Origin of the sequence: Bacillus sp. RHFS10, assembly GCF_016757475.1 — a bacterium.
Taxonomy (GTDB): Bacteria; Bacillota; Bacilli; order Bacillales; family Bacillaceae; genus Bacillus; species Bacillus subtilis_G.
Genome location: NZ_JAESPO010000001.1, coordinates 1,034,533 through 1,149,875, shown reverse-complemented (window position 1 = coordinate 1,149,875; position 115,343 = coordinate 1,034,533). Strand labels below are relative to the sequence as shown.

The following is a 115,343-nucleotide window of genomic DNA, read 5'->3' as shown; positions in this document are numbered from 1 at the left end:
TATGATTGAACAGGAACAAAGCATTGAGGCGCCTAATGTTTCAGAAGGGCAGCCTGAAGCATTTGAGCACGAACATCATCATGAAGAGCAGCCGCAGCCAGCATCTGAGCGGGTTCCGATTATGTACCCGATCGGTCAGATGCATGGGACATATATATTGGCACAAAACGAGAACGGCCTGTATATTATCGACCAGCACGCCGCCCAAGAGCGTATTAAGTACGAATATTTCCGTGAAAAGGTGGGGGAGGTTGAGCCTGAGGTGCAGGATATGATCGTGCCCTTGACGTTCCACTATGCCACGAACGAGGCGCTGATTATTGAACAGCACAAACAAGAGCTCGAAAGCGTCGGTGTCTTTTTAGAGTCATTCGGGTCAAACAGCTACATCGTCCGCTGTCACCCGGCCTGGTTTCCAAAAGGTGAAGAAGCCGAGCTGATAGAAGAAATCATTCAGCAGGTGCTTGATTCCAAACAGATTGATATTAAAAAACTGAGGGAGGAAGCGGCGATTATGATGAGCTGCAAGGGCTCCATCAAAGCAAACCGCCACCTCAGAAATGACGAAATCAAAGTGCTTCTGGACGACCTCCGAAGCACATCAGACCCATTTACATGCCCGCACGGCCGTCCGATCATCATTCACCATTCCACTTATGAAATGGAAAAGATGTTCAAACGCGTGATGTAGCGGGGCAGCAAGGGGGATTTAGGCATTGAGACATTCTTCGAATGGATCAATGCTTTTTTGTATACGTTTGGAAAAGCAGATGATAACAAACTTATATTTACAAACAATTTAAATAAATGTATATTTTAGGTAGTGGAGGTGAGAACATGACGTCTGGTCCAAATGTAGTTATCATCTTGGATGAACTGGCTATTGAGAATGAAGGAATCCTTGTTTTTGAATGCAGAATCTAAATTCAATCATCATTGTTTTGCTTCCTGTTTCTTATGAGCAGGGAGTTTTGTTTTGCGTTGAAGAGAACTTGAGGCTGTCGCCCGCCCAATTTTATAAATGAGTAATTTCAAAATTGAAGGAGGGTGTTTCGTGATGGAAATGTGTATCTGGCCGTTCATTCTTTTTTATTGATTTACGAACCGATATTTGGATACTTTTATTTTCAAAGGTTTAAAAGAAATATCAAGACTGGTGAAAATGGAAATGAAAGAGTGAAGTATAATGTTCGTACAATGATCGGATTATGGATTCCCGCTAAGAGGGTTTTTAATGTTTGTTCTCGTGTTTTTGTTCCCTCATATTTTCAATCGGGATCGTCATCCTCCTTTCATCACTCCTTTTTTGGATGAGCTCATACATATCAGGGGCTGTGGCAGGGAGTGATCGGAACTTCACTGGTTGGGGCTTTGTTTTCCGCTTTATATATCACCGTTGATTCTATGAATCTACTCATCATTTTACATTTTCTTGTCTATTATCTCACGAAAATTAGACGATGGGACTGATATAAAGGCAAAAGCCGCTTGGATCATTTCAAACGATTTTTAAGCAGCTTTCCCATTTGCCTGGTTACCAAATGCAAGTTCAATGAAAGCCATCAATGCTGATATCACAAGAACCAAGGCATCCGGAATAGATATAGACTGCATAAAGTAATCTGCAAAACAGATCGTTATGAAATTGCTCGTAAAGTACAGGGTAAAGGCAAAAAGTGCAGTCTTTTTCAATGAAAGTGATATTGCCAGGATCATAGAGACAATCTTTGTGAGTGGGTCTATGATCAAGCCCACAGCAAAACAGACTAAAATAAATAAAGCTAATGTTTGATTGGAATCATATGTGACGCCCAGTATGGAGAATAATCCTTTTATCCCAAAGAAAAAGCCGCCGAAGATCACTGCAAATGCGATGGTAACGGTAAGAATGATAGATACAATCACGATTAATTTTGAGCTTAGGTTTAAATCTTTAAACGGCTCGTTCTGTGCTTTTTGGCTCAAGCATGACACTCCTTTCACCTGCTTACTCATACAAACGGTTACCCTTAAAATTGGCAAGAATACGAATCTTCAAATCTGTTCTTAATGAAAACAACAAACATTCAAGGATCCACAGATAGATCATTCGGAAAACAGTATAACATATTTTTACATGAACTAAAAAAGCCCTTTTCCAGCGGAAAGGACCTTCTTTTTCATCATGTTAACTCCTGAGATTCGCCGAAGCTTTCTCTTTTTTCGGCCAGATAAAATAGCTGGCGGTAAAGAGAAAATCAATGCCTATGACGACTGTCCATATTTTAAGTATGCCGCTTAATGCCTCGGTTCGGGCAGTATCATTGATGAAATAGATCATCCCCGCTAGTAATCCCGCCCCAATAAGATACGCCAGCACGTGTCTTATCCAGCCTTTAGCATAGTGTTTGGCGTGATCCATTCCATAGCGTTTCAGCGGCTTGGATCCTTGTTTTGCCACATAATATTGAAATCTTTCATCCGCCCATTGAATCATTTGTTTTCCAAAAGCGATCGATATACCGATATAAACAGCCGCAATCCCATGGGCTGCAGTCGCTGAGGCTCCTCTGTAAAGGTCTACAGCAGTTGCCGCTAATAAAATCAAATCAATAATTGGGGTTAAAGCAAAGAATAGCAGTCCTAATCTATGTTGTTTGAATAGGTAACGTACAGCAAGCCCTAAAACAATCACAACCCAAAACGCAATTTCACAGAAGACAATCATCCATGCGATACCGTTCAATTCATTCCCCTCTTTTCAATACAGTTGTATTATTTAAATCATATGTTATCATCTTTATTTTTATAATACAACTGTATTATAAAAATTGCTCTCTTCTTTTTTTCTTGTTACAATAAAGCTATGCCAAAACAAATTGACCATGAGAAAAGAAGAAAACAAATTGCAGAAGCGACGTGGCGGGTCATTTTAGAACGGGGGATGGAGGGAGCCTCAGCCAGAAACATTGCAAAGGAAGCAGGATTGTCATTAGGTGCGCTGCGCCATTATTTCTCTACACAGGATGAACTGCTTGTTTTCGCAATGAAACTTGTTCAAGAAAAGGTGATGGACCGTATTGAGCACATTGCAATGAAGGATGTGCCCCCTAAGGAAAAAGTGTTACATATTTTGCTTGAAATTGTCCCAACGAATGAAGAAACGATTAGAGAGATGGAGGTGTGGTTTGCTTTTACGGTTTACGCCAGACATAAAAAGGATAGGTTTGATGCGAATCATGACGGGATTTACAGGGGAATGCGGAATGTGATTGCCTATTTAGCTGAATTCGATTTACTGAAGCAGGATGCTGATAAAGACATTGAAGCTGAGAGACTTTACGCGCTGATTGACGGCTTGGCTTTACATGCGATGCTTGACCATGTGCGAGTAAATAAAGATCGGATCGAACGTGTCATTATGCAGCATATCGAATCAATTTGCGTGGAAGAAACTTATGAGACAGAAGAAAGAAATCCCTAAGACGCGTGCGAAAAAGCTATTTTCAAAAGAATAGCTTTTTTATATGCGGAAAGAACAAGAATCTCTGAAAAAAATGGAAAATAAGCATGCCGTTTGGTAAAGTGGAATGAAAGACGGACTCGGGCTGAACAGTTTACCGATCTTTCATTTAAGAACTTTACTTGATAGGGAATGATGTAAATGAATCTTACTTATAAAGTACATCCGATTAAAACAAGATATCAAGGCTGGACGAATTATTGCTATATCATTGAAGATATTGTAAGCAGATCTGCAATTGTTGTTGACCCCTCATGGGAACTGAGTAAAATAACAACTAAACTTTCCGAGCTTGAGACTGAATTAACAGCAATCATATTGACACATTCTCATTATGATCATGTAAACCTGGTCGAGCCGCTGACGAAGATGTTTAACGCTCAAGTTTATATGTCAAAAAAAGAAATTGATTATTATCAATTCCGGTGCAGCAATTTAATTGGCTTGCATGATCAACAGACGATCAGCATAGGAAACATGAGAGTGCAATGCCTTCTCACTCCGGGGCACACAGCCGGAGGAATGTGTTATTTGTTTTCCGAGAGTATTTTTACCGGAGATACGGTATTTACAGAAGGGTGCGGCATATGCGAGGGTGATGGCAGTTCTGCGGAAGAGATGTTCAGAAGCATTCAAAGGATTAAGTCGGAGGTTTCGACCTATGTACGAGTGTTTCCTGGCCACTCATTTGGCAAAACGCCCGGCCATACGATAGAGGATCTTTACCAGTATAATATTTACTTTCAAATTGATAATAAAGAACATTTTGTGAAATTTCGCACCCGTAAAAACCAAAAAGGTATTTTTGATTTTAAATAAGGCTTTTGAATCTATTGTCCTATTTTCCTTCGAATATCTAAATGATCAGTAATGTTTAAAATGATTATATAGAAGGATTTGATTTGTTTTGAATAAGGCTCTGGAGAAAAGATGAAGCGCATTCTCCTCATATCCATGCCCTATAAGTGATACGGGTCATTTTTCTTATGTTCTGCTATAGCCTCTGATCCTTTATGCCCCAATTGAAAAAAATAGGAAAACAATCGAGTGAACTGTAGGAAAAATTAACTTGACGTTAATATTTACAGAGGTTACCATCAACATGAACATGCTACTATTTATCCGGTCATCACTATTTTTTATAAAATCATACAGAAGTGCATCATATTTACTAATCGGAAGGGTGGCTTTGAGAGAATGATCACATATGTTTTTCCGGGTCAGGGTTCGCAGAAACAGGGAATGGGCAGCGAACTATTCGATGAATTTAAAGAACTGATGGCTCAGGCAGATGAGATCCTAGGATATTCAATTAAACGTCTTTGCATAGAAAATCCTTATTCTAATTTAAACAAAACGCAATTTACACAGCCGGCTTTATATGTGGTAAACGCATTAAGCTACCTGAAAAAAATCCGTGAAGCGGAAGCTAAGCCCGACTTTGTCGCCGGGCACAGCTTGGGTGAGTACAATGCGTTATTTGCAGCGGAAGCCTTTGATTTTGAGACAGGTTTAAAGCTTGTCAGAAAAAGAGGCGAGCTGATGAGCATGGTGAGCAACGGCGGCATGGCAGCTGTTATGGGATTAAATGAAGAGCAGGTTGCAAGTGCTCTGAATCAATATGATTTACACAATGTTGATATCGCTAATGTGAACGCCCCATATCAAATTGTGATTTCAGGCAGAAAAGATGATATTGAAAAAGCCGCATCTCTTTTTGAAACGATGACTGAAGTTACAATGGTACTCCCCTTAAACGTAAGCGGCGCGTTTCATTCCAAATACATGAATAAAGCGAAAGAAGAATTCGAGCAATTTCTTCATACCTTTCATTTTTCGCCTCCGTCTATCCCGGTTATTTCTAATGTGTATGCCAAACCGTATACATATGAATTAATGAAGCAGACGCTGGCCGATCAAATCAACCATTCAGTGAAATGGACGGAGAGCATAAACTACTTAATGAAAAAAGGCCAACTAGAGTTTGAGGAAATAGGGCCTGGAAATATTTTAACAGGGTTAATTCACCGTATAAAGAAAGATGCGGAAGCAATGTCCCGCTGAAAATGATGATCCCTAAGATCATGCACCGCTAAAGGCAGGCTAGAGATAGATTTCCTTTTAGTCAAGGTATAAAGTTTTAGAGGTGCAATCGTTCGTTCGACACTGTTTCTAAATGAATAACTTTATATACTGTTACATAATGAGGCTGATAAAACATGTCCGCACCATATTAGACATTTGAACTATGTCAGTCAGCCGGCATGGATGCCAAACCATCGCTCTCACATCTGATGGTCTCTTTTTCACCGCACCCAATCATTCATAGAGCCGATGTTTTTTGCTGATCCTGTTAGCATGTTATGCCAAATTAGAGATATCAACATACATCTACGACCACTACATAATAGATCCGCATCCAGAGCACCAAAACAATCTTCCTAAAGTTCCATTATGTCTTTTCATTAAATAATCGGATTTCACTCGCTGCTGTGTATCTTTTACAGCATACATGGAGATGAGAAATCAAAATAGCCGTCATAAATATAAAAAAAGTAGGTTATGCATATGAATGAACCGCTCGTTTTTATGTTTTCCGGACAAGGTTCCCAGTACTATCATATGGGGAAGGAATTATTTAAGGAAAATACCGTGTTTCGCCAGTCGATGCTTGAAATGGATGCCATTGCAGCACGGCGAATCGGCACATCCATTGTTGAAGAAATCTATCATCCCGCTAAACGTGTGTCAGATCCGTTTGACAGCATTCTTTTGTCCCACCCCGCAATCTTTATAATTGAATACTCCTTATACAAGGTTTTGGCAGATAGGGGAATCTATCCTGATTACGTATTGGGATCAAGTCTGGGAGAATTCGCAGCAGCAGCTGTTTCTGGTGTGTCAGACGCAGAGAATATACTGAATTGCATACTTGAACAGGCCATTTTAATCCAGAAATCCTGCGATAAAGGAAAAATGCTGGCCATTCTTGATCATCCGCAATTACTGAAAGACCATCCGCAGCTGTTTAGAGATAGTGAACTCATCTCTATTAATTATGATTCGCATTTCGTCATTTCTGGTGAAGAAGAAAACATAAAGCAGATCATGGAGGTTTTAAAAGAGAAGCAAATTCTTTGCCAGCAGCTGCCTGTGTCCTATGCCTTTCATTCTTCGCTTATTGATCCGGCAGAAAGTGTCTATGCAGAATTTTTAAGTTCAATCTCTTTTAAAAACCCGTCAATACCAATGGTGTCGAGTCTAACGGGGGGCTGTCTTCGCGAAATAGACAAGCATTTCTTTTGGGATGCGGTTAGAAAGCCAATGAGATTTCGCGAAGCGATTGGATATTTAGAAAGCCAGCATACATGCCGGTTTATCGATTTAGGGCCATCCGGCACCTTAGCTGCTTTTGTGAAACAGCTGATTCCGGGTGATTCAGCTGACCGCTGCTACTCGATCATCACACCATTTCATCAGGAGCTGAAAAATCTGAATACGGTTGAGTGTTTCCGTACACCAGAAAGGAAGTTTACAAGATGATTACATATGTTTTTCCAGGACAAGGATCCCAGCAAAAGGGAATGGGACAAGGACTATTTGAACAATATCGGCATTTGACTGATCAAGCAGATGAAATTTTGGGCTATTCAATAGAAAAGCTCTGTACCGAAAAATCCTATTTGGATGTAAACCATACTGAATACACGCAGCCGGCTTTGTACGTCGTCAATGCACTCAGTTATTTGAAGAGACTGGAGGAAACCGGCAGAAAACCTGATTTTGCGACAGGACATAGCTTAGGAGAATACAATGCGTTGTTTGCAGCGGGGGCCTTTGATTTTGGAACCGGATTAAGACTTGTCAAAAAAAGAGGCGAACTGATGGGACGAATTACAGGAGGCGGAATGGCTGCTGTGATCGGGCTGAATAAGGAACAAGTTACAGCCGTTTTAGAAGAGCACCGTCTCTATGACATTGATGTGGCAAATGAAAATACGCCTCGGCAGATTGTGATCTCCGGCCAAAAAAAAGAGATTGAAAAAGCCGGAACGGTTTTTGAAAACACCAAGGATGTAAAGCTATTTCACCCTTTAAACGTAAGCGGAGCTTTTCATTCCAGATATATGAATGAAGCAAAACAGGAATTTAAGCAATTTATTGACTCATTCCTTTTTGCGCCTTTATCTGTCCCTGTTATCTCCAATGTCTATGCAGAGCCCTATCAACAGGACAGGATAAAAGAGACATTATCTGAACAAATGGTCAGCACAGTGAAATGGACGGACAGCATACGTTTTCTGATGGGAAGAGGAGAAATGGAGTTTGAAGAGATCGGGCCTGGAACTGTTTTAACCGGCCTCATCCAGCGGATTAAAAATGAAGCAGAACCGTTAACACATGCACCCGAAAAGAACCTTGCTTCCCGTCATACGTTCAGTGCGCATTCAAAGGAACAAGCAGAAGCGGCTGGACATCGACCTCAAGTTCAAGCTGGAATTACGGCAGAATCTTTAGGAAGTGCTGAGTTTAAACAGGATTATCAACTTACATATGCTTATCTTGCAGGAGGAATGTACCGCGGCATTGCTTCGAAAGAAATGGTAGTAAAGCTGTCAAAAGCAGGAATGATGGGGTTCTTTGGTACAGGCGGCCTGAGTCTGAATGAGGTTGAAGAGGCGATCCTCACTATTCAAGAAGAATTAGGGGAAGGACAAGCCTACGGCATCAATCTCGTCCATAATATGAAGCATACTGAATCAGAAGAAAAAATGATTCACCTTTTATTGAAGCATCAAGTGAGAAATGTGGAAGCTTCAGCATTTTTAAGTGTCACTCCCGCATTAGTAAGGTATCGCGCAAAAGGAGTAAAACGAAACTCTAATGGCGACGTCATTTGCTCAAATCGTCTCATTGCGAAAATATCGCGGCCGGAAGTTGCCGAATCATTTCTGAGTCCTGCGCCTGAGAATATGCTGCAAAAGCTTTTAGAAGAAAATAAAATCACAGTGAATGAAGCTGAGTTGTTGCGTAACATTCCGATGGCTGATGATATTTGTGTGGAAGCTGATTCAGGCGGCCATACAGATGGAGGTGTGGCATACAGCCTGATGCCGGCGATGACGTCATTAAGAGATGAAATGATGAAAAAATATCAATATCCGAAAAAAATTAGAGTTGGTGCAGCTGGAGGAATTGGAACGCCTGATGCAGCGGTGGCAGCTTTTATGCTTGGTGCTGATTTTATTGTAACAGGCTCAATCAATCAATGTACGGTTGAGGCGGCGACAAGTGATAAAGTAAAGGATTTGCTTCAACAGATGAATGTACAAGATACAGCTTACGCGCCTGCGGGTGATATGTTTGAATCGGGCAGCAAAGTGCAAGTGCTGAAAAAAGGCGTGTTCTTTCCGGCGCGGGCAAGCAAGTTATATGAACTGTACCAGCGATATGGGTCAATACGTGAGCTGGATGCAAAGACGTTGACTCAGCTGGAGGAGAAATACTTCAAACGCAGTATAGAAGACATCTATAAAGATATGACATTGCATTATCCCGAGGTAGAAATTGAGAAGGCTGAACAAAATCCGAAGCATAAAATGGCTTTGATTTTCCGATGGTACTTCAGATACAGCTCCAACTTGGCAATCAGCGGAAGCGAACATTCGAAGGTCGATTATCAAATTCACTGCGGTCCGGCGCTGGGAGCCTTTAATCAATGGACCAAAGGTTCTGAATTAGAAAACTGGCGCAATCGCCATGTGGATGAGATCGGAAAAACATTAATGACAGAAACGGCAGCATTGCTTCATGAAAGGATGCAATCAATGTATCAACCTTCGTTTTAAAAGACAGAATAAGATTGATAGTTTGAATATTACGAAAATACACCTATAAAAAGTACTCAAATGAACCCTTGAAGGAGAGAGCGCGTTATGGATAAACAGAGAATCTTTGAAGTGTTAGTCACCAATATTTGCGAGGTGCTTCCTGAATTAGACGGACACAGATTCGAGCCTGAAGATCAGTTAGTTGAGTTAGGAGCTGATTCTGTAGACAGAGCTGAAATTATCACAATGGTGCTAGAGGATTTATCATTAAAAATTCCCCGCATTGAGCTGTCTGGGGTGAAAAACATCGGCGAGTTGGCTGAGGTGCTTTATGACAAAGTGCAAACTGTCTGAGGTGGTGGTGACCGGTGTAGGCGTAACGGCTGCTATCGGTCAAGGGAAAGAGGCCTTTGCTTCTTCGCTGCTGTCCGGCAGGCATGCCTTTGATGTTATGAAGCGTTCGGGCAGACAAAAAGACAGCCGGTTTATTGGAGCTGAAATTGCGACATTGTCTTATCCCGACCGGCTTTCTAAAAAATTATTAAGAAAAGCGTCATTTTCCAGCCGTGCTGCATTGGTGACTCTCTCAGAGGCTTGGGAGGAAGCTGCATTAAACGAAGTCGATTCCGCACGTATCGGACTGGTAGTCGGTGGATCAAATTTTCAGCAGAGAGAAACCTTACAGCTTTATGAAAGTTATCAAGATCGCTCTGGTTTTATTTCGCCTGCGTATGGCTTGTCTTTCATGGATAGCGACCTTTGCGGATTATGCACAGATCAGTTTGGCATTACAGGCTTAGCTTATACCGCGGGAGGAGCCTCGGCCAGCGGCCAGTTAGCAGTGATTCATGCGATTCAGCAAGTCTTGTCAGGCGAGGTAGATATTTGCATAGCGCTTGGTGCATTAATGGACCTTTCTTATATGGAATGCGAGGCGCTTAGGGCTTTAGGCGCTATGGGAACGGACAAATTTGCGGAGGCGCCTGAAAAAGCGTGCCGGCCCTTCGATCAGAACAGAGACGGGTTTATTTATGGAGAATCGTGCGGCGCATTGGTGATAGAACGAAAGGAGACCGCTGTCCGCCGAGGTGTCAAGCCTTATGCAGCGTTGTCTGGATGGTCAATCAAACTAGACGGGAACCGGAATCCCGATCCTTCTTTAGAAGGGGAGATTCATGTCATCCAGGAGGCGCTGGAGCGTGCCGGCCTTTCACCAGAAGACATTGATTATATTAATCCCCATGGCACAGGTTCTTTTATTGGAGATGAAATTGAATTAAAGGCGTTGCATGCGTGCGGGCTTTCCCACGCTTATATTAACGCAACAAAATCGATAATCGGGCACGGCCTCAGCGCCGCAGGCATTGTAGAGGTGATTTCTGTTTTGCTGCAAATGAGAAAATCTGCCCTGCATCCGAGCCGGAATTTGGATCATCCAATTGATGATTCTTTTCATTGGGTAAATGAGAAATCGATTTCATACCGCATCAAAAATGCGCTGAGCTTAAGCATGGGGTTTGGCGGAATGAACACCGCGGTTTGTATACAAAACATTGAGAAATGTGGAGGCGAATCATAAATGGTTTCAGCCGGAATAGAAGCGATGAATGTCTTTGGCGGGACGGCATACCTTGATGTCATGGAACTTGCCAAATATAGACACTTAGATACTGCCAGATTTGAAAACTTATTAATGAAAGAAAAAGCGGTAGCGCTGCCTTATGAAGATCCTGTGACCTTTGGAGTCAATGCAGCTAAGCCGATTATTGATGCTTTATCCGAAGCCGAGAAGGACCGGATTGAATTGCTGATCACTTGTTCTGAATCCGGGATCGACTTTGGGAAATCGTTAAGTACATATATCCATGAATATTTAGGCCTGAACCGCAATTGCCGTTTGTTTGAGATTAAACAGGCATGTTATTCAGGAACTGCAGGATTTCAGATGGCGGTCAATTTTATATTATCCCAGACGTCTCCGGGTGCCAAAGCACTAGTTATCGCCAGTGATATTTCACGTTTCTTAATCGCCGAGGGCGGAGACGCTTTAAGTGAAGACTGGTCTTATGCTGAACCGAGCGCCGGAGCGGGAGCGGTGGCCATTTTAGTAGGCGAAAATCCCGAGGTGTTTCAAATAGATCCCGGAGCAAATGGCTATTACGGCTATGAAGTGATGGATACGTGCCGTCCTATTCCCGATAGTGAAGCGGGAGATTCTGACCTGTCTTTAATGTCATATCTGGATTGCTGCGAACAAACATTTCTGGAATACCAAAAACGTGTGCCCGGTGCAAGTTATCAGGACACGTTTCAATACCTTGCTTACCATACACCCTTTGGCGGGATGGTGAAAGGTGCGCACCGAACAATGATGCGTAAGGTCGCGAAGGCGAAAACAGCTGAGATTGAACCGGATTTTTTAAATCGGGTTAAGCCAGGTTTAAACTATTGCCAACGGGTTGGAAATATTATGGGAGCTGCCTTGTTTCTGGCGTTGGCCAGCACGATAGACCAAGGGCGGTTTGATTCGCCTAAACGAATCGGCTGTTTTTCCTACGGATCAGGCTGCTGTTCTGAATTTTACAGCGGTATTACAACTCCGCAAGGCCAGGAACGCCAGCGCTCATTTGGCATTGAGAAGCATTTAGATCGCCGATATCAGCTCTCAATGGAAGAGTATGAGCTGCTGTTTAAGGGGAACGGGATGGTGCGGTTCGGAACGCGCAATGTAAAGCTGGATGTTGAGATGATACCGGGCATCATGCAGTTTACTCAAGAGAAGCCGCGCTTATTTTTAGAAGAAATTTCTGAGTTTCATCGGAAGTACAGGTGGATCTCGTGACCTATCAAACGATAAAGGTCCGCATTCAAGAGTCGGTTTGCTATATCACCTTTCACCGTCCTGAAGCGAATAATACGATTAATGACACACTCATAGAAGAATGTTTGCAAGTGTTACACCAATGTGAAACATCATCGGTTACGGTTGTTGTGTTAGAAGGGCTTCCCGAAGTATTTTGCTTCGGGGCGGATTTTCAAGAAATGTATCAGGAAATGAAAAGCGGCAGGAAACAGGCAAGCTCCCAAGAGCCTCTCTATGATTTGTGGCTGAAATTGCAGACAGGCCCTTATGTCACGATTTCGCATGTCAGGGGAAAAGTGAATGCCGGCGGCCTTGGTTTCGTATCTGCCACAGATATTGCCATAGCTGATGAAACGGCGTCATTCAGTCTCTCTGAGCTGTTATTCGGTCTGTACCCGGCTTGTGTTTTACCGTTTCTGATCCGCCGGATCGGCTGGCAGAAAGCACATTATATGACGCTAATGACAAAGCCGATTTCCGTACAGAAAGCCAGTGAATGGGGGTTAATAGATGCCTTTGATGTTCAAAGTGAGGTGCTGCTGAGAAAGCACTTATTGCGTTTGCGGAGGCTGAATAAAAAGGGGATCACCCGTTATAAACAGTTTATCAGCTCACTTGATCATCAAGTCAGCCGTTCGAAATCCATCGCTTTAACTGCAAATCAAGACATGTTTTCTGATCTTCAAAACCAGATGGGAATCATCAGGTATGTTGAAACAGGGCAATTCCCATGGGAGGAACAGTAATCATTTGAAAAGATGACAATCAGAACCGTTAGGAGGACATCATGACGCATTCTGTTGTAGAGCTCATCGAAGTTGAGCCTGCTATTATTCAGGTAAAAATGCATGACCGCACTCATAAAAACGCATTTTCACAAGAACTTACAGACGGTTTAATTCAAGCGTTTGAATTCATTCGGAAGAAACCCAATTATAAAGCAGTCATTTTGACAGGGTATGATAACTATTTTGCTTCAGGAGGAACGCAAGAAGGGCTGCTTCGAATTCAGCAGGGATTGACCAAGTTCACGGATGACAATCTTTATTCGCTGGCGCTGGATTGCGAGATTCCAGTCATCGCGGCAATGCAGGGACACGGAATTGGAGGCGGCTTTGTCATGGGGCTTTTTGCTGACATTGTCATTCTGGCCAGAGAGAGTGTGTATACGGCTAATTTTATGAAATACGGATTTACGCCTGGAATGGGCGCTACCTTTATCGTTCCTAAAAAACTGGGGTTCAGCCTGGCTCAGGAAATACTAATGAATGCGGGCAGCTACCGCGGAGCTGATCTCGAAAAAAGAGGGGTTCCCTTTAAAGTCCTGCCTCGTGCGGAAGTATTAGATTATGCGGTGGAACTGGCGCATGAATTCGCGGAAAAGCCGAGAAACTCATTGATTACATTAAAAGACCATTTGGTTGCCCCGCTTCGTCAGCAGCTGCCTCACGTCATAGAACAGGAATTGATGATGCACGAGAAAACATTTCATCATGAGGAAGTCAAAATGAGAATCAAAGGTTTGTATGGAAATTAACCAGAAATCCACATGAAAATTTGCAGATTAAATGGAGGCAGCGCGATGAGAAATAATGATAATACACGCATTTTAGCTAATCCTTCTGTCAGCTACGGTGAGCCTTTACATCTATCTGAAGAGCAGCCGGCAACAATACCTGAAGTTTTATACAGAACTGCTGCTGAGCTCGGGGATACAAAGGGAATCATTTATTTGCAGCCGGATGGAAAAGAAGTGTATCAATCATATGGACGATTGTGGAATGATGCACTGCGTATCGTAAAGGGGCTCCGGCAATCAGGCCTGAAAGCAAAACAAAACGTGATTTTGCAGCTTGGCGACAATTCTCAGCTTCTCCCTGCGTTCTGGGGGTGTGTTTTAGCAGGAATTGTTCCGGCTCCGTTAGCCGTTCCGCCAACGTACGCTGAATCGAGCAGCGGGACTCAAAAGCTGAAAGACGCATGGACGCTTCTTGACAAGCCGGCGGTGATTACAGACCGGGACATGCACCAGGAAATGATCGATTGGGCAAGTGAACAAGGCCTTGAAGGATTCCGTGCAATTGCTGCGGAAGATCTGCTCAGTGCCGAGGCAGAGACGGACTGGCATCAATCCAGTCCTGAAGACTTAGCGCTTTTATTGCTGACTTCAGGCAGTACGGGAACGCCAAAAGCGGTTATGCTTAATCATCGAAATATTATGAGCATGGTAAAAGGGATTATTCAAATGCAAGGCTTCACCAGAGAAGATGTCACGTTTAACTGGATGCCGTTTGATCATGTCGGAGGCATCGGAATGCTGCATTTGCGGGATGTCTATCTAGGCTGCCAAGAAATTAACGTCTCAAGTGAAACGATCTTAATGGAGCCGCTGAAATGGCTGGATTGGATTGATCACTACCGTGCTTCAGTTACGTGGGCACCGAATTTTGCGTTCGGTCTTGTCACTGATTTTGCAGAAGAAATGAAAAACAGGAAATGGGATCTGTCCTCAATGCGTTACATGCTCAATGGCGGTGAAGCAATGGTCGCCAAGGTAGGGCGCAGAATGCTTGAGCTTTTAGAACCTCATGGACTGCCTGCTGATGCGATCCGGCCTGCATGGGGAATGTCCGAAACGTCATCCGGCGTTATTTTCTCTCATGAATTTACCCGGGCTGCAACAAGTGACGATGATCATTTTGTCGAAATCGGTTCTCCAATCCCTGGATTCTCTATGAGAATAGTGAATGACCATAATGATTTGGTTGAGGAAGGCGAGATTGGCCGTTTTCAAGTTTCGGGTCTTTCCGTTACAAGCGGTTATTACCGGCGCCCGGATTTAAATGAGAGTGTGTTTACGGAAGATGGATGGTTTGAAACCGGAGACCTAGGCTATTTGCGAAACGGGCGCTTAACTATTACAGGGCGCACGAAAGATGCAATTATCATTAATGGTATTAATTATTACAGTCATGCGATTGAGTCTGCTGTTGAAGAATTAGCGGAAATCGAAACTTCTTATACTGCTGCCTGCGCAGTCCGCGTGAATCAGAATTCAACGGATCAGCTGGCTATCTTCTTTGTTACTTCCGCAAAAATGAGTGATGAGCAGATGTCTCAGCTTCTTAGAAACATACAATCCCATGTCTCACAGGCGATCGGCGTCACCCCGGAATATTTGCTGCCGGTACAAAAAGAAGAGATTCCGAAAACGGCTATCGGAAAGATCCAGCGCACCCAGCTGAAAACGTCATTTGAAAATGGAGATTTCGATTACTTGCTTCATAACCCCAACCGGATGAACGGGGCGGTCCAAGACGAGGACATGCAGCAAGCAGATCATGTGAGAAGAATAAGGGAAGAGATACAGGAGCATCTGCTCAGCTGTTTGACTGAGGAGCTGCACGTTTCCCGCGATTGGGCGGAGCCAAATGCTAATATCCAGAGCCTTGGAGTGAATTCTATCAAGATGATGAAGCTCATTCGGTCGGTCGAGAAAAAATACCGTATCAAACTCACAGCCAGAGAGATACATCAGTATCCTACGATTGAACGCTTGGCTGGCTATCTATCTAAACAAGAAGATATCAGCAGCATCTCTGATGACACAGCGGGTACTGACACATCGAAAACGGAACCGGAAAAGAGTCAGGCAGCTTTTCAGCCTCTGTCTGAGGTGCAAAAAGGATTGTGGACATTGCAAAAAATGTCACCTGAAAAAAGTGCCTATCATGTACCTCTCTGTTTTCGATTTTCGTCAGGGCTTCACCTTGAAACATTACAAGAGGCTTTCGGCTTTGTATTCCAACAGCATCCGATCTTAAAGCATGTCATCCGAGAGAAAGACGGAGTGCCATTTCTTACACATGATCCAGCGCTTTCACTTGAAATCAAGACAGAAGACATCTCAGGAATGAAAGAGTCTGACATTCCTTCTTTTCTTAGAAAAAAAGGAAAGGAACCATATGTAAAGGAAAACAGCCCGTTAGTGCGTGTCATGAGTTTTTCCAGATCTGAACAAGAGCAGTTTTTACTAGTTGTCATTCACCATTTGATTTTTGACGGGGTTTCGTCTGTAACATTTATACGCAGTCTGTTTGACAGCTATAAGCTTCTTTTAGAAGGACAGCAGCCGGAAATAACTGTTTCTCCTGCCATTTATCACGATTTTGCGGCCTGGGAGCAGAACATGCTTGCCGGAAAAGACGGCGCGAAGCATCGTTCATACTGGCAGAAACAGCTATCGGGAACTTTGCCGAGCCTTCAGCTGCCTAAGGTCAGCACAAGTTCAGCCGATTCTGAGTTTGAAGAGGATACATATACCCGGCAGCTGTCCAGCGGTTTCATGAATCGGGTCAGGACGTTTGCGAAAGAGCATTCTGTGAATGTTTCGACGGTATTCTTAAGCTGCTATATGATGCTGTTGGGCCGCTATACCGGACAAAAGGAACAGATTGTCGGCATGCCGGCGATGGTGAGACCGGAAGAAAGATTTGATGCTTCCATTGGGCATTTTCTTAATATGCTCCCGATTCGCAGTGAGCTGAACCAGGCAGATATTTTTTCTGAATTTGTGGCTAAATTGCAATTTACCATGTTGGATGGGCTTGATCATGCAGCTTATCCGTTTCCGAAAATGGTGAGGGATTTGAAAATTCCTCGCAGCGAAGCGGGCTCACCGGTGTTTCAAACTGCTTTTTTCTATCAGAATTTTCTTCAATCCGGCAGCTATCAAAACTTGTTGAGCCGCTATGCTGACTTCTTTTCTGTCGATTTCGTTGAGCGTATTCATCAAGAGGGTGAATACGAATTAGTATTTGAACTTTGGGAAACTGAAGAAATAATGGAGCTGAACATTAAATACAATACCGGGCTATTTGATGCGGCATCTGTATCCGCGATGTTCGATCAATTTGTTTATGTAACAGAACAGGCAGTGTTGAATCCTTCTCAGCCTTTAAAAGAGTATTCTTTATTGCCTGAAGCAGAGGAGCAGATAATTCTTAAAACATGGAACGACACTGGCAAAACGTATCCATATACATGTTTTCATGAATTATTTGAGCAGCAGGCGAAAAAGACGCCTGATCGAGCGGCTGTCAGCTATGAAGATCAAACATTGACGTATCGAGAGCTTGATGAAAGAAGCACACAGCTGGCCATTTATTTGCAGGCGCATGGAGTGGGTCCGGACCGCTTGACAGGAATCTATGTGGATCGGTCGCTGGACATGTTGGTGGGATTATTGGCGATTCTCAAGGCTGGAGGAGCATATGTGCCGCTTGACCCTTCCTATCCGGCTGAGCGACTGGAGTACATGCTGGAGGACAGTGAAGTCTCCATCACGCTGACGACATCAGAATTAGTAAACACGTTGAGTTGGAGCGGTGTCAAGACTGCTCTGTTAGATCAAGACTGGGATGAGATCGCTCAAACAGCCTCTGATCGAAAAGTGCTTACACGCACTGTCACGCCCGAAAACTTGGCATATGTTATTTATACATCCGGCAGCACAGGAAAGCCAAAAGGTGTCATGATACCGCATAAAGCTTTAACCAATTTTCTCGTTTCGATGGGAGAAACACCAGGTCTTTCACCAGAGGATAACATGCTCGCTGTCACAACCTACTGTTTTGATATCGCGGCTCTGGAGTTATATTTGCCTTTGATAAAGGGCGCACACTGCCATATTTGCCAAACGGAGCATACGAAAGACGTTGAAAAACTGAAACAGGACATCCAAACAATCAAACCGACAGTGATGCAGGCAACGCCGGCTACATGGAAGATGCTCTTTTATTCAGGCTGGGAAAATGAAGAGAGGGTGAAAATTCTATGCGGAGGCGAAGCTTTGCCTGAGACATTAAAACGATATTTCTTACATACGGGCAGCGAAGCTTGGAATATGTTCGGGCCAACCGAAACAACCATCTGGTCAGCGGTTCAGCGTATTAATGAAGAATGCTCTCATGCCACGATAGGAAGTCCAATCGCCAATACACAAATCTATATTACGGATTCTCAGCTTGCACCAGTACCGGCTGGCGTTCCCGGAGAGCTTTGCATTGCGGGGGATGGCGTGGCGAAAGGCTATTACAAAAAGCCAGAATTAACGAATACGAGATTCATTGACAGCCCTTTTGAGTCTGGATCGAAGCTTTATAGAACGGGAGACATGGCGCGCTGGCTTCCGGGAGGACAAATTGAATATATAGGCCGTATTGATAATCAGGTGAAAATACGCGGATTCCGTATTGAACTTGGCGATATTGAAAGCAGGCTCAGTGAGCATCCCGGCATTCAGGAATGCGTCGTGGTCGCGGCTGAAGAGAATGGAATGGATAAGCTTGCTGCCTATTATACAGCTAAACATGCAAATACTTCTCTTGCAGGAAGAGAGCTGCGTCATTATGTGAAAGACGCTTTGCCTGCCTATATGGTGCCTTCTTATTTTATTCAGCTTGACCATATGCCGTTAACACCGAACGGAAAGATAGACAGAAATAGACTTAAGAATAGGGGACTAACTGCGAAGCATTCAAAAGAAAGAGAGATCTCTCCTAAGAACATTCAGGATGCTGTATTGGCCATTTGGCAGGATGTATTGAAAATGACTGACATTGAACGGGAAGACGGATTTTTCGATGTGGGCGGTGATTCGCTTCTCGCGGTTACTGTGGCTGACCGCATCAAACATGAATTATCCTGTGAACTTTCTGTCACAGACTTGTTTGAGTACTCAACGATCAAAAATATCAGCCAATACATCACTGAACAGCGAATGGCGGATACAAGTATCTCTGTGCCGACAGAACCGGCAGCTTATATAGATCAGTCCTTCGAGGGGAACGATCTGCCAGATTATTATGAGGATAGTGTAGCGGTTATTGGCATATCGTGTGAATTTCCAGGGGCGAAAAATCATGATGAGTTTTGGGAGAACCTCAGAGACGGCAAGGAAAGCATTACGTTTTTCAGTAAAGAAGAGCTTCAGCGCTTTGGCATTTCAGTGGAGATGGCGGAAAATGCCGACTATGTCCCAGCTAAATCTTCTATTGATGGCAAAGACAAGTTTGACCCAAGCTTCTTTCAAATCTCTCCTAAAGACGCTGAATTTATGGATCCACAGTTTCGAATGCTGCTGACTCACTCATGGAAAGCAATAGAAGATGCCGGTTATGCTGCGAAACAGATTCCGCAAACCAGTGTTTTTATGTCGGCAAGCAACAATTCTTATCGCGCGCTGCTGCCGTCAGATACAACAGAGAGTCTGGAAACGCCGGATGGTTATGTCTCGTGGGTGCTTGCGCAGAGCGGGACGATTCCGACAATGATTTCTCATAAGCTCGGGCTGAAAGGGCCAAGCTATTTTGTCCATGCTAACTGCTCATCGTCCCTGATTGGATTGCATTCTGCCTATAAAAGCCTGCTGTCGGGTGAATCTGCTTATGCTTTAGTTGGCGGTGCTACGCTCCATACCGAGTCAAATATCGGATATATGCATCAGCCGGGACTGAACTTTTCGAGCGACGGACATATTAAAGCTTTTGACGCATCAGCTGACGGAATGATAGGCGGTGAGGGTGTTGCCGTAGTATTGCTGAAAAAAGCGGCTGATGCTGTAAAAGACGGAGATCATATCTATGCTTTGCTAAGAGGCATAGGTGTAAATAACGACGGCGCTGACAAAGTCGGTTTTTATGCTCCAAGCGTCAAAGGCCAGGCTGATGTGGTGCAAAAGGTCATGAATCAAACGAAGATACAGCCTGAAACCATCCGCTATGTGGAAGCGCACGGAACCGGAACGAAGCTTGGAGATCCAATCGAGCTGGCGGCTTTAACGAACGTTTACAAGCAATATACAAATAAAACGCAATTTTGCGGCATTGGGTCGGTCAAAACCAATATCGGACATTTAGATACAGCTGCCGGTCTGGCGGGCTGCATTAAGGTCGTGATGAGTCTTTATCATCAGGAGCTGGCACCGAGTATCAATTATAGGGAGCCGAATCCAAATATAGATCTAGCCAACTCTCCTTTTTACGTCGTCGATCAAAAGAAAACGTTAAGCCGTGATATCAAAACGCACAGGGCTGCACTTAGCTCGTTCGGGCTAGGCGGGACAAACACTCACGCCATTTTTGAACAATACAAAAAGGATTCTGATAAGAGAAAGATAGACGGGACCTGTATCATACCGATCTCGGCAAAAAATAACGAGAGACTGCAGGAGTATGTACGAGATATTATGGCCTATTTGGATAGAAAAGGGCTTGAGAACGAACAGCTGCCTGATTTTGCGTATACCCTTCAGGTCGGGCGGGAAGCGATGGAGTATCGCGTTGCCTTTACTGCCGATCATGTGAATGAGTTAAAACAGAAGCTCACAGATTTTATCAGTGGAAAAACAGTGATTGAAGGCTGTTTTCAAGGAAGTCAGCAGAATTCTAGGGAAGTTTCATGGCTGACGGAGGACGAGGACAGCGCCGAACTGATCCGTAAGTGGATGGCCAAAGGAAAAGTGAACAAGCTTGCGGAAATTTGGAGCAAGGGAGCATATATAGATTGGATGCAGCTTTACAAAGATGAGCGTCCATACAGAATGAGTCTGCCGACATATCCATTTGCAAAGGAACGATACTGGCCGTCTCAGGCTGACTGCAAGCCGCCGAGTCATATATCCGGAAATCAGACAGAGACCGGTTCCATTCATCCGATGCTCCATCAGAATACATCTGATTTTTCTGAACAGAAATTCAGTTCGGTTTTCACTGGTGAGGAATTCTTTCTGAGAGACCATGTGGTAAGAGGAAAGCCGGTGCTCCCTGGTGTTGCGTACCTAGAAATGGCCCGCGCGGCTATCAAGCAGGCGGCAGGAAGCGATAATGGCCAAGGGGTCAGAATCAGATTGAATCATACAGTCTGGGTTCAGCCTGTTGTGGTTGACAAACATTCGGCTCAAGTGGATATCGGTCTCTTTCCTGAAGAAGATGGAAAAATCACTTTTGACATTTACAGTACACAGGAAGACGGGGCCGACCCGGTTATTCATAGTCAAGGCAGTGCGGAGCTGGTATCTGCCGCCAAAACGCCGGTCGCAGATCTCACTGAAATATCACGCCGCTGCGGCAAAGGAAAGATGTCAGCTGATCAATTTTACGCAGAAGGCAGAAGCAGGGGGATGTTCCATGGTCCGGCCTTCCAAGGGATTAAGAATGTGAATATAGGAAACAAAGAGGTTTTGGCGCAGCTGCAGCTTCCAGAAATCGTTTCTGGAACGAAGGAACAGTTTGTGTTGCATCCAAGTATCATGGACTCCGCCTTGCAGACGGCAACAATATGCATCATGCAGGAATTGACGGATCAGAAGCTGATTTTGCCATTTGCGCTTGAAGAGCTTGAGGTGATCAATGGATGTTCGTCTTCTATGTGGGCTTATGCTCGTTTAAGTGACAGCCATCACTCCGGGGATATTGTTCAGAAAGCGGATATCGATGTCATTGACGAAAGCGGAGACGTATGTGTCAGGATCAAAGGGTTCTCCACGAGAGTATTGGAAGGGGAGGTTCACTCATCAAAGTCTTCACCGCGGCATGAACGCTTAATGCTCGAGCCGGTATGGAGAGAACAGAATGGCGGATTTGTGGACGAGGACCTTTCATTCACAGAGCATATCGTTGTTCTCTTTGAAACTGAACGAAGTGTCATAGACAGCCTTGCATCAAACATGAAGGATGCCCGTGTCATAACTCTGGATGAAGCTGAAGGGCATATTGCAGAACGTTATCAGTTATACGCGCAGAACGTGTTTGAGCTCGTGCAAAGAAAGATCCGTGAGCATTCTGCAGGCCGTGTTATCATTCAAGCCATCGTTCCGCTGAATAAAGAGAAACAATTGTTTGCTGGTGTTTCCGGTCTGCTTAAAACAGCTGAATTAGAATTCAGCAAACTTACAGCTCAGGTCATCGAGATCGAGAAGCCTGAAGAGGTGAATGATCTTCATTTCAAGCTGAAAGACGACTGCCGGAGGCCTGCTGATAAACAGATTCGATATGAGGCTGGAAACCGTTTTGTGAAAGGCTGGCGGGAAATGGCTCTGCCTTCCGCTGATGAGCATCAAATGCCGTGGAGAGACGAGGGCGTTTATCTCATCACAGGCGGAGCAGGAAGCTTAGGCCTTCTGTTTGCAAAGGAAATTGCCGATCGAGCCGTTCGATGCACCATTGTGCTGACGGGACGCTCTGTTTTAAGTGAGTGTAAGAAAAATGAACTGGAGACTCTGCGAAGCATGGGGTCGGAGGTTGTCTATCGAGAGACTGATGTCAGTGATCAGAGAGCGGTTCGGCGTCTCATGAAGGAAATCAAAGAAAAGTATGGCACACTCAACGGAATCATTCACGGTGCAGGCAGCATTAAAGATCACTTCATCCTTCATAAATCGAATGAAGAGTTTCAAGAAGTGTTGCAGCCAAAAGTAAGCGGATTGTTACATGTAGACGAATGCAGCAAGGACTTTCCATTGGACTTTTTCATTTTATTCTCATCTGTTTCCGGAAGTTTAGGAAACGCTGGACAAGCTGATTATGCGGCAGCCAATACGTTTATGGATGCATTTGCTGCATACCGCCGTTCTCTTGCGGTATCCAAGAAGCGATTCGGCTCTACCATTTCCTTTAACTGGCCGTTATGGGAAGAAGGCGGTATGCAAGTCGGCGCTGAAGTTGAACAGAGAATGCTGAAAACCATGGGAATGGTCCCAATGCCAACAGATAGCGCCTTGGAAGCATTTTATCAAGGAATAGCATCTAATAAGCCGCAAGTTTTTGTGATGGAAGGACAGCTTCAGAAAATGAAGCGAAAACTGCTTTCTACAGGAACGACAGCCAAACGGAAAGAGCAGAAAAACGCAGATCAGGCTCACGGTCAAATTCAAAAATTAGAAGCGTCTTTGATTCAAATGGTTGGAGCGATTTTAAAAGTAAACAACGACGATATCGATGTCAATACAGAGCTGAGTGAGTACGGATTCGATTCGGTTACATTTACGGTCTTTACAAATCAGATCAACGAAGCATACCAATTGGAACTAACGCCGACCATTTTCTTTGAATATGGAAGCATCCAAAGTCTGACTGAATATGTAATTGCGGCGTATCCGGGAGAATTGAATCAAGATGCTGCTGTTAATGATACAGATGAAACGTCAAGCTCATTTTACCGTTTAAACAGCCTGAGAGCATCATTAACCAACATGGTCAGTGCGATCTTAAAAGTAGATAGTGAAGATATCGATGTCAATACAGAGCTGAGTGAGTACGGATTCGATTCGGTTACATTTACGGTCTTTACAAATCAGATCAACGAAGCATACCAATTGGAACTAACGCCGACCATTTTCTTTGAATATGGAAGCATCCAAAGCCTGGCTGAATATTTGATAGATGAATTTGAGGAGACTTTTGTTCAGGAGAGCGCAGAATCAGAGGGGCAAGAAGAGTTACAGACAATATCTTCTGAAGTTCCGAAAAGTACAACGCGCAGAAAGCACCGCTTCAAACAGCCCGTTATTGCAAAAGAAGAAACAAGCAAAAAGCAGACTGCCGATTTTGAGCCGATTGCAATTGTCGGCATCAGCGGCCGATTTCCTGGCGCTATGGATATAGATGAATTTTGGAGAAACCTTGAGGAAGGCAAAAACAGCATCACAGAAGTGCCAAAAGATCGATGGGACTGGCGGGAGCATTATGGAAACCCTGACACTGAAGCCAATAAAACTGACATCAAATGGGGCGGGTTTATTGATGGTGTCGCAGAGTTTGATCCGTTGTTTTTTGGTATTTCGCCGCGGGAAGCCAATTATGTAGACCCTCAGCAACGTCTGTTAATGACGTATTTGTGGAAAACGCTGGAAGATGCGGGGTGCTCGCCGCAAAGCCTTTCGGGTACAGGAACCGGTCTCTTTATCGGTACTGGAAACACAGGTTACAAAGACCTATTCCATAGAGCGAATCTTCCAATTGAAGGCCATGCGGCTACAGGTCATATGATTCCTTCGGTTGGCCCGAATAGAATGAGTTATTTTCTAAATATCCATGGTCCGAGTGAACCTATTGAAACCGCTTGTTCCAGTTCTCTTGTAGCCATTCACCGTGCTGTGACGGCGATGCAAATCGGCGATTGTGAGATGGCGATCGCAGGAGGCGTGAACACGATCCTAACCGAGGAGGCGCACATTAGCTACAGCAAGGCTGGCATGCTCAGCAAAGACGGCAGGTGTAAAACCTTCTCCGCCGATGCCAATGGTTATGTCAGAGGCGAAGGTGTCGGAATGATCATGCTGAAAAAGCTTGCAGACGCGGAGCGCGAGGGGAATCACATTTACGGCGTTATTCGGGGGACGGCGGAAAATCACGGCGGAAGAGCCAATACCCTGACATCACCCAATCCGAAAGCGCAAACTGATCTGTTAGTGCGTGCGTATCGCCAAGCAGGCATAGATCCAAGCACGGTCACATATATCGAAGCCCATGGAACGGGGACTGAATTGGGGGATCCGATTGAAATAAACGGGCTTAAAGCCGCGTTTAAGGAATTATCCAATAAGAGAGGCGGCAGCCAGCCGGACATTCCGGATCACCGTTGCGGCATCGGCTCAGTTAAAAGCAATATCGGACATTTAGAGCTTGCCGCAGGTATTTCAGGTCTGATCAAAGTGCTGCTGCAAATGAAGCACAAAACGTTAGTGAAAAGCCTGCATTGCGAGACGCTTAATCCTTATCTTCAGCTGGCTGACAGTCCGTTTTACATTGTTCAGGAAAAACAGGAATGGAAGGCTGTCACAGATCGTGACGGAAACGAGCTTCCGCGCCGTGCCGGAATCAGTTCATTTGGGATTGGCGGAGTAAACGCACATATTGTGATTGAAGAATATATTCCAGAAGCCAATTCAAAACAAATGGCATCAGAACAGCCAAACATCATTGTGCTGTCGGCTAAAAATAAAAATAGGCTAATGGATCGTGCTTCGCAATTGCTGGAGGCGATTCGCAAGAAAAAATATACAGATCAAGATTTGCACGGCATCGCTTATACCCTGCAAGTCGGGCGAGAAGAAATGGATGAGCGTCTGGCATGTATTGCGGGGACGATGCAGGAACTTGAAGAAAAACTGCAAGCGTTTGTTGACGGTAAGGAAGAAACTGGTGAATTCTTCCGGGGGCAGTCTAATCGCAATAAAGAAACCCAGACCATTTTTACAGCAGATGAGGATATGGCAATGGCACTTGATGCTTGGATCAGAAAAAGAAAATACGCCAAACTTGCGGATCTATGGGTCAAAGGCGTGGCGATCCAGTGGAATACATTATATGGCGAGACCAAACCGCGCCTGATCAGTCTTCCTTCATATCCATTTGCGAAGGATCACTATTGGGTACCGGCAAAGGAACATTCAGAACCGGACAAGAAAGAACTAGTTAATGCTAGTGAAAAGCGCATTGCATGTTTTTTGACAAAACAATGGAGGTTGAGCCCGGTTGGCTCAAAGGTACCGGGGACTCGGACGGTTGCCATCCTGAGCAATCCAGAGACAGCAGATTTGGCTGCTGAAGTGTCTGCGTATTTTCCGAATCACCTCTTATTAGATGTGAGCCGGTTAGACGGTAATCAGTCAGACATCGATTGGAAACAGTTTGGCGGCCTAGTAGATGTCATCGGCTGCGGTGAAGAAGATGAAGGCCGGCTGGATTGGATTGAATGGGTGCAAAGGCTGATTGAATTCGGGCATAAAGAGGGGCTCAGGCTGCTTTGTGTGACGAAGGGACTGGAATCGTTCCAAAACACATCCGTCCGGATGGCAGGCGCCTCGCGGGCTGGTTTGTATCGGATGCTTCAAAGCGAGTACAGCCACCTTACATCAAGACATATGGATGCAGAGGGGGTTATTGACCATCATCGCCTCGCGAAGCAGATCGCAGATGAGTTTTATACGGACTGCCATGATGCGGAGGTTTGCTACAGAGAAGGTTTGCGGTACCAGGCCTTTCTAAAAGCGCATCCTGAAACAGGTAAGGGAGCCGATCAAAGCATGGCCTTCCCGAAAGAGCATGTACTTTTCATTACAGGCGGGACGCGAGGCATCGGGCTATTATGCGCACGGCATTTTGTGAAGCACTATGGAGTGAAAAAGCTGGTGCTGACTGGACGAGAGCAGCTTCCTCCGCGAGAGGAGTGGGCTCGTTTGGAGACAGAAAACACATCCTCGGCACAAAAAATCAATGCAGTCCGGGAACTGGAAGCACAGGGTGTGCAAGTGCAAATGCTGTCGCTTTCTTTATCTGATGAGGCTCTTGTTGAGCAAACGCTGCAACATATCAGGAAAACCTTAGGGCCGATTGGCGGTGTTATTCATTGCGCAGGTCTGACAGATATGGATACTTTGGCCTTCATCCGTAAAACGGCCGATGATATTCAGCGGGTGCTGGAGCCTAAAGTGGCTGGGCTGACAACACTATATCGCCACGTGTGTAACGAGCCATTACAGTTTTTTGTACTATTTTCTTCTGTTTCAGCCATTATTCCGCAGCTTTCGGCGGGACAAGCAGACTATGCTATGGCAAATAGCTATATGGATTATTTTGCAGAAGCACATCAGAAAAATACGCCTATCATCAGTGTTCAGTGGCCGAATTGGAGAGAAACCGGTATGGGTGAAGTAACAAATCATGCATATCGAGAAAGCGGTTTGTTGAGCATTACGAATTCAGAAGGATTGCGTTTTTTGGATCAAATCTTATCTAAAACGCTCAAACCGGTTGTTCTTCCTGCGGTGGCGAATCAAATCAATTGGGAGCCGGAGCTGCTGATGAAGCGGAGAAAACAGCATGAGGACGGTTTACGCGAATTGACTTTACAGAGCCCGCTGGTCAAAGACATCGATGGGACCGATGAAATTTTCAAAAATGATGGACTATTATCTGAAACACAGTCCTGGCTGGTTGATTTGTTTACCGAAGAGCTGAGAATTGAACGTGAAGATTTCGAGATTGATGTCTTATTTCAAGATTATGGGGTGGACTCAATCATTTTGGCACAGGTGCTTCAGCGTATAAACCGCAAACTAGAAGCAGCGCTCGATCCATCTATTCTATATGAATACCCGACAATTCAAAGGTTCGCAGATTGGCTGATTGGCTCTTATTCCGAAATGCTGTCCGCTCTATTCGGAGGCGGGATATCGGATACATCAGCACCTTTGGAGAACAAAACGGAGGCAGGCGTATCTGCCACTGCGAAGGAGCGTGCTCCTGCCGCCCAGATACAGGCGCCGGCGACTCTTTCACCGGACTCTCATGCTGAAGATATTGCCGTTGTCGGGCTGTCTTGTCGCTTTCCGTCTGCAGATACGCTGGAAACCTATTGGTCATTATTATCTGAGGGGCGTTCGTCAATCGTCCCGGTTCCGGCAGAACGCTGGGGCTGTAAAACGCCATATTATGCTGGCGTGATTGATGGCGTCAGCCATTTTGACCCTGATTTCTTTCTGCTTCATGAAGAAGACGTAAGGGCGATGGACCCGCAAGCATTACTCGTATTGGAAGAGTGTCTGAAGCTCTTGTATCACGCCGGGTATACTCCTGAGGAAATAAAGGGGAAGCCAGTCGGCGTTTATATTGGAGGAAGAAGCCAGCACAAACCTGATGAAGAGAGTCTTCACCATGCGAAGAATCCGATCGTGACAGTCGGCCAAAATTATTTAGCGGCTAATATTTCACAATTTTTCGATGTCCGCGGCCCGAGCGTTGTAGTAGATACAGCCTGTTCGTCAGCTTTGGTCGGCATGAATATGTCCATTCAAGCTCTGCGCAGCGGTGATATTCAATCTGCTTTAGTCGGCGGTGTCAGCTTGTTAAGCTCAGATGCCTCTCACAGACTGTTTGACCGGCGCGGCATTTTAAGCAAGCAATCATCCTTCCATGTGTTTGATGAGCGTGCTGACGGAGTTGTGTTAGGTGAAGGCGTCGGAATGGTCATGTTAAAAACAGTAAAACAGGCGCTGGAAGACGGAGATACCATATATGCTGTCGTGAAAGCGGCCTCGGTCAATAATGATGGAAGAACGGCAGGGCCGGCAACACCTAATCTGGAGGCGCAAAAGGAAGTCATGAAAGACGCGCTTGCCAAAAGCGGGAAAAACCCAGAGGACATCAGCTATCTTGAAGCAAACGGGTCAGGTTCAATGGTAACCGACCTGCTTGAACTGAAAGCGATCCAATCGGTATACCGTTCCGATCACTCATTGCCTCTTTCTCTTGGCTCAATAAAGCCGAACATCGGGCATCCGCTATGTGCAGAAGGGATCGCCAGCTTTATTAAGGTTGTACTGATGCTGAAAGAGCGACGCTTCGTCCCATTTTTATCAGGTGAAAAAGAGATGGCGCATTTCGATCAACAAAAAGCGAATATCACGTTCACCCGAACGTTGGAAAACTGGACAGATTTGCGGCCTGCTGCAGCCATTAACTGCTTTGCCGATGGGGGGACGAATGCTCATGTCATCGTAGAGGCGTGGGAAAGAGATGAAAAACGCGCCATCAAGCGCAGTCCGATATCGCCTCCCCAATTAAAGAAACGGGCGTTTTCGCATGGCGAGTCAAAGCCGGAAGCGGAGACCTTAAAAATGGATACGGCAAACATATGGGATACTTATGAGGTGGAGGTCTAACGTGAAAAAAATAACGAAACAACTCACATTATCGTTAAAAAATCCGTTTATATATCACCATGTGGTTTACGGACAACATGTCCTTCCGGGATTGGCCTATATCGATATGATCTACCAGATATTCAGAGAACACGGCTACACCTGCTCAGAGCTTCAGCTGCGGAATTTATCCATCTATCAGCCGCTGACGGTGGGACAGGGTGCGGTAATCGCTCTCGATATCCAATGTGCGGAGACAAAAGAAGGAAAGTGGCAAATCACAGCCAAAGGCATTGAAAAAAGTGAAGGGAATGAAGCTTCAGAAGAAAAGCTCTATATGAAGGCTGATATGCATACCCACTCTCCTGCTGTTTTTGAAGAAACTCTGGATTTCAACCAGATCAAAGCAGCTGCGCAGAACGTTGTTCAGCTTAATGATGTATATGAACAATGCAGACGTCAGGAATTGGTGCACAGCGAGTATATGAAAGCGAAAGGCTGCATCCATGAAGAGGAAGACGGCGTCCTTCTCGATCTTTCTCTCGGCTCGGAAGCCATGCAGCATGCAGAAGGCTTTATGTTTCATCCGACTCTCATAGACGGGAGCGGGGTGGGTGCCAACAATCTTCTCACATCTTTGCTTAAAGGGGAACAGAGGCTGTATTTGCCTCTGTTCTATGAATCCTTTTCCGCTTCAGCACTTTTGCAGACACATTGCATGACCAGAATTAAGCGTTCCTCTGTCCGTCAGGAAAAAGAGCTGATTTATGTAACACTTGAATTTTTCAATGCTTCCGGTGAAAAAGTAGCTGAACTGAAAAACTTCACAAGCAAACTAGTGCGTGAAGCAGAGCTGATTAGCGGAAAGCATCAGGATGTACAGGAGAAACAAGAGAGAGGAAAGGACGCAGCCGAGCATACTCAAGCTGCAGATACGGTATCTTCATCCGGCAGTATGGATTCCTATGGCGGGGCTGAACAGTTTGTAAGCCAATTAATCGCAGACAAAATAAATAAACCGATCGAACAAATTGAAAAGCATGTCGGCTATTACCAAATGGGATTGAATTCATCAGGCTTGCTTGAAGTGGTAGAAACGATCAGTGACAAGATCGGTGAGAGCCTTTCGCCGACTCTCCTGTTTGAGCATACCACCATTGCGGAGTTGTCAGCGTTTCTTACCGAGGATTATGGTGAGCATTTTAGTGCCGCTGGTTCCCTTGATCAAATTGAAAGAGAACACGTCTCCAATAGCATAATCGGCGATACAACTGCCGAAGGACGGAGGACAAGCGGACGAACAGACTCTTCTCGTGTTGCATCTTTTGAGCAATCGGGCGACATTGCGATTATCGGCATGGCGGGCAGGTATCCGAAGGCAAACAATATTCATGAATTTTGGAACAATCTGAAAGAGGGTAAGGATTGCATTAGCGAAATTCCAGAGTCGCGCTGGGATTGGCGGCGATTTGAAGGAATCACATCTCCTTCAGGTAAGGACATTTCCAAATGGGGCGGATTTATTGACGACCCAGACTGCTTCGATCCTCAATTTTTCAGAATCACGCCGAGAGAGGCAGAGACAATGGACCCTCAGGAGCGGCTGTTTTTAGAAACCTGCTGGGAAACGATTGAGGATGCAGGCTACACGTCCAAGACTTTGGCCAAACCTAGAGGACGAAACAAAAGGCAGCATGTAGGTGTTTTTGCGGGCGTCATGCACAAGGATTATACATTAGTCGGTGCTGAAGAAGCATCAGCGGAAAATGTGTTTCCTCTCTCGCTTAACTATGCGCAAATTGCCAACAGAGTGTCTTACTTTTGTAATTTCCACGGTCCGAGTATGGCGGTTGATACGGTATGCTCCTCATCTCTGACCGCTGTACATCTGGCGCTGGAAAGCATTCGTCACGGTGAATGCGATGTCGCGTTAGCAGGCGGAGTGAACCTGTCCCTGCATCCTAATAAATATATGACATACGGGGTCTGGGATATGTTTTCCACTGACGGGCACTGCCGTACATTTGGCAAAGATGGAGACGGTTATGTACCGGCTGAAGGAATCGGTGCAGTTTTATTAAAGCCTTTGCACCAGGCGGAGGAAGACGGAGATCGCATTTATGCCGTCATTAAAGGAAGTGCAGTGAATCATGTGGGCACTGTAAGCGGCATTTCAGTGCCGAGTCCAGTTTCTCAAGCTGACCTTATTGAGGCATGCTTGGAGAAAACGGGAATTGATCCGAGGACGATTAGTTATGTGGAAGCGCATGGAACTGGTACGTCCTTAGGAGATCCGATCGAAGTTCAGGGGTTGGTGAAAGCATTCCGTCAATATACAGAGGATCGGCAGTTCTGTTCGATTGGTTCTGTTAAGTCAAACATCGGGCATGCTGAATCCGCCGCGGGGATCAGCGGTTTAAGCAAGGTTGCCCTTCAGCTTCACCATCAGACTCTCGTGCCTTCTTTGCATTCAGAAGAACTAAATCCGTACGTAGATTTTGAAAAGTCTCCATTTTATGTACAGCATGAAACAGCAAAGTGGAAGCTACCTGTTATTAGGGAAAATGAGAAAAACACCCCTTATCCGCGGCGGGCGGGTATCAGTTCCTTTGGGGCGACCGGTTCAAACGCACATATTATCCTTGAGGAATATATTCCTCAAACAGCGGAGCAGGACGTTTCATTGCCGTCAGTTTCTGGCATGCCCGCTGTTATCCCGCTTTCTGCCCGTAATCAAGAACGTCTTCGTGTATATGCAAAACGTCTCTTGGATTTTCTTCATGATGGGATTCAGATTAGAGATTTGGCTTATACATTGCAGGTGGGACGTGAACCGATGGAAGAGCGGGTTGCTTTTGCAGCAGCCGGCATTCAAGAATTGACCGGACAATTGAAGGCTTTTACAGAAGGGCGCGAAACGATTCAGCATTGCTGGATGGGGCGAATGTCAAGAGGAAGTGATTTATCGCTTTCCGCCGAAACGGTACATAAATCGCTGGAACAAAGAAATCTCGATCTGATTGCGGAGCAGTGGGCAAACGGAGCTGCGATTGACTGGACCCTTCTTTACGAAGGAAAGAAACCAAAGCGGATCAGCTTGCCGACATACCCTTTTGAGAAGGTGCGTTATTGGGTGCCTAAAGCAGAGACAGTGACTCGTCTATCAAAAGGGGAAGGGCATGTCCTTCATCCTCTTCTGCATCAAAATGTGTCTGACATGTCGGGAGTACGCTTCCGTTCAACGTTCACAGGACGTGAATTTTTCTTTAAGGATCATGTCATTAAGGGCGAGCGGGTTTTACCCGGTGCAGCTTTATTGGAAATGGTTCGGGCGGCTGTCGAAAAGGCAGCTGGAGATCAGTTCCCGACAGGATTTCGGCTTCGGAATATTGTCTGGGTTCGGCCGTTTGCCTTCACAGAACAGCAGAAGGACATACACATACGTTTATATCCTGAGAAAAATGGTGAGGTTGCATTCGAAATCTGCCAGGAGCCTGAAAGCGCAGAGAAGGCGCCGGTTGTATACGGACAAGGGAATGCAGTGCTTTGTGAGGCTGATGAACCTCCTGTTATAAACATTGAAGAACTGAAGGCAAACGATAATGAGCAGATTCTGTCACCTTCTGATTGCTACGAGGCTTATGCAGAAATGGGCATTCATTATGGTGACAGCCACAGAGCGATCGATAGCATATATGCCGGCAAAAACGAAGTTCTTGCGAAATTGACGATGCCGCTTGCGATCTCCGGTACGCAAGACCATTATGTCCTGCATCCGAGCATGATAGATTCGGCATTTCAAGCATCTATCGGTTTGAGGCTGGGACACGTTACGAGTTTAGCAGACAGAAAGGCGATGCTGCCTTTTGCCATACAGGATGTCCAAATCTTCAAAGGCTGCGAGATATCTATGTGGGCGCGGATTACATACAGCGAGGGCAGTGCAGCTGGGGATCGCATGCAGAAGCTTGATATCGATTTGTGCAATGAAGAGGGGCAGGTTTGCGTGCGAATGAAGGGCTATTCTGCAAGAGTGTTAGAAGCAGATGCAGAAGATCCTTCTGAGACAATTGACACGCTGCTGTTTGAACACGTTTGGGAAGAAAATGCTTCTGCCGAGGAGCAGGGGTTTATAGTATCCGAGACACATAAAGTCGTTATCTGTGATTTTGGAGAACAACTGGAAAGCATCCGAAATGATCTTGACTGTACAGTATTGCAGCATTATACAGAGGCAATTGATGAACGGTTTGAAGTGTATGCCGTACAGTTATTTGAAGAAATCAAGCAGCTGCTGCACTCGAAAACCGGGGGACATACATTCATTCAAGTGGCGGTGCCTGTGTTGAACGAGCCGCAGCTATTAAGCGGCTTAACCGGACTGCTCAAAACGGCTGAACTGGAAAACCCCAAACTGACTGGACAGCTGATTGAATTAGATACCGAGATGTCTAGTAGTGACCTATTCGAAATATTGGAGGAAAACAGACGCTGTCCGCGTGACACGCATATTCGCTATTGGCGAGGGAAACGGTTTGTAAGTAAATGGAAAGAGGCTACTGGCGAGCACTTAAGTGACATGCCATGGAAAGATAAAGGTGTTTATCTGATTACAGGCGGTGCAGGCGGCCTTGGCTTCATCTTTGCAAATGAAATCGCAAACCAAACGAATGATGCTGTTGTGATCCTGACAGGACGCTCTCCGCTCAATGAAAGGAAGCAGGCGCAGCTTCAAGCCTTACAGAAAGTTGGTGTTCAAGCGGTTTACAGACAAGCGGATCTGACAGAGAAACGAGCTGTTAATGACTTATTAGAAGAGATCCAAAACGTTTACGGAGGCTTGAACGGTATCATTCATAGCGCCGGTATGATAAAAGATAATTTTATTATTAAGAAAAAGAAAGAAGAAGTTCAAACCGTGCTCGCTCCAAAGGTAGCCGGTCTGATTCATCTTGATGAAGCAACGAAAGATATTCCGCTCGACTTCTTTATCTTTTTTTCCTCAGGTGCCGGAGCAGTGGGAAGCGCGGGGCAGGCTGATTACGCAATGGCGAATGCATTTATGAATGCATTCAGCGAATATCGAAATGGCCAAGCAGCGCTGCACAAACGTTATGGAAAAACTCTTTCGGTGTGCTGGCCGCTGTGGAAAGACGGGGGCATGCATATTGATGCTGAAACTGCGAGGATGCTGGCAAAAGAAACAGGCATGGTGGCCATGGAAACAGGGCATGGGATTCAGGCATTATACCATGGCTGGGCGTCAGGAAAGCCGCAAGTATTAGTGGCTTCCGGTGTTGCTAATCGGATTCGTGCATTTTTGTATGAAACGGGACATGGTCAAGGTGAATCCCAAAATACGAAAAAAAGAAATGGCAGTCAGGATACGGGAAGAGCAGACATTGTCCTAGGAGTCGATGAAGAGACATTGAGAGAAAAAGCGGAGAATTATGTGAAACAAGTGCTTTCTTCGGTTATCAAGCTGCCGGCCGGCCAGATTGATGCTGAAGCTCCTCTCGAGGATTATGGGATCGATTCTATTATGATCATGCATGTAACAGGTCAATTAGAAAAAGTATTTGGGTCTTTGTCCAAGACATTGTTCTTTGAATATCAGGATATTCGGTCATTAACCCGGTATTTTATTGATTCCCACCGAGAAAAGCTTCTGGACATCTTGGAAATTGAAACAGACAAACCTTTCGCTGCGGAAAATAGAAAAACAGTTTCAGAGCCTGAAAAGAGAGAAATTTCAGTTGCCCCAAGAAAGTCCGGATTCTTTCCTTTGCAAGAAAAAGGGCAGAAGCAGTCAAAAGAAAAGGAAACAGAGGAAATTGCAATCATTGGTATCTCTGGGCGCTATCCTCAGGCAGACAACATCAATGAATTGTGGGAAAACCTGAGGGACGGGCGAGACTGTATTACGGAAATTCCTGAAGACCGCTGGGATCATAGTCTCTATTATGATGAAGATAAGGATAAGCCTGGAAAAACCTACAGCAAGTGGGGCGGCTTTATGAAGGATGTAGACAAGTTTGATCCGCAGTTTTTCCATATTTCACCGCGTGAGGCAAAATTAATGGACCCTCAGGAGCGGCTATTTTTGCAGTGCGTGTATGAAACGATGGAAGACGCAGGATATACAAGAGAGCATCTCGGCCGTAAGCGTGATTCGGAGCTTGGCGGAAGTGTCGGGGTATATGTCGGAGCCATGTACGAAGAATACCAGCTGTATGGGGCGCAAGAGCAGGCGCGGGGCAGGTCTCTGGCTTTAACAGGAAATCCATCATCCATCGCGAATCGGGTATCGTATTATTTTGATTTTCATGGGCCGAGTATTGCTTTGGACACCATGTGTTCTTCTTCTTTAACCGCTATTCATTTGGCCTGCCAAAGCTTGCAGCGCGGAGAGTGTGAGGCGGCATTCGCGGGCGGCGTGAATGTTTCAATCCACCCAAATAAATATTTGATGCTCGGGCAGAACAAATTTATGTCCAGTAAAGGCCGATGTGAAAGCTTCGGTGAGGGCGGAGACGGCTATGTGCCGGGAGAAGGCGTAGGAGCAGTGCTTCTTAAGCCATTGTCTAAAGCCGTTGAAGATGGCGATCACATATATGGAATCATTAAGGGGACTGCCATTAACCACGGAGGAAAAACAAACGGTTACTCAGTTCCAAACCCGAATGCCCAAGCAGATGTGATCAACAAGGCGTTTGTGGAAGCGAAGGTTGACCCGCGGACTGTCAGTTATATCGAAGCGCACGGCACGGGAACCTCACTCGGAGATCCGATTGAAATGACAGGGCTGTCCAAAGTGTTTACGCAACGAACGAATGACAAACAATATTGTGCAATAGGCTCAGCCAAATCAAATATGGGGCACTGCGAGAGTGCGGCAGGTATCGCAGGCTTAACCAAGGTATTACTCCAAATGAAATACAGGCAGCTTGCGCCTTCCCTGCATTCAAACGTGCTGAATCCGAATATTGATTTCCTTAACTCACCGTTTAAAGTACAGCAAGAGCTAGAAGAATGGAAGAGGCCGATCGTTTCTGTCAATGGAAAAGACATTGAATATCCGAGAATCGCAGGCATCTCTTCATTTGGCGCCGGGGGAGTAAACGCCCATATTTTAATAGAAGAGTATGTTCCGAAGTCTGAGCAGGAACGTTCGCCAGCGGAGAAACAGCCGGCTGTCATTGTGCTCTCCGCAAAAAATGAAGAAAAACTTCAGAAACGGGCGGAACGATTGCTGCATGCTATTCGTGAACAAAGATATGCTGAAGCAGATTTGCACCGAATCGCCTATACCCTGCAAGTCGGACGTGAAGCGATGAATGATCGCCTGGCGTTCGTTGCTGAAACGATGCAGGAGCTTGAAGAAAAGCTGACTGAATGTATTTCTGGTACAGAAGCTCGTGAATATATCTTTCGAGGACAAGTGAAACGCAACAAAGAAACCATTGCCGCTTTTGCCGCTGATGAAGATATGTCAAAAACAATTGAGGCATGGATGCAAAAAGGAAAGTACACGAAGGTGTTAGACCTTTGGGTAAGAGGCTTACGTATCGACTGGAACACGCTCTACCAGGATCAAAAACCTCGGCGCATCAGTTTACCCGCCTATCCTTTTGCAAGAGATCGCTATTGGGTAGAAGTTAATGCAACAAAGGCTGAGGAAAAAAGAACGGTGGAACCACCCGTTCCGGTACAGTCCGTCATTCAAAAGCCGTCTATAGACAGGGAAGCCAGCGGCAAGCCTGCCAATATCACGTTACAGCCTTTAACAGCCAATCAGGATCGTTTGCAGCGAGCAGCATCTCCGCTTCCATTAGATACAGAAACAGAGACGATCTCGGCGGAAGAATTGTGCAATGAACTGACGGCGAGCTTAGCGGAAGTGCTGTACATGGATCAAAGCGAGGTTGATCCAGACGAAGCATTCATAGATATCGGAATGGATTCGATTACCGGGCTCGAATGGATAAAAGCCATAAATAAACAGTATGGCACATCACTAAATGTCACCAAGGTTTATGATTATCCGACAACACGTGATTTCGCTGTTTACTTAACGCATGAGTTAAGCACACAAGCTGGAAAGAAAACAGCAGAAAGCGATGCTCCGAAGCAACCGGAGACGTATGTGCCGATGAAACAGAAAACAGCAGCACCTGCTGCTAAACCGGATAATATCACCCTGCAGCGGTTAGAGCACCATCAGCCGTTGCAGGAGGAACCTGCAGCAACCATTCGATATGCAGCAGCTGAAATATCCGCATCAAGCCAATATAATGGGGCAATTGAAACGCTGCATGAAGAATTTAGAGAAAGCATCGCAGACGTGTTATTTATGGAGCCGCACGAGGTGGATATTGATGAAGCATTCATTGATATCGGAATGGACTCGATTACCGGGCTCGAATGGATAAAAGCGGTGAATAAGCAATATGGCACGTCTTTTTCAGTCACTAAAGTGTATGATTATCCAACGATACGTGATTTTGCCGAGATGCTAAAGTCTGAGCTTGGAACGCATCTTAATAGAAAACAAGAAATGAAAGATCAACATAAGGTCTCTGAAGCTGTTAAACAGCCGGCAGAGCGTCCGCTTCAGTCCGTTCAATACCCAATAAAGAAAGAACCTGAGAAGAAACCGGCTCCTATTCATCAAGATCACCGGGAGGATGCAATAGCGATTGTCGGGATGTCGGGAAGGTACCCGGGCGCCAGGAATGTAAGAGAGTATTGGGATAACCTGGTTCATGCGAGAAATGCGATTCGGGATATTCCAACATCACGGTGGGATATTGACAAATTCTATGATCCTGCCCTGAACAAAAAAGGGAGAGTCTATTGTAAATCAATGGGGATGCTTGATGATATTGAACATTTTGATCCGTTGTTTTTTAATATTCCGCCATCAGAAGCTGAACTGATGGACCCACAGCATCGAATATTTTTGCAGGAAGGCTATAAAGCCTTTGAGGACGCTGGATATAACGCCCGAACATTAAATGAGAAAAAATGCGGCGTTTATCTCGGGATTATGAGCAATGAATATGGAGTTATGCTGAATCGGCAGGCAAGAGCAAACGCCACCGGGAACAGCTTTGCGATTGCTGCGGCGCGTATTCCGTATTTTCTTAATTTAAAAGGGCCTGCTATTCCTATTGACACCGCATGCTCATCTTCATTGGTCGGCACACATTTAGCACGACAGGCACTCATAAACAAAGAAATTGATATGGCGCTGGTTGGCGGTGTCAGCTTATACCTGACGCCGGAATCTTACATCAGTATGTGTGAGGCCGGCATGCTTTCACCTGATGGACAATGTAAAGCATTTGACAATGGCGCGAATGGTTTTGTGCCCGGCGAGGGTGCGGGTGCGTTGGTACTGAAAAGGCTGAAAGATGCGGAAGCGGACCGTGACCATATTTATGGCATCATCATTGGCTCAGGTATTAATCAAGACGGGAAAACAAACGGAATCACGGCACCGAGTGCGAAAAGCCAAATGGATCTGGAAAGAGACATATATGAAACATACGGCATACATCCTGAGAGTATCAGTTATGTAGAAATGCACGGCACCGGAACAAAACAAGGTGATCCAATTGAATTAGAGGCTCTGTCCACCGTATTTAAAGAAAAAACAGACAAAAAGCAGTTTTGCGCAATCGGTTCCGTCAAAAGCAATATTGGACATACATCTGCGGCGGCAGGAGTAGCCGGTGTTCAAAAGGTGTTGTTGTGTATGAACCAGAAAACGCTGGTGCCGACATTGAACTTCACGACACCGAATGAGCATTTTCAATTTGAACATTCGCCTTTATATGTAAATACAGAGCTGAAGCCTTGGGAATCGGCCGATGGAAAACCGAGAAGAGCCTGTGTCAGCTCTTTCGGATATAGCGGGACGAATGCCCACATCGTGTTAGAAGAATACCAGGCTGAAAAGAGGAATGATCGACTGACAAAGCAGCATCATTCAACATTATTTGTACTCTCAGCGAAAAAAGAGCAGCAATTGAAGGCCTATGCAAAAGAAATGAAAGATTTCGCGAATTCAAATGAAGAAATCAATCTGGAGGATATGGCATATACACTTCAGACGGGCCGGGAAGCGATGGATTATCGGCTGGCGTTTTTGGCGGATTCCAAAGAAGCGGTTATCAAAGCTTTAGGTGATTATGTAGCGGATGTGCCAAACAGCAGCATATTTTCCGCTCACGTGAAAACGAAGAAAAGCGAAATCAAGCTGTTTGAAACAGATCATGATGCCAAAGCATTGCTGCAAACATGGATAGAGAAGAAAAGGCTGGAGAAAGTGGCGGAATTATGGGTGAAAGGGTTACAGATCGATTGGAACGGACTTTACGGAGATCACTGGCCTCGCCGAATCAGTCTGCCAGCTTATCCGTTCGCAGAAGAATATTACTGGCTGCCGAATCAAGAAGACAAACCCGAAAACAGTGGCTCGTACCTGCCTTATTCCGAACCGATTATGAAGCGCTGCTTTTTGCACAAACAGTGGCAGCATTGTCCGATCGAACCGGCAGAACGTACAAATCAAACCGTTGCCATATTAGCAAACGAGGAGACAATGGCATTAGCGGAAGAGCTTTCGAAGTATTTCTCGAATTACCGTATATTTGACAGTCAAGAGCTCGATCATGTATCTTCTGCTGACTTTGAACATATCTCTGGAGCAGTCGATCTGATCGGTTGCGGAACGAGACATGAGCAATCTTTAAGCTGGATAAACTGGCTTCAAAAGCTAATCGAACAAGGACGCACAAGCAAGCATCATTTGACGATCTTGGGTGTAACGAAGGGGCTGGAGTCTTTCGAAAATAAAGCTGTTCGTTTATCCGGTGCTTCACGAGCCGGTTTATACCGCATGCTTCAAAGCGAGTACAGCCATCTTACATCAAGACATGCAGATATGGAGTCTGCAACTTCCCATGGGGAGTTGGCCAGACTGGTTGCAGACGAGTTTTATGCTAATAGCACAGAATCTGAAGTCTGTTATCGAAACGGCCAGCGGTACCGCGCATATTTGGCAGAGCAATCAGCAGATACAGCAGGTCTTTATCATAAACAAGTATCGTTTTCAGCAGACAAAGTCCTGCTTATTACAGGCGGGACAAGAGGTCTCGGTTCGTTGTGTGCCCGGCATTTTGTGAAAATATACGGCGTTAAGCGCCTGGTCCTCATCGGCCGAGAAGAGCTGCCTCCGCGTGATCAGTGGAATTCAGTAAAAAATGTCTCGCTCGCGGAGAAAATAAACGCCATTCAAGAGCTAGAAGCCATGGGTGCGGAAGTCCAAGTGCTGTCTCTGGACCTGACCGATTCGTTTGCCGTTGAACAGAGCCTGAAGACCATACACGAAACAATGGGACCGGTTGGCGGCGTTATCCATTGTGCCGGGAAGGTGAACAATCATAATCCGGCATTTATCAGAAAATCACTAGAAGAAATCGAACAGGTGCTTGAACCGAAAGTCGAAGGCCTGCAAACGTTGTTTGATCTGCTGAAAGACGAATCATTGGCGTTTTTTGCCTTGTTTTCATCTGTTTCAGCGGCCATCCCTATTCTTGCAGCTGGACAAGCAGATTACGCGATGGCGAATGCTTTTATGGATTATTTTGCAGAGGCCCATAAAGATAAATGTCCAATTTTCAGCATTCAGTGGCCTAACTGGAAGGAGACCGGTTTAGGTGAGGTTCGAAGCAAAGCTTTAGAACAGACTGGATTGGTGAGCTTGACAAACGGTGAGGGATTACAGCTGCTGGATCAGATTCTATCAGATACACGGCATGCTGTCGTACTGCCGGCGATCCCGGATACAAACGTATGGCAGCCGGACAAACTTATACAGCCGTCAATGCCTGTTGAAGCTCTCTCACTCCCTGAGACAAAAGAGCAAGACAGCACTCACAACCTGTTCGGTGAAACAGTCGAATGGCTCGTAACTCTTTTTTCAGATGAACTGAAGATAGCAGCTGAAGACTTTGAAACGGATGAGCCTTTCCAAGAATACGGAATCGACTCGATTATATTGGCTCAACTAGTACAGCAGATGAATCAAACATTAAATGGAGATATTGATCCATCGATTTTGTTTGAATATCCGACAATAGAATCCTTTGCAAACTGGCTCATATCAAAACATGACGTATCAGCTGTTTTACACCGAAACGTTTCTGAGAAACAGACACCTGTCAAGGCGCGATCGTCAATGAAACAGGCACCCATGCCAGAACAGCAGCCGCAACAGACCAGTCATGAGAAAACGGCGGGTCTTGCAGAAGATATCGCCATCATCGGACTTACTTGCAGATTCCCTGAAGCGGAAACACTTGAGGCATACTGGGATTTAATTCGGGATGGACGGGCTGCGATTAAACCTGTACCGCCTGAACGATTCGGGCACTCCAGCTCGAATTACGCGGGCCTCATTGATAATATGAACCAATTCGATCATGATTTCTTCATGATGTCCGAGAACGATGTCAGAGCGATGGACCCTCAAGCTTTGGCCGTATTGGAGGAAAGCCTGAAGCTGTGGTATCACGCCGGCTATACGGAAAAAGAAGTGAAAGGCATGAAGGCTGGTGTTTATATAGGAGGCCGCAGCCAGCACAAGCCTGATCCGTCCAGTCTTTCAAAAGCAAGAAATCCGATTGTGGCTGGCGGACAAAACTATTTAGCAGCTAACATCTCGCAATTTTTTGACTTAAGGGGACCGAGTATTGTGCTGGATACTGCTTGTTCCTCTGCACTGGTCGGACTGAATATGGCCCTTCAAGCTCTGCGGAGCGGAGATATTGAGGCAGCGGTTGTAGGCGGCGTCAGTTTGCTTGATGCTGATGCGCATCATATGTTTCAGGAACGCGGACTTTTATCTGACAAACCGTCATTCCATATTTTTGATAAGCGGGCAGACGGTGTCATTTTAGGAGAAGGCGTGGGTATGGTTCTCGTTAAAACCGTCAGCCAAGCACTCGAAGACGGAGATTCCATATATGCAGTCATTAAAGCCGCAGCTATTAACAATGACGGAAGAACAGCAGGCCCATCTTCACCGAATCTCGAGGCGCAAAAGGATGTCATGCAGACAGCGCTTGGAAAAAGCGGCAAAAAGCCTGAAGAGATCAGTTATCTCGAAGCGAATGGCTCGGGATCAGCGGTGACAGATTTACTTGAACTGAAGGCCATTCAAGCCATTTACCGTTCCGGTTCAAAGGCGCCATTAGGGCTGGGATCAGTGAAACCTAACATCGGCCACCCTTTATGTGCAGAAGGAATAGCGAGCCTGATTAAAGTGGCTTTAATGCTGAACCATAGACAATTGGTTCCCTTCCTGTCAGGTGACGAAAGCATGGCGCATTTTGATATAAAAGAGACCGATTTGTATTTTTGTAAATCGCAAGCCGAGTGGAAGGAGACAACACCGGCTGCGGCAATCAATTGTTTTGCCGATGGCGGCACGAATGCCCATTTGATTGTGGAAGCCTGGAAAGAATCGGGTGAGCGTTTAATCAGAAGAAAACCTTTGCCTCTGCCGGAATTAAGCCGGCAGCCCGTTTTAACAGAACCATCAGCTCAAACCGCGCAGAAAAAAGTGCTTTCAGACACAGGGGCTCCGAAAGAAATGTTTTGGAAAACTTTCAAATAAGAGAGGAGTGGGAAAATGATAACTGAACAACTGCACATTTCATTAAATAATCCTATCATGTCCAACCACAAGGTATACGGACAAGCATTATTACCCGGCCTTGCTTATATAGATTTGATCTACCAAGTATTCCAAGAACATGGTTACGCATATCAAGAGCTTGAATTAAAAAACCTGACTATTTTTTACCCTTTGATCGCAGACGAATTGTATGACATTGCTCTCACAATTCACGTGTCTGAAAGCAAGAAAGGGACATGGTCCATCATCATCGACGGACAAAAACAGCGTGGTGAGTCGCTTTCGGACAAAAGACAATATGTGACGGCTGACATGCATCGTAAAGAGCGGACTTCTTTTGAAGATTCAATAGACCATAATCAGTGGAAACGTACAGCTGAAAGGATTTTGAATTTAGATGAACTGTATGAACAATGCCGCTCTCAAGAATTAGTGCATACCGGCATGATGAAGGCGGAAGGGAAGATTTATAAAACCAAAGAGGGTGCTTTGATTGATCTGTCTGTCGGACAGGAAGCGCTGGGCCATTCTGAAGCTTTTCTGTTTCATCCGACTCTCATTGATGGCAGCGGTATAGGTTCAAGCTGCCTTCTCTCAGATCAAACGATGTATCTGCCACTGTGTTATGAATCTTTTTCAGCTTCAGAACGATTGCAAAAAGGGTGTACAGCACGGATCCTCTCTTCGTCTGTGCGCCAGAAGAACGAACTCACTTATATGACGATTGAATATTTTAATTCCTCCGGACAAAAAGTGGCCGAGCTGAAACAGTTTGCAGGCAAGTCTGTACGTGATGCGGCAGTCCTTCATTCTGGAAAAGAAATTCATGCTGTCTCTCAGAATCCTGATCGGGACTATACGGCAATTGAAACGTATTTGCGTCAATTGCTTGCTCAACAGCTTGAAAGGCCGGCAGAACAAATGGATATCCACGCCGGATACTATGAGCTTGGGCTGGATTCACCATCCTTGCTAAAAGTGGTTCAGGAGATAGGGGATGAGATCGGAGCGGATCTTTCGCCAACGCTGCTGTTTGAATATACGACGATTGCAGAACTAGCTGTGTATCTTGCTGATCATTATTCAATGGGAGAGGCGGACGATACAGTTCGCCAGTCTCCTAAACCAATGCAGGATTCTTCAGACGCCGCTCCCTCTTTACCAGAGATCGGCGGGGATATTGCCATTATCGGAATGGCAGGCCGTTACCCTAAGGCAAAAAACATACAGGAATTTTGGGAAAATCTTAAGGCGGGTACCGACTGCATCACGGAGATCCCAAACTCGCGCTGGGAATGGAAGGATAACAATGGTCTGGATTCACCTTCGGGTAAGCCATTGTCAAAATGGGGCGGGTTTATCGAGGATGCTGATTGTTTTGATCCTCAATTTTTCAGGATTTCACCCCGTGAAGCGGAAACGATGGACCCTCAGGAACGCTTATTTTTAGAGACGTGCTGGGAAGCCATTGAAGATGCGGGGTATACACCAGAAACCATTGCTTCACCTCAGGGAGAAAATAAAAGACAGCATGTCGGCGTGTTTGCAGGTGTTATGCATAAGGACTACTCCCTTATAGGAGCGGAGGCTCTATCAGAACATCATCCATTTCCTTTATCGTTGAATTATGCGCAAATTGCCAATAGGGTCTCTTACTATTGTAATTTCCACGGTCCAAGCATGGCGGTCGATACGGTCTGCTCTTCTTCATTAACTGCTGTTCATCTGGCAATTGAGAGCATCCGGAATGGAGAATGTGAGGCCGCGCTTGCCGGAGGCGTCAATTTGTCACTGCATCCGGCTAAATATATCAGCTACGGCAGTGTCGGGATGCACTCAAGTGACGGCTATTGCCATACATTCGGAAAAGGCGGGGACGGCTACGTATCGGGAGAAGGTGTCGGAACAGTATTGTTAAAGCCGCTCCAAAAAGCTGAACAGGACGGTGACCGGATCTATGCTGTCATCAAAGGCAGTACCATTAATCATGTGGGAAAAGTAAGCGGAATTACAGTACCGAGCCCGGTAGCTCAGGCTGATGTTATCGAAGCGTGCTTAGAGAAAACAGGAATTGATCCGCGCACCATTAGCTATATTGAAGCCCATGGCACTGGCACCTCATTAGGAGATCCGATTGAAATACAAGGATTGGTGAAGGCTTTCCGCCGAAATACGCAGGAGAAGCAATTCTGTTCAATTGGTTCTGTGAAATCAAATATTGGCCATGCTGAGTCTGCAGCCGGCATCAGCGGTTTAACGAAGACTGTCCTGCAGCTTCACCATAAAACACTGGTGCCGTCACTACACTCAGAAGAGCTGAATCCTTATTTGCAGCTGGATGAAACCCCGTTTTTTGTCCAGCATGATACAAAGGAATGGCAGCAGCCTTCTTTTACAGAAAACGGATTGGACGTCACATATCCCCGCCGCGCCGGTTTAAGTTCGTTTGGCGCTTCAGGATCAAATGCTCATCTTATTTTGGAGGAATATATTCCGACAGAGAGCCGTTCAGAGCCGATTTTAACGAAAAATGAAGAAATGATTATTCCTCTGTCCGCGAGAAACAAAGACCGTCTGCACGCTTACGCTCTTAAACTCCTTGATTTTCTGAGCGAAGACGTCAATCTTGTAGCGTTAGCTTATACATTACAGACAGGCCGGGTGGAAATGGAGGAGCGGGCAGCCTTTATCGTGAAGGACATAAAGGATTTATCTGCTAAACTTCAGGCGTTTGCAAATGGTGAAATAGAGATCGACGGCTGCTGGTCTGGGCAAACCAAGGAGGATCAGGAGGCCGCCGGACCAACATCAACAAACAGCGAATTGAAGAAAATAGCTGAATCATGGGTTCAAGGAAAACGGGTGATCTGGAACGAGCTATATGGCGATCGCAAACCGCTTAAAATCAGTGTTCCGACCTATCCGTTTGCAAAGGAGCGCTACTGGATACCAGCTCCTGAAACAAAAACCAGCATAGTAGATCATACCTTACATCCGCTGGTGCACCGCAATACGTCAGACTTTACTGAGCAGCGCTTCAGCTCTGTTTTTACAGGTCAAGAATTTTTCCTATCTGATCATGTTGTGCAGGGACAGAAAATCCTGCCGGGCGTTGCCTGCCTAGAAATGGCAAGGGAAGCGGCGGAAAAAGCTGCGGGCGACCTGGAAGGTGAACAAAGAGTTGTGTCGCTTAAAGACATCGTCTGGATCCGCCCGATCACGATAGGAAGTGAACCAAAAGAAATACATATTGGCCTTTATCCTGAGGATAACGGGGACATTTCCTTTGACATTTACAGCAGCTCTGAAATGAAAGAAGAAACCCCGATGATACACAGTCAAGGCCGTGCAGTCATTTCAGCTGAAGCGGACACTCCTGTTTTAGATCTTGCATCCATACAGACAGAATGCAGTCTGGATACAGTGACGTCAGAACAATGCTATACGGCGTTTCGAAAGATTGGGCTTGACTACGGCGAGGGCTATCAAGGGATTGAAAAAGTACTTGTCGGACATGATCAATTGCTTGCAAAAATCTCGTTACCCGCTTTTCTAAAAGACGGCAAGCAGCATTTTACGCTCCACCCGAGTTTGATGGATTCCGCCTTCCATGCCACAGTCGGTTTTATCGTCAGCTCAGTCAATGCTGACGCACAGGCCCGCCAGCTGTCTCTCCCGTTTGCTTTGCAGGGGATGGATGTTTTCAGCCCGTGTCCTGAGGAGATATGGTCTTATATTCGTAATAGTTCAGACAGTAAAGCGGGCGACAAAGTCAGAAAGTATGATATTGATTTATGCGATAAGAACGGGAACGTTTGTGTACGAATGAAGGGTGCCTCGATGCGGGCACTTGATGGAGAACAGCAGACCATGCCTCAAGCAGCCGATTCTCCGCTGACAGGGCATAAGATGATGATCCCTGTCTGGGAACCGGTTTCTCCAAATGGTGAGGACAATGCTTTGTTTGTTGCTACGCGTGCTGTTTTATGCGGTGGTACTGAAGATGAACGGATGTTAATAAAGCAGCATCATCCGCAGGTTTCCTTTATCGATATCCCGTCAGCAGATGACATTTCTGCAATAGCGGACAAGCTGCAAGCATGCGGAGGCATTGACCATGTATTGTGGATGGCCCCGTCACACCCGGACAATATCGTTAGTGAAGGGCAAGAAGAGGCCGTTCTTAAGGCATTTAAGCTTGTGAAGGCATGTCTTCAATTAGGCTATGGTGAGAAGAAGCTGGAGTGGTCTTTTGTGACCGTCCAAGCGCAGTCAGTTACTCCATCTGAGAAAGTTCACCCCGCTCATGCAAGCATTCATGGACTCGCGGGCACTATCGCTAAGGAATATCCGCATTGGAAAATCCGTCTTCTTGATCTTGAAGAAGGCTGCACATGGCCGGTACATCAAATGTTTACGCTTCCTGCTGACCGTCTCGGACACACTTGGGCCTATCGGAATCAGCAATGGCATCAGCAGCAATTGATCCAATATCGGTACTCACCGTCAAATGACACGCTTTACCGAATAGGCGGAGTATATGTGGTCATCGGAGGCGCTGGGTACATCGGGGAGGCATGGAGTGAGTTCATGATCCGCCGCTATCAGGCGCAAATCGTTTGGATTGGACGCAGTCAAATCAATGATGCCATCCAGGCGAAAATAGACCGTCTCTCAGCGCTTGGCCCTGAGCCTTACTATATTGCAGCCGATGCTGCGGATATGCATTCATTGCAGCAGGCTTATGATCAAGTGAAAAAGCGTCATCCTGAAATTCACGGGATCGTTCACTCTGCAATGGTTTTATCTGAACAAAGTCTGGATAATATGACGATGGAAGAATTTACTGCCGGACTGGCGGCGAAGGTGGATGCCAGTGTTCGTACTGCCCAAGTGTTCCAACAGGAGCATTTAGATTTTGTTCTGTTTTTCTCTTCGCTTGTGGCACATATCAAAAACGTAAAGCAAAGCCATTATGCCTCTGGCTGCGCATTTGCAGATGCTTTTGCTCACCAACTTTCTCATACATGGGCTTGCCCTGTAAAAGTCATGAACTGGGGATATTGGGGGAACAGTGAAGCGGCCGAGGATGAACAGTATGTACAGCTTATGAATCAAATTGGCTTAGGCTTAATTGAGCCTGCGGAAGGTATGAAGGCTTTAGAAGCACTGCTTTCTGGACCAGTCAGCCAAACGGCATTTATTCATACGACAAAACCTGTAGCAGTCGAAGGCGTGAATCAGAAAGAATTCATCACCCTTTATCCTGAGCACCCTTCGGCAGACGTTGAAAGCCTGAAGGGGCGCCTGCCGAAAACAGGACGATTTCAAAGAGTGACACACGAAGAGCTGGACGATCTTCTTTACAGACTTTTGTTAGGCCAGCTGCAAACGGCTGGGCTGTTTGATGGTCATAGATTATCGATTGAACGCCTTCAACAATACAAGACTCGTGAATTTTATGAAAAGTGGCTTCGGCAAAGCAGTGAATTCCTTCTGCAGCATGGTTATCTTAAGAAAGATGGAGATTCATTGGTAAGGAAGGATCCAGCAGAGGATATCGCGCTGATTTGGCAAGAATGGAATGCGAAAAAAGAAAAATGGCTCAAAGACAGCAATACAAAAGCAATGGTTGTTTTAGCAGAAACCATGCTGAAAGGATTACCGGATATTTTGACAGGGAAAGTGCCTGCCACAGATATGATGTTTCCTCAGTCCTCAATGGAATTAGTAGAAGGCATCTATAAGCATAACAAAGTGGCAGACTATTTTAATAAATTGCTTGCCGATACGTTAATAGCTTATCTGGATGAACGGCTGAAGCACGATCCGCAGGCATCCATCCGCATTATAGAAATAGGGGCAGGCACAGGCGGCACGAGCGCCGGAATCTTTCAAAAACTGAAAGCCTATCAAAACCATATCAAAGAATACTGTTATACAGACCTGTCCAAAGCATTTTTGTTGCATGCTGAAAAGGAATATGGGGCGGAAAATCCGTACCTGACGTATCAGCTTTTTGATGTAGAAAAACCGATTGACCAGCAGGAAATCGAGGCTGGCGGCTATGATGTCGTCATTGCAGCCAATGTCCTTCACGCGACAAAGAATATCCGTCAAACGCTGCGGCATACAAAAGCAGTGATGAAAAACAACGGAATGCTGCTGCTGAATGAAATGGCGGGAAACAGCCTGTTCCCTCACATCACCTTTGGTCTCTTGGAAGGCTGGTGGCTGTATGAAGATCCTGCAGTACGGATTCCCGGCTGCCCAGGCTTATATCCTAGCAGCTGGAAAGCGGCACTTGAAAGCGAAGGCTTTGAATCTGTCTTCTTCCCGGCCGAAGCGGCCCATGATCTCAGTCACCAGATCGTCGCTGGCTCAAGCAACGGGCTGGTACGCCGTTTGATGGAAACTGTGATCTCGCCAGAGAAGGATGTTTCATTAGCGTCTAATAAGGAGCCAGCTAATACACAAAACATAGATTCGGAGAAAACAGGACAATCAAATCATGCTCACCTCAGAGAAAAAAGCACAGAATATATGAAAAAACTAATCGGGGAAACATTGAAAATTCCTGCTAGCAAGATTGAGTCATCTGAACCGCTTGAAAAGTACGGGATTGATTCTATCGTCGTTGTCCAGCTGACGAATACCTTGCGTAAAGAATTTGACCATGTAAGCAGCACTTTATTTTTCGAGTACCAAACGATTGACGCGTTAGTTGAGCATTTCATCCAAACAAAAACAGAAGCGCTGATGAAACTGACAGGTCTTGACCGTCAAGTTCACCCACAGACACCGGCCGCAAGCATGAATAAGTCTTCAAAAAAATCTGGGCAGGCCGCTAAAGGAATGCGGCGCTATCGCAAGCTTGGCTTCAGCAGGGAGAAAGAAACGCCAACACACGCTCCTGCCAGCCGTGACGTTGCCATTATCGGCATTTCCGGCCGTTTTCCTCAGGCGGAGACAGCTGAAGACTTTTGGAATAACCTAAAAGAAGGTAGAAATTGTATTGAGGAAATTCCGAAAGAACGCTGGGATTGGAAAGCCTATTACGATAAAGAAAAAGGAAAAGAAGGGTCGATTTATACGAAATGGGGCGGCTTTATCAAAGATATGGACAAATTTGATCCATTATTTTTTCAGATTTCTCCGCTTGAAGCAGAAAGAATGGACCCTCAGGAGCGATTATTTCTGCAAACCGCTTATGCAAGTATAGAAGATGCGGGATACACGCCTGACACGCTCTCTACAAGCAGAAAAATCGGCGTCTTTGCCGGAGTCATGAACAAAAATTATCCGACCGGCTACGGCTATTGGTCTATCGCAAACAGAATATCGTATTTGCTGAATTTCCAAGGGCCAAGCCTTGCAGTCGATACAGCCTGCTCATCCTCTCTGACAGCGATTCATCTAGCGCTGGAAAGCATTTATAGCGGATCGAGTGATTGCGCCATTGCCGGCGGTGTCAATCTAGTTGTTGACCCGGTTCATTATCAGAACCTATCTGTCATGAATATGCTCTCTGCAAGTGATACATGTAAATCTTTCGGGGATGACGCAGATGGATTTGTCGACGGTGAAGGCGTAGGCGCCATTGTGTTAAAGCCGTTGCAACATGCAATAGCAGACGGAGACCATATTTACGGTGTGATAAAGGCAAGTGCGATTAACAGCGGAGGAAAAACAAATGGATATACGGTTCCAAATCCTCATGCACAGGCACAGCTGATTAAAGAAGCGATTGAGCGCGCCAATATTCCTGCCCGAACTATCAGTTATCTGGAGGCGCATGGAACAGGCACCGCATTAGGTGATCCGATTGAGATAGCGGGATTAACAAAAGCATTTGAGGAAGATACGCTGGAGAAACAGTTTTGCGCGATCGGCTCCAGTAAATCAAATATCGGTCATTGTGAAAGTGCAGCTGGAATTGCAGGACTGACAAAAATACTTTTTCAGTTTAAATACGGTCAAATTGCGCCGTCATTGCATTCTCAGCGATTGAATCCAAATATTGAATTCAGCCATACTCCATTTGTCGTTCAGCAGCATCTTGGTGAATGGAAGCGCCCGGTGATTGACGGACAGGAGGTGCCGAGACGCGCCGGATTGAGCAGTTTTGGCGCTGGAGGGTCCAATGCTCATATGATCCTTGAAGAGTATATTTCGCAAACAGAAGCGCAAACGCCTGAAGCTTTTCCTCCTGCGCTGATTGTGCTGTCAGCGAAAAACAGGGAAAGGCTGCAAGAGAGAGCGGAACAGCTGCTCACAGCCATTCAAGAAAAAAGGTACTGTAAAACAGATCTGATCAGGATCGCCTATACCTTGCAAACGGGTCGTGAAGCAATGGAGGAACGGCTGGGCTTTATAGCGGAATCATTAGAGGATCTTGAGAGAAAGCTGAGCGATTTTATCGAAAATAAAGCAGACAGCCTGTACCTGGATCGCATCGATGAGAACAAAAAAGCATTAGCGGTCTTATCGGCAGATGAAGATACAGAAAAAATCATAGAGGCATGGATGAGCAAAGGGAAATACACGAAACTGCTGGATCTTTGGGTGAAAGGCTTGTATTTTGACTGGGATAAGCTGTATGGAACAAATACGCCTGTCCGGATCAGTCTTCCCGCATATCCATTTGCAAGAGAACGTTATTGGGCACCAGATCAGGCAAAGGCCCCAGCGTCTAAAGAACAGCAAACAGAAGAGCATTTTGAGGTTATGACTTTTCAAGAGGTGTGGAAAGAAGAACCGGCAACTATCACATCGAAACGCTTCAAAACGCTCATCTGTTTTCTGACGGATAGAGAAAAGCAAAACGCCTTCGCTTCATCTGTAAATAACGTTGATCAAGACACCAAGGTCATTTTTATTTCGCAGGGTGAGGTGTACAGCAAACAGTCTCAATACAGCTATCAGATTGTGAGGCAAGAACCTGTCACTTTTGAAAAAGCCTTCCAGAGCATTCAGGAGGAACATGGAGAGCCAGATGCAATTCTCTATATGTGGCCCGCGGAAGATGAGAGCTATATAAAGGACCATTCATGCATTGTCTATTTATTACAAGGGATGTCCGCAGCAAAGCTCCATCCTTCACGGCTGCTGCTGGCGGGACGTTTTGAAAATGGTCTTGACCGGAGCTATCTGGAATCATGGATTGGCTTCGAACGCTCACTCGGGCTTGTTTTTCCACATACAAAAGTGACTGGAATCTTTCAGCCGGCAGATCAAGAATCGATGGATGATTGGGCACGTAAAATATGGACGGAATTACAGGCCTTAACTGAACAAACCGTTTTGTATCAAAATGGGAAACGATGTGTATGTCACATTAAACAGACCACCATACAACCGAACGACAGCAAATTGAAGTCTGGCGGCACTTACCTGATGACAGGCGGTTTAGGAGGGCTCGGTTATTTATTCGCCAAGCATTTGGCTAAAAACTATGCCGCAAACCTTATTTTGACAGGGCGGTCGCCTTTCAATGACGAGAAGCAAAAGCAAATAAAAGAATTAAAGGATCTAGGCGGCGAAGCCATGTATGCAGAGGCAGATGTTTCTGATCCTATCGCGATGGGAGACTGCGTGAAACGAGGGAAAGACCGATTTGGCGCCATCAACGGCGTTATTCATGCAGCTGGTATCGAGAGCGATTCTGCTATTTTTGATAAAGAGATCGATAGCTTCCAGCGCATCATTGAACCGAAAATCAGCGGTACGATAGCGCTTGATGAATGGCTTAAAAATGAAATCCTTGATTTTGTTTGTTATTTTTCTTCGTCTTCTGCGGTTTTAGGAGATTTTGGCTGTTGTGATTATGCGATCGGGAATCGGTTCCAAATGGCCTATGCACAGTACAGAAATGGGCTTCATAGCGGCAAAACGTATGTCATCAACTGGCCTGTATGGAAAGATGGCGGAATGAAGATCGGTGATGAAGAAACAACCGAATTGTACCTGAAATCAAGCGGCCAGCGCTTCTTAGAAGCCGATGAAGGCATTCGCCTATTCGAACACATCCTGTCTCAGCAGGATGCTCAGCATCTTGTGATAGCCGGTCAGGCCAGCCGGGTCAGCCGCTTTTTAGGAATGACCGAATCAGCTATTCCGGAACCCGCCATTCAAGCCCCAGCTGTACTAGAAAAAAGAGACGAGGTAAAAACGCTAAGCGTTGAAAAACGTTTAGAACACGATCTGAAAGAGCGTATTCACACATTGCTTAAAATCTCAAAGGACAAGCTGGATTTGAACAAAAATTGGGCCGACTTCGGATTTGATTCGATCTATTTGGCTAAATTCTCGACTGTATTATCAAAGCATTTCAACATCGAAGTGACACCGGCTTTATTTTTTGGGTACTCGACTTTACAGGAATTAATCCGTTTCTTCTTAACGGATCACAAAGAGCTGATCGAAGCATTTTACCGGGATGATGCACCTGAGGCACAAAAGAATCCTGAAGATGATGCTCCGGTTCCTGCAGAACTGGATACCAGCAAAAAAAGCGTCCGGCAGGTTCACGCTGAGCCTATCGCCATTATTGGAATGAGCGGCAGATTTCCTCAAGCTGATTCGGTCATGGAGCTGTGGGACAATCTGAAAAACGGGAAAGATTGTATCACTGCCATCCCGAAAGAACGCTTGGACTGGGGTGGAGCTAACGGAGGTCCAGAAAAAGCAGTGCCGAGATGGGGCGCATTTTTGAAGGACATAGACCGATTTGATCCGCTGTTTTTTCAAATATCGCCTAAAGAAGCTGAAAGCATGGACCCGCGCCAGCGCATCTTTCTAGAGGAAGCTTGGCACACATTTGAAGATGCTGGCTATATGGGACATCGAATAAAAGGAAAATCCTGCGGTGTTTACGTAGGTGTGGAAGAAGGAGAATATGCGCATTTAACCGGAGATACAGATTACATTAACGGAACACAAAACGCCACATTATCTGCGCGAATCGCATACGCATTAGATCTAAAAGGACCTAATATGGCATTGACAGCAGCATGTTCATCTGGACTTGTGGCGATTCATCAGGCATGTTCAGCCCTCCGTCAGGGAGATTGTGAAATGGCTTTAGCCGGCGGCGTCAGCCTGAATATTTCTCAAATGTCATTTGAGGCGCTGACAAGAGCCGAAATGCTGTCTCCGAACGGACAATGTAAAGTATTTGACCAAGATGCCAATGGTCTGGTGCCAGGTGAAGCGGTGGCTGCTGTTCTCCTGAAACCATTATCAAAGGCCATTGAAGATAATGATCACATTTATGGCTGCATAAAGGCCAGCGGTGTGAATTACGATGGCAAAACCAATGGCATTACGGCACCAAATCCTTTTAGCCAGACAGAATTGATCGAGAACATTTATGAAAAAAATGAAATCAACCCGCTCAACATTCAATATGTGATGGCGCACAGTACCGGCTCGAATCTTGGTGATCCGCTTGAGGTCCAAGCGTTAACGAGCGTGTTCAGCAAATATACGAAGCAGAAGCAATTCTGCATGATGAGCTCGATTAAACCTTTAATCGGACACACATTTGCAGCGTCAGGGGTGGTTGCTTTAATCAGTATGCTGATGGCAATAAAAAACCAGACGATTCCGGCTACTCATCATTGTAAAGCGGACAATCCGTATATTCAGTTTAAAGAAAGCCCGTTTGTGCTTTGCAAAGAGAACCTTCCATGGATCAGGAAAAATCAGAATCCGAGGATGGGAACCATCAGCACGACAGGTATCAGCGGCACCAATGCCCATGCAGTCATTGAAGAATACATCCCGGATGAGCAGCCGTTCACACAGCGGCATAAAGAGTCAGCTGAATGCCCGCAGGTTATCGTGCTATCGGCCCAAAATGACGATCGGCTTCAGGATGCTGTCAGCCGCATGATAGTGTATCTTGAGCAGAATCAGAACCTATCTTTACCTGATGTTGCATATACACTTCAGGCTGGAAGAAAAGCCATGGAAGCGAGGCTCGCGATTGTTGTAAACAATCAGGAGCAATTGGTGCGAAAATTGAAGGAATATGCGGAAGCAATGAAGAATGGTGAGGTATCAGGCCAACAGGCATCCCTTTATATAGGACATACGGAAGGGGTGTTAGTAGAACAGGATGAAGCATTCCTGCAAGCACTCGCAAAAGAAAGAAATTTGGAAAACATTGCGGAATGTTGGGTGAAAGGATATCAGATCCCGTGGGAACTCCTTCATGAAGGCGATGACGTTCGGATGGTTCCTTTACCTGGCTATCCGTTTGCAAGGGAGCGGTATTGGGTTTCGTCAGGGAATCATCAAACAAAGGCCGCTAAACCGCATATACAAGACATGAAAACAGAGATTGACGAGCCTAATGGCGAAACACACATTCAAAAGATCATTGTTCAATTTTTAGCACGAGAGTTGGGCATATCTGAGGAGCGAATAAGCTTCAAAAGAAACTTTTTGGATTATGGAATGGATTCAATTCTTGGCCGAAAATTGATGCGTCATATCGAAAAAATCACGCAGATGAAGGTGACTGGCCGGGAAATCCTTGAATATCAGACAGTCCAAGATTTATCCGCTCATTTGGCGTTAAAAGCTGAAAAACGCAATCAAAGCGCGGCAGCACATCAAACAAAAACGTATACAGACGAGCAAATCATCGGATTGATGCAAGAGGTGGCGCAAGGAAAACTGGATTTTAAGAGTGTGCAAAACATCATAGAAGGGAGTAAATCGTATGAATCATAAAGAAATTCTCGATGCCTTCAGATCAGGAGAATTAACCATTTCTGAGGTGGAACAACATCTTCAAGGCATGAAGCGGCAGTTCAAAAGCCCGCTTTCAGAAGGGCAAAAAGGGCTGTGGATGCTTCAAAAAATGTCTCCTGAAATGAGTGCTTATCATATTCCTTTATGCTTTCGCATCACTAAACCAATACATGCAGAGACGTTCAAGAAAGCCCTTCTGTTTGTACAGAGACAATATCCTGTTTTAACCAGTGTGATTCAAGAGGAGAATGGCATACCATTTCAAACGGTTCAGTCTTCAGAGGCTCTTTCTTTTGAGGAAGAGGATATATCGAATATGAAATCAGCAGAGATACTGCCTTTTCTAAAAGAAAAAGCAAAAGTACCTTTTCGTTTGGAAGCTGGTCCGTTATGGCGCACACATCTTTTTCAGCGGTCAAACGAAGAATGCATTTTGCTCATCACGATTCACCATATCATATTTGACGGTGTGTCGATGCTGACTTTGATATCGTCGCTTTTCGAGGCGTATCAACATTTGCTGAATGGGGTTGAACCGGTGCAGCAGACGCTAACGGCTGATTATTATGATTTTGTCAAATGGGAAACCCGGATGCTGAATGGCAGAGAAGGGGAAGAGCATCTCGCTTACTGGAAAGAACAGTTGTCTGGGAATCTGCCAGTTCTTGATCTTCCGGCTGACCGTCCGCGGTCTTCCGCGCGAAAATTCAAGGGGCAAGCTTATAAAAGCTTGCTCCCCCATTACCTGAGAAAACAAATCAAATCGTTTGCCCGCACGTATCAAGTGAATGAATCGGTTGTGTTGCTGTCCATTTACAAAGTATTGCTGCATCATTATACAAAACAAAAGGATATCATTGTCGGCGTCCCAACAATGGGGCGGCCAGAAGATGGTTTTGAATCTACTATCGGATACTTTATCAACATGATGGCTGTTCGGAGCAGGAATCTCGGATCTCAGCCATTTACAGCATTCATTCGGGAGCTGCAGCTGACAATGGCTGACGGTCTGGACCATGCGGCGTATCCGTTCCCTGCATTGGTAAGAGAGCTGAATGTAGACCGCTCGGCAGCGGATTCGCCGGTTTTTCAAACAGCCTTTCTGTACCAAAACTTCTTTCAGACAACAGGCTTACAAAAAGTGCTCGAATCATATCAAACGCTTGGCATTGAATATATGGAGGATATTCGGCAAGAGGGAGAATTTGAGCTGGCACTCGAAATATATGAGCAAGAAAATGATACAGTGCTTCATCTTTTGTACAATCCTGATCTATATGAATTGTCCTCCATTGAAGGTATGATGGAGAACTATATGAAGCTCGCGCAGCACATGATGGAGGATCCGTCTTTGCCGCTTGAAACTTACTCTTTTCAGTTAAATCAAGAACAAAATAGTTTGCTGGAACAATGGAATGCGACAGGGACAAACACGCCAAATGACAAGTGTATACATGAAGTATTCGAGGAAAAAGCGAAACAAAACCCGGATGCGGTTGCTGTGATTTTCGAAGACAGGTCTCTTACATATAAAGAACTAGATGAAAAAAGCACATCTGTGGCAGTCTATCTTCAACATCAGGGGGTTGGACCTGAACACCCTGTTGGAATTTGTACAGAGCGTTCGTTTGATATGATTATCGGGATTTTAGGAATACTGAAAGCCGGCGGAACGTATGTGCCGTTAGATCCAAGCTTCCCGCAAGAACGGTTAAAGTACATGCTCGAAGACAGTCAGGCATCCATTGTCCTGACCCAACCTAACGTTCGTCATTCGATCAGCCGATTAACTGGCAGCGATGTAAAAGCAATCGATATCGAGTTGGCTTGCCGAAACGGTTATACAGATCAGCAAAGCAGCGATTTAAAGCGGGAAGTAAAACCGGAGCATCTCGCCTATATCATTTACACATCGGGAAGCACAGGACAGCCTAAAGGGGTAATGGTAGAGCATCGAAGCATTATGAATACCCTGAATTTTCTAGAATCTCACTATCCCGTGACTGCTGAGGATGCATATTTACTGAAAACGAACTATGTGTTCGATGTATCGATTTCGGAATTATTCGGATGGTTTATCGGAAACGGCCACCTTGTGATTCTTCCGCCTAATGGAGAAAAATCACCGCAGCTGTGTATGGATTATATAGAAAAATACCGAGTGAGCCACATTAATTTTGTGCCGGCTATGCTGCATGTCTTTTTAGAAACCGCGAAAGACAACAAGCAGCTCACAGAGGATGGACCGCTCAAGTATATGATGGTTGCAGGCGAAGCTTTCCCTAAAGAATTAGTGAAAAAGGCGGTATCGATCTTTAAAAACTGCCGTGTTGAAAATATTTACGGACCTACGGAAGCCGCCATTTACGCTGCGTATTTCGGATGCGGAAAAGGAGACATCGCAAGTCACCATACACCGATTGGAAAGCCTGTCTCCAATGTGAAAATTCATATTGTGGACCGGCATTTGAAGCCTGTCCCGATCGGAAAACCAGGTGAGCTTTGTATTGCGGGAGCCGGTTTGGCAAGAGGCTACTATCATAAGCCTGGCCTTACGGCTGAAAAATTTATTGATAATCCGTTTGAACCGGGGACCAAGCTTTATAAATCAGGTGATTCAGCAAGATGGCTTCCTGACGGCAACATAGAGTATTTAGGACGGATTGACAGCCAAGTCAAAATACGCGGTTTTCGCGTCGAGCTTGGCGCAATAGAAACAAAGCTGGGTGAATTTCCGGGCATTTTAGATCAGGCGGTTGTGGTGAAGCAGCTGGAAGGCCATCAACAGCTCGCTGCTTATTATACAGAGAAAAGCGGACATTCCCCTGCAGATCCAAAAAAATTGCGCCGGCATCTAAAATCCAGTCTGCCGGAATATATGATACCTTCACACTTTATCCGCTTAGATAAGATGCCGTTATCGCCTAGCGGGAAAGTGGACCGTAAAGAACTGGAAAAACGCGAGATCGTTTTCAAAAGAAAGAAATCAAATCAATTGCAGTTAACGGAAATAGAGGATCAGGTGCTTCATATTTGGGAGGAAACGCTCAAGGTCAGCGGCTTTGGGCTGGAAGACGGATTTTTCGATGCGGGCGGCGATTCGCTTCTGGCTGTAGCCGTGGCTGAACGAATCAAAAAAGAATTGGATTGTGAGTTTAGTGTCACTGAGCTATTCGAGCATTCCACGATCCGTGCCATAAGCCAATACATTTTGGAAATGAAAAACGCAGATCAAGCCATAACTCAAATTGAAGACAATCATGATCTCAAAGAAGATGGAAAATACTCGCAGCAGACGATTCCTTCCTATTTTGACGATAGTGTTGCGATTGTGGGGATATCCTGCCAGTTTCCTGAGGCGAAGCATCATCATGACTTTTGGAATCGTATCAAAGAAGGCAAAGAAAGCATTCAGTTCTTCTCTGAAGAAGAGCTTCGCGAAAACGGAGTTCCGGAAGAATTGATTCAACATCCTGACTATGTGCCTGTGCAATCTGCGATCGAGGGGAAAGATTTATTCGACCCTGGTTTCTTTCAAATTTCTCCGAGAGATGCTGAGTATATGGACCCTCAGCTCCGCCTTTTATTGCTGCATTCCTGGAAAGCGATTGAGGATGCAGGATATGTGGCAAATGAGATTCCGGCTACAAGTGTATATATGTCTGCAAGCAGCAATTCATACAGAACGTTATTGCCGAAGGAGGCAATAGAAGGGCATGAATCACCTGATGGCTATGTCTCATGGGTTTTAGCCCAAAGCGGAACCATCCCGACGATGATCTCACATAAGCTCGGATTAAAAGGGCCAAGCTACTTTGTTCATTCTAACTGCTCTTCATCACTAGTCGGCTTGTATCAGGCATACAAAAGCCTGACATCAGGTGAATCTCAATATGCGCTTGTCGGAGGCGCAACATTGCACGCACAATCAGCGATCGGCTACGTGCACCAAAAAGGGTTGAATTTTTCAAGCGACGGACATGTTAAGGCCTTCGATGCTTCAGCAGACGGAATGGCCGGGGGCGAAGGCGTAGCGGTTATCCTGCTGAAGAAAGCTGTGGATGCCGTAAAAGACGGAGACCATATTTATGCCATTATGCGCGGAATAGGCATCAATAATGATGGGGCAGATAAGGCCGGCTTCTATGCGCCAAGTGTAAAAGGCCAAACAGAAGTGATACAGCATGTATTGGAGCAAACCAACATTCATCCCGAAACGGTCAGCTATATTGAAGCGCACGGAACGGGAACGAAATTAGGCGATCCTATTGAAATGTCCGCATTAAATAAAGTGTACAAGCAATACACGGACAAAAAACAATTTTGCGGAATTGGTTCAGTGAAAACGAATATCGGCCATTTGGATACAGCTGCCGGGCTAGCCGGATGCATTAAAGTTGCGATGAGCTTATACCATAATGAACTTGCACCGACCATCAACTGCACTGAGCCGAATCCGAATATAAAGTTTGAAAGCTCGCCTTTTTATGTAGTCCGTGAACGAAAGCCATTAGAGAAACGAGAAGGTGTCCATCGGGCGGCTCTGAGCTCATTCGGTCTTGGCGGCACTAACGCCCATGCTATTTTTGAGCAATATGAAAACATCTCTGATATGAGAGCGGAGAACGAAGGCAATCCGCCCTATCTCATTCCTGTATCGGCAAAAAATAGCGAGCGGCTCCTAGCATACGTGAAGGAACTGCTGATCTATATCAGTCAAAACGAGCAAGCGCATATGTCTCTAAGAAATATTGCATACACCTTCCAGGTCGGACGGGAAGCAATGGACAGCAGGATCATTTTTATGGTGAACGATCTGGAAGAATGGAAACAACAGCTGGAAGCTTTTGTGAATGGAAAGACCCTAGCAGAAGGCAGTATCCAAGGAGAAAAAACGAGAATGACATCCGCTGAACAGCTGCTTGGAAACGCTGAAGCAGAAGAACTGGCTTCATCACGAATATCAAAAGAAGAATTGAAAAAGCTTGCTGAGATGTGGGCAAAAGGCTTTCATGTTGAATGGCGCAGACTTTATCCAAATACGAAGCCGCGCCGTATCAGTTTGCCGACGTACCCTTTTGCTGAAGAACGGTACTGGCCTGAAAGCAGCACCAGCAATGTAACAACAATTGAACCATCGTGTTTGCATCCTTTGGTGCACCATAATACATCGGTTCTGTCAGAGCAGCGGTTCAGCTCCATCTTTACAGGACAAGAGTATTTTATTGCCGAGCATATCATTAAAGGCATGGCAATTTTGCCGGCAGCGGTCACGCTTGAAATGGCAAGAGCCGCGATAGAACAAGGAATTGGCGGTTTAGAAGGTCAAGAAACCGGAATCCGCCTGAAAAATGTTGTTTGGATGCGTCCAGTTGTAGCAGGAAATGAGCCAGTTCAAGTAAACATCGGACTTTATGATGAAGACGGCGGACATATTCTTTATCGGATGTATGGTGAGCCGGAATGTGCTGATGCAGAACCGGTTGTATATAACCAGGGGATAGCGGAATTGATTCAGATAAAGCAAGAAAAAGCGCTGGATCTTGCTGAGATCAAAAACCGATGTGATCAAAACAGGTTGGACGCTGCCCTGTTTTATGAAGGAATGATCGGTGCCGATTACGGTCCTGGCTACAAGAGTGTAGAAGCCGTATATAAAGGCGATGGCCAGCTGCTTGCCAAATTATCACTGCCGGAATCTGTCATGCATACGTCAGACGATTATGTTCTTCATCCAAGTGTAATGGATGGGGCGTTACAGGCGGCTGAATATTTGCAAAACGTCGTTAGGGCGGAGCTTTCACGCAGTGAAGACTTTAAGGCGGCACTCCCATTTGCCTTGGAGGAACTTGAGATCTTTCAGCAATGCGTTTCTGACATGTGGGTTTATGTTCAATTCAATTCGAAAAACAAACCGGGGGATCTGATACAGAAAGTCGATATCGATCTATGCGATGAGCATGGCACGATTTACGTGCGGATGAAAGGTTTTTCGACGAGAGTAATGGAGGCTGATATACAAACCGAACCATCAAAAATGAACGCTGAAACTTTATTGCTTCAGCCCGTTTGGCAAGAACAAAAGGCAGCTGACGGAGCAGGTCCAAAAAAATATGCAGAGCACCTCGTGTTCCTATGTGAATATGATCAAGAGACGAGAAAACAGATTGAAGCAGTACTCAAGGGTGTCCATGTTTTCAGCCTGGAAGCAAGGCCTTCTTCAATGGAGGCGCGTTTCCATTCATATACGGAACAAGTGTTTAAAAAGGTACAAGAGCTCATTCGCACGAAATCGAAAGGCGACACGCTTATTCAGGTCGTAACCTCTGCCGAAGGAGAACAGCAGGTGTTTTCAGGGCTGACAGGACTGCTGAAAACAGCCGGACAGGAAAATGCCAAACTAACCGGCCAAATGATTGAAGTCAGCAGTGAAGAAAGCGGAGAAAGCATTGCTGGCAAACTGAAAGAAAATCAAATGAGCAGCGATTCATATATCAAATATCAAAACGGCACTCGGTACATTGCTGATTGGCGTGACATCAAAACGGCCAGCCGTGACATCAGCAAGCCGTGGAAAGACGATGGCGTTTATCTCATTACAGGAGGTGCCGGAGGATTAGGCCTTATTTTTGCAAACGAAATCGCTGAACAAACGAAGAATGCGACAGTCATTTTGACAGGCCGCTCACCTCTTAGCGAAAGCAAAAGGAAAAAGCTTAAAGAGCTTCGCGACAAGGGGGCTGAGGTCACCTATCGGCAAACAGATGTGTCCGATAAGATTGGAGTCTGCCAGCTCATCGACGAAATTCAGAAAACGTACGGCCGTCTAGACGGCATTCTTCATAGCGCGGGAATCATCAAAGACAGCTACATGGTCAATAAACCGGCAGAAGACCTGCACGACGTGCTGGCGCCTAAAGTAAAAGGGCTTGTTTACCTAGACGAAGCGAGCAAGGACTTGCCATTGGACTTCTTTATTCTCTTTTCCTCTCTTTCAGGAAGTTTAGGAAGCATTGGTCAATCTGACTATGCGGCAGCCAATGTATTTATGGATATGTATGCAGGCTATCGAAATGGGCTTGCCGAAATCAGCCAGCGGCACGGAAAGACACTTTCCATAAACTGGCCGTTATGGAGAGAGGGCGGCATGAAGGTCGACCAAGAAACAGAGAAAAGGCTTGTGCAACTGGCCGGGATTGTTCCGATGAGAGCAGAAAAAGGAATTCAGGCATTATATCAAGCGTTTCATTCCGAAGCAAACCAAGTCATGGTGATTGAAGGCGATGGGCATAAGATAAAACAAAACATGTTCGCAAAAACCGTCTCAGCACCTATGGAAAAGAAGGAAACAGAGAACTTGACTGAACAAGTAAAAAGCATTGATACAGACAGTTTGCTGGATAAAGTAAAGGCGATGTTAAAACGGGAGGTCGCCAAGCTGTTAAAGGTCAAGCTTGAAACGATTGATGATCATGCCGAGATGACGGTGTATGGATTTGATTCTATCTCAATGACGGAATTCACAAACCATATGAACCGCGCCTATAAGTTAGAGCTGACGCCAACCGTCTTTTTTGACTACCCGACGATTCATGCGTTTGGCAAGCATTTGGCCGAAGAATATCAAGCGGTATTTGCGAACACATTTGCTGTGCGCGCTGTATCGGCTCAGGTTCAGCCTGCTGCCAAACAGGAGCAAGCCTTGCATGTCAAAGCTAAAAGACGCCGAAAGCAGCAAGTCATACTGCCAAACGCCGCACAAAGTGATGCTGGCCATGAGCCAATTGCGATTGTAGGCATAAGCGGGATTTTCCCTATGGCGAAAGATGTTGATGCGTTCTGGGAGGCTTTAAAAGAGGGCCAAGACTGCATGACGGAAATTCCGAAAGACCGCTGGGATTGGCGGGAATATGAAGGGGATCCGGCGAAGGAAGGCAATAAAACGAATGTAAAATGGGGCGGTTTTATCGACGGAATTGCCGATTTTGATCCATTATTCTTCGGCATCTCCCCGCGTGAAGCTGAACAAATGGAACCTCAGCAGCGCTTACTGTTGACTTACGCCTGGAAAGCGATCGAAGATGCAGGATATTCGGCGAAACGTCTGTCAGGCACAAAAACAGGCGTCTTCATTGGAACCGGAAATACAGGGTACAGCTCCCTTTTGTCAAAAGCCAACTCGGCAATAGAAGGCTCAGCGGCAGCCAATACGAGCCCTTCAGTCGGGCCGAACCGGGTCAGTTATTTCCTGAATCTTCATGGGCCGAGCGAACCGATTGATACAGCTTGCTCCAGCTCATTGGTGGCTATCCACCACGCCATCTCTTCAATTGAGGAAGGCACTTGTGACATGGCATTAGCCGGCGGCGTGAATACGATTATCCTTCCTGAGGTGTATATCAGCTTTGATAAAGCGGGCGCACTCAGTAAAGAAGGAAAATGCAAGACATTTTCAAATCAAGCCGATGGTTTTGCCCATGGGGAAGGGGCCGGCATCGTATTTCTGAAAAAGCTAAAAGCGGCTGAAGAAGCGGGAGACCACATTTACGGAGTCATAAAAGGCAGCGCAATTAATCACGGCGGCCGTGCAGCGTCTTTAACGACGCCTAATCCGAAGGCGCAGGCGGATGTCATTCAGTCGGCATATCAAAAAGCGGGTATCGATCCGAAAACCGTGACCTACATTGAAGCGCACGGAACCGGAACGGAGCTTGGAGACCCGGTTGAAATTAACGGATTGAAATCAGCTTTTCAAGCATTGGGTGTGAATGAAGGCGATTCATCAGCCAATCCTTATTGCGGACTGGGGTCTGTGAAGACAAACATCGGCCACTTATCGCTGGCAGCAGGTGCAGCAGGGGTTATTAAAATATTATTGCAGCTTAAGCATAAAACCTTAGCGAAAAGTCTTCATTGCGAAACCGTGAATCCGTACATTCAGCTGAAAAACAGTCCGTTCTATATCGTACGGGAAACGGAAGAATGGAAAGCGCTGAAAAATGAACAGGGGGAAGAACTGCCTCGCCGAGCAGGTGTCAGTTCATTTGGGATCGGCGGCGTAAACGCCCACGTGATCATTGAGGAATATATTCCAGAAGCAGCCGATGAGATGATACCGTCCATCACACCTGAACATCCGGGTATCTTCGTTTTATCGGCTAAAAATGAAGCGCGGCTAAAAGAACAGGCACAGCAGCTGGCTGATGCGCTTGATAAGGAAACATATAGAGACGCAAATCTTACCCGCATCGCTTATACCCTGCAAGCAGGACGGGACGCGATGGAAGAACGTCTTGGGATTATTTCCGGTTCCGTTGAGGATTTGCAGCAAAAGTTAAAAGACTTTGCAGCAGGCAAAAGCGATGTGGAAGATTTATTTAGAGGCAGGATTGATAAAGGCACACTGCAAATGCTGACAGAGGACGAAGAGATTCAAGAAGCCGTCGAAAAATGGATGGAACGGGGAAAGTACGCAAAACTGCTTGAATTATGGGTAAAAGGGTTTGATGCAGACTGGACGAAACTGTATGGCGAGAATGTGCCTAAGCGTGTCAGCTTGCCGACATATCCTTTCGCAAAAGACCGTTATTGGATCTCTGATCATATAGAAAAAAGCGGCAGCCCTGTAGCAAACAAAGACACTTCCCGCCTTGGCGCAGCCGTGCTGCATCCATTAATGCATCAAAACACATCGAACCTCTCGGAACAAAGGTTTAGCTCAATCTATACGGGAGAAGAGTTTTTCCTTGCCGATCATGTAGTCAAAGGCCAACGGATCTTGCCGGGAGTGGCGCATCTTGAATTGGCGCGGGCTGCCGTTGAGCAGGCGGCAGAGGTACAAGGTGTTCCGTGCACCATGAAGCTAAAGAACGCGGTGTGGGTGCGCCCCATTGTTGTAGAGGGCCAGCCTCAGCACGTACACATTAAGCTTTTACCGGAGGAAAATGGTGAGATTTCCTATGAAATCTACGGTAATCCAGACATTGCGGGCGAACAGTCAATCGTCTACAGTCAAGGCAGCGCTGTATTGAGTCCTGCTGAAAATCAGCCGGCGGTTGATTTGCAGTCCTTGCGGGAGCAGTGTCAGCAAAGCCATTTCAGCGTTGACGAAGTATATGACACCTATCAAATGATCGGTTTTGAATATGGTCCTGCTTATCGCTGCATGGAAAAAATCTATACAGCCGAACATTTTGTTTTAGCAAGATTGTCATTGCATCCGTCTGCTTTAAATACGCTCAGCCAATACAACATGCATCCGGGGCTGATGGACTCTGCTTTGCAGGCGTCAAGCATTTTGACAGGCGCCGGAGATAACCAACTGACACTGCCTTTTGCGGTTCAGGAGATTGAAGTCTTTGGAGCATGCTCGTCAGAAATGTGGGTATACGCAAGATACAGTCAAGGCAGCAAGGCAACTGACAAGGTACAAAAGCGGGATATTGATATGTTAGATGAGAACGGCAAAGTTTGCGTACGGCTGAAAGGATTATCTTTCAGAGCAGCGGAAGGCGGAAATGGATCGACGGAACCTGATCAAATGCTGGAAACCTTGATGTTTGAAGAAAAGTGGGTGCCTAAGGATTGTGAAAAAGAACATTCTGAGCCTCATTACGAACGGCACATTGTCATGCTTTGTGACATGAATGGACTCACAAAAGACAGCATTGAATCAAGAGTTAAAGGAGCGGAATGCATCGTTTTGGATACTTTCCGCGAAGGACTGGCAGAGAGATTCCAAGATTATGCCGAACAAGCGCTTAAGACGGTACAGGATCTTCTCAAAAGCAAGCCGCAAGGCAATGTCCTGATTCAGCTGCTTACTTCTGCAGAAAGAAAGCAGTACTCATTTTCAGGGCTATCGGCGCTCCTTAAAACCGCCAGCCTGGAGAATAAAAAATGGATAGGCCAGACGATTGAAATCGATTCAAACGAAAACATTGAAAGTATAGCAGAAAAACTGAGAGAGAATAAAAGACACGCAGGAGATCAGCGCATCAAATACGAAAAGGGCAAACGGTACATCAATGATTTGCGTGAAATGCAAATGGCTGATCGGGAAATAAGCCTGCCGTGGAGAGATAAGGGAGTATACCTCATCACAGGCGGCGCAGGAGGACTTGGGTTTATTTTTGCAAAAGAGGTTGCTCGTCAAGCTGAACAGCCTGTGCTCATTCTGACAGGCAGATCTGCATTGAATGCGGATCAAGAGACGCAGCTAAACGAACTTCAGCGATTAGGGGCCCGAGCAGAATATAGGCGGGTTGATGTGACGCAAGCGGAAGAAGCCTCCGGGCTCATCACAAGCATTACGTCTGATTACGGAGACTTGAATGGTGTCATTCACAGCGCAGGCCTGATTAAAGATAACTATCTCATGAACAAAACCAACGAAGAACTGACACAAGTTTTTGCTCCTAAGGTAAAAGGGCTTGTGAATGTGGATGAGGCAACCGAGCATCTCGCGTTAGATTTCTTTATCCTCTTTTCTTCAATATCCGGTGTCGCCGGCAGCGCGGGGCAGGCGGATTATGCGCTGGCTAATGCGTTTATGGACAGTTATGCAGCTTATCGAAATGGGCTCGTGACCGCCATGTACAGGCACGGGCAAACGCTGTCGATCAATTGGCCGCTCTGGAAAGAAGGCGGCATGCGCGCGAATAAAGAAATTGAAAACATGACTTTGAAAAACACAGGTGTGACTCCAATGCGAACTGAGACCGGCATTCAGGCGCTGTATAAAGGTTTGGCATTCGGCAAAGATCACGTCATCGTCATGGAAGGGATCAGAGACATGATGAGGGAAAAGCTGACTCAAAAGCCGTCTTCTGATGATGTGCCAATGCAAACAGCGCAAGTACCGGTGACACCTGAAGCCAGGATGGGTCAAGACCATTTGTTTGACCACATTCAAGAAGCTTTGAAGCAAACAATCTCTCAATTGCTCAAAATCAAACCTGAAGAGATTGACACGGATATGGAGTTTAATCAATATGGTTTTGATTCGATTACGTTAACTGAATTCGCAAATACACTGAATGAGCAGTACAAGCTGGATCTCACGCCTACGATCTTCTTTGAGCACGCAACTGTTCATGCATTTGCAGCGTATCTGTCAGAAGAATATCCGAATGCTTTTACAGCAGCCCAATTGTCTAACGAATCTGAAATGCCGATACAGCCTGTCAAACAAAATATAAAAAATATGACGTTTTCGACTGAAAACCGCTTTGTAAACCCTTCGGTAACGCCAGTAGAAAAGACAGCTGATCATAGGCCTGAGCCTATCGCGATTGTCGGGATGAGCGGTGTTTTCCCGAAGGCAAAGGACATCGAGGAATACTGGAAGAACCTGAAAGCGGGCGCGGATTGTATTACAGAGGTTCCAAAAGACCGCTGGGATTGGCAGGAGTATTACGGAGACCCTCTAAAAGAATCGAATAAAACAAACGTCAAATGGGGCGGTTTTATTGATGAAGTCGCTGACTTTGATCCATTGTTCTTCGGCATATCGCCGCTTGAGGCTGAGCAGATGGAGCCTCAGCAACGCCTGTTAATGACCTATGCGTGGCAGGCGATAGAAGAAGCGGGGTACTCAGCGAGAAGCCTGTCAGGAACCAAAACGGGCATCTTCATTGGGACTGGAAACACGGGGTATAGTTCACTGCTGTCAAATCTAGACATAGAAGGCTCAGCAGCTGCGAATATGAGTCCTTCTGCCGGACCGAATAGGGTCAGTTATTTCCTGAACATTCATGGACCGAGCGAACCGATAGATACTGCATGCTCAAGCTCTTTGGTCGCCATTCATCATGCGGTATGCGCAATTGAAAACGGAAACTGTGAAATGGCGATTGCAGGAGGTGTCAACACAGTCGTAACGCCGCAAGGCCATATCGCTTATGATAAGGCCGGGGCGCTGAGTAAAGAAGGAAGGTGCAAAACATTTTCTGATAGAGCCGATGGGTTCGCAGTCAGTGAAGGCGCCGGCATTCTCTTCCTGAAAAAACTGACAGCGGCTGAACGAGACGGTGATCATATTTACGGTGTCATCAAAGGAAGTGCGGTAAACCACGGAGGCCGCGCAAACTCTCTGACGACTCCTAATCCGAAGGCTCAGGCGGATGTCGTAAAAACAGCATATGAAAAAGCGGGAATCGATCCAAGAACTGTTACTTACATTGAAGCGCATGGAACCGGAACAGAACTTGGTGATCCAGTAGAAATCAACGGCCTGAAAGCGGCATTTCAAGAGCTGTATGAAAAAACGGGTGACCCGGCTGTTCAAGGCAGCCATTGCGGACTTGGGTCAGCGAAAACTAACATCGGTCATTTATCACTGGCGGCCGGTGTGGCGGGTGTCATTAAAGTGTTATTGCAGCTAAAACATAAGACGCTTGTAAAAAGCCTGTACAGTGAAACCATCAATCCGTATATCAGACTGGAAGGCAGCCCGTTTTATATTGTGCAGGAATCCAAAGAGTGGGAAGTGCTGCAGGATGAAGCTGGCCGAGAGCTGCCACGGCGCGCCGGCATTAGTTCATTTGGCATAGGCGGCGTCAATGCCCACGTGGTCATTGAGGAATATATTCCAAAAGAAACCACTCGATCTGCACAAGCGCCAGCTGTGACAGCACAACACCCGGGCATCTTTATCTTGTCAGCAAAGGATGAAAATCGTCTGAAAGACCAAGCCCAGCAATTAGCAGACTTTATCAGCGGCCAACCTGTCACATCTCGTGATCTCACTGATATTGCTTATACACTCCAAGAAGGGCGTGATCCAATGGAGGAAAGATTAGGGATCATCGCTGTCTCGGCGGAGGACTTGCTGGAAAAACTGAACCTCTTTATAGCCGGACATGCGAGTACGAAGTACATGTCAGGCAGAGCGGACAAAGGGATTGTACAGACATTGAGATCAGATGATGAAATACAGAAAACGCTCAAAAGCAGCTGGGAGCCCGGAACATATGAAAGGCTGCTTGAATTATGGATAAAAGGCATGGAAATAGATTGGAGTAAACTGTATGGCGGCAAACAGCCGAAACGCATCAGCCTCCCAACCTATCCATTTGCAAAAGAACGCTACTGGATAACGGATATGAAAGAAGAAGCAGTCACGCATCATGAACCAAATAGTTTCGAAACAGCAGCATTGCACCCGCTAGTACAGTCCAACACATCCGATTTGTCAGAGCAGCGTTTCAGCTCGACCTTTACAGGTGCTGAGTTCTTTTTCACCGATCATAAGGTGAAGGGAAGCCCAGTCATGCCGGGTGTAGCATATCTTGAGATGGTTCATGCCGCCGTTTCGAGAGCAGTGAGAGAACTCAAAGATGAGCAAGCTGTTATCCATATCAAAAATGTTGTGTGGGTGCAGCCGATTGTGGCGGGCGGGAAGCCTATTCAAGCCGATATCAGTCTAGATCCCCAGCAGGACGGTGAGATGGCCTTTAACATCTATACTGCGGATGGGCACAATGGGCGGAAAATACACTGTCAAGGCAGTGCTGCAATCAGCCGAGCAGGAGGTATTCCAGTTCAGGATATCAGCATGCTTCAAGATCAATGCAGTCTAAGCACCCTTTCCCACGAGCAATGTTATGAATTATTTAAGGCAATCGGCATTGACTACGGACCTGGTTTTCAAGGAATAGATCGGCTTTATATTGGCCGTAATCAAGCCTTGGCAGAGCTTTCCCTGCCTCTTGGTGTGTCTCACACGCTGGACAAATTTGTTCTTCATCCAAGTATGGCAGACTCTGCTTTACAAGCATCAATCGGGCTGAAACTGAATTCCGGTGACGAGCAGCTTTCCCTGCCTTTTGCGCTGCAAGAGCTCGAAATATTCAGCCCGTGTACAGATAAAATGTGGGTTTCTGTGACATCTCGTCCAAATGAGGACAGAATACAGAGACTGGATATTGATCTCTGTGATGAACAAGGCCGAGTGTGTGTGCGAATCAAGGGTATTTCCTCAAGGGTGCTGGAAGAAGACATACAACCGCAAGATGAGCCGAAGTCACCGGATGTCAAGACATCTCTTGATGGAGCGCTTCTTATGGCGCCGGTATGGGATCAAGTTCAATTGGTGAAGAGCGTCATGCCGCCTGCTGATGAGCGTGTTGTCATCCTCGGAGGGGAAGACAACAGCAGAAAAGCTGTTCAAAGGCAGTATCCGTTTGCCAAAGGGGTGCACATTGAGCCGAACACATCGATTCATGAGATTGCTGACCAGCTTGAAGCACTCGGATCGTTTGACCATATTGTGTGGCTGTCTCCTTCTCGTGTGACAGAATGTGAAGTCGGTGACGAAATGATTGAAGCCCAAGGTCAAGGCGTGATTCAAATATACAGAATCATTAAGGCGATCCAGTCTTTAGGCTATGGAGAGAGGGAGATACGCTGGACGGTCGTGACGGCGAACACGCAATATGTTGATCAGCATGATATTGTCGATCCGGTCGATGCTGGTGTGCACGGCCTGATCGGTTCGATGGCAAAAGAATATCCAAATTGGCAGACAAAGCTGATTGATGTCACGAAACATGAGAACTTGCCTGTGCCTGAAATCTTTTCCTTGCCTGCTGATGAAGAAGGGAATACTTGGGCCTACCGGAATAAGAGCTGGCATAAATTGCGTTTGATTCCAGTGCACAACAATCAACCGGTGCAAAATAAGTATAAGCGCGGAGGCGTTTATGTCATTATAGGCGGCGCAGGCGGAATTGGCGAAGTCTGGAGCGAATATATGATCAGAACATACCAGGCGCAGATCGTATGGATTGGCAGAAGAAAAATGGATCCAGCTATTCAAAGTAAACTCGACAGACTTTCGCACCTGGGGCCTGCCCCGCTTTACATTCATGCTGATGCGGCTAACCGAGAGGAATTGGAGCGCGCTTATGAAACAATGAAACAAATGTATCGAGAAATCAACGGCATCATTCATTCTGCTATTGTCTTGCAAGACCAAAGCCTGATGAACATGAACGAGGAATGCTTCAGAAACGTTCTTTCTGCAAAAGTAGATGTCAGTGTGCGAATGGCTCAAGTTTTCCGGCATGAACCACTGGACTTTGTTTTGTTTTTCTCTTCCGTGCAATCGTTTGCGAGAGCTTCGGGACAAAGCAATTACGCTGCCGGCTGCAGTTTTAAGGATGCTTTTGCACAGCGGCTTTCTCAAGTATGGCCTTGTGCAGCAGCCGTGATGAATTGGAGTTATTGGGGAAGCGTCGGTGTGGTTTCCTCACCGGATTATCAGAAGAGAATGGCTCAGGCAGGCATTGGCTCTATTGAAGCCCCTGAAGCTATGGAGGCATTGGAATTGCTGCTCGGAGGACCGCTACAGCAGCTGGTGATGATGAAAATGGCAAACGATATGAATGATGAAGCGGAACAGATGGAAGAAACAATTGAAGTTTACCCGGAAACTCACAGCTCAGCCATTCAAAAGCTGCGAAGCTATCACCCGGGTGACAGCACAAAGATTCAACAACTGTTATAGGAGGGGGAGCGCCAATGCTGAACACAGAAGACATTCTCTGTAAAATGCTTTTCGCACAATTGCAGTCCATAGGTTTTTTCACAGAAAGTAAATCCCAGCCAGTATTGGAGAATTTCTATGGCAGATGGTTAGAAGAAAGCCACTCGTTTTTAGAACGCCATCAATTTCTCAAGCGGACGGCGAATGGACATGTTCCAACACGCTCAATAGGAACCGTGAGTGAACTGTGGATGGAATGGAATGAACAAAAATCGGACCTGCTTCAAGACAATAATATGAAAGCCATGGTGACATTGGTGGAGACAGCACTTAAAGCCTTGCCGGATATTCTGACCGGCAAGGTGTCTGCCACCGATATCCTGTTTCCGAATTCATCAATGGATCTAGTAGAAGGCGTCTATAAAAACAACCAAGTCGCAGACTATTTTAATGATGTGCTGGCGAACACACTAACGGCCTATCTGCAAGAACGTCTGAAGCAAGAGCCTGAGGCAAAGATTCGCATATTAGAAATCGGAGCCGGAACCGGCGGTACAAGCGCGGCTGTTTTTCAAAAGTTGAAAGCCTGGCAGACACATATAAAAGAATACTGCTATACAGATCTGTCTAAAGCATTTTTAATGCACGCAGAAAATAAGTACGGCCCGGACAATCCGTATTTGACATATAAACGATTTAATGTGGAGGAGCCGGCATCTGAACAGCATATTGATGCGGGGAGCTATGACGTGGTGATTGCAGCGAATGTGCTGCATGCCACGAAAAATATCCGGCAGACATTGCGAAACGCAAAAGCAGTTTTGAAAAAGAACGGACTGCTCCTCTTAAATGAAATAAGTGATCATAATATATATTCGCATTTGACGTTCGGCCTTTTAGAGGGCTGGTGGCTGTATGAGGATCCTGCTCTCCGTATACCGGGCTGCCCGGGTCTGTATCCGGACACTTGGGAAATGGTGCTTGAGAGTGAGGGATATCGCCATGTTTCCTTTATGGCTGAACAATCACATCAGCTCGGCCAGCAGATCATTGCTGCTGAAAGTAACGGAGTCGTCCGTCAAAAAAAGAAAACTGAGATAGAAGATACAGCACATTTACAAATCGATGCGGAAAAAGTTCATTCACAGGATAACGATTCTCTCATTGAACAAACGATTCAATTTGTGAAACATACGCTGGCAAAATCGATCAAACTATCACCAGAGCGTATTCACGAAGATACGACTTTCGAGAAGTATGGAATCGATTCGATTTTGCAGGTCAATTTCATTCGTGAATTAGAAAAAGTAACGGGGGATCTTCCAAAAACCATTTTATTCGAACATAACAACACAAAAGAACTCGTCGACTATTTAGTCAAGGAGTACGAAAGTAAGCTCCGGACAGCACTGTTAAAAGAAACACAGCAGCCTGCAAAACACGAAGCACCTGTTCAAAGGGAGCGTGCAGCTGCTAGTAAGCCGCTAGCTTTTACCGCACGCCGCTTTGCCGGAGAGCAGCAGATCAAAGAAACTCAGCAAGCATCAAATAGTGAGTTGAAAAAAGAAAAGACAAGCCATTTCCAAGTGGCACAGACGAATGATCATGGTACAGAAGATATCGCAATAATCGGGATCAGCGGACGCTATCCGATGTCTGCTGGCTTAGAAGAGCTTTGGGCGCATTTAATCGCTGGAGACAATTGTATTACAGAGGCGCCGGAATCCAGATGGCGCACATCTTTATTGAAAACATTATCAAAAGATTCAATACAGTTGGCAGATAAGAAGCGGTATGGCGGATTTTTACAAGACATTGAAGCATTTGACCATCAGCTTTTTGAGGTGGAGCAAAGCCGGGTGATGGAAATGACACCGGAACTGCGCTTATGTTTAGAAACCGTCTGGGAAACATTTGAGGATGGCGGCTATACCCGAACCCGGCTGAATAAACTGCGGGATGATGATGCCGGAGTGGGTGTCTTTATTGGGAATATGTATAACCAATATTTTTGGAATATCCCATCAGTAGAGCAGGCAGTCCTCAGCTCAAATGGGGGAGACTGGCATATCGCAAACCGCATTTCCCACTTTTTCAACCTGACTGGACCGAGTATCGCTGTCAGCTCAGCATGCTCCAGTTCATTAAACGCCATTCATCTTGCCTGTGAAAGCCTGAAATTGAACAGCAGCTCTATGGCGATTGCGGGAGGAGTCAATTTAACACTCGATCTCTCAAAGTATGATTCTCTGGAGCGGGCCAATCTGCTGGAAGGCGGAAACCAAAGCAAAAGTTTTGGCACAGGAACCGGACTTATTCCCGGGGAAGGTGTCGGAGCAGTCTTGTTAAAACCGCTTTCGAAGGCAATGGAAGATCAGGATCATATTTACGCTGTGATCAAAAGCAGTTTTGCCAATCATAGCGGCGGAAGACAGATGTATACAGCACCAGATCCGAAACAGCAAGCAAAATTAATCGTCAGGTCGATTGAGCAGTCGGGCATTGATCCGGAGACTATCAGCTATATTGAATCGGCTGCAAATGGTTCAGCGCTGGGCGATCCTATTGAAATGATTGCATTAACAAACGCATTTGAACAATACACGAATAAGAAACAGTTTTGCGCGATAGGTTCTGTCAAATCCAATCTGGGACATTTGGAGGCAGCTTCCGGCATTTCTCAGCTGACAAAAGTTCTGCTGCAGATGAAGAAGGGCACGCTGGTGCCGACAATCAACGCAACACCTATCAATCCAAATATTAAACTGGAAAACACAGCTTTTTATCTTCAAGAAAAAACGGAGCCGTGGCATCGCTTGAATGATCCTGAAACAGGAAAGCAATTGCCTCGCAGAAGCATGATCAATTCCTTCGGAGCGGGGGGAGCCTATGCCAATCTCATTATAGAAGAATTTATAGAGATGGCTCCTGAGAGACGGATCACTTCCCACCAGCCGGAATGTACAGCCGTTTTTTCAGCAAAAACAAAATGGAGCCTGCTCAGCTACCTTGAAAACATGCAATTGTTTTTAGAGAAGGAAGCTGCTCTGGATATTGAACCAATTGTACAGGCTTTACACAGAATAAACCACGATTTAGAGCATAGGGCTGCATTTACAGTAACATCGACTCAGGAACTGATCGAAAAACTAAAGATGTTCCGTACATCCAAAGAAAGCTCACGCCAGCAAGGTATTTATACATCATTCGATTTACAGCCGTGCGCGGGATCAGCCCAAAAGGAACGAGAAACAAGCGCAGCAGAGCAATGGGCAGCAGGGGCATCCGTTGATTTTAAAGAAGCAGCTCAAGGGAACGGATCCGGCTGGGTTCGCCTGCCGCACTATGCATTTGATCATCATACATCATTTCATTTCGATGTTCCGGCGGGTCAGGGGAAACCATCAGCTGTCGAAAGCAATAACAATCATCCGGTCATACAAGATCAATTCACATATGACGAGCCTTACGTGCAAGGCCACGTCTTCAACAATGAACGGGTGCTTGTCGGCGCGACATACAGCAGTCTGGCCATTGACGCATTTTTCAACATGTTTCCTGAGGGAAACAGCGGCCGTATCAGCAAATTAAGCTATATCAATCCAATTGTCATCAAACAAGGCGAGACCATTGAACTGCAGGCAAAGCCTCTTCAAAAAAACCAAGTCATAGAATTACAAATCATGTACCGTGAGCTGGCCTCTGATACATGGAAGCCTGCCGCAATCGGGCAATGCCAAAAAAGTTTGTTTGAAACAAAAGAAGTCAATATCGAAAGCTTAAAGCAATCGTTAACCGAGCTTCATCACATCGATCAGATGTATAAAGCCGGAAATGGCCCTGAGTGGGGATCGTTATTTAAGACGATTACACATCTTTACAGAGATCATAAGTCCGTACTGGCAAAAATTCGCCTGCCTCAAAGCGATCTGGCAAACGGGCATCATTACACTGTAAGCCCATTGATGACAAACAGCGCCTACTTGGCTATCCTTAGTTTCTTAGAGCAATTTGACATTGAAGGAAGTTTCCTGCCATTTGGAATCAATGATATCCAATTTACTAAACATACGATACAAGAGGATTGCTGGCTTCTGATTACATTGGTTAAGAATACAGGTGACATGCTGCTGTTCGATGTAGATGTGGTCAATGAATCGTCAGAAACGGTGCTGCGTTATTCGGGTTACTCGTTAAAACAACTGCGAGTTACAAATCAAATAAGGAATGAAAATCAGAACATCAAAGCCCGCGGTCTAAAAGACCGTATCAAAAGCTATGTAACAAATAAACTGGCAGTAAACATGGCCGATCCGTCAAAACTGGCTCTCTCAAAAGCTCATATTATGGAATTGGGTATTGATTCCTCTCAATTGGTTGGGCTGACAAGGGAGATCGAATCAGAAACAAAAATCGACTTAAACCCGACGTTGTTTTTTGAATATCCGACTGTACAAGAGCTTATTGAATTTTTTGCGGACAAACATGAAGCATCTTTTGTTCAGCTGTTTGGTGGAGTTGATCAGCAGCAGGAACGTTCAGCTCAAATCGAAAACCAAATGAAACAGATTCCGGCTGATGAGATGAAGACGGATAAAGCAATCAAACATGCAGCCGACGGCATAGCCATTATCGGCATGTCGGGACAGTTTCCAAAAGCAAACAGCGTAACGGAATTTTGGGACAACATCATTCACGGAAAAAACTGTGTCTCTGAAGTGCCGAAAGAACGCTGGGACTGGCGTGAATGTGCCTCAGTTGATAAAGAAGGATCATCAAGCCTTCAATGGGGCGGATTTATAGAAGGAATAGGTGAGTTTGACCCGCTGTTTTTTGGCATATCACCTAAAGAAGCGGCACATATGGATCCGCAGGAGTTTCTGCTCTTAACACATGCATGGAAGGCGATGGAAGACGCAGGCTTAACAGGACAGGCCTTATCCAGCCGTCCGACAGGCGTATTCGTCGCAGCTGGCAATACGGATGCAGCTGTGATTCCTTCCTTAATTCCAAACCGTATATCGTATGCGCTGAATGTAAAAGGGCCAAGCGAATATTACGAAGCTGCCTGTTCCTCCGCTCTTGTGGCTTTGCACAGAGCTATACAATCCATCCGAAACGGCGAATGTGAACAAGCCATTGTCGGGGCTGTGAATTTGCTGCTTTCACCAAAAGGATTCATTGGCTTCGACTCAATGGGATATTTGAGTGCGGATGGACAGGCCAAATCCTTTCAAGCAGATGCGAATGGCTTTGTCAGAAGTGAAGGCGCAGGGGTTCTCATCATTAAACCTTTGCAAAAAGCCATTGAAGATTCCGATCATATTTATTCGGTCATTAAAGGTACAGGTGTATCGCATGGCGGCCGGGGAATGTCACTGCACGCGCCAAATCCGGCCGGTATGAAGGATGCAATGCTGAAGGCTTATGAAGGAGCGCATATTGATCCCAAAACGGTGGCCTATATCGAAGCGCATGGGATCGCCTCTCCATTGGCAGACGCGATAGAAATAGGTGCGTTAACTTCAGGCTTAAGCCAGCTAGAGTCGGAACTTCCACAGGAAGTACAGGAGGAAGCGCCGTGTTATATCAGCAGCTTAAAGCCGAGCATTGGACACGGTGAACTGGTCTCCGGTATGGCTGCTCTCATGAAGGTCAGCATGGCGATGAAGCATCAAACCATACCAGGCATTTCCGGATTTTCTTCATTGAATGATCAGGTGTCAATAAAGGGCACCCGTTTCCGAATGATTCCGGAGAACCAGCAATGGGAGGATGTAAAGGACGATTCAGGCAGAATCATCCCGCGCAGAGCGGGTATCAACAGCTATAGCTTTGGAGGCGTAAATGCGCACGTCATTTTAGAAGAATATATTCCTTCATCAAAAGCACCGGTTAATATGAACGAGAATGAAGCTCATATTGTGGTTCTTTCAGCAAAAAATCAAGACAGGCTAAAAGCAGTTATTCAACAGCAGCTTGATTATGTGAACGAACAACAAGAACTGTCGTTGCCACATTATGCTTATACACTTCAAACCGGACGAGAGGAGATGGAGGACCGGCTGGCGCTGGTCGTCCGAAGTAAAGAAGAACTGGTTATCGGCTTGCAAGACTGCATAACAGCTGCGGAAAAAGGCGGAAAGCCAAAAAGTTCTGTGCCTGTTTTTTGCGGGAATGCAGAAGAGGGCTCGTCAGATATCGAAACCTTGCTTGATGGGCCATTAAGAGAAATGGTGATAGAGACCCTGTTGTCTGAGAACAACCTTGAAAAGATCGCATTTTGCTGGACAAAAGGGGTGCGAATCCCGTGGGAGCAGTTTTATCAAGGAAAAGGCGCCAGCAGAATACCGTTGCCAACCTATCCGTTTGAAAAGAGAAGCTGCTGGAATGGCTTTCAAGCAATAGAGAATACGCCTTCTGTTTCACATGAGATGCATATCAACAGCAGCGATCATCACATGTTAGCTGATGTATTAGGGATGGATCCAGAAGAACTGCATCCTCATAAGCCATTGCAGCATTACGGGTTTGATTCGATTTCTTGCATACAGTTATTGCAGCAACTGCAAGCAAAGGTTGATCCTTTCATTACCTTGGCGGAGCTGCAAGCATGCCAAACTGTGCAGGATATGACGGACTTGATCGCAAAGAAACAGGTGGATGCCTCCTTACAAAACGAGCACACTCGTACGTTCCCGGAATTGATACCGTTAAATGACGGCAAGCGGGGGCGCCCTGTATTTTGGTTCCATGGCGGGGTAGGGGGCGTTGAAATCTATCAGTCATTTGCAGAAAAAAGCCAGCGCCCTTTTTACGGTATTCAAGCAAGGGGATTTATGACTCAACATGCTCCTTTGCACGGAATTGAACAAATGGCTTCCTATTATATAGAGATCATCCGAGCCATTCAGCCGGAAGGCCCTTATGATGTAGGCGGATATTCCTTAGGCGGAATGATTGCATATGAAGTCACACGCCAGCTGCAAAGCCAAGGCCTTTCTGTCAAAAGCATGGTGATGATTGACTCTCCATACAGTTTTGAGACGAAAGAGAATGAAGCTTCTATGAAAACATCAATGCTGCAAACGATCAATACGATGCTAGCATCGATTGCGAAGCCGGATAAGCTTACTGACGTTCTCATCAGCCGTGAAGAGGTAGACACAAACTCAGAGGATGAAGAATTCCTGTCTGAGCTGATTGATTTGGCAAGAAAACGGGGATTGAACAAACCGGAGAAGCAAATACGTGCGCAGACTCAGCAAATGATGAAAACCCAGCGTGCCTATGATGTTGATTCGTACACTGTTAATCCTCTGCCTGATCCTGAGGCGGTAAAATGTTATTACTTCCGCAATAAAAGCGGGTCTTTCTTTGGAGATTTAGACATTTATTTCACTTTCTCAAATGAAAAAGCACCGTTTGATCAATCTGCCTACTGGGAGGAATGGGAGCGGCAAATGCCACATTTCCATCTGGTGGATGTCGAATCAAACAACCACTTCATGATATTAACAGAACCTAAAGCCTCCAAAGCCATGTTAGAATTTTGCGAAAAACTCTATTCAAACAGGGGAGTCGTTAACGCGAATTTCCTTAAGGCTTTCCGGAAAAAACATGAAGCGAAAGAAGATGAATTGGTGAAGCGCTGAGAAACACAAACGCCCCCTTTTGAAGGGGGCGTTTTGAATATGTTATTTTGAAAGTAACACAGGGAGACTTTCTAACCCTCTTAAAAAGACATTTTTTCTCCATTGGATGTCATCAGGCGCTGCCGCGAGTTCAATATCCGGGAATCTCTTCAGAAGCGCGTTAAATGCAATGTGGCCTTCCAGTCTGGCTAGCGGCGCTCCTAAACAGAAATGAATGCCAAAGCCGAAAGAAATATGTCTGTTAGGCGACCGATTTATATTTAGTATTTCCGGGTTCTCAAAAAAGCTTGGATCGCGATTGGCAGATCCGATGCCTATAAAGATCATGTCTCCTCTTTTGATCGAAACCCCCTTGTATGTAAAGTCCTCGATGGCCCACCGATTTGCCATCATCACAACAGGCGAGGTGTATCGCAGCAATTCTTCAACAGCTGTAGCGATCATTTCAGGATGCTGCTTGAGCTTCTCGCATTCCTCCTTGTGCTGAAGCAATGCGAGAGTGCCTGATCCAAGCAAGTTAACAGTTGTTTCAAGACCCGCTACAACCAGTAAAAACAGCATCGAATAAAGCTCTTTTTCGCTTAACTTGCTGCCGTTTTCTTCAGCATGCACAAGTTTGCTGATTAAATCGTCTTTTGGCTGTATTCTTCTGTCGTGGATCAGCTTGGCGATATAGTCTTTAAATTCATGAAGGGCTTGATTTGTCAGCTCTCTGTTACTTTCAGAGGTATCAACCATCGCATTGGTCCAGATTTGAAACTGTGCCCGATCCTTTTTAGGAATTCCCATCAATTCAGATATAACAATAAAAGGCAAAGGGGATGCGAAGGATTTCATGATATCCGCTTTCTTTTCTTTTTCCATTTCATCTAAAAGCTGTTCAGAAATGTGTTCGATGCTGCCGCGCAGATTTTCAATCGTTCGGGGAGTAAATGCTTGATGAACAAGTGATCTCAAGCGGGTGTGATCAGGTGTGTCTTTTGCCAGCATATGATCGGATACGAAATCGATATCCTCGCTGACGTTGAGCATTTTGATTTGTTCTTGGCTCATCACGTTTTTAACGTCTCTTGTAATCCGATTGTCTTTTAAAAAGGCCATACAATCATCGTATCGGGTAATTAACCAAGCCGGATATGTGCCTCCGAACCGTTTTAATTCAAATCGGTGAAGGGGATCTTCCTCTCTAAATCGGCCCAAAACTGAAAAAGGATTGTGATGAAATTCTTTTCCGTGCGGATGAAACATCAATTTTTCCATTTGCATTCTCCTCGCCTAATAGGGTAAATAGATGTTTTTGCAGAACCAGCTTGTGAAATACAGAATTATTTGAAACTTAATCCTGTCTCTAAAACTATATATCTATTTTAGGCGTCATTCAATAGGGTGAAGAACGAAAAAATGAAAAAGTGGCTCCATGTAAAGCAGCGCCTTTGAATGATAGCTCAAAGGCGCTAAGCTGTATGATTTTGATGAAAGTGACCGTCAGCTGTGCTGGACATCAAATGTATAGACTGCACGATCTGTTACGACCTTCAATCCTTCGTTTTCTTGGTGAATATGAATATCACCTAATAAAGGAATCTCATAGGCGTTCTGCGGAAGCGGTATGTCGCCTTCTTCTGTGAATGTTGTTCCTTCGCCTTCTAAAACGAGTTCTTCATTTGCAACATAGTCATCAGGATGATTGGTGCTGCGTATCCCCACTTTTTCAAGGTGAAGAACAATCTGATCCAAGTCAGAAATCTCTTCATCATGGGTCAATTCACCTTTTCTAATATCAAGTGTTTGGCCGACTTTTGATTCCAGCCATTGAGAAAGCTGTGTATTCGGGTGTGCCATCAATATTCCTCCTTTTGATCTACACGATACTATTCCCAATTGCTGCATCTTTTACACGGAAAAGAGCCGCCTCACCCTTTATGTATGAAACAACTTGTTGTTCAGTGCCTTGATATAACGTACGGCAGAACGCTGGACCGCTTCGTCGGCATTTTCTTTGACAACTTTTGAAAAAGCATTATAAATCCGGTTAAATTGAAGCGGTTTCACTTTGGCTGCTATTTCTTCAACTTTGGAGGCTGGGAGAGGAATGAGATTTGGATAGCTGTACATAAAGCTGACCCAGTTTCGATCCGCCGCAACTGCAATGATATCCCCGGTCAATAGACAGCCTTTCCCTTCATTGCCGTTGCGCCAATGGAGAACAGCACCGCCTTTAAAGTGTCCGCCCAAGCGGTAAAGGTCCAGTCCCGGCTTCATGTTGAGCGTTTCCCCTGACCAGAACTGAATGTGATTGCTTGGCCTTGCCACCCATTCTTTGTCATCCTCATGAATATAGATCGGGGCCTGAAACGCTTCAGCCCACTCCACCTGAGCAGAGTAATAATGCGGATGAGACAAAGCGATGGCTTGAATTCCGCCTAATTCGTTGATTTGCTTAATTGTCTTTTCGTCAAGATATGAAATGCAGTCCCACAGCACGTTAAAGCCCTTATGCTGGATCAAATGTGCTGTTTGTCCGATCGCAAACTCTGGTTCGGTTTTGATGCTATAAAGATGTTCTTCTTCTTTTTTGAGGATGTTTTGAAGGTTTCCTTTTTCATGCATGTCTGCAAGGGTTGTCCAAGCTTGTCCCTCCGGATGAATATACTGCCGTTCGTCATCGCAAATTAGACATGAGTCCGGCGGATTTACTGTTTGCGCATGTTGTACACCGCATGTCTCGCAGATATAATATGGCATTTCTTTCACTCCCTTCATTTATTTTCTATATTTTATCCCATTATTATGAAATTTGAAAATATAAAGCCGGCAAGTCTACTGAGAGATTTGCCGGCTCTATGAAGCTGTCTATTGGCCGGGAACGGAATTTTTTGCGTTGACAGCGCCCGCGCCGTAAACATTCGGATCTTCATCTTTCCATTTGTCCGTGCCATTTTTCAAAAGCTCTTTCACTTCATCAGGTGTAAGATCCGGGTTTTGCTGCAGGATTAAAGCTGCGATTCCTGCACATATTGGTGTTGCCATCGATGTTCCTGACATTGTAAAGTACTGAGATCCTACACGGCTTGACTTTTGAAGCTTATCGATATAAGAATTTGGAGAGCGAAGGGAAATGATATCAACACCCGGCGCTAAAATATCGGGCTTTACTTTCCCGTATACTGTCGGCCCGCGGCTTGAGAAGGAAGCGACCGTATCATCATCGCTGCTTGCGGTATCGTTATCGTCAAGGGCACCTACTGTCATCACCTTTTCGCTCACGCCCGGGCTTGCAATGGTTTGTGGATCAGGCCCAGAGTTTCCGGCAGCGACACAGACGACAATCCCAGCGTTCCACGCTTCGTCAACCGCTCTGACTAACGGGTCTTCCTGTTCATTATCATATCTAAGCGCATCGCCCCCGAGCGACATACTGATAATATCGATCGGTTCATCCGGATTATCCTCATTATATTGAATACACCACTCTACACCTTCAATAATGTCCGCTAATGTTCCTGAACCTTGCTTGTTCAATACCTTTACGCCGATTAGATTGGCTTCAGGCGCAGGTCCACGGTATTGGCCGGAAGAGGATGCGCCGCTGCTGGCGACATCACCTGCACAGTGTGTGCCATGGCCATTATCATCATACGGCTCAGTTTTTTGATTGACCATGTCGGCGAATCCGATAATCCTGCCTTCTAAATCAGGGTGCGGGTAGATTCCTGTGTCGACAACAGCGACAGTAACACCTTTTCCTGTCAGGGTTTGCCCGTTTCTGACAACTTCCTTCGCGTGGCTTGCTTCGGTTGCCGTGTCTAGAAGCGCTTTGACTTCACGGTTTAAATACACTTTGCGGATATCACTGCATTCAGAAAGAAGTAAATCTAGCGCTTGTGGGGTCACCTCCGCGCTGCAGCAATTGATTGTGTTGAAGCGTCTTTTTAGCTTGCTGCGTTTTTCTTTTTGCAGCACCTCTCCAGCCATTTGAAAGCCGGTCTCGTGACAGCCTTCCTCAAATTCAATAATGACCGACAATTTTTTTCGGTTTTTCAATTTGGTTTCGAAAAACTGATGCAAGAAGCAAGGAGTCCATTTGAAGGGCTTGTAAAGCTGCAAGACGCTTTCCCGTAACGGCCAATCTAGCTTATGAGCATTTGCTCTCACCATTTGTACCATAGAGTACCCAAACATGTATTTTCCTCCTATTATAAGGTATTCTGTATACTCTATGAACGGATGATAGGTTTGGTAAGTTTGTTTGTCCTTCATAGTAAGCGGACAAGAGTTGGTTTTAATGAATCTTTTGAATCAAATACGAAAGATTCAGGAGAGGAGGCAATCATTGGGGATTGAAAAAGAACATTTGTTCGTATTATAATGTTGTCATCAAACTGGCAAGGAGAGAACAACGTATGAATTTCTTCTTACATCGGTCTTTGGAAAGCCAAATGCCAATCAGCATTATATATATGAAGAAAGACGGAACGATTAGTAAAAGAACAATTATTGTAAGGCAGAAAAGCAAAACGCAAATCAAAGCTTTTTGTTTTTCGAAACAACAGATCAGAACGTTTTTGTTAGACTCTATTCTCTCTTGTGACTTTGTGAGAACAAATAAGCAAAACTTCCATTTTTCAGGCCGATAACAGGCTGTCCGTCTCAGCATGCCGGACAGCTGCTAAAAAATCTCCTTACACCTCTATACATGTATTTGCCAAGTGAGGTTGTTCCTACCTTTTTTGTCTTTCCTCTCAATCTTTTTTCACTCATATTTGAAACGAACCACTATTAACCGTGACAATCAATTGATTTTTTGAAACCGGGAACTTTTTCACTGCTGATATAGTGTATACAATGGTAAGATAAAACCTATTGGCTAAACCTCATATAATGAACCGCGCCATTCTTATGAAAGGAGTTAAACATGAGAAGATTTTTACTAAATGTCATATTAGTCTTAGCCATTGTCTTATTTCTGAGATATGTTCATTACTCATTAGAACCTGAACCATCTAATCAGCCAGATACATATTCAAATTTCAGCAGCTTGGCAGAAAATGAGAGCCCGGCCGATTATGATATTTCTTATAATGAAAAAAAAGGAAGCAAAGTCTTAATTATGTCTCCGCATGGCGGAAGAATTGAAGGCGGAGTAAGCGAGCTTGTGCGGTATTTCAATAATGAATACTCTACATACCTGTTTGAAGGCTTAAAGTCACACGATAATCAAACATTGCATATTACAAGCACCAACTTTGATGAGCCATTGGCTGGAAAGAAAATCAAGGAGCATCAATATGTTGTGGCTTTTCACGGATATAAAGGGGAAAGTAAGAATACACTTGTTGGAGGCACAGACCGAAAGCGTGCGAAAATGATCGTAAGGGCCCTTGAGAGAAGGGGGTTTTCAGCTGAGTTAGCGTCATCTAAAAGCGGCCTTGCTGGATTGAATGCCGAAAACATTAACAACAAAGGGGAAACGGGGCTGAGTATCCAGCTGGAAATCAGCCGCGAGCAGAGAGAAGCATTTTTCGATGATTTTTATTATAAAAATAGGAAATACACAAAGAACAGTGAATTTTATGATTATGTCCGTGCAATCAACAGTGTCCTTGAACAAGAGTATTCATAACAAGCAGACAAGAAGACAAAATAAGAGAAGATCAGTAGACTGAAATAGGATCATTAAAGGAGGCAAAACAGACGATGGCAGATCATCATTTTTATTTAAAAGCGAACTGGCCGGGTAAACGCAACGACGTTGGTACGATCGAAAGCGGAAACCTCATCACATCTATTTCCATTCCTAAAGAAATGGATGGACCGGGAGAGGGGACCAACCCGGATGAAATGCTTCTCGGGGCGGCAGCAACCTGTTACATTATTACACTTGCTGCGATGATGGAAAGAAGCGGGCTGGAAAAAGAAGACCTGCAGATGGAGTCAGAAGGTATTGTCGACGTCACCAAAGGAGTCTTTACATACAAAAAGATCATTCACCGCCCCTCCGTCGTGCTCAAACAGGATGCTTCACAAGAGGATGTCGCATTGGCGCACAAGCTTTGTGAAAAGGCGGAGTCGTCTTGCATGATTTCACGCGCCATTCAAGGAAATGTCGAGGTGCAGCTTGAAGCCTCTGTAAAACCGGGTGGTGAATAAAAAACAGACGGTCACTCACAGACCGTCTGTTTTTTTTCTTCAGCAGGGGCTTTCGATTGATTTAAAACGACGACGCCTGCAATGACAAGCGTGAGCCCGAATACTCCCTTTAAACTGATGGTTTCGCCAAAAAGCAAAAATCCGACAATGGCTGTAAGCGCCGTTCCAACACCCGACCATGTCGCATACGCGCTTGATAAGTCTAATGTTTTTAAAGAAAAGCTTAGAAAGGCAAAAGCAGAAAGAAATCCGCCAATGACTCCGATAATGGGCCACGATTGTGTAAATCCTTCTGAAAGCTTCAGCATCGTGCTCCCGAAAACCTCAGATACAATGGCAAGAGCCAAATAAAGAAATCCTTTCATCATCATCAACACTCCCTTACTGCCAGTTAAGCAACACAACTCCTGAAATTAATAAAAGGATTCCGATAAGTCCTTTCACGTTCAGTTCTTCCTGGAACCATTTCACTCCGATCACTGCCGTCAGCACCGTGCCCACACCGCTCCAAGTTGCATACGAGAGGCTGAGGGGGATATGGTTTAAGGTGAGTGACAGCATGTAAAGGGCGATGAAATAGCCAATCACGACCAAGGCGCTGGGCTTCCACTTTTTGAAGCCGTCAGACACTTTCAGCATGGCCGCTCCAATTGATTCCGAGCATATGGCAATCGTGAGGAATATGTATCCTATTAACATCGTAAATGCTCCTCACTTCAAATGTGTCTTGAGATCATAAAATCGTCAGCTAGAAAAATAGTAGTGTATGCCTAACAATGAGTCAAGAGATTCGTTTCCGGTCCCATAAAAAAGACCCCTTTTTAAGAGGTCTGTTGTGCTTAATAGTAATAAGGATATGGAGGATAGTAGGGATATCCGCCATACAAATAAGGATTAAATAAAGCACTTCCTATAAGCCCGCCTGCAAGGCCTCCGATAAACGGCCCTCCAAAAAAACCAAATGGCCGGCCAAAACCAAATCCATAGCCAAATCCAGGTCTTCCAAACCCAAATGGTCTTCCGAATCCGTAAGGCCTTCCAATGATCCTTGTATCTGCAGCAGTGAAATAATGATCTACCTCATTCATGTTTTCTTTCCTCCTGTCATAAAGTGTAGATGATGCAGTGTATTCAGCCTACCCGGATTTGATTGGGCGTTTGATGAAAAAGAAGGGGTGTGAACTCATTGGGCCTGTATCCATCTGACTGGTCAAAAGCGCCGCCTCACGTACATGCTTATCTTGCCAAGACGACCATAGAACAGGGACATTATCATCTCATTGAAGGGTTTACTCAGCCGGCAAACGGATCGAATACGGATCAGCATACACACTACTTTTCAGGGATTACGTCTTTTGAAAACGGACATTTTCACCGGTATTACGGAATCTCGGGCCCTGCGATTCCCCGGACAGACGGCACCCATTACCACGAAATCGAAGAAACGACGTATCTGGCCTATAATGAGCCGATTGAGATCAGGTACGGAGGCGTTGTGTATGACCCGAATGATGACGGAAGAAAAACGCATCGGCATGCCCTGAAAGGGAAGACGAGAGAAATCGTCGGCAATGAGCCGCTCGGCTGGTAGAAGGATGTTTACCGATGCAAAAAAAGGGCAAAATGGATAGGTGGTTGTACATGATGAATGCTATAATGGGGGGAGATTTATAAAAGAGAGTGATACATATTGAATAATACGAAGCAGCCCGTTGTCATTTTAGTAGGACCGACGGCAGTGGGGAAAACAAATTTAAGTATTCAGCTGGCTAAATCCTTGAACGCGGAAATTATCAGCGGAGATTCGATGCAGGTTTATAAAGGGATGGATATTGGAACAGCTAAAATCACCGAACAGGAGATGGAGGGAGTGTCCCATCATCTGATTGACATTTTAGATCCCCGAGATTCCTTCTCCACCGCAGATTATCAAAACTTAGTGAGAAACAAAATCAGCGAGATTGCCAAAAGAGGAAAGCTTCCGATGATTGTCGGCGGTACAGGGCTTTACATACAATCTGTGCTTTACGATTATACATTTACGGAAGAGGCGAACGATCCTGCGTTTCGGCAGAGCCTGCAAATGGCTGCTGAGCGGGAAGGCGCTGACTTTCTTCATGCAAAACTCGCTGCGGCAGATCCAGAGGCAGCTGCTGCGATTCATCCGAATAACACAAGAAGAGTCATTCGCGCGCTGGAAATTTTACAAACGTCTGGAAAAACGATGTCTCAGCATTTGAAGGAGCAAAAACGAGAACTCCTGTACAATGCAGTGTTAATCGGGCTGACAATGGATAGAGACACGCTTTACGCTAGAATTAATCAGCGTGTCGATATGATGATGGAGGCAGGTCTTCTTTCGGAAGTGAAACGCCTCTACGACAGGAATGTGAGGGACTGTCAATCGATTCAAGCGATAGGCTATAAGGAGCTATTTGCACATTTTGACGATTTTGTGACGCTTTCTGATGCCGTCGATCAATTGAAGCAGAACTCAAGGCGGTATGCGAAACGCCAGCTGACATGGTTTCGCAACAAAATGCAGGTGACCTGGTTCGATATGACACCACCCGTTGATATGGAGCTGAAAAAAAAGGAAATTTTCACACATATAGCAGGAAAACTCGAACTTTAATCGAAACTGTATGATATAGAGAATCAAGGAGGACGAAACATGAAACCGATTAATATTCAGGATCAGTTTTTGAATCAAATCCGGAAAGAAAATACGTATGTCACTGTTTTTTTGCTGAATGGCTTTCAGTTGCGGGGCCAGGTGAAAGGCTTTGATAACTTTACCGTATTGCTGGAATCGGAAGGGAAGCAGCAGCTTATATATAAACATGCGATCTCAACGTTTGCGCCTCAAAAAAACGTCCAGCTTGAACTCGAATAGATCAAGAATACCATGTTAAGGCATGGGGAGGCTGTCGGGGGAATTCCGGCAGCCATTTTTTAAAATTGATCCACTTTCGTTCCAAGCTTTTTTGTAAGCTGACCATGCCAAGGCACGGTCTTTTTTTATGAGATCAACATATGTGAGATAAAATGGTATATGATGTATAAAAATGATCCGGGAGTGACGCGACCTTGTTTGAAAGTGAAGCAGAACTTAGACGAATCAGGATTGCGCTTGTGTGGATAGCCGTATTTTTGCTGTTCGGGGCGTGCGGGAATCAAGACACCATCATTGAAACAGACAGCGGCAATTCAGGCTATGAAACGCCTCAGCCAACCTCGTTTCCTCTTGAACATAATCATTTTGGCGTTGTGGAGGACGGCTATATCAAAATTTATGAGTATAATGAGTCCCGCAATGAGGTAAAGCTGAAAAAAGAATATTCGGATGATGATGAGCTTGAATAAAATTCACAAGCATCCGAATTTACAAAGCGGATGCTACCCGCTAAACTAAATACAGACACAGATCAAACAGAGGGTGAAAACATGAAGCATAAAGTGATCGTGAATCATTGGGAAGAAATTTGCGAAGATGATTCTTGCTATGAGTACGGAACAAGCATCATTGTGAACGGAAAAGAATTAATCAGAGAAGCGTCAATTATCAGCGCCTTGAAGGCGGTTTTAGAAGAGATCGGTGCGGATGTTGAAATAGAAGAAACAGTAGAGAGCGAAAAATGCTGTGATAGCTTAAGAAAAAAAAATCTAGACTACTAAGCAGTTTTTTTTCATGTTATGATATACATCGGCTTAAAAACGACACCCCGAGTAGGACGAGAGATCATTCTCGTTCTGCTCTCTTTTTTGGGCCCTGATGAGCCTGCCCATTTGCCTGATTTGATCAAAATATGAATTTTTCACGAAAACAAATCTATATATTGTGTTTTTGTTAGAGGATAGTATACTATATATAGTGTTAGTGATGAGAGATTCATATTTTTTGATAGGTCGTGATAAAACGTGGTACAAATCATATTTGATTCGAAAACAGGGAATGTTCAGCGGTTTGTGAATAAAATAGACTTTCAGCAGATACGCAAGGTGGACGACATTGACCACATGGACACTCCGTTTGTTTTGGTCACCTACACGACGAACTTCGGTCAGGTACCGGCATCAACACAATCATTTCTCGAAAAATACGCCCATCTTTTATTAGGAGTCGCTGCGAGCGGCAATAAAGTATGGGGCGATAACTTTGCAAAAAGCGCCGATACCATTTCAAGACAATATCAGGTGCCGATCTTGCACAAATTTGAACTCAGCGGCACATCTAAAGACGTTGAATTGTTTACTCAGGAGGTAGAAAGAGTTGTCACAAAATCAAGTGCCAAAATGGATCCAGTTAAATAACGAAATCATGATCCAAAAAGATGGAAAATTCCAGTTTGATAAGGATAAAGAGGCTGTACATAGCTATTTTGTAGATTATATCAACCAAAACACAGTTTTCTTTCACGACTTAAAAGAGAAGCTGGATTATTTGATTGAAAACCAATACTACGAAGAGGAATTCTTAAGCCTTTATTCTTTTGAAGACATTAAAGACGTGTTTAAGACAGCTTACGCTAAGAAGTTTCGTTTTCCTTCCTTCATGAGTGCGTTTAAATTCTATAATGACTATGCTTTGAAGACGAATGACAAGAAAAAAATCCTCGAGCGTTATGAGGACCGAATCTCAATTGTTGCGCTGTTCTTCGCAAACGGCGACACTGAGAAAGCAAAAGAATATGTGAACTTGATGATCAATCAGGAATATCAGCCGAGCACACCGACATTTTTGAACGCCGGCAGAAAACGCCGCGGTGAACTGGTGAGCTGCTTCTTGCTCGAAGTTAATGATTCTTTAAACGACATTTCAAGAGCGATCGATATCTCCATGCAGCTTTCTAAGCTGGGCGGCGGGGTTTCTCTTAACCTGTCCAAGCTCCGCGCCAAAGGTGAAGCCATTAAAGATGTTGAAAATGCCACAAAAGGTGTTGTAGGCGTGATGAAGCTCCTTGATAATGCGTTCCGCTACGCTGACCAAATGGGACAAAGACAAGGATCTGGAGCGGCGTACTTAAACATATTCCACCGCGATATCAATGATTTTCTTGATACGAAAAAGATTTCAGCGGATGAAGATGTACGTGTCAAAACGCTTTCTATCGGTGTTGTCATTCCGGATAAATTCGTTGAGCTTGCGCGTGAGGACAAAGCGGCTTACGTATTTTATCCGCACACGATTTATAAAGAGTACGGCCAGCATATGGATGAGCTGGACATGAACGAAATGTACGACAAATTTGTCGACAATCCCCGGGTGAAAAAGGAAAAAATCAACCCGCGGAAATTGCTTGAAAAACTGGCGATGCTTCGTTCTGAATCAGGCTATCCATACATCATGTTCCAAGATAACGTGAATAAAGTGCATGCGAATAACCATATTTCCAAGGTGAAATTTTCTAACCTTTGCTCTGAAGTGCTTCAGGCATCACAGGTTTCTTCATACACAGACTATGACGTAGAAGATGAAATTGGTTTGGATATTTCTTGCAACCTGGGTTCACTTAACATTCTCAATGTCATGGAGCACAAATCAATCGAAAAGACAGTTAAGCTTGCGACAGACTCTTTAACACACGTGTCTGAAACGACTGATATCCGCAACGCGCCTGCTGTAAGACGGGCAAATAAAGCGATGAAATCAATCGGTCTCGGCGCTATGAACCTTCACGGCTATCTTGCGCAAAACGGCATTGCGTATGAAAGTCCGGAAGCGCGTGACTTTGCAAACACGTTTTTTATGATGGTGAACTTCTACTCCATCCAGCGCTCAGCGGAAATCGCAAAAGAGAAGGGCGAAACGTTTGATCAATATGAAGGATCAACCTATGCGACAGGTGAATATTTCGAAAAATACGTTTCAACAGATTTCTCACCGAAATACGAAAAAATCGCTACTCTATTTGAAGGTATGCATATCCCGACAGCAGAGGACTGGGAAAAGCTAAAAGCATTTGTGGCTGAACACGGCATGTACCACAGCTACAGATTATGCATTGCGCCAACAGGCTCTATCTCATACGTTCAATCAAGCACGGCGTCTGTCATGCCGATTATGGAACGGATTGAAGAAAGAACATACGGGAACTCAAAAACGTACTACCCAATGCCTGGGCTTGCATCTAATAACTGGTTCTTCTATAAAGAAGCCTATGATATGGACATGTTTAAGGTTGTGGATATGATCGGGACTATCCAGCAGCACATTGATCAGGGAATCAGCTTCACGTTGTTCTTAAAAGATACAATGACGACTCGTGATTTAAACCGAATCGATCTGTATGCACATCACAGAGGAATTAAAACCATTTACTATGCAAGAACGAAAGATACTGGGCAAGACAGCTGCCTTTCTTGTGTTGTTTGATTAAAGGAGAGTTTATAGTGACGAAAATTTATGACGCAGCAAACTGGTCAAAGCATGAAGACGATTTTACCCAAATGTTCTATAACCAAAACGTGAAACAGTTCTGGCTTCCGGAAGAGATTGCTTTAAACGGCGATCTCCTCACATGGAAGTACCTCGGGAAAAACGAGCAGGACACTTATATGAAGGTACTGGCCGGACTGACTCTTCTTGATACAGAGCAGGGGAATACGGGAATGCCGATCGTGGCTGAACACGTAGACGGCCACCAGCGGAAAGCGGTGCTGAACTTTATGGCGATGATGGAGAACGCTGTCCATGCGAAGTCGTACTCTAATATTTTCATGACCCTGGCACCGACTGAAACGATTAATGAAGTATTCGAATGGGTTAAGCAAAATAAATATTTGCAGAAAAAAGCGCAAGTCATCGTCGGACTTTACAAAGCCATTCAAAAAGATGATGAGATTTCACTATTCAAAGCGATGGTTGCTTCCGTCTATTTGGAAAGTTTCCTTTTCTACAGCGGTTTCTATTATCCGTTATATTTCTACGGACAAGGAAAACTGATGCAGAGCGGTGAAATCATTAACCTGATTCTTCGTGATGAAGCGATTCACGGCGTGTATGTGGGTCTGCTTGCTCAGGAAATTTATAATAAGCAGACAGAAGAGAAAAAAGCAGAGCTTCGCGAGTTTGCGATCAACCTTCTGGATGAGTTATATGAAAATGAGCTTGAGTATACAGAGGACTTGTACGATCAAGTTGGACTCTCACACGATGTAAAGAAATTCATCCGCTATAATGCCAATAAAGCGCTGATGAACCTTGGATTCGATCCATACTTTGAAGAGGAAGACATTAACCCGATCGTTTTAAATGGATTAAATACAAAAACAAAATCACATGACTTCTTCTCTATGAAGGGTAACGGTTATAAAAAAGCGACAGTTGAGCCGCTCAAAGACGATGACTTTTATTTTGGAGATGAAAAAGAGCAGATCTAATATCTGCTCTTTTCGGCTTGAAGGTACAAATGAGGAGGACGCAGTAATCATGGGAAAAATGGACGAAATAATATTGGTCGCCCCGCGCGATGCCGTGTTTAAGAAAGAAAGCATAACCTTCCAGGGTGTGAACAGTGAAGATAGCAGAGTAGCAGAAATCATGGCTCAGATCGAAGCGGGCTATCGTGAAATGAGAAGGGGAGATGCAGAAGAAGATCCTCATTATAAGCAGCCGATTCCTTATGTCGTCATTAAGCGGGAAGATGAAGTTTTCCTTTACGAGCGGCTGGCTGGCGGCGGAGAATCACGTCTGCACAATAAACTTTCTCTCGGCTTTGGAGGTCATATGAACTCCATTGAAGGAGCGGCTTCATTTACAGAAGTCTTAAAGCTGAACACAGACCGTGAGCTTGACGAAGAACTGCAAATCAACGAAGAGGATAAACAGGCGATTGTCACTCTGGGGCTCATCAATGATGATGAGAACAGTGTCGGCAAAGTGCATATCGGTATTCTGTCTGCGCTTCAATTAAAGTCTGGTTCACAAGTGGAAGTCAAAGAGAAAGAGCAAATTGCGGGAAAATGGATGAAAGTCTCTGAATTAAAACGGGACGACATCTATAACCGTCTGGAAACATGGTCTCAATTTGTTGTTGATATTCTTGAATAATAGAACCCGGTTTCTCGTGATGAGGAGCCGGGGTTTTTTATGAGACGCTCGTCCGCCTCTCGATTATGATTCTAGAATGACAATCGCGTCAAAGCCGGCATTTTTCGCTCTAGTGGCAAGGGCGTCTGCATTGGCTTTGGATAAAAATGCGCCAATCTGTACTTTGTATAATCCGTCCTTTAAAAGGACAATCGTGTCAAAGCCTTTAGCTTCGACACTGCTTGCGAGTGAGTCCGCATTCGCTTTTACTTTAAATGCGCCGGCCTGAACCTTATATAAGCCTGAACTGGAGGTCTTTTTAAGCTTAAAGGCTTGCTCCAATCCGTTTGCATGGCCTCTCGCTAAGCTTTGAATAAAGCTGCTTGTTTTCAGCTTATTCGCATCCGCTACGGTATCAATGAACCCGTTCTCAGTCAATAGGGCAGGCATTGCCGACTCCCTTAGGACGTGGAAGTTTGCTGTTTTTTTGCCGCGGTCTGCAAAGTTGACAGCTTGTATCACTTCAGAGTGAATCGCAGATTGGTAAATCGTCGTCGGGGCCCCCACACCCGGGTAAATATAGCTTTCAAAACCTGTGCCTCCCCCGGCATTAATGTGAATGGACAAAAAGAAATCTGCACCCCAGTTATTTGCAGCATTGGTCCGATCGCTTAAGCTGACATATTGGTCGCTTGTCCGGCTCAGCAGCAAAGAAACGCCTTCATACTCATTTGTCAATATCGTACGCAAAGCTAAAGCGATTTGCAGGGTTAACGTTTTTTCTTGAAGGCCATTTCCTGTTGCGCCTGGATCAGAGCCGCCATGGCCAGCGTCAATAAAAATTTTAACCATTCTCTATCACCTCATTACAGGATATGAAAAAACACGACTTCTGCTTGTACGATTATCATTCGTCTGAAAAATAAGGAAATAACCCTTTCACATGCGGAAATTATTTCTCGGGAAAGCGCACAATTCAACATGAAGCGACAGCAGATTCTCTCTGAATGAAAAATGTGAAAAAATCATTTGTTTGTGAGTATTAGTATGATGGGGGCGGCTTGATTTCCGCTGATTCCATCTGGTCTTCGGCTTTGCATCAGGTATTTGAAACGTAAATGAATGCGCAGAGCTCCTATATGCTGAGAAGAAAAAGGGAAGGAAAACGTGTCGCTGAAGACATCTCTTTATTAATAGAAGAAAAAGAAATATCTCGGGTATCTTAGGCCGAATGAGGGCGTCAAATTAACCGAGTTTTGGCTTGGTTCCTGTTCAAAACCGAAAGCGCTATTCTAAACAGGGTGCGCGAAGGAGCTCTGGTGGGCTCTTCCGCTGACAAATTTGTTTGAGCTGTTAAAAGCGATATAGGAAATGTCCCTCAAGGGATGATAGAAACCTGATATTGAGTAAATAGTGATAATGAGGTTTATCTGTCAAAGGCATATCTCCGGTGTTCCTTACAAAATTGTTAAAAACAAAATCTCTTGGTTTGTCCACCCCATGTCCTTGAATACAATAAGAAATAAAGTATTTCTCGGGAAAGCGCAAGATTCCTTATCATTCCCGATAAAAGCAATTGTTTCGACACATGATAGGCGTTTGTCACAAAGGGCATCCGCTTGAATATCATATAGAGAGAACAGAGAGGTGAAAATGTTGGAGCGCGCTGTGACATATAAAAACAACGGACAGATCAACATTATTCTTAACGGACAAAAGCAGGTGCTGACGAATGCTGAGGCAGAGGCGGAATATCAAGCTGCATTGCAAAAAAACGAAGCGAAGCACGGTATTTTAAAGGAAATGGAAAAAGAGATGAGCACGTTGGTTGGGATGGAGGAAATGAAGCGTAACATCAAGGAAATATACGCTTGGATTTTTGTAAACCAAAAACGCGCGGAGCAAGGCTTGAAGGTGGGGAAGCAAGCGCTGCACATGATGTTTAAAGGAAATCCGGGAACAGGAAAAACGACGGTTGCTCGGCTGATCGGCAGGCTGTTCTTTGAAATGAATGTCTTGTCAAAAGGCCACTTGATAGAAGCAGAGCGGGCTGATCTGGTCGGGGAATATATCGGCCACACCGCCCAAAAGACGAGAGATTTAATCAAAAAATCATTAGGAGGCATTTTGTTTATAGACGAAGCTTACTCGCTGGCAAGAGGCGGTGAAAAGGACTTTGGGAAAGAAGCGATCGACACGCTCGTCAAGCATATGGAAGATAAACAGCATGAGTTTATTTTGATCCTCGCCGGATATTCTCGGGAAATGGATCATTTTCTCTCATTAAATCCCGGTCTCCAATCAAGATTTCCCATCTCCATTGATTTTCCGGATTATTCTGTCACCCAGCTCATGGAGATAGCGAAACGAATGATCGCAGAAAGAGAATACCAGCTCAGTCAAGAAGCGGAATGGAAATTGAAAGATTACTTAATGACAGTGAAAAGCACGACAAGTCCCATTAAATTCAGCAATGGCCGTTTTGTCAGAAATGTGATCGAAAAATCGATCAGAGCGCAAGCCATGAGGCTTTTAATGGGCGATCAATACTTAAAGAGCGACTTGATGACCATTAAAAGCCAAGATCTTTCCATTAAAGAAGAAGCGTCTGGCTCTGTATAGACCTCTCAGTTTTCGAGAGGTCTGTTTTTTGCTGTATTTCTAACTTTTCAAAGCAGTCGATTTGTGGTATACACATGAAGGGTTTGGTATGATAATACTACTGCCCAATATGCAAAAGAAAGGAACATCCATTTGAACGAACAGGAAACAAGACAGGAAAAAGCCATTTTAGTCGGATGTCAGCTGCCGCATATCACGGATGAGCATTTTGAAAACTCTATGGAAGAGCTTGCATCTCTGACAAAAACAGCAGACGGAACCGTATTGACCAGCGTCACTCAAAAAAGGAACAGGGCTGACGCCGCTACATATATAGGAAAAGGAAAGGTAGAAGAGCTGAAGGCATTGGTGGAAGAGCTTGAAGCTGATCTCCTTATTTTTAATGATGAGCTATCGCCAAGTCAATTGAAGTCATTGGCAACTGCAATTGAAGTGAAAATGATTGACCGCACGCAATTGATATTAGATATTTTCGCAAAGCGGGCGAGAACGAGAGAAGGCAAACTCCAGATTGAACTGGCTCAGCTGCAATATGCACTTCCGCGTCTGACGGGGCAAGGAATTAATCTTTCCCGGCAAGGCGGAGGAATCGGGGCGAGAGGTCCCGGGGAAACAAAACTGGAAACCGACCGCCGCCATATCAGAAATCGTATTCATGAAATCAACACACAGCTCTCGACTGTCACTCGCCATAGAAGCCGATACCGTGAAAGAAGAAAGAAAAATGGCGTGCTTCAAATTGCGCTTGTCGGATACACAAACGCGGGGAAATCTACATGGTTCAACCGCTTGACAAGTGCAGACAGTTATGAAGAAGACCTTCTGTTTGCCACACTGGACCCGATGACCAGAAAAATGGTCCTGCCAAGCGGCTACAGCGTACTTCTGTCAGATACAGTAGGATTTATTCAGGATCTTCCGACGACACTGATTGCTGCATTTCGGTCAACGCTTGAGGAAGTCAAAGAAGCGGATTTGATCCTGCATTTGATTGATTCCTCAAATGAGGATTACCCGGGACACGAAAAAACGGTGCTTCGGTTGCTTGAGGAACTTGAAGCCGATGACATCCCTATGCTGACGGCTTACAATAAGCGTGATCAAAAGCTGCCTGATTTTATTCCGACGGCCGGGAGAGATCACATTATGGTCAGTGCGAAATTTGAGGAAGACGCCTATACGTTTAAAGAAGCGATTCAGCGCTATTTGCGCCAAGAACTGTTAACATCTTTTGAAGCACGTGTGCCGGCAAGTGAAGGGAAGCTTCTTTCTAGAATCAAATCGGAAACGATGGTTGACCGGTTCTGCTTTGATGAAGAAAATGAACGGTACGACATATCAGGCTATGTACAAGAAGAGCAAAGCATCATCGGTGAATTAAAGAAGTATATGTAGGAAGGAAATACAAAAACATGTTTGACACATTAACACACGGAGAATTATTGAAAAAAACGGCAATGGAAGTGGAAGCGGACATTGCCGGCGTTCATAAACAAATAGAAGAAATCAGTGAGCGCAATGAATGGAGAGTGCTTCAAAGCTATAGAAAACACAAAGTAAGCGACACTCATTTCACGCCGTCTACTGGATACGGCTATGATGATATCGGAAGAGATACGCTTGAAAGCATTTATGCGGATGTGTTTGGCGGAGAAGCGGGATTGGTAAGACCGCAAATTATCTCAGGCACACACGCCATTTCGATTGCTCTTTTCGGTGTTCTCAGACCGGGGGACGAGCTCCTTTATATAACGGGCAAGCCATATGATACGCTAGAAGAAATTGTGGGCGTCAGAGGCGGAGAAAACGCTGGATCATTAAAGGATTTTCAAATCGGCTACAATGCGGTTGATCTGACGGAAGACGGTAAAATAGACTATGATGCAGTCGCCGCTGCGATCAATCCGAAGACGAAAGTAATCGGCATTCAGCGCTCAAAGGGATATGCGAATCGTCCTTCTTTCTTAATCAGTGAAATAAAAGAAATGATCCGTTTCGTAAAAGAAATCAATGAAAACCTGGTCGTATTTGTGGACAATTGTTACGGTGAATTTGTAGAAGAGCTTGAGCCTTGCCATGTCGGAGCCGATCTGATGGCGGGATCTCTCATTAAAAATCCCGGCGGAGGCCTTGCGAAAACAGGAGGCTATCTCGTCGGAAAAGCGAAATGGATTGAAGCTTGCTCATACCGTATGACGTCACCGGGCATCGGCAGGGAAGCAGGGGCATCTCTTTATTCGCTCCAAGAAATGTATCAAGGCTTCTTTTTGGCGCCTCACGTTGTGTCCCAAAGTTTAAAGGGAGCTGTGTTTACAGCAAGGTTCCTAGAAAAACTAAGCTTTACTTCAAACCCGAAATGGGATGCGAAAAGAACGGATTTGATTCAATCTGTTGAGTTTTCTGACAGAGAAAAAATGATTGCCTTTTGCCAGGCGATTCAATATGCCTCACCGATCAATGCGCACGTTACGCCTTATCCGGCCTACATGCCGGGATATGAAGATGATGTCATTATGGCAGCAGGCACATTTATCCAAGGAGCAAGCATCGAATTATCAGCAGATGGCCCTATCCGCCCGCCGTATGTAGCGTATGTTCAGGGAGGATTAACCTATTCTCATGTGAAGAATGCCATCTGCAGTGCAGTGGATTCACTCATGGAAAAGAAATTAATTTAAATTTTTTAAAAATTTCACTGAATTTGATGTTAAGAATCCTTACATCTTATTGACACAAAATATAACATCACCTATAATGAAACTAAGTTAAGAAAAGGAGGAAATTGAGATGAGTGATAATATTCGCCGCTCAATGCCTTTATTTCCAATAGGAATTGTCATGCAGTTAACTGAGTTATCAGCAAGACAAATTCGATATTATGAGGAAAATGGACTGATATTTCCAGCGAGAAGCGAAGGGAATAGACGATTATTTTCGTTCCATGATGTAGATAAACTGTTAGAAATCAAGCACCTGATAGAACAAGGTGTAAACATGGCAGGGATTAAACAAATTCTGGCGAAAGCAGAAGCCGAACCAGAGCAAAAACAAAACGAGAAGACGAAAAAACCAATGAAACATGATCTGTCCGATGACGAACTGAGACAGCTCCTGAAAAACGAGCTCATGCAAGCCGGCCGTTTTCAACGAGGGAATACATTCCGCCAAGGCGACATGTCCCGCTTCTTTCATTAATCCGTTAGCAACTGTTTTGCTATATACATTTACCTTTTAAGAGGAGGAGTTTTACGAAATGGCAAAGTACACTAGAGAAGATATCGTAAAATTAGTCAAAGAAGAAAACGTGAAGTATATCCGTCTTCAGTTTACTGACATTCTTGGAACAATCAAGAACGTTGAAATTCCTGTAAGCCAGCTTGAAAAAGCGCTTGATAATAAAGTCATGTTTGACGGTTCTTCTATTGAAGGATTCGTTCGCATCGAAGAGTCAGACATGTACCTGTATCCAGATCTGAATACATTTGTTATCTTCCCATGGACAGCTGAAAAAGGTAAAGTAGCACGTTTCATCTGTGATATCTACAATCCGGATGGTACACCTTTCGAAGGTGACCCGCGAAACAATTTAAAACGGATTCTGAAAGAAATGGAAGACCTCGGCTTCAGTGATTTCAACCTCGGACCTGAGCCTGAATTCTTCTTATTCAAATTAGACGAAAAAGGCGAGCCGACGCTTGAACTAAACGACAAAGGCGGATATTTCGACTTGGCTCCAACTGACTTGGGAGAAAACTGCCGCCGTGATATCGTACTTGAGCTTGAAGAGATGGGCTTTGAAATCGAAGCGTCTCACCATGAAGTTGCGCCTGGCCAGCACGAAATCGACTTTAAATATGCTGGTGCTGTCCGCTCTTGTGACGACATCCAAACGTTTAAACTAGTTGTCAAAACAATTGCCCGCAAACACGGTCTGCATGCGACATTTATGCCAAAACCGTTGTTCGGTGTGAACGGTTCCGGTATGCACTGCAATCTATCACTCTTCAAAGATGGCGTTAACTCATTCTATGACGAAAACGCTGATCTTCAGTTAAGTGAAACAGCGAAACACTTCATTGCAGGTATCGTGAAGCACGCAACAAGCTTTACAGCAGTAACAAACCCGACTGTGAACTCTTACAAACGTCTTGTCCCTGGCTATGAAGCACCTTGCTACGTAGCATGGAGCGCGCAAAACAGAAGCCCGCTTATCCGTATCCCGGCTTCCCGCGGCATCAGCACACGTGTTGAAGTACGCAGCGTAGACCCAGCTGCTAACCCGTACCTTGCACTCAGCGTATTGCTTGCTGCAGGCTTAGACGGAATCAAAAACAAACTGGAAGCGCCAGCTCCAATCGACCGCAACATCTACGTGATGAACAAAGAAGAGCGCATGGAAAACGGAATCGTCGACCTTCCAGCAACACTTGCGGAAGCGCTAGAAGAATTCAAATCAAACGAAGTCATGGTCAAAGCGCTAGGCGAGCACCTATTCGAACATTTCATCGAGTCAAAAGAAATCGAATGGGATATGTTCCGCACACAAGTTCATCCTTGGGAACGCGAACAGTATATGTCTCAGTATTAATCTTTCAATCCCTTGGCACTATTGGTGTCAGGGGATTTTTTGATTTTGATTAATAGAATGAGAAATTAGCATTTTTGGTCAATGACCAAATTATGACCAAAAATATTTGAAATTAGAAATCTAACTCTACGATTGAGGACATAAAACATTACAAATTTAGAAGCATTGGTGTATTTATTACACAACCTATAGGAGGTAATAAATGAGAGTCATTTGGGAGAACATTGAATATGATCCTTTTAAGGTTAATGGACATCAGTGAAGATGAATTTAACTTTGCCTTAAGAATATAAAAAATTGATCATAACAAAATGGTGGATTGATTTAATTTTAATGCGTTCCCAAGAAATCAGGAAACATCTTGGTCAGACGACCATATTGAAGTTGAGGGGCTACCACAAAAACTGTTGTTCATACAGGGAGATGGACACAAATGGGTTGTATTAGATTATCGCCAAACTAATGAGAATACACCTGTACAGTATTTTGACCTTGAATTAAATACAGACTTTAGGATTGCAGACTTATTTAATGAATTTTTATCTAAGCTATACACATATGAATGCGAAGATGAAATTCATGAATACGATAACTTAGATTTTGATGAAATTCATACTATTGATCTAAATGATCCTGATGCTATACAGAAAGAAGAAGTCGAAGACCTAGAGTGGATACTGCACATTCTTACTGAAAATGCCATAGGAGCAAAAGGTGATATGGGTTTTGAATTGGCTGATGTATTGATGTCAATTGTTTCTTCGTACACACACTAAATAAAGTCGAACAATTTAAGAACTATAGTTTGAGAAGCTGCTCAGGAGGTAGGAAAGTCCAAAAACGAAGATACTGAGATGATATTGGATCAACTTAAAGACTTCATGTAAAACAAACTTTAATTTCCTCTCTTGTTTATTCTTAATATCATCTTGACAAGAATGGTAATATGTTAAAATACTAAGAAAAGAAGGAATGAATGAAAAAACTATACAGAAGACTAAGACATTCGTTTTGAGTTAGTTTCTGCCGATCATGTTTTGGTATATTCATATTATCATTGCTGTCTCATACAATGGAAAAGTTAGCTTTTTTGATGAAAATCTAAATAAGAAAACATCTTTCAAATTCTATGCGGGCAATAGTGAAATGTTATTGAATGATATTAAATTTGATGATAGTAACATGTACGTCCTTATCAAAGGGTTTGACATGCAAAAAGAGAATGTCTTAGGGGAAATAACCTCCTATGACTTAAAATCAGGGAAAAAGGTTAATACAACACCATTAAAAGCAAAAAAAGAATGGGAAATTGCACGTTTTGAATTATTGCATAATGAATAAGATTAGGAGGATATCTCATTTGGGTGGTCCTGCATTTTTAATACTACTTGTACTGCCGGCTGTATCATTTATCTTAGGGATAATAGGATACTTTATCTTCAAAATATGGATAACAACCTTGATTATATTTGTACTCTCTTTAGTTTTTATGCTAATTGAAATAGGGTTAGAGCCGACTTTTTTGATCTGGGTGACTATCATGACAGTTGTATGTTTTATATCTGGAATTCTAACTAAATCCATTGCAATTTTAATTAGAGGATGATAGCAGAAGCGAAGCGTTGCGATAACTTTGACAGCATTTTTGTCGTACATTTCTTTCAATGAAACCCTAAGTAATATGGCAACTTGATTTGCTCCTAATTAACCACCCCCTTTTATAAGGGAGTTTTATTTATTACCAACATTTACATCGAACCTTTGTTCTTGTTTGTGGTGAATAGAGAACATTTGTTCTGTTAATATTAGATCAATAAAGGAGTGAGCGATATGCTTAGAGATCGAGGAACAATCAAATTTATATTCAATGTCAAGAACTTAATTTAAAACCCAGTTTCGGGAAGTCTTTTTATATAATGTCACACAAAATGTAATGGAAAAGTAGGCGTTTTAAGGTGATTCGTGACAGAGGTCGTATTAAGTGGGTTTCCATGGTGTTACCTAAATATGTAAAATTACTAAGGGAATATAATGAAAGTTTAGATAAAGTCAAAAAAACGGTTTTGGATGAACAAAAAATCTGAAGAATTTAATGAAATTATCTGCGGGGCTATGGAAGGGAACATTATTCTACAATTCACCTTCTATCAAAAAGGGGAAATGAAGAAACTTGTCGGTAATATTCATTATATCGACCAGCTAAAAAGAGAATTGCGAATTGTTGATTACTCGACTAAAAAACATATTTTAAAATTAGGAGATATTATTGAAATTGAGCAATATTAAGAAAATTAGAAATGCAAACTTAATAAGGGGTAGCGTAAGGTCAGGAAAATGCTAATATTTAAAAGCCCAATTTCTAAGTATTGAATTTGAAAAATTGGGCTTTTTTCACTCCGCAATCGCGCCCTTTTGCTTAACAAAGTTGCGATCTTCATATAGTGCTTATAGACAAGAGGGTATTCCAACAGAGGTATTGCCATGGAGTTATCAGTTGATTAGCTTGGTAATTGAAGATGAATTGAAGATGATGATAGAATCAATGAAAGACGTATTAGAAAACGTCCTTCAAGTTGAAAACACCTTAAAAAACAGTGACTATAAACAGTTATTCTTCCTATTAAATCTGCCTAAAGATAACTGGCCAAGTTTAAATCAGCGACTGACATTCGTTAAATTACTTCCCCATTCTCCGTTTGGGGTTAACCAACTTATTATTCTATCCTCAAGCAGATCACCAACAACTTCTTCATATTTTTTTCGATAAGGATTTGGCAATTCTTCCTGTAACCAACTGTCTTTTGTACCTTGCCAGATTTCATAAAAAATAAAGTTGTACCGTTTCACCCCTTTGGATTGGTTATCTAAAGGGGTGTTTTTATATTGAAAGAAAAAGAACATCTGAAGTTGAAAGTGGATTAAAAAACTGTTGAGTGACAATAGAGTTGTTCCGTTAAAGGGCCATATTGTTGAAGATTAACTAGGAAGGAAAATGATGTTAAAATGAAGCTTAAAGCAAAGGGGGGTTAGAAAATTGTGTTATGAAGTTGTAAATACAACAGTGTTTTCTCTGGAAAACGGTGGAGGTAACCCGTGTCCTGTTGTTTTGAATGCAGATAGTTTAACAACAGATAAAATGCAAAAGATGACAAAGGATTTTGCTCATGAATCAGCCTTCGTTTTAAAATCAACTCGTTCTGATTGTGATGTAAAGATTCGTTTCTTTGTTCCATTACATGAGATGGAAATGTGCATCCATGCGACTATAGGAAGCATTACAGTTCTCGTTAACCGAGGTATGATAAAACATTCACCGACTATAGTGGAGACAATGTTAGGGCCTGTTAAAGTTGAATGGGAAGTAAAAGGATCGAATTTAGATGTTAATGTTGAACAATTCTCCCCCAAATTTTTGAATGTAAATCCTACAGTAGAAGAAATATGTAAAGCATTATGTATTGGAATAGATGACATAAATAATTTTCCTATTCAATCTGTCTCTACGTCTCGTTATAAACTAATTATTCCTTTAAAAAGGGTGAGAACTCTTAACAATCTTAAACCTAATTTTGAATACCTTTGGAAATTATGTGATGAGTTTAACACTACTGGGTTTTATCCTTTTGCCATTGAGCAGGAAAGCAAGCAATATGTCCAGGCACGTCAATTTCCTAAGAGAGCTGGATACAACGAAGATCCGGCAACTGGTGTAGCCGCATCTGCATTAGGGGCATATTTAACCGAAAATAAGGTGTTCTACCCGTTAAAAGATGGTTGGAACAGCTATAAGATTATTCAAGGAGTCGCTATGGGGCGACCTAGTATTATTAAATCCGAAACTTTTATACAAGAAAGCAAAATTATTAGAACCCGAGTAAAAGGAAACGCAATAGAAAAACTCTGTTAATGGTCTTCAACAAACGGGCGCGATTGTTGAACAACATAGGTAGAAAATGATTAATCTTTATTATAAAAACCAAACTAAAATCTAATGAAGAAGAAGCCATTTTGATCAATCTTTTTTCAAAATGGCTTCTATTTATTTATCGTAAAATAAGGATTTGTAAGGTATTTTTGCTCAAACCTTATTTCAAAGCTACATTTTTAAATTAACATAGATTACCTAAATGCAGTATTTAAACTTTCGAAGTTTAGCGGCGTTGGTCCCGGGCGGCATGAAACCACTACCCCCTAATCATTTATTATCATTGAGAAATTTCTGTACAAATATATTCGTTAACATCGGTTATTTATGTACAGTGAAATAATTATGTACACGTAATGAATTAGGTAAAAACGCATGTTATATAAGTACGTGGATATATTTTTTAATATTGTACATTACCATTTATTGAGATACTTTATGCTCAGTGATATAGCTACCGTCGTCAAATGGTTCCTTTATTGAATGCAATAGCATTGGCGATACAAACAAAATATCACCTCCTACTTAGAACATATTAGCTAAGCGAAGGTGATATATAAAGCGATATGGCAGTGGTACTTAATGGGATTCAATGAGCTCAGGTGAATTGTTTTTAGGTGAATTCACTAAAGATGAAACTTGGTATGCTTCCATGTCATCAGCATCATAAGGCTGCAGTAAACTTGGTAGATAGTCAGGATCAGTATTTTTAGGATTGAGCCATTCCTTTTCGTTGTCATGAGTTAGGATAACGGGCATTCGATCATGTATGCCTTCCATAAGCTCATTAGGCTTTGTAGTAATGATTGTGCAAGTATATAAAGGATTACCTTCTGGAGTTTTCCACTTCTCATATAATCCGGCAAAAGCAAAGAGATTGGATGATTTAAGCTTAATCCGCATAGGAATCTTAGTCTTTGGATCAAGGCGTTTCCATTCATAAAAACTGTCAGCCGGTATGATACAACGTTTGCTTACGAGCGGCTTTCGAAAGCTGGGTTTCTCGGACAATGTTTCAGCACGAGCATTAATCATTTTATAGCCGATCTTTTCGTCTTTAGCCCAAGGAGGGATAAGACCCCATCTAAGTTTGTCCAGCCGGTTGTTAGATCCGTCATTGATGATTGTCAGGATGTTTTGTGATGGAGCGACATTATAGCTTGGGTAATATTCATCTTCAGACAAAAATTGATCTATGTTGAACTGTTCGATGATGTCATCAAACTCAGAGAATAAAGTGAACCTGCCACACATGTTCATCATCCTTTAGGGTTTTTGAATATTGTACAGGCTTGATACACGAAAATCAAAAAGGAGGAATGTGATGCAGCAAACGGTTGAGGTTAAAGAAGTTGAAGTGTTGATTAGGGGAATATGAAGAAAGAAAAAGTTCACTGATATTTATACATTCAACAGTTTTCTGGTAGACTGTACTATAATAAGAAAGCCCCCAAAATTGGGGCTTGAATCTGCGTTAATAACCATTAAATCCCTTAATTTCAAATTTTTCTGTATCGAGATTTAGGCTATTCAATTGCTTTAACAACACTTCAAATTTTAAGCAGTCACCGTTTCTTAATTCTTCTGGAATATCTTCAGGATTTGCAATTTTCATTCCATTCTCAATCCACTGTTTTCGGTATAACTGAATTGCAGCTTCAACTAAGTGATCTGGAGTTACTATAAAACCTAAGCTTACGTCATGATCTTCACTGTAGCCGTATTCAAAATCGCAACAAGGGCAGATATCAAATGTTTTTTGATACTCACCATCATTGTTTAAGGGGTTGTGAATTAATCCTTTATATCCGCAAATTAAACATGTATATAATTTTGCCATAGCAATCCCTCTTTAAGTTCCTATTTATTTTTATAATAATTATAACCAGCTTTTTTATTTGGATGTTTTGGCTTGAAGTAAGTTATTATAGTATCTTTATTTCCTTGTCGTTCTACAGATAAGAATTCATTTGTCTTCTTATTACTTCTGGGGGATGGGTCATCTTACTTAGCGGGTTTAGCAAATATGGTTATTTTAGGAGAATATCCTGTTGTTTATTTTAAAGATCGTAAAGAGTTTAAAATGGCCGGGGCGACACTAATGACACGCCACAATGTTACAATTTATGAAGACAAAGATCGCAAGAAAAGAGGTGGCCCAAAAGCTGCTGATAAATAAGTTTAAACAAAAAAACCTTCCAGAAAGGGAGGATTAATACTACATATTGACTAAAGTGTAAGTCAATGAAACGATGAATAATAAATACGAAATATAAGAAATTGCTTTTGAAGAACTTGTTTTATGTCTTTGGAATGTATAAATAAGTGCAAAACCTAGGAAGAAAACTGTTACAAACCAAGAAGTGTATTGTGGAAAGATGGCGACCAGTAAAACCATGATTGTTGAAAAAATAAATGATGAGTAATGAGTAACTTTATGATCATTATTCAAAGAAATCACCTCTACAAATTTTTACCCAATTTAGTGTGTATTAAAACATTATATAAAAAGGAGAATAGAAAAATGCCAAACATTATTTCTAAAGAGCAAGATGAAGCAATTTAATACTTTAGAAACAAATTAAATTTATCAGACAAAGACCTATACTTAGAGACAAGAACGAACAATATGCTAACATTCTTTATCAGTTATATAAAGATGATCCGTATTTGTTTATTAGGGCTTTAAAAGAAGGATACGTGGTAAATCAACCAATTGAATTTGATGAGGCCATTGTGCGTTTCTTTAATGGAGAAGAACCGGCTATTGTACATAAAACAATCGGCAGAAGATACAATGTTTGTGATATTTCAAATTGTTTAAGTTAAAACATATATTGTAAGGGATTTTAAGGAAGGATCTAGATAATGTTGTAGAAGCATTCATCATGAAAGGGGTTATAAACATGCAAGTTTTAAGGATCTTTATTGTTCATGTCTTGTCTGCGTTATCAGCTGCTGCTGTTTATGTTTTTGGCATTGATTATGATGGTTACTATCCATACATTCTAATAAGTGCTATTCTCTATATCTTTTATTTAATCTTTGCAACACCTGTTCAATACTTAATAAATCGTAAGCCAAAAAGATTTAGCCTGAAATATTTATTCATATACTTATTCTTTTCCTTCTTAGTATGGTTATTCTTCGCTTTAATCACTGATCCAATGAACACCTTAGGGATTCTATTATCATACGAAATTCACTTATTTGGCATTTCATTTGCTTTTATCTTTTGGGTCTGGGACTCAGTTTTTCTGCAAAACAAGGCAAAGACAGCAATCTAAGTTATCACAATCCACAAACTCATGATACATTTAAGGAATAACGGTGCCATATAAAAAATTGGATTTGACCTCATGAAGAATAATTCAGAATGGCTTTTCTTTATTTTGAAAGGGGTCGAGTAAGGTGAATAGAAAAAAGGATGAAATACAAAGAAAATATAGGGAACAAATGAGAGAGAAGACAGAACAAGAAAAAAAAGATGGCAGTTCACATACTTTTGAGATTGTTGTTGTACTAGCCATCATTATATTGCTGATATTCTTTAATTCAGTATTCAAAGCTTTTTAGATAAAAGAATCGTTAATTGTAAAAATGCAGGCTATTTTTTAAAAAATAGCCCAGTGCAGCCAAACCAATTCTAAGTACTAATGCTTCAATCTTTCTGATTAGAAAAAAAGGGGTTAAATGAGTTTGGGGATATTCACCATATGGAAGAATTTGAGGACTTGAAACTTCAAGGGGCAATTAATGCTTAAATAATGAATCACTACATATTGGGGATATAAAAAATGAAATAGTATAATGAATTTATAAATATAGCTAAAACTCTTAATAAAGAATTAGATATCATTCCATTATTATATGGCTCTTTAGGTCTTGAAAAGGTAACTGGGTTGGATTTTTCCCCAGAAGATATTGATATCCTTATTCCTTTACTTTTTTTAGAGGAAAAGTGGGAAAAACTAAAAAAAATTATGGAACTGCAAGGTTATAAAATGGTTGATTTACATGAGCATGAATTTAAGAAAACTAATACTAATATAGGCATTGCGTACATAGAGGATTTAAAACCATTTGCAGATGTAGACTATAATAACCTAGAGGTTTTTGAAGATTACGGAGCGAGATATCATTTGATAACTATTGATGATTACCTCAAGATTTATAATAATTCTTTGTTAGATGGCTATAGAAGAACAAAGAAGAATAATAAAGACCAAAGTAAAATTAACATATTGAATAAACTGATACAGAATTAATTTCTGTTTTTAATAACAAACTTATGTTTGCAACAATGCCGCAATGAAGAAGCATTTGATCAAAAGTACAATTTCTAGCACTTTCATTACCAATAAAAGTTTAAAGTGGAATACCAATCTCTCATTAAATAAAATAAGAGTTTTAAAAAACTTATTTGTAAAGTGAAATTTTAGTACGATTAAGCACTAACTATATCTATCTTAGTTGAGAATTATATTCAGCATGCAAAAAATATAGGTGCGGGTTCTTTTGTCTTTTGCTCTTGCCTTCATGAGTGTTTGATAATCAGTTTAAATCATTTGTTCGTTTGCTAATTTTAGACCGTATTCTGACGCTGAATTTTCATCATCTCGCCTGCAGTTTGCGCTTATTCTTAGCAGAAGGTAACTCATCTTTAAAATCTTCTTTTGATATCTAAGGTCGTGACGTCGAGTATACATTTAGAAATCTCTTATTCTGTTAAGACATAATGGAATTTGATATTGAAATAACATTAGCCATGGTCTAAGATTCTTCTATGTAGATAAGTCGGCCTCCTCCAAGCTACCAAGAATACACTCGTTAAAGAAGCAATTTTAATCAAGATCAATTGATTGGTCAGCAATGCCAGCCTAATCTTCATAAAATGATTTTATGTATTGCACTCCTGAAAGCTCGCTATCTAAGCAGTTTTGAATATGTCTCAAATATAAAGTATCCTGTATATACCATAGTTGGTATATCAGCCACAATAGCCGAGAGTTCCCTATAAGGAGGACAACGCTGTGCGGAAAGCTTTAAGACGTTTATTTAAGATACAGAAAAATCAAAGTCCAGACGCTGATGGCTATTTGCATATTCTAGAGAAGGATATAAATCTAGAATTAAAACAAAAAATATATGTGTTGGAAGGCTTAGGGGAAGTAGTAGCAGAAAAACTGCAACGTAAATATACAGATGTTTTTGAAAGTCAGGGCAAACGTAACCTTAGCATCAAAATTTATAGAGATATAGATGGAGATGGGATAAGTGATTTAACAGCTGAGAGGTGCTTGGAAAAAGAATACCGTTCCCAAATCACAATTAATTATGGAATTTTAACAGCCAATGAAGATGAAGATATAGACGCATTTACAATTGATTTATGGTATTACTACGGTGGATTTATAGGAAGCGGTTGTGGAACATTATTCGATTTAAATAATGACTTAGAAAAGGAAATTGAAAAGGTACTAATTTTTTTACTCAATGACAAACAATCCGAGAAATAAGAAGAGAGCCACAAAGGGCTTTCCGTTAACTGGTTATGTTTTTAGCGAATAGAAAAGCCCCTAAGAGAGCTTGGATATTGCATGTACCTTATTATGTGCATGATGAGAAGGTGGAATGATCACTTTAAGTTTCAAGCTTTGATGAGTATTCAGGAAATAAAGACTGAAACTTTGTTTTAATTTTAAAACGATATTGGATGAAGAATACATAATTAAATCCCTTTATGTTTTTCTGTAACCTGATCCATCTATAGTGGTTGTCATGACGTAAACATTATTCGTGTTTTATTTGCCAAAAGTTTAAATTAAATTTTTGAAAGAAAAAATTGTTAAGCTTTCAACCGCCTATACCCGAAAAACATAAAAGAACAGTCCCCATAGCGGAAAACAAGCCGTTTTTATGAGGAACCGCTTTATAAGTGTTATTCTCTTTATCTGTTATTTAATCTTTGCTGCGCCTGAAAAAGAAGGTGAAATCAATATTTTTCTCAAGCCAATTTAAATTTCACCTGAAAAAAACGTTGAAAAAGCTGAAAGGATTTTATAATATTAAATCAAGTTAGTTTGTTTGGTCAACAAACTAATGTGGTGAACTTATAGTTGTCCATACGATAAGTTCTTTTTCAATATGGATGAAAGGGGGGAAGAGGCTCGACAAAAAACAGATGAATTTACTGCTTGCTGATCACTATTTAGATGAGGATAATGCTCAGTAAAGTAAACCACTAAATTGTTTGCACTCTTTTGAAAGCGCTTTTATAAAACGCTGGGCATAAGTCTGGAGATATTTTTCCATTTCTTACTGTTCCATATTAAAGGATCGAAAAGGGGAGTAATCATGCTCAGTGAAAATGTAAAGAAGATTAGGATGGTTGAAAAAGTTGGATATGCGTCTGGGGATTTCGCATGTAATTTAATTTATGCAACGGTGTCTACTTACCTTTTGTTCTTCTATACAGATGTATTTGGTTTATCGGCGGCAACAGCCGGCACGATGTTTTTAGTGGTTAGAATCATTGACGCTCTCGCTGATCCTTTTATTGGAACAATGGTAGACAGAACGAACAGCAGATTTGGACGCTTTAGACCGTATCTATTATTCGGGGCTCTCCCATTTGTCATACTGGCCATACTCTGTTTTACAACTCCAGATTTTTCGGATATGGGAAAATTAATATATGCCTATATCACCTATGTTGGCTTGTCGCTTACATATACAATGATAAACGTTCCATATGGCGCGTTAACTTCTGCAATGACTAGAAATAATCAAGAAGTTGTTAGCATAACATCAGTTCGCATGCTATTTGCAAATCTTGGAGGACTTGTCGTTGCTTTTTTTGTTCCCTTACTGGCTGCCTATTTAAGCGATATTTCCGGTAACGAATCTCTTGGCTGGCAACTAACCATGGGTATTTTGGGTATGATAGGCGGGTTCCTTTTAATCTTTTGTTTTAAAAGCACAAAAGAGCGTGTCACTCTTCGAAAATCTGAAGCGAAAATTAAATTCTCTGATATTTTTGAGCAATTTCATGTAAATCGTCCGCTTGTTGTATTAAGTATTTTCTTTATTATCATTTTCGGAGTGAATTCAATAAGTAATTCAGTTGGCATCTATTACGTGACGTATAACTTAGGAAGAGAGGATTTAGTGAAGTGGTACGGTTTGATAGGGAGCTTGCCTGCATTGGTCATTTTACCGTTTATTCCAAAGCTTCATCAACGATTGGGGAAGAAGAAATTACTAAACTATGCATTATTACTGAATATAATCGGCCTCCTAGCTTTACTGTTTGTTCCGTCAAGTAATATATACCTCATACTCTTCTTTCGATTAATCGCTGCTGCTGGAAGTCTCACTGCCGGGGGATATATGTGGGCGCTCATTCCTGAAACAATAGAATATGGAGAATATAGGACTGGGAAAAGAATGGGCGGGCTCATATACGCTATCATCGGATTTTTCTTTAAATTTGGCATGGCCTTGGGAGGGGTTGTACCGGGATTGGTTCTAGATAAGTTTGGATATGTGGCAAATCAGGCACAAACGCCGGAGGCATTAACGGGAATTTTAATTACAACTACCATTATTCCCGTGTTCTTACTGGTTTTAGCCATGATTGATATTCATTTCTATAATTTAGATGAGAAAAAATATAAAAACATGGTACGAGAATTAGAGAATAGAGATAAAGTTTATTTGGATAACATTGATGAATTCAAAGCTTAAACATTGATGAGTGAAAAGAAAATAGCTGAGGAGGAGTCCCAAATGAAGATTATCAATCCAGTACTTAAAGGATTCAATCCCGATCCAAGTATTTGTAGGGTAGGAGAGGATTATTATATCGCTGTATCTACATTTGAGTGGTTTCCAGGAGTACAGATACACCACTCAAAAGATTTAGTGAATTGGCACTTAGTTGCACATCCATTACAGAGAGTTTCACAATTAGACATGAAAGGAAACCCTAATTCGGGTGGGGTTTGGGCGCCATGTTTAAGTTATAGCGACGGAAGGTTTTGGCTGATCTATACGGATGTTAAGGTCGTAGATGGCGCTTGGAAAGATTGTCACAATTATTTAGTGACTTGTGAAACGATTAATGGTGACTGGGGAGAACCGATTACATTAAATAGCTCGGGGTTTGATGCTTCTATGTTCCATGATACGGATGGAAAAAAATATTTATTAAATATGTTATGGGATCAGCGTATTGATCGGCACTCATTCGGAGGAATTGTCATACAGGAGTATTCTGGTAAGGAGCAAAAATTAATTGGTAAACCGAAAGTTATATTTAAAGGAACGGATAGAAAGCTGACTGAAGCTCCGCACCTTTATCATATCGGGAACTATTATTATTTATTAACTGCAGAAGGAGGAACTCGGTTCGAACACGCTGCTACAATTGCCCGTTCTTCAAGCATTGAAGGCCCATATGAAGTTCATCCTGATAATCCACTCTTAACATCGTGGCATGATCCAGGAAATCCACTGCAAAAATGTGGACATGCCTCCATTGTTCAAACACATACAGGTGAGTGGTATTTAGCTCATTTAACGGGACGTCCTATTCATCCTGACGATGATTCCATTTTTCAGCAGAGAGGATATTGTCCATTGGGCAGAGAAACAGCTATTCAAAAACTCTGTTGGAAAGAGGAATGGCCTTATGTAGTAGGTGGAAAAGAAGGAAGCTTGGAGGTAAAAGCCCCTGCTGTATCAGAAAAGATATTTCCAGCAACCTATCCGGAAGTTGATGAATTCAAGGATCCAACATTAAATATTCATTTTCAAACGTTAAGGATCCCGTTTACAAATGAATTAGGTTCATTGACTCAAGTGCCAAATCATTTGCGATTATACGGTCATGAATCATTAACCTCGACATTTACTCAGGCATTTGTAGCCAGACGTTGGCAAAGTCTCCATTTTGAAGCTGAAACTGCAGTTGAGTTTTATCCGGAGAATTTTCAACAAGCCGCCGGATTGGTGAACTATTACAATACTGAGAACTGGACGGCTCTTCAAGCCACGCATGATGAAGAACTTGGCCGTATTCTTGAATTAACAATATGTGATAACTTCTCTTTTTCACAGCCATTAAAAAATAAAATTGTGATTCCTCGTGAGTTAAAGTATATATATCTAAGAGTAAACATTGAAAAGGAACAGTATTATTATTTCTATTCTTTTAACAAAGAAGATTGGAGAAAAATTGACATTGCATTGGAATCGAAAAAATTATCAGATGATTACATCCGTGGAGGAGGGTTCTTCACAGGTGCCTTTGTAGGAATGCAATGTCAAGATACCAGCGGTAATCATATTCCGGCCGACTTTAGATATTTTCGTTATAAAGAAAAATAATGTACACGTGAAAAAGGAGACTTCTATTGAAGAACTCCTTTTTCATAGGAGAAGGTATCCTTAATAAAATGGTCTTATTCAACATTACACCAACAAAACAAAAACTCATCTTTGAAGATGAGCGTAGAACATAGAGTTTTGTACAATTTAATCATGTAACGATATCTAGAAAATGTTCAATAACAATCGAAGACATTCCTAATGCCGGTGCATTCTTTCCTAAGGAAGATGGCAATAACTCATAGCTATTGGCCAATTGGGAATAAACCCTGGATGACACTTCACTTCTAATTGAATTTAAAACCATTGGATGCGATTCGATTATGCTGTTTCTTAAAATGACGGCTTGTGGGTTGAAAGTATTTAAAATATTGGTAAGGCCTATGCCTAAATAGAATCCAAAATTTTGTAGCGCATTTAAAGTTCCAATATCATTCAGATGGGCGAGGTCTATGATATCTTGAGTGAACACTTTTTTCTCTTTAGTCTGAAGAGATGTTAATAAAGCCTTCTCGGATGCATACAATTCCCAGCATCCTCGGTTTCCGCAACTGCATTTAGGTCCATTAAAGTCTATTGTCATATGTCCCATTTCTCCGGAGAATCCGCTGACACCTCTATATAAATGATTATTGATAATGACACCGATCCCTATTCCTGTACTGATGCTTGCATAAATAATGTTATCGTGATTTTTTGCAGCACCGAATACTTTTTCACCATATGCACCGGCATTTGCCTCATTTTCAATAAAAACAGGAACATTGAACTTCTCTTGGATGAAAGGTTTTAAGTCAATATTTCTCCAGTTGGAGTTCGGAGTGAAAACAATTTTTTGATTTTCATCAATGAGCCCAGGCACGCATATGCCTATACCAATAAGCCCGTACGGAGATTGTGGCATATGTGTCATAAAGTGATGAATCATATTAACTAGAATGTCTTTCGTTATTTCTGGAGAATTGCATTCCAAATGGTGGTGTTGGTCCAGAACGATCGTCCCTTCAAGGTCTGTTAAAATGCCATTAATATAATCTACACCAACGTCTATTCCTACGGAGTATCCAGCCTTTTGATTAAAAACAAGCATGACAGGTCTTCTGCCGCCGCTTGATTGTCCC

Annotated in this window: 60 protein-coding genes and 4 pseudogenes (2 of these 64 only partly in view); 46 read left to right on the top strand and 18 right to left on the bottom strand. The window is 43.8% G+C overall.

Annotated elements, in window-relative coordinates:
• On the top strand, window positions 1–691 hold the end of the coding sequence (mutL, locus tag JMN17_RS05465; protein ID WP_202327665.1) for a DNA mismatch repair endonuclease MutL. 1,196 nt of this gene lie to the left of the window's left edge; 691 of the gene's 1,887 nt are visible here — the last part of the coding sequence; its start codon lies off the left edge, out of view; it ends in the stop codon at window positions 689–691.
• 818 nt (window positions 692–1,509) lie between these two features.
• On the opposite strand, the gene JMN17_RS05460 is transcribed toward mutL, so the two are convergent.
• The gene (locus JMN17_RS05460; protein ID WP_202327664.1) at window positions 1,510–1,965 is read right to left on the bottom strand and encodes a YrvL family regulatory protein; all 456 of its coding nucleotides are present in this window, start codon (window positions 1,963–1,965) and stop codon (window positions 1,510–1,512) included.
• A gap of 202 nt (window positions 1,966–2,167) precedes the next feature.
• Window positions 2,168–2,725 (bottom strand): hypothetical protein, encoded by a 558-nt coding sequence (locus JMN17_RS05455; RefSeq protein ID WP_202327663.1) that lies wholly within the window; start codon window positions 2,723–2,725, stop codon window positions 2,168–2,170.
• Window positions 2,726–2,845: 120 nt separating this feature from the next.
• Between JMN17_RS05455 and JMN17_RS05450 the strand changes: the two genes are divergently transcribed.
• The 16 genes and pseudogenes from JMN17_RS05450 (at window position 2,846) to JMN17_RS05375 (ending at window position 79,512) form a co-directional block, all read left to right on the top strand.
• Window positions 2,846–3,463 carry a TetR/AcrR family transcriptional regulator gene (locus JMN17_RS05450; protein ID WP_202327662.1) on the top strand — a complete coding sequence of 206 codons (618 nt, stop codon included), beginning with the start codon at window positions 2,846–2,848 and terminating at the stop codon, window positions 3,461–3,463.
• Window positions 3,464–3,643: 180 nt separating this feature from the next.
• A complete protein-coding gene (locus JMN17_RS05445; RefSeq protein ID WP_087991457.1) occupies window positions 3,644–4,321 on the top strand; it encodes an MBL fold metallo-hydrolase in 678 nt (225 codons plus the stop codon).
• 111 nt (window positions 4,322–4,432) lie between these two features.
• A pseudogene (locus JMN17_RS05440) lies at window positions 4,433–4,703 on the top strand (hypothetical protein).
• Window positions 4,700–5,566, top strand: a complete 867-nt coding sequence (gene fabD / locus JMN17_RS05435) for an ACP S-malonyltransferase (protein WP_087991458.1) — start codon at window positions 4,700–4,702, stop codon at window positions 5,564–5,566. Before JMN17_RS05440 ends, fabD (JMN17_RS05435) begins: the two are co-directional and overlap by 4 nt.
• A 504-nt stretch (window positions 5,567–6,070) precedes the next feature.
• Entirely contained in the window at window positions 6,071–7,045 is a 975-nt protein-coding gene (locus tag JMN17_RS05430; RefSeq protein WP_087991459.1) for an acyltransferase domain-containing protein, read from the top strand.
• The gene (gene fabD / locus JMN17_RS05425) at window positions 7,042–9,351 is read left to right on the top strand and encodes an ACP S-malonyltransferase (protein ID WP_202327661.1); all 2,310 of its coding nucleotides are present in this window, start codon (window positions 7,042–7,044) and stop codon (window positions 9,349–9,351) included. The genes JMN17_RS05430 and fabD (JMN17_RS05425) overlap by 4 nt, the downstream gene beginning before the upstream one ends.
• Before the next feature lie 87 nt (window positions 9,352–9,438).
• Window positions 9,439–9,687: an acyl carrier protein gene (locus JMN17_RS05420; protein WP_087991461.1), complete on the top strand. Its 249-nt coding sequence runs from the start codon at window positions 9,439–9,441 to the stop codon at window positions 9,685–9,687.
• Window positions 9,665–10,912, top strand: coding sequence for a beta-ketoacyl synthase N-terminal-like domain-containing protein (locus JMN17_RS05415; protein ID WP_202327660.1), 1,248 nt, complete (start codon window positions 9,665–9,667; stop codon window positions 10,910–10,912). Before JMN17_RS05420 ends, JMN17_RS05415 begins: the two co-directional genes overlap by 23 nt.
• Window positions 10,913–12,175, top strand: a complete 1,263-nt coding sequence (pksG, locus tag JMN17_RS05410; RefSeq protein ID WP_087991463.1) for a polyketide biosynthesis 3-hydroxy-3-methylglutaryl-ACP synthase PksG — start codon at window positions 10,913–10,915, stop codon at window positions 12,173–12,175.
• Entirely contained in the window at window positions 12,163–12,942 is a 780-nt protein-coding gene (locus JMN17_RS05405) for an enoyl-CoA hydratase/isomerase (RefSeq protein WP_087991464.1), read from the top strand. Before pksG ends, JMN17_RS05405 begins: the two co-directional genes overlap by 13 nt.
• A 41-nt stretch (window positions 12,943–12,983) precedes the next feature.
• On the top strand, window positions 12,984–13,733 hold the full coding sequence (locus tag JMN17_RS05400; RefSeq protein ID WP_087991465.1) for a polyketide synthase: 750 nt from the start codon (window positions 12,984–12,986) through the stop codon (window positions 13,731–13,733).
• Between the two features lie 45 nt (window positions 13,734–13,778).
• Window positions 13,779–28,919 carry a non-ribosomal peptide synthetase gene (locus JMN17_RS05395; RefSeq protein ID WP_202327659.1) on the top strand — a complete coding sequence of 5,047 codons (15,141 nt, stop codon included), beginning with the start codon at window positions 13,779–13,781 and terminating at the stop codon, window positions 28,917–28,919.
• Window positions 28,903–42,585, top strand: a complete 13,683-nt coding sequence (locus tag JMN17_RS05390) for a type I polyketide synthase (RefSeq protein WP_202327658.1) — start codon at window positions 28,903–28,905, stop codon at window positions 42,583–42,585. Before JMN17_RS05395 ends, JMN17_RS05390 begins: the two co-directional genes overlap by 17 nt.
• Before the next feature lie 15 nt (window positions 42,586–42,600).
• A complete protein-coding gene (locus tag JMN17_RS05385; RefSeq protein ID WP_202327657.1) occupies window positions 42,601–55,347 on the top strand; it encodes a type I polyketide synthase in 12,747 nt (4,248 codons plus the stop codon).
• A 67-nt stretch (window positions 55,348–55,414) separates the two neighbouring features.
• Window positions 55,415–71,878: a non-ribosomal peptide synthetase gene (locus JMN17_RS05380; RefSeq protein ID WP_202327735.1), complete on the top strand. Its 16,464-nt coding sequence runs from the start codon at window positions 55,415–55,417 to the stop codon at window positions 71,876–71,878.
• Between the two features lie 14 nt (window positions 71,879–71,892).
• On the top strand, window positions 71,893–79,512 hold the full coding sequence (locus tag JMN17_RS05375; RefSeq protein ID WP_202327656.1) for a beta-ketoacyl synthase N-terminal-like domain-containing protein: 7,620 nt from the start codon (window positions 71,893–71,895) through the stop codon (window positions 79,510–79,512).
• 42 nt (window positions 79,513–79,554) lie between these two features.
• Here the strand turns inward: JMN17_RS05375 and JMN17_RS05370 are convergent, their stop codons facing one another.
• The 4 genes from JMN17_RS05370 to aprX form a co-directional block, all read right to left on the bottom strand.
• On the bottom strand, window positions 79,555–80,772 hold the full coding sequence (locus tag JMN17_RS05370) for a cytochrome P450 family protein (protein ID WP_087991469.1): 1,218 nt from the start codon (window positions 80,770–80,772) through the stop codon (window positions 79,555–79,557).
• Between the two features lie 225 nt (window positions 80,773–80,997).
• On the bottom strand, window positions 80,998–81,354 hold the full coding sequence (locus JMN17_RS05365) for a hypothetical protein (protein WP_202327655.1): 357 nt from the start codon (window positions 81,352–81,354) through the stop codon (window positions 80,998–81,000).
• A 78-nt stretch (window positions 81,355–81,432) separates the two neighbouring features.
• Entirely contained in the window at window positions 81,433–82,257 is an 825-nt protein-coding gene (locus JMN17_RS05360) for an MBL fold metallo-hydrolase (protein WP_087991471.1), read from the bottom strand.
• A gap of 108 nt (window positions 82,258–82,365) precedes the next feature.
• Window positions 82,366–83,694 carry a serine protease AprX gene (aprX, locus tag JMN17_RS05355; RefSeq protein WP_202327654.1) on the bottom strand — a complete coding sequence of 443 codons (1,329 nt, stop codon included), beginning with the start codon at window positions 83,692–83,694 and terminating at the stop codon, window positions 82,366–82,368.
• 221 nt (window positions 83,695–83,915) lie between these two features.
• Between aprX and JMN17_RS21695 the strand changes: the two genes are divergently transcribed.
• The 3 genes from JMN17_RS21695 to JMN17_RS05345 all read left to right on the top strand — a co-directional run bounded on the left by JMN17_RS21695 (window position 83,916) and on the right by JMN17_RS05345 (window position 85,662).
• Window positions 83,916–84,149, top strand: a complete 234-nt coding sequence (locus JMN17_RS21695) for a hypothetical protein (protein ID WP_087991473.1) — start codon at window positions 83,916–83,918, stop codon at window positions 84,147–84,149.
• Between the two features lie 278 nt (window positions 84,150–84,427).
• Window positions 84,428–85,135 carry a poly-gamma-glutamate hydrolase family protein gene (locus JMN17_RS05350; RefSeq protein WP_087991474.1) on the top strand — a complete coding sequence of 236 codons (708 nt, stop codon included), beginning with the start codon at window positions 84,428–84,430 and terminating at the stop codon, window positions 85,133–85,135.
• 74 nt (window positions 85,136–85,209) lie between these two features.
• A complete protein-coding gene (locus tag JMN17_RS05345; RefSeq protein ID WP_087991475.1) occupies window positions 85,210–85,662 on the top strand; it encodes an OsmC family protein in 453 nt (150 codons plus the stop codon).
• An 11-nt stretch (window positions 85,663–85,673) separates the two neighbouring features.
• Here the strand turns inward: JMN17_RS05345 and ebrB are convergent, their stop codons facing one another.
• The 3 genes from ebrB to JMN17_RS05330 form a co-directional block, all read right to left on the bottom strand.
• Complete coding sequence (gene ebrB / locus JMN17_RS05340) at window positions 85,674–86,027, bottom strand: multidrug efflux SMR transporter subunit EbrB (protein ID WP_202327734.1); 354 nt, start codon at window positions 86,025–86,027, stop codon at window positions 85,674–85,676.
• A 16-nt stretch (window positions 86,028–86,043) separates the two neighbouring features.
• Window positions 86,044–86,361, bottom strand: a complete 318-nt coding sequence (ebrA, locus tag JMN17_RS05335) for a multidrug efflux SMR transporter subunit EbrA (protein ID WP_087991476.1) — start codon at window positions 86,359–86,361, stop codon at window positions 86,044–86,046.
• Window positions 86,362–86,501: 140 nt separating this feature from the next.
• Entirely contained in the window at window positions 86,502–86,750 is a 249-nt protein-coding gene (locus tag JMN17_RS05330; RefSeq protein ID WP_087991477.1) for a hypothetical protein, read from the bottom strand.
• Window positions 86,751–86,839: 89 nt separating this feature from the next.
• Here JMN17_RS05330 and JMN17_RS05325 point away from each other — a divergent pair, with 89 nt between their 5' ends.
• From JMN17_RS05325 to JMN17_RS05285, 9 genes are all read left to right on the top strand, one after another.
• Window positions 86,840–87,253 (top strand): YmaF family protein, encoded by a 414-nt coding sequence (locus JMN17_RS05325; protein ID WP_087991478.1) that lies wholly within the window; start codon window positions 86,840–86,842, stop codon window positions 87,251–87,253.
• A 99-nt stretch (window positions 87,254–87,352) separates the two neighbouring features.
• Entirely contained in the window at window positions 87,353–88,297 is a 945-nt protein-coding gene (gene miaA / locus JMN17_RS05320; protein ID WP_202327653.1) for a tRNA (adenosine(37)-N6)-dimethylallyltransferase MiaA, read from the top strand.
• A 39-nt stretch (window positions 88,298–88,336) separates the two neighbouring features.
• On the top strand, window positions 88,337–88,558 hold the full coding sequence (gene hfq / locus JMN17_RS05315; RefSeq protein WP_003221097.1) for an RNA chaperone Hfq: 222 nt from the start codon (window positions 88,337–88,339) through the stop codon (window positions 88,556–88,558).
• Window positions 88,559–88,752: 194 nt separating this feature from the next.
• A complete protein-coding gene (locus JMN17_RS05310; protein ID WP_087991480.1) occupies window positions 88,753–89,028 on the top strand; it encodes a YmzC family protein in 276 nt (91 codons plus the stop codon).
• Window positions 89,029–89,109: 81 nt separating this feature from the next.
• Window positions 89,110–89,340: a hypothetical protein gene (locus JMN17_RS05305; protein ID WP_003238362.1), complete on the top strand. Its 231-nt coding sequence runs from the start codon at window positions 89,110–89,112 to the stop codon at window positions 89,338–89,340.
• A gap of 243 nt (window positions 89,341–89,583) precedes the next feature.
• The gene (gene nrdI / locus JMN17_RS05300) at window positions 89,584–89,976 is read left to right on the top strand and encodes a class Ib ribonucleoside-diphosphate reductase assembly flavoprotein NrdI (RefSeq protein ID WP_087991481.1); all 393 of its coding nucleotides are present in this window, start codon (window positions 89,584–89,586) and stop codon (window positions 89,974–89,976) included.
• Entirely contained in the window at window positions 89,936–92,038 is a 2,103-nt protein-coding gene (nrdE, locus tag JMN17_RS05295; protein WP_087991482.1) for a class 1b ribonucleoside-diphosphate reductase subunit alpha, read from the top strand. The genes nrdI and nrdE overlap by 41 nt, the downstream gene beginning before the upstream one ends.
• A gap of 17 nt (window positions 92,039–92,055) precedes the next feature.
• Window positions 92,056–93,045 carry a class 1b ribonucleoside-diphosphate reductase subunit beta gene (gene nrdF, locus JMN17_RS05290; RefSeq protein ID WP_087991483.1) on the top strand — a complete coding sequence of 330 codons (990 nt, stop codon included), beginning with the start codon at window positions 92,056–92,058 and terminating at the stop codon, window positions 93,043–93,045.
• Between the two features lie 49 nt (window positions 93,046–93,094).
• Window positions 93,095–93,715 carry a hypothetical protein gene (locus JMN17_RS05285; RefSeq protein ID WP_202327652.1) on the top strand — a complete coding sequence of 207 codons (621 nt, stop codon included), beginning with the start codon at window positions 93,095–93,097 and terminating at the stop codon, window positions 93,713–93,715.
• A gap of 63 nt (window positions 93,716–93,778) precedes the next feature.
• Here JMN17_RS05285 and JMN17_RS05280 read toward each other — a convergent pair whose 3' ends face one another.
• The gene (locus tag JMN17_RS05280; protein ID WP_202327651.1) at window positions 93,779–94,546 is read right to left on the bottom strand and encodes an N-acetylmuramoyl-L-alanine amidase; all 768 of its coding nucleotides are present in this window, start codon (window positions 94,544–94,546) and stop codon (window positions 93,779–93,781) included.
• Window positions 94,547–95,347: 801 nt separating this feature from the next.
• On the opposite strand from JMN17_RS05280, the gene spoVK reads away from it, so the two are divergent.
• The 7 genes from spoVK to JMN17_RS21885 all read left to right on the top strand — a co-directional run bounded on the left by spoVK (window position 95,348) and on the right by JMN17_RS21885 (window position 102,245).
• Window positions 95,348–96,316, top strand: coding sequence for a stage V sporulation protein K (gene spoVK / locus JMN17_RS05275; protein WP_148961936.1), 969 nt, complete (start codon window positions 95,348–95,350; stop codon window positions 96,314–96,316).
• 132 nt (window positions 96,317–96,448) lie between these two features.
• Window positions 96,449–97,711 (top strand): GTPase HflX, encoded by a 1,263-nt coding sequence (hflX, locus tag JMN17_RS05270; protein WP_087991488.1) that lies wholly within the window; start codon window positions 96,449–96,451, stop codon window positions 97,709–97,711.
• Window positions 97,712–97,728: 17 nt separating this feature from the next.
• Window positions 97,729–98,994: a methionine gamma-lyase family protein gene (locus JMN17_RS05265; RefSeq protein ID WP_087991490.1), complete on the top strand. Its 1,266-nt coding sequence runs from the start codon at window positions 97,729–97,731 to the stop codon at window positions 98,992–98,994.
• A gap of 109 nt (window positions 98,995–99,103) precedes the next feature.
• Window positions 99,104–99,511, top strand: coding sequence for a transcriptional repressor GlnR (gene glnR / locus JMN17_RS05260; RefSeq protein WP_003238341.1), 408 nt, complete (start codon window positions 99,104–99,106; stop codon window positions 99,509–99,511).
• A gap of 58 nt (window positions 99,512–99,569) precedes the next feature.
• Window positions 99,570–100,904: a type I glutamate--ammonia ligase gene (gene glnA / locus JMN17_RS05255; protein ID WP_087991491.1), complete on the top strand. Its 1,335-nt coding sequence runs from the start codon at window positions 99,570–99,572 to the stop codon at window positions 100,902–100,904.
• A gap of 407 nt (window positions 100,905–101,311) precedes the next feature.
• Window positions 101,312–101,680, top strand: coding sequence for a hypothetical protein (locus JMN17_RS21690; RefSeq protein ID WP_242519857.1), 369 nt, complete (start codon window positions 101,312–101,314; stop codon window positions 101,678–101,680).
• A gap of 433 nt (window positions 101,681–102,113) precedes the next feature.
• Window positions 102,114–102,245, top strand: coding sequence for a hypothetical protein (locus tag JMN17_RS21885; protein WP_277986965.1), 132 nt, complete (start codon window positions 102,114–102,116; stop codon window positions 102,243–102,245).
• A gap of 15 nt (window positions 102,246–102,260) precedes the next feature.
• On the opposite strand, the gene JMN17_RS22105 is transcribed toward JMN17_RS21885, so the two are convergent.
• On the bottom strand, window positions 102,261–102,560 hold the full coding sequence (locus JMN17_RS22105) for a hypothetical protein (RefSeq protein WP_445291675.1): 300 nt from the start codon (window positions 102,558–102,560) through the stop codon (window positions 102,261–102,263).
• 411 nt (window positions 102,561–102,971) lie between these two features.
• On the opposite strand from JMN17_RS22105, the gene JMN17_RS05240 reads away from it, so the two are divergent.
• Window positions 102,972–103,190, top strand: coding sequence for a YolD-like family protein (locus tag JMN17_RS05240; RefSeq protein WP_242519856.1), 219 nt, complete (start codon window positions 102,972–102,974; stop codon window positions 103,188–103,190).
• 369 nt (window positions 103,191–103,559) lie between these two features.
• Here the strand turns inward: JMN17_RS05240 and JMN17_RS05235 are convergent, their stop codons facing one another.
• Entirely contained in the window at window positions 103,560–103,844 is a 285-nt protein-coding gene (locus tag JMN17_RS05235) for a hypothetical protein (RefSeq protein WP_202327649.1), read from the bottom strand.
• Window positions 103,845–103,938: 94 nt separating this feature from the next.
• Between JMN17_RS05235 and JMN17_RS05230 the strand changes: the two genes are divergently transcribed.
• Window positions 103,939–104,811 carry a PhzF family phenazine biosynthesis protein gene (locus tag JMN17_RS05230; RefSeq protein WP_202327648.1) on the top strand — a complete coding sequence of 291 codons (873 nt, stop codon included), beginning with the start codon at window positions 103,939–103,941 and terminating at the stop codon, window positions 104,809–104,811.
• A gap of 453 nt (window positions 104,812–105,264) precedes the next feature.
• Here JMN17_RS05230 and JMN17_RS21685 read toward each other — a convergent pair.
• The 4 genes and pseudogenes from JMN17_RS21685 to JMN17_RS21680 all read right to left on the bottom strand — a co-directional run.
• Window positions 105,265–105,339: pseudogene (locus tag JMN17_RS21685) on the bottom strand (hypothetical protein); the annotation flags it as partial.
• 69 nt (window positions 105,340–105,408) lie between these two features.
• Window positions 105,409–106,083, bottom strand: coding sequence for an SOS response-associated peptidase (locus JMN17_RS05225; RefSeq protein WP_202327647.1), 675 nt, complete (start codon window positions 106,081–106,083; stop codon window positions 105,409–105,411).
• 220 nt (window positions 106,084–106,303) lie between these two features.
• On the bottom strand, window positions 106,304–106,669 hold the full coding sequence (locus JMN17_RS05220) for a hypothetical protein (protein ID WP_202327646.1): 366 nt from the start codon (window positions 106,667–106,669) through the stop codon (window positions 106,304–106,306).
• A 20-nt stretch (window positions 106,670–106,689) separates the two neighbouring features.
• Window positions 106,690–106,812 (bottom strand): annotated as a pseudogene (locus JMN17_RS21680) (SAR2788 family putative toxin); the annotation flags it as partial.
• A gap of 43 nt (window positions 106,813–106,855) precedes the next feature.
• Here JMN17_RS21680 and JMN17_RS05215 point away from each other — a divergent pair.
• Window positions 106,856–107,008, top strand: a complete 153-nt coding sequence (locus tag JMN17_RS05215) for a hypothetical protein (RefSeq protein WP_242519855.1) — start codon at window positions 106,856–106,858, stop codon at window positions 107,006–107,008.
• Window positions 107,009–107,047: 39 nt separating this feature from the next.
• Here the strand turns inward: JMN17_RS05215 and JMN17_RS21675 are convergent, their stop codons facing one another.
• Complete coding sequence (locus JMN17_RS21675) at window positions 107,048–107,281, bottom strand: hypothetical protein (RefSeq protein ID WP_148961745.1); 234 nt, start codon at window positions 107,279–107,281, stop codon at window positions 107,048–107,050.
• A gap of 72 nt (window positions 107,282–107,353) precedes the next feature.
• Here JMN17_RS21675 and JMN17_RS05210 point away from each other — a divergent pair.
• The 7 genes and pseudogenes from JMN17_RS05210 (at window position 107,354) to xynB (ending at window position 114,222) form a co-directional block, all read left to right on the top strand.
• Window positions 107,354–107,658 (top strand): annotated as a pseudogene (locus JMN17_RS05210) (hypothetical protein).
• 77 nt (window positions 107,659–107,735) lie between these two features.
• Window positions 107,736–108,116: a UPF0715 family protein gene (locus JMN17_RS05205; protein WP_202327645.1), complete on the top strand. Its 381-nt coding sequence runs from the start codon at window positions 107,736–107,738 to the stop codon at window positions 108,114–108,116.
• A gap of 124 nt (window positions 108,117–108,240) precedes the next feature.
• The gene (locus tag JMN17_RS05200; protein WP_202327644.1) at window positions 108,241–108,405 is read left to right on the top strand and encodes a hypothetical protein; all 165 of its coding nucleotides are present in this window, start codon (window positions 108,241–108,243) and stop codon (window positions 108,403–108,405) included.
• A gap of 242 nt (window positions 108,406–108,647) precedes the next feature.
• Window positions 108,648–109,097 carry a hypothetical protein gene (locus JMN17_RS05195; RefSeq protein WP_253269160.1) on the top strand — a complete coding sequence of 150 codons (450 nt, stop codon included), beginning with the start codon at window positions 108,648–108,650 and terminating at the stop codon, window positions 109,095–109,097.
• A gap of 765 nt (window positions 109,098–109,862) precedes the next feature.
• A complete protein-coding gene (locus JMN17_RS05190; protein WP_087993895.1) occupies window positions 109,863–110,348 on the top strand; it encodes a hypothetical protein in 486 nt (161 codons plus the stop codon).
• Window positions 110,349–111,186: 838 nt separating this feature from the next.
• Window positions 111,187–112,578, top strand: a complete 1,392-nt coding sequence (locus tag JMN17_RS05185) for an MFS transporter (protein WP_202327643.1) — start codon at window positions 111,187–111,189, stop codon at window positions 112,576–112,578.
• Window positions 112,579–112,620: 42 nt separating this feature from the next.
• The gene (gene xynB / locus JMN17_RS05180; protein WP_202327642.1) at window positions 112,621–114,222 is read left to right on the top strand and encodes a xylan 1,4-beta-xylosidase; all 1,602 of its coding nucleotides are present in this window, start codon (window positions 112,621–112,623) and stop codon (window positions 114,220–114,222) included.
• Between the two features lie 151 nt (window positions 114,223–114,373).
• Here the strand turns inward: xynB and xylR are convergent, their stop codons facing one another.
• A protein-coding gene (gene xylR / locus JMN17_RS05175; protein ID WP_202327641.1) for a transcriptional repressor XylR crosses the window boundary here: on the bottom strand, window positions 114,374–115,343 show its 3' portion. 182 nt of this gene lie beyond the right edge of the window; the window shows 970 of its 1,152 coding nt (coding positions 183–1,152); its start codon lies beyond the right edge, outside the window; its stop codon occupies window positions 114,374–114,376.

Excerpts from the sequence above, each read along its gene's own strand:
- JMN17_RS05395 (WP_202327659.1), top strand. The coding sequence starts at position 13,779 with ATGAGAAATAATGATAATACACGCATTTTAGCTAATCCTTCTGTCAGC.
- aprX (WP_202327654.1), bottom strand. The coding sequence starts at position 83,694 with ATGTTTGGGTACTCTATGGTACAAATGGTGAGAGCAAATGCTCATAAG.
- JMN17_RS05385 (WP_202327657.1), top strand. The coding sequence starts at position 42,601 with ATGATAACTGAACAACTGCACATTTCATTAAATAATCCTATCATGTCC.
- JMN17_RS05185 (WP_202327643.1), top strand. The coding sequence starts at position 111,187 with ATGCTCAGTGAAAATGTAAAGAAGATTAGGATGGTTGAAAAAGTTGGA.
- JMN17_RS05360 (WP_087991471.1), bottom strand. The coding sequence starts at position 82,257 with ATGCCATATTATATCTGCGAGACATGCGGTGTACAACATGCGCAAACA.
- fabD (WP_087991458.1), top strand. The coding sequence starts at position 4,700 with ATGATCACATATGTTTTTCCGGGTCAGGGTTCGCAGAAACAGGGAATG.
- JMN17_RS05370 (WP_087991469.1), bottom strand. The coding sequence starts at position 80,772 with ATGGAAAAATTGATGTTTCATCCGCACGGAAAAGAATTTCATCACAAT.
- JMN17_RS05400 (WP_087991465.1), top strand. The coding sequence starts at position 12,984 with ATGACGCATTCTGTTGTAGAGCTCATCGAAGTTGAGCCTGCTATTATT.
- JMN17_RS05305 (WP_003238362.1), top strand. The coding sequence starts at position 89,110 with ATGAAGCATAAAGTGATCGTGAATCATTGGGAAGAAATTTGCGAAGAT.
- JMN17_RS05280 (WP_202327651.1), bottom strand. The coding sequence starts at position 94,546 with ATGGTTAAAATTTTTATTGACGCTGGCCATGGCGGCTCTGATCCAGGC.
- JMN17_RS05430 (WP_087991459.1), top strand. The coding sequence starts at position 6,071 with ATGAATGAACCGCTCGTTTTTATGTTTTCCGGACAAGGTTCCCAGTAC.
- JMN17_RS05285 (WP_202327652.1), top strand. The coding sequence starts at position 93,095 with ATGGGAAAAATGGACGAAATAATATTGGTCGCCCCGCGCGATGCCGTG.
- JMN17_RS22105 (WP_445291675.1), bottom strand. The coding sequence starts at position 102,560 with ATGTACGACAAAAATGCTGTCAAAGTTATCGCAACGCTTCGCTTCTGC.
- JMN17_RS05450 (WP_202327662.1), top strand. The coding sequence starts at position 2,846 with ATGCCAAAACAAATTGACCATGAGAAAAGAAGAAAACAAATTGCAGAA.
- JMN17_RS05240 (WP_242519856.1), top strand. The coding sequence starts at position 102,972 with ATGAACAAAAAATCTGAAGAATTTAATGAAATTATCTGCGGGGCTATG.
- glnR (WP_003238341.1), top strand. The coding sequence starts at position 99,104 with ATGAGTGATAATATTCGCCGCTCAATGCCTTTATTTCCAATAGGAATT.
- xynB (WP_202327642.1), top strand. The coding sequence starts at position 112,621 with ATGAAGATTATCAATCCAGTACTTAAAGGATTCAATCCCGATCCAAGT.
- JMN17_RS21695 (WP_087991473.1), top strand. The coding sequence starts at position 83,916 with ATGAATTTCTTCTTACATCGGTCTTTGGAAAGCCAAATGCCAATCAGC.
- JMN17_RS05415 (WP_202327660.1), top strand. The coding sequence starts at position 9,665 with ATGACAAAGTGCAAACTGTCTGAGGTGGTGGTGACCGGTGTAGGCGTA.
- JMN17_RS05330 (WP_087991477.1), bottom strand. The coding sequence starts at position 86,750 with ATGAATGAGGTAGATCATTATTTCACTGCTGCAGATACAAGGATCATT.
- JMN17_RS05380 (WP_202327735.1), top strand. The coding sequence starts at position 55,415 with ATGAAGCGGCAGTTCAAAAGCCCGCTTTCAGAAGGGCAAAAAGGGCTG.
- JMN17_RS05220 (WP_202327646.1), bottom strand. The coding sequence starts at position 106,669 with ATGGCAAAATTATATACATGTTTAATTTGCGGATATAAAGGATTAATT.
- JMN17_RS21885 (WP_277986965.1), top strand. The coding sequence starts at position 102,114 with ATGCAAAAAGAGAATGTCTTAGGGGAAATAACCTCCTATGACTTAAAA.
- JMN17_RS05445 (WP_087991457.1), top strand. The coding sequence starts at position 3,644 with ATGAATCTTACTTATAAAGTACATCCGATTAAAACAAGATATCAAGGC.
- JMN17_RS05215 (WP_242519855.1), top strand. The coding sequence starts at position 106,856 with ATGGTTATTTTAGGAGAATATCCTGTTGTTTATTTTAAAGATCGTAAA.
- pksG (WP_087991463.1), top strand. The coding sequence starts at position 10,913 with ATGGTTTCAGCCGGAATAGAAGCGATGAATGTCTTTGGCGGGACGGCA.
- JMN17_RS05205 (WP_202327645.1), top strand. The coding sequence starts at position 107,736 with ATGCAAGTTTTAAGGATCTTTATTGTTCATGTCTTGTCTGCGTTATCA.
- JMN17_RS05350 (WP_087991474.1), top strand. The coding sequence starts at position 84,428 with ATGAGAAGATTTTTACTAAATGTCATATTAGTCTTAGCCATTGTCTTA.
- spoVK (WP_148961936.1), top strand. The coding sequence starts at position 95,348 with ATGTTGGAGCGCGCTGTGACATATAAAAACAACGGACAGATCAACATT.
- hfq (WP_003221097.1), top strand. The coding sequence starts at position 88,337 with ATGAAACCGATTAATATTCAGGATCAGTTTTTGAATCAAATCCGGAAA.
- ebrA (WP_087991476.1), bottom strand. The coding sequence starts at position 86,361 with ATGTTAATAGGATACATATTCCTCACGATTGCCATATGCTCGGAATCA.
- JMN17_RS05375 (WP_202327656.1), top strand. The coding sequence starts at position 71,893 with ATGCTGAACACAGAAGACATTCTCTGTAAAATGCTTTTCGCACAATTG.
- JMN17_RS05345 (WP_087991475.1), top strand. The coding sequence starts at position 85,210 with ATGGCAGATCATCATTTTTATTTAAAAGCGAACTGGCCGGGTAAACGC.
- JMN17_RS05265 (WP_087991490.1), top strand. The coding sequence starts at position 97,729 with ATGTTTGACACATTAACACACGGAGAATTATTGAAAAAAACGGCAATG.
- glnA (WP_087991491.1), top strand. The coding sequence starts at position 99,570 with ATGGCAAAGTACACTAGAGAAGATATCGTAAAATTAGTCAAAGAAGAA.
- JMN17_RS05420 (WP_087991461.1), top strand. The coding sequence starts at position 9,439 with ATGGATAAACAGAGAATCTTTGAAGTGTTAGTCACCAATATTTGCGAG.
- JMN17_RS05390 (WP_202327658.1), top strand. The coding sequence starts at position 28,903 with ATGAGGTGGAGGTCTAACGTGAAAAAAATAACGAAACAACTCACATTA.
- ebrB (WP_202327734.1), bottom strand. The coding sequence starts at position 86,027 with ATGAAAGGATTTCTTTATTTGGCTCTTGCCATTGTATCTGAGGTTTTC.
- JMN17_RS05225 (WP_202327647.1), bottom strand. The coding sequence starts at position 106,083 with ATGTGTGGCAGGTTCACTTTATTCTCTGAGTTTGATGACATCATCGAA.
- JMN17_RS05365 (WP_202327655.1), bottom strand. The coding sequence starts at position 81,354 with ATGGCACACCCGAATACACAGCTTTCTCAATGGCTGGAATCAAAAGTC.
- fabD (WP_202327661.1), top strand. The coding sequence starts at position 7,042 with ATGATTACATATGTTTTTCCAGGACAAGGATCCCAGCAAAAGGGAATG.